The organism is Asticcacaulis machinosus, from assembly GCF_028550435.1.
GTDB lineage: Bacteria > Pseudomonadota > Alphaproteobacteria > Caulobacterales > Caulobacteraceae > Asticcacaulis > Asticcacaulis machinosus.
The window spans coordinates 57,672-173,014 of record NZ_JAQQKV010000003.1 but is presented as its reverse complement, the minus strand read 5'-3'; the positions used below and the strand labels follow the sequence as shown (position 1 = coordinate 173,014).

At 58.4% G+C, this 115,343-nt stretch carries 101 protein-coding genes, 1 pseudogene and 1 riboswitch (1 of these 103 only partly in view); of the genes and pseudogenes, 39 read left to right on the top strand and 63 right to left on the bottom strand.

What is annotated here, in order from left to right:
• Positions 1 to 54: 54 nt before the first annotated feature.
• On the bottom strand, positions 55 to 252 hold the full coding sequence (locus PQU98_RS14330; protein WP_272745642.1) for a DUF4169 family protein: 198 nt from the start codon (positions 250 to 252) through the stop codon (positions 55 to 57).
• A 332-nt stretch (positions 253 to 584) separates the two neighbouring features.
• Here PQU98_RS14330 and PQU98_RS14325 point away from each other — a divergent pair, with 332 nt between their 5' ends.
• The 5 genes from PQU98_RS14325 (at position 585) to PQU98_RS14305 (ending at position 4,912) form a co-directional block, all read left to right on the top strand.
• Complete coding sequence (locus tag PQU98_RS14325; protein ID WP_272745641.1) at positions 585 to 983, top strand: YccF domain-containing protein; 399 nt, start codon at positions 585 to 587, stop codon at positions 981 to 983.
• 45 nt (positions 984 to 1,028) lie between these two features.
• On the top strand, positions 1,029 to 1,991 hold the full coding sequence (locus tag PQU98_RS14320) for an alpha/beta hydrolase (protein ID WP_272745640.1): 963 nt from the start codon (positions 1,029 to 1,031) through the stop codon (positions 1,989 to 1,991).
• Positions 1,992 to 2,185: 194 nt separating this feature from the next.
• Positions 2,186 to 2,323, top strand: coding sequence for a hypothetical protein (locus PQU98_RS14315; protein WP_272745639.1), 138 nt, complete (start codon positions 2,186 to 2,188; stop codon positions 2,321 to 2,323).
• A 4-nt stretch (positions 2,324 to 2,327) separates the two neighbouring features.
• Positions 2,328 to 3,218: a GIN domain-containing protein gene (locus PQU98_RS14310; protein ID WP_272745638.1), complete on the top strand. Its 891-nt coding sequence runs from the start codon at positions 2,328 to 2,330 to the stop codon at positions 3,216 to 3,218.
• A 68-nt stretch (positions 3,219 to 3,286) separates the two neighbouring features.
• Positions 3,287 to 4,912: an FMN-binding glutamate synthase family protein gene (locus PQU98_RS14305; RefSeq protein ID WP_272745637.1), complete on the top strand. Its 1,626-nt coding sequence runs from the start codon at positions 3,287 to 3,289 to the stop codon at positions 4,910 to 4,912.
• Here the strand turns inward: PQU98_RS14305 and PQU98_RS14300 are convergent.
• The 3 genes from PQU98_RS14300 to fumC all read right to left on the bottom strand — a co-directional run bounded on the left by PQU98_RS14300 (position 4,909) and on the right by fumC (position 7,607).
• Positions 4,909 to 5,469, bottom strand: coding sequence for a PH domain-containing protein (locus PQU98_RS14300; RefSeq protein ID WP_272745636.1), 561 nt, complete (start codon positions 5,467 to 5,469; stop codon positions 4,909 to 4,911). The two genes, PQU98_RS14305 and PQU98_RS14300, sit on opposite strands and share 4 nt — an antisense overlap.
• Positions 5,470 to 5,530: 61 nt before the next feature.
• Positions 5,531 to 6,205 (bottom strand): phytanoyl-CoA dioxygenase family protein, encoded by a 675-nt coding sequence (locus tag PQU98_RS14295; protein ID WP_272745635.1) that lies wholly within the window; start codon positions 6,203 to 6,205, stop codon positions 5,531 to 5,533.
• A gap of 7 nt (positions 6,206 to 6,212) precedes the next feature.
• Positions 6,213 to 7,607 carry a class II fumarate hydratase gene (gene fumC / locus PQU98_RS14290; protein ID WP_272745820.1) on the bottom strand — a complete coding sequence of 465 codons (1,395 nt, stop codon included), beginning with the start codon at positions 7,605 to 7,607 and terminating at the stop codon, positions 6,213 to 6,215.
• A gap of 371 nt (positions 7,608 to 7,978) precedes the next feature.
• Here fumC and PQU98_RS14285 point away from each other — a divergent pair, with 371 nt between their 5' ends.
• The 4 genes from PQU98_RS14285 to sodC all read left to right on the top strand — a co-directional run bounded on the left by PQU98_RS14285 (position 7,979) and on the right by sodC (position 14,266).
• Complete coding sequence (locus PQU98_RS14285) at positions 7,979 to 10,324, top strand: glycoside hydrolase family 127 protein (protein ID WP_272745634.1); 2,346 nt, start codon at positions 7,979 to 7,981, stop codon at positions 10,322 to 10,324.
• Positions 10,308 to 11,885 carry an alpha-N-arabinofuranosidase gene (locus PQU98_RS14280; protein ID WP_438263885.1) on the top strand — a complete coding sequence of 526 codons (1,578 nt, stop codon included), beginning with the start codon at positions 10,308 to 10,310 and terminating at the stop codon, positions 11,883 to 11,885. The genes PQU98_RS14285 and PQU98_RS14280 overlap by 17 nt, the downstream gene beginning before the upstream one ends.
• Before the next feature lie 19 nt (positions 11,886 to 11,904).
• The gene (locus PQU98_RS14275; protein ID WP_272745632.1) at positions 11,905 to 13,482 is read left to right on the top strand and encodes an alpha-N-arabinofuranosidase; all 1,578 of its coding nucleotides are present in this window, start codon (positions 11,905 to 11,907) and stop codon (positions 13,480 to 13,482) included.
• Between the two features lie 265 nt (positions 13,483 to 13,747).
• Entirely contained in the window at positions 13,748 to 14,266 is a 519-nt protein-coding gene (gene sodC, locus PQU98_RS14270) for a superoxide dismutase[Cu-Zn] (protein ID WP_272745631.1), read from the top strand.
• 87 nt (positions 14,267 to 14,353) lie between these two features.
• On the opposite strand, the gene PQU98_RS14265 is transcribed toward sodC, so the two are convergent.
• Both PQU98_RS14265 and PQU98_RS14260 read right to left on the bottom strand, forming a co-directional pair.
• Complete coding sequence (locus PQU98_RS14265) at positions 14,354 to 14,944, bottom strand: lipid-binding SYLF domain-containing protein (protein WP_272745630.1); 591 nt, start codon at positions 14,942 to 14,944, stop codon at positions 14,354 to 14,356.
• A gap of 113 nt (positions 14,945 to 15,057) precedes the next feature.
• Complete coding sequence (locus tag PQU98_RS14260; protein ID WP_272745629.1) at positions 15,058 to 15,729, bottom strand: peptidoglycan DD-metalloendopeptidase family protein; 672 nt, start codon at positions 15,727 to 15,729, stop codon at positions 15,058 to 15,060.
• Between the two features lie 137 nt (positions 15,730 to 15,866).
• Here PQU98_RS14260 and PQU98_RS14255 point away from each other — a divergent pair, with 137 nt between their 5' ends.
• The gene (locus PQU98_RS14255) at positions 15,867 to 16,256 is read left to right on the top strand and encodes an OsmC family protein (RefSeq protein WP_272745628.1); all 390 of its coding nucleotides are present in this window, start codon (positions 15,867 to 15,869) and stop codon (positions 16,254 to 16,256) included.
• Here the strand turns inward: PQU98_RS14255 and PQU98_RS14250 are convergent.
• From PQU98_RS14250 to PQU98_RS14240, 3 genes are all read right to left on the bottom strand, one after another.
• Entirely contained in the window at positions 16,253 to 16,831 is a 579-nt protein-coding gene (locus tag PQU98_RS14250) for an alpha-ketoglutarate-dependent dioxygenase AlkB (RefSeq protein ID WP_272745627.1), read from the bottom strand. The genes PQU98_RS14255 and PQU98_RS14250 overlap by 4 nt on opposite strands.
• Before the next feature lie 142 nt (positions 16,832 to 16,973).
• Positions 16,974 to 19,613 (bottom strand): TonB-dependent receptor domain-containing protein, encoded by a 2,640-nt coding sequence (locus tag PQU98_RS14245; protein WP_272745626.1) that lies wholly within the window; start codon positions 19,611 to 19,613, stop codon positions 16,974 to 16,976.
• A 90-nt stretch (positions 19,614 to 19,703) separates the two neighbouring features.
• Positions 19,704 to 21,161 carry a beta-helix domain-containing protein gene (locus PQU98_RS14240; protein ID WP_272745625.1) on the bottom strand — a complete coding sequence of 486 codons (1,458 nt, stop codon included), beginning with the start codon at positions 21,159 to 21,161 and terminating at the stop codon, positions 19,704 to 19,706.
• 304 nt (positions 21,162 to 21,465) lie between these two features.
• On the opposite strand from PQU98_RS14240, the gene PQU98_RS14235 reads away from it, so the two are divergent.
• Positions 21,466 to 22,995 carry an oligosaccharide flippase family protein gene (locus PQU98_RS14235; protein WP_272745624.1) on the top strand — a complete coding sequence of 510 codons (1,530 nt, stop codon included), beginning with the start codon at positions 21,466 to 21,468 and terminating at the stop codon, positions 22,993 to 22,995.
• 160 nt (positions 22,996 to 23,155) lie between these two features.
• Here PQU98_RS14235 and PQU98_RS14230 read toward each other — a convergent pair whose 3' ends face one another.
• Positions 23,156 to 24,481 carry an MFS transporter gene (locus PQU98_RS14230; RefSeq protein WP_272745623.1) on the bottom strand — a complete coding sequence of 442 codons (1,326 nt, stop codon included), beginning with the start codon at positions 24,479 to 24,481 and terminating at the stop codon, positions 23,156 to 23,158.
• Positions 24,482 to 25,234: 753 nt separating this feature from the next.
• Here PQU98_RS14230 and PQU98_RS14225 point away from each other — a divergent pair.
• Entirely contained in the window at positions 25,235 to 26,770 is a 1,536-nt protein-coding gene (locus tag PQU98_RS14225; protein WP_272745622.1) for an OpgD/OpgG family glucan biosynthesis protein, read from the top strand.
• Positions 26,758 to 28,638: a glucans biosynthesis glucosyltransferase MdoH gene (gene mdoH, locus PQU98_RS14220; RefSeq protein ID WP_272745621.1), complete on the top strand. Its 1,881-nt coding sequence runs from the start codon at positions 26,758 to 26,760 to the stop codon at positions 28,636 to 28,638. Before PQU98_RS14225 ends, mdoH begins: the two co-directional genes overlap by 13 nt.
• Before the next feature lie 274 nt (positions 28,639 to 28,912).
• Here the strand turns inward: mdoH and PQU98_RS14215 are convergent, their stop codons facing one another.
• The 3 genes from PQU98_RS14215 to PQU98_RS14205 form a co-directional block, all read right to left on the bottom strand.
• Positions 28,913 to 29,305 (bottom strand): c-type cytochrome, encoded by a 393-nt coding sequence (locus PQU98_RS14215; protein WP_272745620.1) that lies wholly within the window; start codon positions 29,303 to 29,305, stop codon positions 28,913 to 28,915.
• A 159-nt stretch (positions 29,306 to 29,464) separates the two neighbouring features.
• Positions 29,465 to 30,838, bottom strand: coding sequence for an FAD-containing oxidoreductase (locus PQU98_RS14210; protein ID WP_272745619.1), 1,374 nt, complete (start codon positions 30,836 to 30,838; stop codon positions 29,465 to 29,467).
• 9 nt (positions 30,839 to 30,847) lie between these two features.
• The gene (locus PQU98_RS14205; protein WP_272745618.1) at positions 30,848 to 31,306 is read right to left on the bottom strand and encodes a DUF4126 family protein; all 459 of its coding nucleotides are present in this window, start codon (positions 31,304 to 31,306) and stop codon (positions 30,848 to 30,850) included.
• Between the two features lie 262 nt (positions 31,307 to 31,568).
• On the opposite strand from PQU98_RS14205, the gene egtB reads away from it, so the two are divergent.
• From egtB to PQU98_RS14190, 3 genes are all read left to right on the top strand, one after another.
• Positions 31,569 to 33,704 (top strand): ergothioneine biosynthesis protein EgtB, encoded by a 2,136-nt coding sequence (gene egtB, locus PQU98_RS14200; protein WP_272745617.1) that lies wholly within the window; start codon positions 31,569 to 31,571, stop codon positions 33,702 to 33,704.
• A gap of 102 nt (positions 33,705 to 33,806) precedes the next feature.
• Positions 33,807 to 34,886: a zinc-binding metallopeptidase family protein gene (locus PQU98_RS14195; protein WP_272745616.1), complete on the top strand. Its 1,080-nt coding sequence runs from the start codon at positions 33,807 to 33,809 to the stop codon at positions 34,884 to 34,886.
• An 81-nt stretch (positions 34,887 to 34,967) separates the two neighbouring features.
• Positions 34,968 to 35,591, top strand: coding sequence for a DUF2939 domain-containing protein (locus PQU98_RS14190; protein WP_272745615.1), 624 nt, complete (start codon positions 34,968 to 34,970; stop codon positions 35,589 to 35,591).
• Between the two features lie 6 nt (positions 35,592 to 35,597).
• On the opposite strand, the gene PQU98_RS14185 is transcribed toward PQU98_RS14190, so the two are convergent.
• A complete protein-coding gene (locus PQU98_RS14185; RefSeq protein WP_272745614.1) occupies positions 35,598 to 36,902 on the bottom strand; it encodes an amidohydrolase in 1,305 nt (434 codons plus the stop codon).
• A 149-nt stretch (positions 36,903 to 37,051) separates the two neighbouring features.
• Here PQU98_RS14185 and PQU98_RS14180 point away from each other — a divergent pair, with 149 nt between their 5' ends.
• From PQU98_RS14180 to PQU98_RS14170, 3 genes are all read left to right on the top strand, one after another.
• Positions 37,052 to 37,972 carry an AEC family transporter gene (locus PQU98_RS14180; protein WP_272745613.1) on the top strand — a complete coding sequence of 307 codons (921 nt, stop codon included), beginning with the start codon at positions 37,052 to 37,054 and terminating at the stop codon, positions 37,970 to 37,972.
• A gap of 12 nt (positions 37,973 to 37,984) precedes the next feature.
• Positions 37,985 to 38,275, top strand: coding sequence for a Dabb family protein (locus PQU98_RS14175; RefSeq protein WP_272745612.1), 291 nt, complete (start codon positions 37,985 to 37,987; stop codon positions 38,273 to 38,275).
• Between the two features lie 50 nt (positions 38,276 to 38,325).
• Positions 38,326 to 38,506: riboswitch (yybP-ykoY riboswitch) on the top strand.
• Between the two features lie 14 nt (positions 38,507 to 38,520).
• Entirely contained in the window at positions 38,521 to 39,096 is a 576-nt protein-coding gene (locus PQU98_RS14170) for a TMEM165/GDT1 family protein (RefSeq protein ID WP_272745611.1), read from the top strand.
• 128 nt (positions 39,097 to 39,224) lie between these two features.
• Here the strand turns inward: PQU98_RS14170 and PQU98_RS14165 are convergent, their stop codons facing one another.
• From PQU98_RS14165 to dnaG, 3 genes are all read right to left on the bottom strand, one after another.
• Entirely contained in the window at positions 39,225 to 40,013 is a 789-nt protein-coding gene (locus PQU98_RS14165; protein ID WP_272745610.1) for a glucose 1-dehydrogenase, read from the bottom strand.
• A 242-nt stretch (positions 40,014 to 40,255) separates the two neighbouring features.
• Positions 40,256 to 42,361 (bottom strand): RNA polymerase sigma factor RpoD, encoded by a 2,106-nt coding sequence (gene rpoD, locus PQU98_RS14160; RefSeq protein WP_272745609.1) that lies wholly within the window; start codon positions 42,359 to 42,361, stop codon positions 40,256 to 40,258.
• A 104-nt stretch (positions 42,362 to 42,465) separates the two neighbouring features.
• On the bottom strand, positions 42,466 to 44,394 hold the full coding sequence (dnaG, locus tag PQU98_RS14155; RefSeq protein ID WP_272745608.1) for a DNA primase: 1,929 nt from the start codon (positions 44,392 to 44,394) through the stop codon (positions 42,466 to 42,468).
• A 261-nt stretch (positions 44,395 to 44,655) separates the two neighbouring features.
• On the opposite strand from dnaG, the gene PQU98_RS14150 reads away from it, so the two are divergent.
• Entirely contained in the window at positions 44,656 to 45,138 is a 483-nt protein-coding gene (locus tag PQU98_RS14150; protein ID WP_272745607.1) for an Hsp20 family protein, read from the top strand.
• 468 nt (positions 45,139 to 45,606) lie between these two features.
• On the opposite strand, the gene PQU98_RS14145 is transcribed toward PQU98_RS14150, so the two are convergent.
• The 3 genes from PQU98_RS14145 to PQU98_RS14135 all read right to left on the bottom strand — a co-directional run bounded on the left by PQU98_RS14145 (position 45,607) and on the right by PQU98_RS14135 (position 49,336).
• A complete protein-coding gene (locus PQU98_RS14145; RefSeq protein WP_272745606.1) occupies positions 45,607 to 45,966 on the bottom strand; it encodes an endonuclease domain-containing protein in 360 nt (119 codons plus the stop codon).
• Positions 45,967 to 46,043: 77 nt separating this feature from the next.
• Positions 46,044 to 46,346, bottom strand: a complete 303-nt coding sequence (locus tag PQU98_RS14140; protein WP_272745605.1) for a hypothetical protein — start codon at positions 46,344 to 46,346, stop codon at positions 46,044 to 46,046.
• Positions 46,347 to 46,390: 44 nt separating this feature from the next.
• Entirely contained in the window at positions 46,391 to 49,336 is a 2,946-nt protein-coding gene (locus PQU98_RS14135; protein WP_272745604.1) for a bifunctional [glutamine synthetase] adenylyltransferase/[glutamine synthetase]-adenylyl-L-tyrosine phosphorylase, read from the bottom strand.
• Positions 49,337 to 49,534: 198 nt separating this feature from the next.
• On the opposite strand from PQU98_RS14135, the gene PQU98_RS14130 reads away from it, so the two are divergent.
• Positions 49,535 to 49,951: a hypothetical protein gene (locus PQU98_RS14130; RefSeq protein WP_272745603.1), complete on the top strand. Its 417-nt coding sequence runs from the start codon at positions 49,535 to 49,537 to the stop codon at positions 49,949 to 49,951.
• Between the two features lie 132 nt (positions 49,952 to 50,083).
• On the opposite strand, the pseudogene PQU98_RS14125 reads toward PQU98_RS14130, so the two are convergent.
• Positions 50,084 to 50,242 (bottom strand): annotated as a pseudogene (locus PQU98_RS14125) (sensor histidine kinase); the annotation flags it as partial.
• Between the two features lie 33 nt (positions 50,243 to 50,275).
• Between PQU98_RS14125 and PQU98_RS14120 the strand changes: the two are divergent.
• Positions 50,276 to 50,653 carry an SEL1-like repeat protein gene (locus tag PQU98_RS14120; RefSeq protein WP_272745601.1) on the top strand — a complete coding sequence of 126 codons (378 nt, stop codon included), beginning with the start codon at positions 50,276 to 50,278 and terminating at the stop codon, positions 50,651 to 50,653.
• On the opposite strand, the gene PQU98_RS14115 is transcribed toward PQU98_RS14120, so the two are convergent.
• From PQU98_RS14115 to PQU98_RS14050, 14 genes are all read right to left on the bottom strand, one after another.
• The gene (locus tag PQU98_RS14115; RefSeq protein ID WP_272745600.1) at positions 50,593 to 52,056 is read right to left on the bottom strand and encodes a methyl-accepting chemotaxis protein; all 1,464 of its coding nucleotides are present in this window, start codon (positions 52,054 to 52,056) and stop codon (positions 50,593 to 50,595) included. The genes PQU98_RS14120 and PQU98_RS14115 overlap by 61 nt on opposite strands.
• Before the next feature lie 21 nt (positions 52,057 to 52,077).
• Positions 52,078 to 52,410 carry a hypothetical protein gene (locus PQU98_RS14110; protein WP_272745599.1) on the bottom strand — a complete coding sequence of 111 codons (333 nt, stop codon included), beginning with the start codon at positions 52,408 to 52,410 and terminating at the stop codon, positions 52,078 to 52,080.
• A 198-nt stretch (positions 52,411 to 52,608) separates the two neighbouring features.
• Positions 52,609 to 53,328: an SDR family NAD(P)-dependent oxidoreductase gene (locus tag PQU98_RS14105; protein WP_272745598.1), complete on the bottom strand. Its 720-nt coding sequence runs from the start codon at positions 53,326 to 53,328 to the stop codon at positions 52,609 to 52,611.
• Positions 53,328 to 54,482, bottom strand: coding sequence for a galactonate dehydratase (gene dgoD, locus PQU98_RS14100; RefSeq protein ID WP_272745597.1), 1,155 nt, complete (start codon positions 54,480 to 54,482; stop codon positions 53,328 to 53,330). The genes PQU98_RS14105 and dgoD overlap by 1 nt, the downstream gene beginning before the upstream one ends.
• A 17-nt stretch (positions 54,483 to 54,499) precedes the next feature.
• Positions 54,500 to 55,225 carry a FadR/GntR family transcriptional regulator gene (locus tag PQU98_RS14095; RefSeq protein WP_272745596.1) on the bottom strand — a complete coding sequence of 242 codons (726 nt, stop codon included), beginning with the start codon at positions 55,223 to 55,225 and terminating at the stop codon, positions 54,500 to 54,502.
• Positions 55,226 to 55,228: 3 nt separating this feature from the next.
• A complete protein-coding gene (locus PQU98_RS14090) occupies positions 55,229 to 56,668 on the bottom strand; it encodes a sugar porter family MFS transporter (protein ID WP_272745595.1) in 1,440 nt (479 codons plus the stop codon).
• 197 nt (positions 56,669 to 56,865) lie between these two features.
• On the bottom strand, positions 56,866 to 58,413 hold the full coding sequence (locus tag PQU98_RS14085; RefSeq protein ID WP_272745594.1) for a sensor histidine kinase: 1,548 nt from the start codon (positions 58,411 to 58,413) through the stop codon (positions 56,866 to 56,868).
• 157 nt (positions 58,414 to 58,570) lie between these two features.
• Complete coding sequence (locus tag PQU98_RS14080) at positions 58,571 to 59,248, bottom strand: response regulator transcription factor (RefSeq protein WP_272745593.1); 678 nt, start codon at positions 59,246 to 59,248, stop codon at positions 58,571 to 58,573.
• Between the two features lie 218 nt (positions 59,249 to 59,466).
• A complete protein-coding gene (locus PQU98_RS14075; RefSeq protein WP_272745592.1) occupies positions 59,467 to 61,002 on the bottom strand; it encodes a Do family serine endopeptidase in 1,536 nt (511 codons plus the stop codon).
• 153 nt (positions 61,003 to 61,155) lie between these two features.
• Positions 61,156 to 61,614, bottom strand: coding sequence for a cytochrome c-type biogenesis protein (locus PQU98_RS14070; RefSeq protein ID WP_272745591.1), 459 nt, complete (start codon positions 61,612 to 61,614; stop codon positions 61,156 to 61,158).
• A complete protein-coding gene (locus PQU98_RS14065; protein ID WP_272745590.1) occupies positions 61,611 to 63,614 on the bottom strand; it encodes a heme lyase CcmF/NrfE family subunit in 2,004 nt (667 codons plus the stop codon). The genes PQU98_RS14070 and PQU98_RS14065 overlap by 4 nt, the downstream gene beginning before the upstream one ends.
• Positions 63,615 to 63,868: 254 nt before the next feature.
• On the bottom strand, positions 63,869 to 64,363 hold the full coding sequence (gene ccmE / locus PQU98_RS14060; protein WP_272745589.1) for a cytochrome c maturation protein CcmE: 495 nt from the start codon (positions 64,361 to 64,363) through the stop codon (positions 63,869 to 63,871).
• Positions 64,364 to 64,553: 190 nt separating this feature from the next.
• Positions 64,554 to 65,627, bottom strand: a complete 1,074-nt coding sequence (gene ccmI / locus PQU98_RS14055; RefSeq protein ID WP_272745588.1) for a c-type cytochrome biogenesis protein CcmI — start codon at positions 65,625 to 65,627, stop codon at positions 64,554 to 64,556.
• Between the two features lie 121 nt (positions 65,628 to 65,748).
• A complete protein-coding gene (locus PQU98_RS14050) occupies positions 65,749 to 67,116 on the bottom strand; it encodes a hypothetical protein (protein WP_272745587.1) in 1,368 nt (455 codons plus the stop codon).
• Positions 67,117 to 67,572: 456 nt separating this feature from the next.
• Here PQU98_RS14050 and PQU98_RS14045 point away from each other — a divergent pair, with 456 nt between their 5' ends.
• On the top strand, positions 67,573 to 68,250 hold the full coding sequence (locus PQU98_RS14045; RefSeq protein WP_272745586.1) for a hypothetical protein: 678 nt from the start codon (positions 67,573 to 67,575) through the stop codon (positions 68,248 to 68,250).
• A gap of 253 nt (positions 68,251 to 68,503) precedes the next feature.
• Here PQU98_RS14045 and PQU98_RS14040 read toward each other — a convergent pair whose 3' ends face one another.
• The 17 genes from PQU98_RS14040 to PQU98_RS13965 all read right to left on the bottom strand — a co-directional run bounded on the left by PQU98_RS14040 (position 68,504) and on the right by PQU98_RS13965 (position 83,036).
• Complete coding sequence (locus PQU98_RS14040; RefSeq protein WP_272745585.1) at positions 68,504 to 69,160, bottom strand: hypothetical protein; 657 nt, start codon at positions 69,158 to 69,160, stop codon at positions 68,504 to 68,506.
• 178 nt (positions 69,161 to 69,338) lie between these two features.
• Positions 69,339 to 70,766 carry an ATP-binding protein gene (locus tag PQU98_RS14035; protein ID WP_368408161.1) on the bottom strand — a complete coding sequence of 476 codons (1,428 nt, stop codon included), beginning with the start codon at positions 70,764 to 70,766 and terminating at the stop codon, positions 69,339 to 69,341.
• Positions 70,763 to 71,443 carry a response regulator transcription factor gene (locus tag PQU98_RS14030; protein WP_272745584.1) on the bottom strand — a complete coding sequence of 227 codons (681 nt, stop codon included), beginning with the start codon at positions 71,441 to 71,443 and terminating at the stop codon, positions 70,763 to 70,765. The genes PQU98_RS14035 and PQU98_RS14030 overlap by 4 nt, the downstream gene beginning before the upstream one ends.
• Positions 71,443 to 71,847, bottom strand: coding sequence for a hypothetical protein (locus PQU98_RS14025; protein WP_272745583.1), 405 nt, complete (start codon positions 71,845 to 71,847; stop codon positions 71,443 to 71,445). The genes PQU98_RS14030 and PQU98_RS14025 overlap by 1 nt, the downstream gene beginning before the upstream one ends.
• A 237-nt stretch (positions 71,848 to 72,084) precedes the next feature.
• Positions 72,085 to 73,050, bottom strand: a complete 966-nt coding sequence (locus PQU98_RS14020) for a DnaJ C-terminal domain-containing protein (protein ID WP_272745582.1) — start codon at positions 73,048 to 73,050, stop codon at positions 72,085 to 72,087.
• A gap of 54 nt (positions 73,051 to 73,104) precedes the next feature.
• Positions 73,105 to 76,839 (bottom strand): baseplate multidomain protein megatron, encoded by a 3,735-nt coding sequence (locus PQU98_RS14015; RefSeq protein WP_272745581.1) that lies wholly within the window; start codon positions 76,837 to 76,839, stop codon positions 73,105 to 73,107.
• 139 nt (positions 76,840 to 76,978) lie between these two features.
• Entirely contained in the window at positions 76,979 to 77,344 is a 366-nt protein-coding gene (locus PQU98_RS14010) for an NlpC/P60 family protein (protein ID WP_272745818.1), read from the bottom strand.
• Between the two features lie 296 nt (positions 77,345 to 77,640).
• Complete coding sequence (locus PQU98_RS14005; RefSeq protein ID WP_272745580.1) at positions 77,641 to 78,312, bottom strand: phage/gene transfer agent baseplate hub protein; 672 nt, start codon at positions 78,310 to 78,312, stop codon at positions 77,641 to 77,643.
• A gap of 71 nt (positions 78,313 to 78,383) precedes the next feature.
• Positions 78,384 to 78,992 carry a DUF2460 domain-containing protein gene (locus PQU98_RS14000; RefSeq protein WP_272745579.1) on the bottom strand — a complete coding sequence of 203 codons (609 nt, stop codon included), beginning with the start codon at positions 78,990 to 78,992 and terminating at the stop codon, positions 78,384 to 78,386.
• Positions 78,993 to 79,168: 176 nt separating this feature from the next.
• A complete protein-coding gene (locus PQU98_RS13995; protein ID WP_272745578.1) occupies positions 79,169 to 79,672 on the bottom strand; it encodes a phage tail tape measure protein in 504 nt (167 codons plus the stop codon).
• The gene (locus PQU98_RS17100) at positions 79,669 to 79,851 is read right to left on the bottom strand and encodes a phage tail assembly chaperone (RefSeq protein WP_368408160.1); all 183 of its coding nucleotides are present in this window, start codon (positions 79,849 to 79,851) and stop codon (positions 79,669 to 79,671) included. Before PQU98_RS17100 ends, PQU98_RS13995 begins: the two co-directional genes overlap by 4 nt.
• Entirely contained in the window at positions 79,848 to 80,087 is a 240-nt protein-coding gene (locus tag PQU98_RS13990; protein ID WP_272745577.1) for a gene transfer agent family protein, read from the bottom strand. Before PQU98_RS13990 ends, PQU98_RS17100 begins: the two co-directional genes overlap by 4 nt.
• 19 nt (positions 80,088 to 80,106) lie before the next feature.
• Entirely contained in the window at positions 80,107 to 80,514 is a 408-nt protein-coding gene (locus PQU98_RS13985; RefSeq protein WP_272745576.1) for a phage major tail protein, TP901-1 family, read from the bottom strand.
• A 153-nt stretch (positions 80,515 to 80,667) separates the two neighbouring features.
• Entirely contained in the window at positions 80,668 to 81,075 is a 408-nt protein-coding gene (locus tag PQU98_RS13980) for a DUF3168 domain-containing protein (RefSeq protein ID WP_272745575.1), read from the bottom strand.
• Between the two features lie 2 nt (positions 81,076 to 81,077).
• Positions 81,078 to 81,407, bottom strand: a complete 330-nt coding sequence (locus PQU98_RS13975; RefSeq protein WP_272745574.1) for a hypothetical protein — start codon at positions 81,405 to 81,407, stop codon at positions 81,078 to 81,080.
• Positions 81,404 to 81,667, bottom strand: a complete 264-nt coding sequence (locus PQU98_RS13970) for a head-tail connector protein (protein WP_272745573.1) — start codon at positions 81,665 to 81,667, stop codon at positions 81,404 to 81,406. The genes PQU98_RS13975 and PQU98_RS13970 overlap by 4 nt, the downstream gene beginning before the upstream one ends.
• A 154-nt stretch (positions 81,668 to 81,821) precedes the next feature.
• The gene (locus PQU98_RS13965; protein ID WP_272745572.1) at positions 81,822 to 83,036 is read right to left on the bottom strand and encodes a phage major capsid protein; all 1,215 of its coding nucleotides are present in this window, start codon (positions 83,034 to 83,036) and stop codon (positions 81,822 to 81,824) included.
• 301 nt (positions 83,037 to 83,337) lie between these two features.
• Here PQU98_RS13965 and PQU98_RS13960 point away from each other — a divergent pair, with 301 nt between their 5' ends.
• The gene (locus PQU98_RS13960; protein WP_272745571.1) at positions 83,338 to 83,742 is read left to right on the top strand and encodes a hypothetical protein; all 405 of its coding nucleotides are present in this window, start codon (positions 83,338 to 83,340) and stop codon (positions 83,740 to 83,742) included.
• On the opposite strand, the gene PQU98_RS13955 is transcribed toward PQU98_RS13960, so the two are convergent.
• From PQU98_RS13955 to PQU98_RS13925, 7 genes are all read right to left on the bottom strand, one after another.
• Complete coding sequence (locus PQU98_RS13955) at positions 83,696 to 84,133, bottom strand: HK97 family phage prohead protease (protein ID WP_272745570.1); 438 nt, start codon at positions 84,131 to 84,133, stop codon at positions 83,696 to 83,698. The two genes, PQU98_RS13960 and PQU98_RS13955, sit on opposite strands and share 47 nt — an antisense overlap.
• On the bottom strand, positions 84,130 to 84,360 hold the full coding sequence (locus tag PQU98_RS13950) for a hypothetical protein (protein ID WP_272745569.1): 231 nt from the start codon (positions 84,358 to 84,360) through the stop codon (positions 84,130 to 84,132). Before PQU98_RS13950 ends, PQU98_RS13955 begins: the two co-directional genes overlap by 4 nt.
• Entirely contained in the window at positions 84,353 to 85,543 is a 1,191-nt protein-coding gene (locus PQU98_RS13945; RefSeq protein WP_272745568.1) for a phage portal protein, read from the bottom strand. Before PQU98_RS13945 ends, PQU98_RS13950 begins: the two co-directional genes overlap by 8 nt.
• A gap of 119 nt (positions 85,544 to 85,662) precedes the next feature.
• Complete coding sequence (locus tag PQU98_RS13940) at positions 85,663 to 86,949, bottom strand: DNA-packaging protein (protein ID WP_272745567.1); 1,287 nt, start codon at positions 86,947 to 86,949, stop codon at positions 85,663 to 85,665.
• The gene (locus PQU98_RS13935; protein WP_272745566.1) at positions 86,858 to 87,268 is read right to left on the bottom strand and encodes a hypothetical protein; all 411 of its coding nucleotides are present in this window, start codon (positions 87,266 to 87,268) and stop codon (positions 86,858 to 86,860) included. The genes PQU98_RS13940 and PQU98_RS13935 overlap by 92 nt, the downstream gene beginning before the upstream one ends.
• A 129-nt stretch (positions 87,269 to 87,397) precedes the next feature.
• Positions 87,398 to 87,763: an endonuclease domain-containing protein gene (locus tag PQU98_RS13930; RefSeq protein WP_272745565.1), complete on the bottom strand. Its 366-nt coding sequence runs from the start codon at positions 87,761 to 87,763 to the stop codon at positions 87,398 to 87,400.
• 66 nt (positions 87,764 to 87,829) lie between these two features.
• The gene (locus PQU98_RS13925) at positions 87,830 to 88,312 is read right to left on the bottom strand and encodes a YcgN family cysteine cluster protein (RefSeq protein ID WP_272745564.1); all 483 of its coding nucleotides are present in this window, start codon (positions 88,310 to 88,312) and stop codon (positions 87,830 to 87,832) included.
• A 220-nt stretch (positions 88,313 to 88,532) separates the two neighbouring features.
• Here PQU98_RS13925 and PQU98_RS13920 point away from each other — a divergent pair, with 220 nt between their 5' ends.
• On the top strand, positions 88,533 to 90,359 hold the full coding sequence (locus tag PQU98_RS13920; protein WP_272745817.1) for an ABC-F family ATP-binding cassette domain-containing protein: 1,827 nt from the start codon (positions 88,533 to 88,535) through the stop codon (positions 90,357 to 90,359).
• On the opposite strand, the gene PQU98_RS13915 is transcribed toward PQU98_RS13920, so the two are convergent.
• Positions 90,356 to 91,120 carry a LytTR family DNA-binding domain-containing protein gene (locus PQU98_RS13915; protein ID WP_272745563.1) on the bottom strand — a complete coding sequence of 255 codons (765 nt, stop codon included), beginning with the start codon at positions 91,118 to 91,120 and terminating at the stop codon, positions 90,356 to 90,358. The two genes, PQU98_RS13920 and PQU98_RS13915, sit on opposite strands and share 4 nt — an antisense overlap.
• A gap of 99 nt (positions 91,121 to 91,219) precedes the next feature.
• Between PQU98_RS13915 and PQU98_RS13910 the strand changes: the two genes are divergently transcribed.
• From PQU98_RS13910 to nagA, 10 genes are all read left to right on the top strand, one after another.
• On the top strand, positions 91,220 to 91,753 hold the full coding sequence (locus tag PQU98_RS13910) for a nuclear transport factor 2 family protein (protein WP_272745562.1): 534 nt from the start codon (positions 91,220 to 91,222) through the stop codon (positions 91,751 to 91,753).
• A gap of 349 nt (positions 91,754 to 92,102) precedes the next feature.
• Positions 92,103 to 92,864 (top strand): FCD domain-containing protein, encoded by a 762-nt coding sequence (locus PQU98_RS13905; RefSeq protein WP_272745561.1) that lies wholly within the window; start codon positions 92,103 to 92,105, stop codon positions 92,862 to 92,864.
• 484 nt (positions 92,865 to 93,348) lie between these two features.
• On the top strand, positions 93,349 to 96,012 hold the full coding sequence (locus PQU98_RS13900; protein WP_272745560.1) for a TonB-dependent receptor: 2,664 nt from the start codon (positions 93,349 to 93,351) through the stop codon (positions 96,010 to 96,012).
• A gap of 147 nt (positions 96,013 to 96,159) precedes the next feature.
• Positions 96,160 to 98,454, top strand: coding sequence for an alpha-N-acetylglucosaminidase (locus tag PQU98_RS13895; protein ID WP_272745559.1), 2,295 nt, complete (start codon positions 96,160 to 96,162; stop codon positions 98,452 to 98,454).
• Positions 98,454 to 99,572, top strand: coding sequence for an acyltransferase family protein (locus PQU98_RS13890; protein WP_272745558.1), 1,119 nt, complete (start codon positions 98,454 to 98,456; stop codon positions 99,570 to 99,572). The genes PQU98_RS13895 and PQU98_RS13890 overlap by 1 nt, the downstream gene beginning before the upstream one ends.
• An 11-nt stretch (positions 99,573 to 99,583) precedes the next feature.
• Positions 99,584 to 100,864 carry a sugar MFS transporter gene (locus tag PQU98_RS13885; RefSeq protein ID WP_272745557.1) on the top strand — a complete coding sequence of 427 codons (1,281 nt, stop codon included), beginning with the start codon at positions 99,584 to 99,586 and terminating at the stop codon, positions 100,862 to 100,864.
• Between the two features lie 78 nt (positions 100,865 to 100,942).
• Positions 100,943 to 101,866 (top strand): glucosamine kinase nucleotide-binding domain-containing protein, encoded by a 924-nt coding sequence (locus tag PQU98_RS13880; RefSeq protein WP_272745556.1) that lies wholly within the window; start codon positions 100,943 to 100,945, stop codon positions 101,864 to 101,866.
• Between the two features lie 4 nt (positions 101,867 to 101,870).
• The gene (locus PQU98_RS13875) at positions 101,871 to 102,671 is read left to right on the top strand and encodes a GntR family transcriptional regulator (RefSeq protein WP_272745555.1); all 801 of its coding nucleotides are present in this window, start codon (positions 101,871 to 101,873) and stop codon (positions 102,669 to 102,671) included.
• A 40-nt stretch (positions 102,672 to 102,711) separates the two neighbouring features.
• Positions 102,712 to 103,773 carry an SIS domain-containing protein gene (locus PQU98_RS13870; RefSeq protein WP_272745554.1) on the top strand — a complete coding sequence of 354 codons (1,062 nt, stop codon included), beginning with the start codon at positions 102,712 to 102,714 and terminating at the stop codon, positions 103,771 to 103,773.
• Positions 103,773 to 104,921, top strand: coding sequence for an N-acetylglucosamine-6-phosphate deacetylase (gene nagA, locus PQU98_RS13865; protein WP_272745553.1), 1,149 nt, complete (start codon positions 103,773 to 103,775; stop codon positions 104,919 to 104,921). The genes PQU98_RS13870 and nagA overlap by 1 nt, the downstream gene beginning before the upstream one ends.
• A gap of 373 nt (positions 104,922 to 105,294) precedes the next feature.
• Here nagA and PQU98_RS13860 read toward each other — a convergent pair whose 3' ends face one another.
• A complete protein-coding gene (locus tag PQU98_RS13860; RefSeq protein WP_272745552.1) occupies positions 105,295 to 105,993 on the bottom strand; it encodes a TorF family putative porin in 699 nt (232 codons plus the stop codon).
• 45 nt (positions 105,994 to 106,038) lie between these two features.
• Positions 106,039 to 107,418, bottom strand: a complete 1,380-nt coding sequence (locus PQU98_RS13855; protein WP_272745551.1) for a dicarboxylate/amino acid:cation symporter — start codon at positions 107,416 to 107,418, stop codon at positions 106,039 to 106,041.
• Positions 107,419 to 107,622: 204 nt separating this feature from the next.
• On the opposite strand from PQU98_RS13855, the gene PQU98_RS13850 reads away from it, so the two are divergent.
• The 4 genes from PQU98_RS13850 to PQU98_RS13835 all read left to right on the top strand — a co-directional run bounded on the left by PQU98_RS13850 (position 107,623) and on the right by PQU98_RS13835 (position 114,696).
• Entirely contained in the window at positions 107,623 to 109,329 is a 1,707-nt protein-coding gene (locus PQU98_RS13850; RefSeq protein ID WP_272745550.1) for a sensor histidine kinase, read from the top strand.
• On the top strand, positions 109,326 to 110,666 hold the full coding sequence (locus tag PQU98_RS13845) for a sigma-54-dependent transcriptional regulator (RefSeq protein ID WP_272745549.1): 1,341 nt from the start codon (positions 109,326 to 109,328) through the stop codon (positions 110,664 to 110,666). Before PQU98_RS13850 ends, PQU98_RS13845 begins: the two co-directional genes overlap by 4 nt.
• Positions 110,667 to 110,811: 145 nt before the next feature.
• The gene (locus PQU98_RS13840; RefSeq protein ID WP_272745548.1) at positions 110,812 to 113,613 is read left to right on the top strand and encodes a TonB-dependent receptor; all 2,802 of its coding nucleotides are present in this window, start codon (positions 110,812 to 110,814) and stop codon (positions 113,611 to 113,613) included.
• Between the two features lie 186 nt (positions 113,614 to 113,799).
• Positions 113,800 to 114,696 (top strand): LysR family transcriptional regulator, encoded by an 897-nt coding sequence (locus PQU98_RS13835; protein WP_272745547.1) that lies wholly within the window; start codon positions 113,800 to 113,802, stop codon positions 114,694 to 114,696.
• A gap of 166 nt (positions 114,697 to 114,862) precedes the next feature.
• On the opposite strand, the gene PQU98_RS13830 is transcribed toward PQU98_RS13835, so the two are convergent.
• Positions 114,863 to 115,343, bottom strand: partial view of a DUF8034 domain-containing protein gene (locus PQU98_RS13830; RefSeq protein ID WP_272745546.1) — the 3' portion only. Its footprint extends 1,358 nt past the window's final position; 481 of the gene's 1,839 nt are visible here — the last part of the coding sequence; the start codon falls outside the window, past its right edge; it ends in the stop codon at positions 114,863 to 114,865.

Genomic DNA, 115,343 nt, shown 5'->3' with positions numbered 1-115,343 from the left:
ATAAGACCACGCCCTCAAAGGCTAATTTAAAGCATGGCCATTTATTGTTGAACACTATTCCTTTTTATTACCATCGGTCGTGTTTAGCAATCGTTGATCCAGTTTTTTTGATTCCTTAGCTACCTTTTCTATTTCAGCTTTTCTAATTTTGGTTGAAGTTCCAAATATTATACGGTTTTCGACCGCCTTTTTACGCTTCTCAGTCTTTGCTTTCGCCTTACGCACCTTATTCAGATTGATAATTTCAGACATGATAACTATTCTCATTACTATAAAGACAAATCACAACAGCTCCAAAGCACCAGAATTCATAAAATCGTATGTTTTATACTTAAAAACAAACAGCACCCATAAGCGCATTTTACCTTTCATGCGTTCTTTGCACGCAATTGCAGCATAAACCTACCGCCTGCGCTCACTGAACTTAAGTAAAGCCACAACAAAATGCCGCCTTAAGCATCGACTACATGATTAATTATACGCTCCCTCCGATACCGCATAAATCAAATTTAACGTGATTGCCGCAGCGGTTACCCTATAGTGGTCGCATCTGTATTTTCCCCCCTTCACTGGATGAACCGGACATGACCCTAATCCTGAACATACTGTGGTTTATTTTTGGCGGCTTTATTTGCGGCTGCCTGTGGCTGCTGGGCGGGTTCTTTCTGGCTATCACCATTATTGGCTTGCCCTGGGCGATGGCGGCCTGGCGAATCGCCGGCTTTGCCTTCTGGCCGTTTGGTAAGGAAATTGTTGACCGTGATGACCACACCGGCCGCGCCGATATCGGCACCGGCGCGGTCGGCCTGTTGCTCAATATTATCTGGTTTGTCTTTGCAGGCTGGTACATAGCGCTGGCCCACCTGATCACCGCTATTGGCAGTGCCATTACCATTATCGGCATCCCGTTCGCATTTAAGAATGTCCAACTGGCACAACTGGCCCTGGCGCCGATCGGCAAAAAGGTGGTTGAAAAGCGCTGAACGCTCAGACACAGTACCTGAATATAATATAGTCAGGGACAGTTCATGCCGATTGATCGCCGCCACATTTTGGGTGCAAGCCTTTTGGCGGCCCTGCCGCTGCCGGTGAATTCGCAGAGCCCGCCCCCCTCTCATGACAGCCCCCCAAAAGATAGCACAGAAGTCCTGCCCCTGTGGCCTAACGGACCGGCCGGTAACCTCAATCCCGCCCGTCAGGAAGTCTCAACCCCGTCCGGCAACACCAAACGCTTCGTCACCGGCGTATCGCAGCCGCGTCTGACCATCTACCGTCCCCCAAAGCCCAATGGCGCCGCCATGCTGGTCATTCCGGGCGGGGGCTACCGCTTTGTATCCATAGACAACGAAGGCCATGAGATTGCCCGCTGGCTGGCGGCCCACGGCGTCACCGCCTTTATTCTGACCTACCGCCTGCCCGCTGAGGGCTGGGCCACGCCTCATCTGGCCCCGCTGGCCGATGCACAGCGGGCGATCAGGCTCATCCGTCACCACCATAAAAGCTACAGCATAGATCCTGACCGGACGGCGGTGATCGGCTTCAGCGCGGGCGGCCACCTGTGTGCCTCCCTTGCCACCCTGTTTGACCATCCGGCCTATACCCCCGTCGATACCGCCGACAGTTTAAGCGCGCGCCCGGCTCTGTTTGTGCCCATCTATCCGGTGATATCCATGACGGCAGGCACGGCCCATTCCGGCTCGCGTACCAACCTGATCGGCGCGTCGCCCAGCGATGAGGCCATCGAAAAGTTCTCACTCGATAAACAGGTCAGCCCCGCCACGCCGCCCGCCTTTATCGCCCACAGCGAAGATGACGCCACAGTGCCGGTCGCCAATGCCCTACTGCTGCGTGAGGCGCTCAAAGCCCACAACATAAAGGTCGAAACCCACCTGTTTGCCGAAGGTGGCCACGGCTATGGTCTTAACTCACCCAAGGCGAAATGGGGCGATCTGTTTTTAAGTTTTGCGCGGGCCAGAGGACTTTTGGCTTAAGCGTCAGGGGGTTGCACGCCCGCGAAAACATTACAAAAAATTCATATTAACACATTGATTTTATTTAATATATTAAATCCGCGTCATGACATCCATTTAATTTGAAACCAAACCATCCTTACGGCATTTAGGGGTCAGTTCCGAAGCAAACCCGCTTCAATCTGTACCCAACCCTAATCTCAAGGATGTTTAAAATGACCACCCCTATCTCACCGTTTATCTATTCGTTTGCCGCTCTGGCCCTGGCCTTTTCGCTGGTCACCATCAGTCCGCAACCCGCCTCTGAGCGCGCGCTTTACGGTGCCACCGCCGCTGCCGACCGCAACGGTTAAGCCCATGAAGCCCGGTCTCATCTGCCTCTTTCTCGCCACGCCGGTTGTGGCGGTCTGCGCCCTTAGCGCCCGCGCTGAAGCCGCCACACAACTGGAGCTTAAGGACATGGCGGCTCGCGTCATCGTCACCCCCGAAGACCGCGCCGACATCGACCTCAAAGTCAGGAACAACCCGAACCTGCCGAAAATTACGGTCAGGATGAGCGGCGACAAAATGATCGTCAGCGGGCAATTGGCCCACAAGATCAAGGGCTGCGGCCGCGATGTCAAAATCACCGGTATCGGCACGGTTCGCTATGACGACCTGCCGGTGATCCATGTGCGCACTCCGCGCGACGTGAAATTGTCGGCCGCCAGCCCGACCTTTGGTGATATTGGCCAAAGCCGCTCACTGAAGCTGGCAATGTCGGGCTGCGGATCGTGGCAGGCCGCCCCGGTGGCGGGTAAGCTTAATCTGGCCAATTCCGGCTCCGGCGACATCACGGTTGCCTCAGCGGCAGAAGCTGATATTGCGGGCTCAGGCTCAGGTAAGATCACGGTCGGCGCCGTTCGCGGCCGCACCCATGCCGTCAATGCCGGATCAGGCGATCTGGATCTGGGCGATATCGGCGGCGATCTGTCGGTCAAAACGTCTGGCTCAGGCAGTTCAACCATCAACCGGGTGAGCGGCGATGTCGATATTGCCGGTGCGGGTTCGGGCCGCTTCATCTTACGCGACGGCCATGCTCCGCGCGTCAATATCAGCCTGGCCGGATCGGGCGACGTTCAGTTTGGCGGCACGGCCGGCGAAGTCGAAGCCTCAATCGCCGGTTCCGGCGATGTCCGCCTTGGCCGCGTTACCGGCAGCGTCAATAAGCGTGTGATCGGCTCAGGCTCGGTTAGGGTTGGGCCTTAAACACTGTCAAACAAGGTTCGCATCCATTTGCTAGTGTCCACGGTCAATAGACGGGGGAACGTGGGCACGTGGGCTTTACAAGATTTTTCATACTGCAACTGTGTCTGGTTCTGACATTGGTGTGTGCCGCCGCGGGGTACTACCTGCGTCCGGAGCTTTTCTGGCCCCTGATTATTCTGGTCCCCCTGAGCCTCACAGGCATTGGCGATGTTCTGCAAACTTCCCACTCTATCCTGCGCAACTACCCGATTATCGGCCACTTTCGCTTTATACTGGAGGCGCTGCGACCGGAAATACGTCAGTATCTGATCGAAGACGACCGTGACCCGGTGCCCTTCTCACGCGAACAGCGGGCACTTGTGTATCGGCGCGCGAAAAATGTCTCCGATAAACAGCCGTTCGGAACCATTCGTGATGTCAACGCCATCGGCTACGGATGGATTTCCCACTCCATGCGGCCATCGAAAATTCTTGTCCCCGATTTTCGTATCCATATTGGTGGGCGCGACTGCCTTAAGCCCTATCTGGCGTCGGTTCTGAATATTTCAGGCACCAGCTTCGGGGCGGTTTCGGCCAATGCCGTCATGGCCTTTAACAAAGGGGCGAAAAAAGGTGGCTTTGCTCAAAATACGGGTGAAGGTGCCATTTCGAAATACCACCGCAAATATGGCGGCGACCTGATCTGGCAGATAGCCTCAGGTTACTTCGGTTGCCGTACTAAGGACGGCCGCTTCGACCCCCAGATATTTAGCCAAACCGCCGCGCTTGATCAGGTAAAGATGATCGAGCTTAAACTCAGTCAGGGTGCAAAGCCCGGTCATGGTGGCGTTCTGCCCAAAAATAAGATCACCGGTGAAATCGCCCGCACCCGCCTGATCGACCGCACTAAGGATTGTGTATCTCCGGCGGCCCATCCGGAATTTTCCACACCAAGGGAGATGATGCACTTTATTGCCGATCTGCGTGAGCTATCTGGCGGAAAACCCATTGGCCTCAAACTGGCCGTTGGCCACAGAACCGAGTTTCTGGCACTGGTCAAGGCCATGCTGGCCACAGGGGTTACGCCCGACTTCATCACGATAGATGGTGGCGAAGGCGGCACCGGCGCAGCACCGGTAGAACTGTCCAACCATGTCGGCCTGCCGCTGGTCGAAGGCTTAAGCTTTGTCCACAACGCCCTGGTCGGGGCTAATTTACGCCCGCAAATAAGACTTGGGGCGTCAGGTAAGGTGGTGTCGGCCTTTGATTTTTGCCGGGTTCACGCGCTGGGGGCTGATTTTGTCATGTCGGCGCGCGCCTTCATGTTCGCGGCCGGCTGTATTCAGGCGCGGTCCTGCCACACCAACCACTGCCCGACCGGCGTCGCCACCCAGTCCAAAATCCGCCAGCGCGCTCTGGTCGTCTCCGATAAAGCGCCGCGGGTAGAAAACTATCATCGCAATACCCTTAAGGCTCTGTCCCAGATGCTGGAAGCCGCAGGGCTCAACCATCCGCGTGAACTCAGACCCTGGCACCTGCATGTGCGCGCCACGACCGGTGAGGTCGTGCGCGGCGATGTCGCCTATCACCATGTCGAGGCGGGATCACTGCTTGATGGCACCGCGCGTGAAGGCCTGATGAAACAGTGGCACCGCGCTCAGGTTGACAGTTTCGATCCTGTGGATGAGGCCACGGTCGAGACTCTGCTGGCTTAACCGGCATCCGATTTGATCAGATCAAGCTGGGCCTCAATCGCCCGCTTGCAGGCGATCGGATCGGCCATCGGCCCAAACTTGGTGGCCGATGAGCCGGTGCCGGTGACCGTAACCGTGCCGTAGTTGAGTAACCGCCCCAGAAAGCTTTGATAGACATGGATCGATTCGACCTTGGACAGCCTTTGTTCACTGGTCGTGCGGCTGAGCAGTCCAAACTTTGAAATCACCCGCCGGTCGGTCAGCACAAAGTCGGAATTATAATAATAAATCAAGGCCTTGATCAGACTCTGCACTCCGACCAGCACCGCGATCAATATGACGATGTGGGTTAATGACAAGGCGCTTAGCCAACCCAACGCCCGCGTGACCCGCTCATCCGCAAAGGTCTCACTCAGATCACCGGTGATGCGCACGCCAATAAACGTCCAGAAAATAGCCAGAAACACCGCCGTGCCGATCCACTTGGTGAAGGGCTCAAGGAACACCGCCCAGTGCACCTTTGCGTCATATAAAATGGGTTCCCCCGTACTCAAAGCCGTATCGACATACCGCGCCATATCATCCCCCCTGCTAAGACGGCTGACTATAGCCCGCTGCGAGGATTTGAACAGTCTCTATTTAGTCAAGCCCCCGCCACTTAAGCCCGCCCGGCAAGTCCGTTGCGGCATAGTCGATTTGCAGCACACGCCGGCGCTTGGGACTAAGCGCACGTTCGGAGGCATGAAGTATCAGGGTGGAGTAGGCCCAGACATCACCGGCCTGAGCCTGACAGTGATAAAGCGGCAGGTCACTGGCAATATCGGCCACCTTATCAGCGGCCACGCGCCCCAGACGGTGCGACCCCAGTGCCACTTTGAGCGGCGCATTATCAGCGGCGCAATCATCCAGATGCAGCCGCACCGTGACCATGCCCTCTAAAATCGCAACTGGTGGCTCAACATGAAGCAGACCATCCTTAACTGACCAAGGTCCAAAGCCCTCCACCTCAACGCGGTCACGAACCGATATGGTGCGATCCTGATGCCAGCCAACGCTCCAGTTCGTATCCGGCGTCTTGTCAAAAATAACCGCCCGCACGGGACGAACGGCCGAACCGATCAGTCTGCGGGTGATCTGCAAAAGTTTGCCGTTGGCAACTTTCTTAACCCACGTCCCATCTCTAAGACGTTTACCGGGGCGTCCCGCAATTGCAGGCTCCACTTCATTCCGCAATCGCTCAATCTCTGCGGATGAAAAAACGGCGCGATAAAACATCGCGCCGTCCTTATCAAAATCCAGATCCTGCGGATTCATGCGCTCCTTAACCCGGCGAGACCATGTTTTCCGGGCGGACGAACTGGTCAAATTCTTCATTCGTCAGGTAGCCGCCGCCGACGGCTTCTTCGCGTAAGGTGGTGCCGTTTTTGTGGGCGGTCTTGGCGATCTTGGCGCAGGCGTCGTAGCCGAGTTTGCCATTAAGCGCCGTAACCAGCATCAGGGAGTTTTCGACGCCCTTTTTGATGTTGTCGATGCGCGGCTCAATGCCGACCACGCAGTTATCGGTGAAGCTCACCGCCGCATCGGCCAGCAGACGCACAGATTGCAGGAAGTTATAGGCCATGACCGGATTATAGACGTTCAGTTCAAAATGGCCCTGGCTGCCCGCAAAGGTCAGCGCCGCATTGTTACCAAAGATCTGCACACAGACCTGCGTCATCGCTTCACACTGGGTCGGGTTGACCTTGCCCGGCATGATCGAAGAGCCCGGCTCGTTTTCCGGCAGGGCCAGTTCGCCCAGACCTGCGCGCGGGCCGGAACCTAAGAAACGGATATCGTTGGCGATCTTAAACAGCGACGCAGCGACCGTATTGATCGCACCGTGCGAAAAAACCATCGCGTCGTGGGCGGCCAGTGCCTCAAACTTGTTCGGAGCGGTCGTAAACCCCAGACCAGTGATGGCGGCGATCCGATCAGCCACGCCTTCCGCAAAACCGATCGGGGCATTCAGGCCGGTGCCGACCGCAGTACCGCCTTGGGCCAGTTGCATCAGCTTCGGCAGGGTTTGCGAAATGCGCTCAATACCATTGGTCAGTTGCTGGGTATAGCCACCGAACTCCTGCCCCAGCGTCAAAGGGGTCGCGTCCTGAGTATGGGTGCGGCCGATCTTGATGATGTCTTTCCAGGCCTCGGCCTTATCATTCAAAGCATTGCGCAGGGTCTGCAGCGCCGGCAACAGGCGATGATCGATCTCTTCGGCACAGGCGACGTGCATGGCGGTCGGGTAGGTATCGTTCGACGATTGCGACATATTGACGTGGTCATTGGGATGGACCGGCTTTTTGGTGCCCATCTCCCCACCCAGCATTTCAATGGCGCGGTTCGATATGACTTCGTTGGCGTTCATGTTCGACTGGGTGCCCGACCCCGTCTGCCATACCACCAGCGGGAAGTGCTCATCCAGCTTACCCTCAATGACTTCATTGGCAGCGGCGATCACGGCATTGCCTACGACGGGGTCAAGCTTACCCAGTGCCATATTGGTTTCCGCCGCCGCGCGCTTAACGATACCCAGTGCCCGCACCACCGGCAGGGGCTGCTTTTCCCAGCCGATCTTGAAATTGCCCAAAGAGCGCTGGGCCTGCGCGCCCCAGTATTTCGAGTTATCAACTTCAATCGGGCCAAAGGTATCGGATTCGGTGCGGGTGGTTTTGCTCATGGCAGCAGCCTCTTTAACGGTGTCTTCGGAAGTCGCGGAAGGTACAACGGGGACTTCGGGCGGCGGTTCAGCCTCAAATGTCTTAACCTTAGGCTTGTTCGACTTTTTCGATCCGAACAGCCCGCCAAACAACCCCTTGCCCATAGGTGCGCACTCCCGCAAAAATACGGAATTTGTCCTATGACCTCAGGCCCGAAAGTGCAAACCCTTTGTGCCGTCTGGCGAATTATTCTCAAATCCACAATTAGTCATACAAATTATCGCCAATTTTGCCTTGAAACCTGTGTCAGGGGTTGACCGCACGAAATTTTCCGCAATTATGTCGGACAAATACAAAGCCAAAAGGCACACTAAGCACCAGGGATGATGAGATGTTCACGTTTTCACGACGCGCGACACTGTTTACTGCGACCGCTTTTGCGGGCAGTGCTTCGGTTGCGCGCGCGCAGACGCCATCTGTCTCAAAGGCCGCATGGGCCCCCTTTCCGCTGGAGGCGGTGCGGCTTAAGCCCTCAATTTTCCTGACTTCGATTGAGGCCAATCAAAAATATCTTCTGGCGCTGGAACCCGATCGTCTGCTGCATAATTTCCGCAAAGGCTCAGGCCTAGAGCCCAAGGGCGCGCTCTATGGCGGCTGGGAAGCGCGCGGCATTGCGGGCCATAGCCTCGGTCACTATCAGTCCGGTTGCGCCCTGATGTTTGCCCAGACCGGTGATGTCCGCTTCAAAGAGCGCGCGCTCTACGTCACCCGTGAGTTGGCGGACGTTCAGGCCAAACAGGGCGATGGCTATGCCGGCGGCACGACGGTTGATCGCGGTGGAAAAACCATCGACGGCAAGGTGGTATATGAAGAACTGCGCAAGGGCGATATCCGCACCTCAGGGTTTGATCTGAACGGCGGCTGGGTGCCGGTCTATACCTATCATAAGGTGATTGCAGGCGCGCTGGATGCCCATAAATACTGCAACGATGAAGCGTCATTAAAGGTCGCCATCGGTCTGGGTGACTATTTCGGTAAGATCATCGAGGGCCTAAGCGACGAACAGGTGCAGCAGATCCTGCGCGCCGAACATGGCGGCATCAATGAGTCCTATGCCGAACTTTATGCCCGCACCGGTGACAAACGCTGGCTGACTTTGTCACAACGTCTGTGTCACAAAGCAATTCTTGATCCGCTGGCGCAGGGGCGCGACGAACTGAACGGCAAGCACGCCAACACCCAGATCCCCAAGGTGATCGGGGCGGCCCGCATCTATGAACTGACGCAAGGGGCGGATCATGCCAAAACCGCGCTGTTTTTCTGGGAAACGGTGACCAAGGATCATAGTTACGTCATCGGCGGCAATTCCGATCACGAGCATTTCGGGATGCCGCGCCAGCTATCGACCCGTCTGGATCAGCAGACCTGTGAGGCTTGTAACACCTACAATATGCTGCGCCTGACCCGGCACCTTTATGGCTGGTCAGGCGATGCGCGCTATTTCGATTTTTATGAACGCGCCCATCTCAACCACATCATGTCGCAGCAGGACCCAGCCACGGGCATGTTCAGCTATTTCTCGCCGCTGGTCTCAGGGTTCGGGCGGGTGCATTCAACGCCGGATAACGACTTCTGGTGCTGCGTCGGGTCGGGCATGGAAAGCCATTCCAAGCACGGCGAAAGCATATACTGGAAATCAGGCAATCGCGTCGCCATCAATCTCTACTACGCCTCCAGCCTGAACTGGGCCGAAAAGGGGTTCCGGCTCGATATGGACACGGCCTTCCCGCTGAAAGACACCGTGTCGATCCGCGTGACCGAGGCCCCAAAAAAAGGCGCGCCTGAACTGACCCTGCGCGTGCCAGTGTGGGCGAAATCAACGTCCCTGACCCTGAACGGAAAGGCCATCACCACCGCGCCAAAGGACGGCTATATCACCCTGACCGGCCTGAAAACCGGCGATGTGATCGCGCTCACCCTGCCCATGACGACCTATCACGAAGCCATGCCGGACGATACCAATCTGGTGGCGTACCTGAGCGGCCCTCTGGTGTTGGCTGCCGATCTGGGGCCGATGAGCGCGGCTTGGGAAGGGTATGATCCGGCAATAGTGGCGGATTCGGCGGACGGCGTGCTTAAACAGCAGACCGGCGATCATGTTTACACGCTGGCTAATGGCCGCCCCGATGACCTGTCTCTGCGTCCCTATTTCGCCCAACATAATAACCGCACGGCCGTCTATTTCCGCCGGTTTTCACCTGCCGAATGGCAGACGGTTGAAGTGGGCTACAAGGCCGATGCCAAGGCGCGCGCGGCCCTGCTGGCGGCCACCGTTGATCACATCCGGCTGGGTGAGCAACAACCGGAAAAGGATCACAATTTCGACGGCACCCCCAACACCAGCGTCATCAGCCATCTGGCCCTGCGTGGCCGGATGATGAACCGCGGTTACTTCCAGTTTGAAATGGCGGTCAGGCCCGGCCCATTGGCGCTTCAGGTCGTTTATGCCGGTCGCGATCGCAATAAGGATTTCCGGATTCTGATCGACGGCAAACCGTTTGCGCGCGAACGGCTGGAAGGGGATGCGACCACCACCATGAACACCAAAACCTACCCCCTGCCCTCAGACCTTATCGCCGGTAAATCCAAGATCACCGTGCGGTTCGAGGCCGACGCCAATCAGTGGACCTCGGTCTATGATGTGCGCGTATTTGAACTGGATGCTGCCCGTGCTTAAATCCGTTCTTACCGCCGCCCTTTTGCTGGCCACACCGGTGATGGCCGAAACCGTTAAGGTCGAGGCGACGCTTAAGGCCGATAAGGCTGGCCCTGTCATCAACCGCAATATCTATGGCCAGTTTGTCGAGCATCTGGGGCGCGGCGTGTATGAGGGCATCTGGGTGGGCAAAGATTCGCCCATCCCCAATACCCGCGGCATCAGAAACGATGTCGTCGCCGCCTTAAAGCACATCAAGGTGCCGGTCGTGCGCTGGCCCGGCGGCTGCTTTGCCGACGATTACCACTGGCGCGATGGTGTGGGCCCTGAACGCAAGCCGACGATCAATTCCAACTGGAACCGCCAGATCGAGCCCAACAGCTTTGGCACCCATGAGTTCATGGACTTTCTGAGCCAGATCGACGCCCAACCGTTTGTGTCGGTCAATGTTGGCTCCGGCTCGGTCAAGGATGCCCAGAGCTGGATGCAGTACATGACCGCCGAGCCCACAACCCCACCAGGGGCCGAACGGGCCAGGAACGGCCAGCAAACGCCGTGGAGCGTTCCCTATGTCGGCATCGGCAATGAAACCTGGGGCTGCGGCGGCCAGATGCGTGCCGATGACTATGCCTATGAGTTCCGCAAATATGCCGCCTATGTGAAGTCATCCTCCGGCAAACGCCCGTTCCTGATTGCCGTAGGGCCGGATACGGATGACTATGCGTGGACCGAGACCCTGATGAAAGAGGCCGCATGGTGGCGGCCGGCTGCGACGCCGATGATGTACAATATCGACCGGCCGATCATGGACGGGCTGTCGCTGCATTTCTACACCCTGCCGAGCAACACCTGGCAGAATAAGGGCGTGGCGACACAGTTCGGCGAAGATCAATGGATCTCGACGATGAAGCGCGCTCTGTTCATGGATGAGCTGATCACCAAAAACAGCGCCATCATGGACAAATACGACCCGCAGAAGAAGGTCGCCCTGATCGTCGATGAATGGGGCACATGGTATGACGGCGGCCCCGGCGGGCTTTATCAGGAAAACACCCTGCGCGATGCGCTGGTGGCGGCGGTGACGCTCAATATTTTCCATGATCATGCCGAGCGCGTGAAAATGGCCAATATCGCCCAGATGATCAATGTGCTGCAGGCCATGATCCTGACCGACAAGGACAAAATGATCCTGACCCCGACCTATCATGTCTTTGAGATGTATAAGGTTCATCAGGACGCAACCCGGATTCCGGTCAATTACACCGCGCCGGTTTATCGCTATGGTGAGGCTGAGGTGCCGATGATCAGCGTCTCCGCCTCCCGCGACAAGGCGGGTAAGATCCATGTCTCTGTCGCCAATCTCGATCCGAACCGCGCCATCGCGCTTGATCTGATCCTTACCGGCGTTAAGGCCAAAACCGTCACCGGCCGCACCCTGACCGCACCAGCGACCGACAGCCATAATACGTTCACCGCCCCGAATACGGTGACACCCAAGCCTGCAACCGGCGTAAAGCTTAAGGGCGACACCCTGACGGCAAATCTACCGGCTAAATCCGTAAGCGTCTTTGAACTTCAATAACAATAACCAGAGGATACCCATGCTGAAATCATTTACCGCTCTGGCGTTGACCGTCACCGTGGCCTTTGCGCCGCTGGTGGCCAATGCCCAGACGACAACCACCATTGAGGCGTCGCTTAAGGCCGATAAACCCGGCCCTGAAATTTCGCGCTATGTCTACGGCCAGTTTTCCGAGCACCTCGGCCTTGGCGTCTATGACGGTATCTGGGTCGGTGAGAACTCCTCCATCCCCAATACGCGCGGCATTCGTAATGATGTGGTGGCCGCCCTGAAAGCCATCAAAATGCCGGTCGTGCGCTGGCCCGGCGGTTGTTTTGCCGACGAATATATCTGGCGCGACGGTATCGGTGAGCGCGCCAAACGTCCGGTGCGCAAGAACAACTGGTGGGGCGGCACGCCTGAAGATAACCAGTTCGGCACCCACGAATTCATGGATTTCGTCGAGCAGGTCGGCTCGGAAGCGTACTTTTCCGTCAATGTCGGCTCATCCAACCCGACCGAAATGCGCGAATGGATCGAATATCTGACCTCGCCGGGCGATGACACTCTGGCTAAGGAACGTCGCGCCAATGGCCGCGATAAGCCGTTCAAAGTCCCCTTCATCGGCATCGGCAATGAAAGCTGGGGCTGCGGTGGCAATATGACACCGGAATATTACGCCAATGAACTGCGCCGGTTTGAGTCGTTTTACCATAAGGGCACGGATAACCCCGGCGTGCGTGTGGCCTCTGGGGCCAATTCGTTCGATGTCAACTGGACGGATGTGGTCATGAAAAATGCCGCCCGCCACATGGACGCAATCAGCCTGCATTACTACACAATCCCTACCGGCAACTGGACGACCAAGGGGGTAGCCACCGCCTTCCCAACGGCGGAATGGAATGCGACCTTCTATCAGACCATGCGCATGGACGACCTGCTGAAAAAGCATATTGCCGTCATGGATAAGCATGACCCGAAAAAGCGCATCGCCCTTTATGTTGATGAATGGGGCACCTGGTACGACGTCGAAAAAGGCACCAATCCCGGCCATCTATACCAGCAGAACACCCTGCGTGACGGCGTTCTGGCGGCGGCGAACTTTAACATCTTCCACAACTATACCGACCGTGTGAAGATGACCAATATCGCCCAGACCATCAACGTCCTTCAGGCCATGATCCTGACCGACAAGGAAAAGATGGCCCTGACGCCGACCTATTACGCGTTTAAGATGTACGTGCCGTTCCAGGATTCAATCCCGCTGCCGGTTGAGGTCACGGCGCCTACGCTTAGCGCCGGTAAGGACAAGGACGGCAAGGACCAGACCTTCCCCGCCTTTAACGTCACCGCCGCCAAGGCCAGGGACGGCAAGACCTATGTCGGTGTCGCCAATATGGACGCTGATAAGGGCTATAAGATCAATATCGATCTGGGCACGCTCAAGGCCAAAAAGGTCTCCGGTGATGTGTTGACGGCGGCAAAGCTTGATGCCCACAACGTCCCCGGTCAAAAGGAAGCCATCTTCCCGGTCGCCTATAAGGGCGGCAAGATTTCCGGCGGTAAATTGACGCTCGATGTTCCGGCCAAGTCGGTCGTGGTCGTCGCGGTGGAGTAAAACTCTCCTCCCTATCAAGCCTCCTGGCGAAGATGGGGAGGTGTCGAGTTTACGAGACGGAGGGGTACTTGTCACCCTAACCTTACCCCTCCGTCTTCCGCCGCTACGCGTCGAAATCCACCTCCCCACTTTGTAGGGAGGAGAAACGCAAAAAGGCCCGCCCTCACCGCCGGGCCTTTTTTTGTTACGGATCGCGCTTATTGTATTTTGATAATAATTCTCATATCAGTAGGATTAACCTCACAAATCTTTGAAAGGTAATATTATGCGCACATTCATGCTGGCCGCCGCTGCTGTGGCCCTGACCGCCGCCCCGCTGGCGGCTCTTGCGGCCACCCATTCCGGTGAGTTCAAAGGCACAGGCATTACCGGCACCGTGACCGTCACAGACGCGCCCAAGGGCGTGGTGCTGAAAATCGAAGTCGCGGGCCTGACACCGGGCTGGCACGGCATCCACTTCCATGAAAAAGGCGACTGCGGCGATGACAAATTCACCAATGCCGGCGCCCACGTTCATGAACACGGCCTGCCCAAGGTCACCCACGGCCTGCTGAATGCCGAAGCCAATGATTCCGGCGACCTGCCCAATATCTTTGCGCATAGCGACGGTAAGGCCACGGCCGAAATCTATTCGACCCTCGTGTCGGTCACGGGGGCCACTGGCCGTCCGGCCCTGCTCGATGCCGATGGCGCTGCGGTCGTGATTCACGCCAATGCCGATGACCACACCACCCAGCCGATCGGCGGAGCCGGTGCCCGCGTGGCTTGCGCGGTGATCAAGTAACGGCCTCTTCCATTGCGGTCAAAAAAAGCCCTCCGGAGATAATCCGGAGGGCTTTAAGTTTAAGGGGACGCTACTCAGGGAAGACAGCTATTCTTTGATCTTGGAGATCTTGGTACCGTCGATGGTCACGCCAGCCATCAGACCTTGCTGATTGAAGGTGAAGGCATAGGCATCATCCTTAAGCGTCGAGGTCGACAGGTTTTTCGCGACACCTTCGTCGACGATCACTACCGTAGGGCCGACGCCGATTTCCCAGCCTTGGGTGTCATGGATATATTTGACGGCCTTATCGTTCATCAGGAACACGGCATAGCCATAGGACTGCGCGCCAGCCTGAAGCCCCCAGGAACCGGAGAACGAGTTGTAATAAGCATCGGCCTTACCTGAGTGCATCAGCACGCCTTCGCCATAAGCCCCGCCAAACACCAGACCGGCCTTGACGATATTCGGGAAAATCAGCACAGCCTTGGCTTTTGAGCCAATCAGCTTGGCGGTGGGGTTCGAGGCATAAAGGCTGTTCAGGGCCTGATTGGCCTCAACCGTCAGCTCACCTTTGGTGGCGGCTTCGGCGGGGGCTGAGATCAGGGCCGGGGCGGCAACGGCGGTCGTCAACGACAACGCCATAACCAGGCTCATCAGCGTCTTTTTCGGGGCGGTCATCACAGCGGTCTTGGTCATAGGGTCGTTTCCTTACGCATCTTGGCGGGTTGTGGACTTACCCAAAGGTTACACCTGCGCGGGACGGAATCCGATACGGTTTGAAATTTCCGGAAGTAAGGAAATCATCAAGCTCATATCCCCAATAGTGGGCGCGGGTCAGGACATAATAATCGACCATAGTCGCGGTCACGCCGACGGAACACGCCCGGAAAATCACCAATCTTATCACCGATATCGAGGATGACCTGAACATGCAGATGCGGGGTCCAGCCGCCGTTTTCATGGGGGGCGCCAAGGCTTGCGATCACGTCCCCCGCGACGAAATCTTTACCGACATAGAGGTCTTCAAGGCTGTCGCGGCTGAGGTGACCATAAAGCGTCCAGAACACCAGGTCAGGCGTGACCATGTGCTCAAGGATGATCGTCGGGCCATAGTCTTTCAGGTTATCATTATCCTGAAAACTATGGATTCGGCCATGCAGCGGCGCATGAACCTTCGTCCCCGCCGGGGCCCAGATATCGAGCGCCAGATGTACCGTGCGCGGCTCATCATCGGGGCTTTGGGCCGCAAACACCTCGCTGTCGTACAGGGCGCGGTCTTCGTCATAGCCGCCGATACGGATGGCATCTCCGATATCGAGCGGCATGTCCGCACTCCACCCCTCCGAGGCCATACCGACCGCATCAAGCCGCAAAGGCCGCGCATAGGCCATACCGTCAATAACCGGCGCAGCTTTGTCGGTGCGTACTGCTAACCAGTCCTGATAAAGCTTAAAACGAGCGGTTGCAGCAGCCATATCCATGACAGCAATCCTTTCTTTTGCAGCGATTAGTCATAGCGTAGTGTTGCATCCCTGATAAAGGCGATTATTCTGAGGGGCCGTGACTCTCAGCACCGGTCCGTGCGCTTTCATGCTGAACTTTTAAAGGCTCTTCGATCATGGCTCAGGCCCACGCCCACATTGGTACCGAAAACTTCAAAACCGATATTGAGGCGGGTGGGCGCGCGCTGATTGCCGACGAGCCGGAATCGCTGGGAGGCAAGGGCGCAGGCTTTACCCCTTATGAATTGCTGTTGTCAGCACTGGGGGCCTGTTCGTCGATTACCCTTAAGATGTATGCTGATCGCAAAGGCTGGCCGCTGACGGGGGTCGATGTCAAACTGCATCATGCTAAGGCCGATGACCGGTCGGTGATCACCCGCACTGTCACCCTGACCGGTGACCTGAGCGACGATCAGCGCACCCGTCTGGCCGAAGTGATTGAACGCACACCGGTCACCCGCACCCTGAAAGAAGGCGCGGATATCGCCACGACTTTTTTGAGCTAGGTTTCTGGCCGACACCGGAACATAATCGACAGCCGGCGCCCGCGCGGCCGGATCAGGCCACAGATTTTATCGGACCGGCGCGGCGCAATGCCGTGCATCCACTGATAGCGCGCCTCGCCCGCGATCAGCAGCAGACTGCGCCGGTGCAGATAATAAGATCTCACATCCTGACGGGCCTTATCGGCGGGGCGAACAAAGTCCATCATGATGCCTGAACCGAGGCTTAAAATCGCTACGGATTTAACCACCTCATTGTCACGGTCCATGTGCGCACCAATCCCCTGCCCCGGCAGATATTCATTGACGCCGAACCGCGTCGCCACAGACAACAATATGCCATCCGCACGTAACCGTTCCGCCACCTCACCAAACCGATCCGGCGGCGCAGAGGCCCGGTATTGTTGCGCCAGCCCCAGTTCAGTATCGTCATAGTCGCCGCCATACCACTGTCGCCGTCGCCCCAGTTCCAGTGACCACGGACGAGCGTCGATATCGGCCACCAGAGCCGCCTCAAACACCTCATCGACATAGTTTTCACGATAAACCAACCCACTCAGAGCCGGAGGATCAAACAAGTCTAGGGTCTGAGGCCCTTGAAATTGCGCTGACAACATAGGAACAAAATAAGAACATATCAGTCTGACTGTCAAGGCAGATGGCGCAAAAAAGCCCCTCCGCCAGATGCGAAGGGGCTTAAATTTATCCAGATCAGCTATCTTAGAACTGGGTCGACAGGCTGAATGACACGCTCTGGCCAATATCATAGTTGTTGATATTCACGCGCCCATTACGCTCCTGATACTCTTCGTATTCGGTGCCGAGCAGGTTGCGGATTTCCACCCCGAAATTCAGCTCCTGCCCGAAGGCATCGAAGCCCTTACGGTAGGTGAAGTCGAGCATGGCGCCCGGCTCCTGAATGTAGTCAGGATAGCCCGGCTTGCCGCGGGCCGAGACGCGCTCAGACACGTAGGTCAGCAACAGCGTAGCCTGTGACTTGGCCTCAAGGTCGTTCCAGCCGAACTGAAGGTTAGCTACATGCTCCGACTGGCCCTGAAGACGCGAGCCGTCGATGATGTAGTTGGTCGCTGGTGTCGGCTGGCCCTGATTGGCGGCTGTATAGACGACATCGCCCGACTTGGCCTGAACCTCTGAGTCCGTCCAGGTGTAGTTGGCAGCGACCAGCCATTTTTTCGAGGCAAACCAGGCCCCTTCGACCGGCGAGTCGAACTCACCCTTATAGTCGAATTCCAGACCCACCAGCGTCGCTTTCGGCGCGTTGATATAGGACTGCTGGCCTTCACCGGAGCCGGTATCAAGGATGGTGGCTTCGACAGGCTTTTCGATGTCCTTATAGAACAGACCGGCGGTGATGTACTGACCGGCGTCGTAGTACCACTCATAACGGGCATCGAAATTGGTGATTTCGGTGTCCTTCAGGAACGGGTTACCGACGAACAGGCGATCCTGTTCCGGATCAAGATAGACCTGCGGGGCCAGTTCGCGGAACTGCGGGCGACCGATGGTCTTGGAGATACCGCCGCGAAGCTGCATGTCTTCGGCAAAGTTCCAGGTCACCGTGGCCGACGGCAGGAGATATTCTTCCTTCAGCGGCTGGATCGGCGTGGGGGTAGTGCCCGATGTAAACAGGTTGACCGTGGTGATGCGTTGCTTGGCCGATTCAAAGCGAAGACCGGCGGCGACACGCACCAGAGGAATGACTTCGACATCGACCTTGGCAAAGGCGGCGTTGACGAACAGGCCGCCTTCATAGGCTGCCGCCCCGTCACCACCGGTGACTTCGGTCAGCACCAGACGATCCGGCGAGATATTGAAGTCCGACAGCAGGAAGTCGACACGGGTATATTGCACCGGCACCGGCAGGGTGTTGTTCGGTGTCAGATAGCTGAACTGACGGTTCCAGGCATCGCGCTTGTTCTCAAGGATATCGAAACCACCGGTCAGCGTGCCATCACGGCCTTCACCCAGCGAGAAGTCGTAATCGAGGCTGGCACCCGCGCTCTTGACCTTATCGTTCAGTTCCGAGAAATCAGTGCGGTTACGCACGCGCGACGCATCGTGGTACCAGCGGCCTTCGAGGCCGACCCCATAGGTGATCGACTTTTCATAAGGCACATCACGCTCGGTTTGAGCGTAGGAGGCGCGCCAGTTCAGGGTCAGCTTATCGGTCAGATCAGATGTACCGTTCAACTGTGTCGAGAACAACTGACGCTCATACCAGCCGGATTGCTCACGGCGGCGGACTTCGCCGTTGGCACCGTCATAACCTTCGCGAACCTGAGTGCGCTTGGTGGTGTTGCGGATGAACAGGTTCGTCCACTGCACCGAATGCTTGGCCTGACGGAAACCCAGACCGAACAAACCGTTCAGGCTGACGTTGTTTTCCGAGGTCGAATAGTCGTAGTCGTCATAGACTGCCAGCTTATCGAGGTCATTAACCGCGGTCTGCTGGATGCCGTTACGGGCTTTCCAGCCATTGGAGAAGTCAACCAGACCGATAACGCCCACTTCACCGGCGGCAACATCAAAGCTTTTGCCACCGACGATGTTGAAGCTGAGGTTCGCCGGCAGGCTGTTGGTTTCCTGAATGAGGTTCAGCGGCGCGTTGACAAAATCCTGACCGATCTTTTGCAGTTCGGTGTCGGTGAAATTGCCTTGCGTGACCTGCTTGCCAGTGGCGATCGCCTGACGCAGGCGCAGAGGTAATTTACGCGTACCGTCATCAAAGCCCAGCCAGTCGGTGTCGGAACCGTAGTGCGTAAAGCCGTGCTGGCCGGTGGTTTCAGTGTTGCCACCGGTGCTGACGCTCAACGACAGGAATGGCGATGCCGGGGTCGTCACGGTCTTAAGATCGACCACGCCGCCACCGAACTCACCCCAGTAATCGGCCGAGTGGGTCTTTTGAACCGACAGGCGGCTTAAGATCGAGGACGGGAACAGGTCGAGCGGCACCACGCGTTGCAGCGGCTCAGGCGACGGCAGGGGCGATCCGTTCAGCAGGGCTGACGAATAACGCTCACCCAGACCGCGCACATAGACGAAACGGCCTTCGACCAGCGACAGACCGGTCACGCGGGTAAGTGCAGAGGCGGCCGAGTCATCACCGGTGCGCTTTAAGTCTTCCGAAGTCATGATCGACACGACTTCGGCGGTACGGCGCATAGAGTTCGGCACGAACTTGCCCTTCACCGTGACTTCGGTAATGGGTTCTTCGGCGGCGGAATCGGTGACTTCGGGCTGAACTTCGGTAGTTTGGGCATCTTGGGCAACAGCGGCCCAGGGCGCGATCAACGCCGAGGTCGCCATAAGCACGGCCAGAGACAGAGTTGTGGGCTTCATGTGATCAAACCTTTGCTGATCAGAAAAATCGAAAAAGGGGCGTCGGGCCATAACCGGCCTGACGCCCCGCATCAGGCGCTTAAGACGCGATTAGCAAGGGTTGGAGTCCAGACCGCAGGACCAGCCCTGCCACCAGGTGTCAGCCGAGTTACGAACGGCGCCGACATAGGTGACGTTCGAGAAGACGGCGTTGACGGCGGTCGCCGGAGTGACCGTGACGGCGGTTTCGTTAGCGCCGTTGACAAAGTCAGCCAGGGTCGAGGTGCCGTTGGCGGTATTGTTGGTGCCGCCATTGAAGATCGCCGCCGTGTTGCCCGAAGAGGCGAACTGGGTGGCAAAGCCCGACATATAGACCGAAGAGAAGGTCGGGGCCGCCGTTTGGGTCGCCGCGTCGGTGATGCGGATGCCGGTCGTGGTGGTGGCCGAGGTGTTATGGATGACCGAGTTGATCAGGGTTAGGTCGGTACCGGTGTTCAGTTCCAGACCGTTAGACGCGACCGACGAGCGGCGGATCAGGGTGGCGTTGGAGATCATCGGGTGCGAGCAGAAAGCCGCGTTACCGGCGCAGGACATTTCAAACAGGCGGTCACCGCCGTTGTCACGCTGCTTAACGATCAGGAACTGGACTGCGCCGCGGTAGCCGTTGTCGGTGTCAAGGCTGTCGTCGTCGTTGCCGGTCAGGATGATGTGCTTCAGGTTGACCGTACCACCGAACATTTCCATGCCGTCGTCGGACGAGTTATGCACCTGAACATACTCAACCGTGGTGCCCGAACCGACGCCCGCGAAGGTGATGCCGTTCAGTTCCTTGGCCGGCAGAACTTCAAAGCCCGAATGCTGAACGCGGACATACTTCAGGATACCGGAATTGTCGTTAGCCGTGTTGCCGCCGTAGAAGGCGTTGGTGCCTTCGACCTGACCTTCAGAACAGGCAACGTTCGGCGGGGTCACACCGGCCGGGCAGACGTTGGACGGTGCGCGACCGGCCAGAACCAGACCGCCCCATTGGCCGATGGCGTTAGCACCAGCGGTGCCCTCAATCCCTTGCTTGGAAGTGAAGATGATCGGATCAGCGGCGGTGCCCGACGCGAAGATTTGCGAACCGCGGCTGATGATCAGATAGTCCAGACCGGCCGAACCGAAGATTTTCACGCCCGGCGCGATGGTCAGCGTACCCTTGGTGCCGGCCAGCGGGGCCGCCGGGTTGGCACCGAGATCGTCACCGACCTGAACGCGACCGTTGATGGAGTAGGCCACGCCCGCGACCTTATTCAGGGTCAGGCTGCCAGTGATCAGGTTTGGCAACTGGCAGGCGCGCAGGGTATTGTTCGCGATCAGACCGGCATCGAGCAGACCGGTCGGGCAGGCGCCGGCAGCGCCGCTGGAGCTGGATGAGCTGGAAGACGACGACGAACCGCCACCGACGAGGATGCCTTCACCCGGAGAAGCTACGCCATCAGCGCCACCGCAAGCGGCCAGCGTCAGGGCTACACCGAGGGCCGCACCACCGGTCATCAGGGCGATACGAAATTTTCTGGACTTGATCATGTCTTTGTCTCCAACGTTTCACAGGCGTCGAAGAGCGAAGACCGCTCTCCCCCACACATAGGTCATGCCTTAAGGGGGGCTTATAGGAGCGCTATGTGACAGAACCGACATGGACATGTGACAGATTTATGTAAATTACAGTCGCGACACTGCGCGCCTGAGCCTGTGGCGCACAGAGCACACCTTTTGAGAGTAGCGAAATCCTAACCGGTTGCGATTACGGTATTACTGACTTGCCTTGCCCAAAAGCTATATGCCAATAGCCAAAGATGTACCCTCCGCTAAACCCTGTGCCGGAAACCTGATGACCACCCAGCCCGCCCCCTCCTCCGGCGATACTCCCCCTGCCAATCCTTCACTATCAGGCCGCACCGCCAAGGCCGGGGCGTGGTCGATCAGCGGGCGCCTTATGGCCAAGGTGCTCGATTTCGTAGCCCTGCTTATTCTGGCGCGTTTTTTAGGGCCCGCCGATTTCGGGCTGGTGGCGATGGCCATGACGGCGGTGTTTATTGTCGAGACCGTGCTGGATCTGCCGATCACGACGGTTTTGTTACGCGAAGATCATCTGACCGATGACATGTTCAACACGGCCTTTACGCTCGGCCTGATGCGCAGCCTGATTGTGGCGACGGTGCTGGGAGCGCTGGCTTTGCCCATGTCGCTGTTTTACAATGAGCCGCGCCTTTTGCCGCTGATTGCCTGTCTGGCTATTTCTCCGGTTATGCGCGGCCTGATTAGCCCCCGTCTGATCCTGTTTGCCAAGCGCTTTGATTTCAGCAAAAGCTTCATACTGGATGTGGCGTCAAAGTCGGTATCGCTGATCGCGGTCGCCACGGTTGCCATCCTGACCCGCAGCTACTGGGCGCTGGCGATCGGCACCATAACCACGGCGGTCGTGTTTGTCACACTGACCTATGTGTTTGCGCCGATGAAGCCGTCGCTTACCTTTAAGGAATGGCCGCGCTTTGCCAATGTCGTCGGCTGGAGCACGCTGACGCAGTTTATATCGTCCGTAAACTGGCAGATGGACCGCCTGATCCTGCCGCGCTACATCGACCTTGTGCCGTTTGGCCGGTTCACCGCCGCCACCGACATGGTCAACATCCCCTATCAGGCCATTGCCCTGCCCACCATCGGGCCGATCAATGCCGCCTTTGCGACCCTGATCCAGTCACCGAAGGATCTGGGGGCTGCCTATCTTAAGGCCTCAGCCGGGATACCAATGCTGATTACGCCGGTTTTGCTGTCGCTGGCCATGCTGTCGACGCCGGTGTTGAATGTGCTGTTCGGGGATAAGTGGCTGGAAGCCGCCCCATACCTTACCGCGCTGGCTTTGACAGCGATGATTGTCCTGCCGTCGTTTCCGCTGCCGTGTCTGGCGATGGTGCTGAACCGCAACCAGTTCGTGTCGATGCGCGGGATCGCCGAACTGGCCGTCAAGCTGCCGATCATGCTGTTTGCCGCCAGCCAATACGGCGTTTATGGCGCGATAGCCACTCAGGCCATAGCCGCCACGGCGGTCGTGATCTTTTCGATGTTCAGCGTGCGCACCCTTATCGGGCTTAAAATCCGCGACCAGATCGGCGCTTTAGTCCCTTATTTGTTAGGACTTGCGGCGATGGCGGCGACAATTTATGGCCTGAAACCGCGGGTCTGGTTCGATAAGGGGATATTCCTTGAGGTCATCAGCATCGGATTAGTCGTCGCCCCCGCCCTCATCATATATGTGCTTGTCGTCTTTACCGTCTGGGGGCTGGCGGGCCGACCCAATACGATCGAGCACACCATCGTCCACAAGGGACAGGGCATCGTCAGGCGTTTATTAAAAAAATAGCGCCGCCCTCAATAATGAGAGCGACGCTTTATTTAGTCCCCTGTATTTTAGTCTTTGGGGCGGGCGGTGGCTGCGCCACCTTGGCCGCCGCCGCAATGGCGGCTTGAGCGGAATGTTGCCATTCCGCTCTATATGTAGTCCTGATGTAGTCCTGTCCGGTTTAGCCGACCCGGATCTTCTCGATCGGCACCCGTTGCAGCTTCGGGGTCAGCAGGTGGATAACCGTAATCGCCACCAGATAGGCACTGCCCGCCACGATGAAGATCGGCTGATAGGAGCCGAAGAACTCAAGGATATAGCCGTTATAGGTGGTCATCAGCATACCGCCGATAGCCCCCGACATACCACCGATACCGATGACCGAAGCCACCGCCGCCTTGGGGAAAATATCCGACGGCAGGGTCATCAGGTTGGCTGACCACGCCTGGTGCGCGGCAGCCGCCAGACCGATGATGGCCACAGCGCCCCACAGGTTACCCACGAACTGGGCAAACACGATGGGGATGACCGCAAAAGCGCACAGCAGCATGGTGGTCTTGCGCGCCGCATTAGGCGTACGGCCCGCCTGAATCTGTTTTGACGACGACCAGCCGCCGGCAACAGATCCCACATCGGCCAGAATATAGATGGCAATCAGCGGTGGGCCGAAGCTTTTGAGGTCGAGGCCATAGGCCTTGCCCAAGAAGTCCGGCAGCCAGAACAGATAAAGCCACCAGATCGGATCGGTCAGGAACTTACCCAGCGCATAGGCCCAGGTGCCGCGGAAGGTCAAAAGCTTGAACCACGAAATTTTCTCGATCGCTTCACCGGAGTGCTGATCAACATCGGAGCGGATGTGCGCCAGTTCGGCGGCATTGACCTTAGGGTGCTTTTCCGGCTGACGGTACATCAGCAACCACGCGACCAGCCATACGGCGGTCACGATACCGATAGAGATAAAGGCGGCCCGCCAACCGAACGCCAGCGTAATCGCCGGCACCAGAAGCGGGGTAATGATCGGGCCCATCGCCGTACCGGCGTTAAAAATACCAACGGCCTGAGCGCGCTCTTTCTGCGGGAACCACTCCGAGACGGCCTTAAGCGACGACGGGAAGCTGCCCGATTCGCCAAAGCCCAGAACAAAGCGGGCCAGAGCAAACTGCGTTACCGTATGGATCAGGCCATGACCGATTGAGGCAATCGTCCAGATGGTAAAAGCGACCGCATAGCCGATCTTAACACCGACCTTATCGATAACCCGCCCAAAGGTCAGAAAGCCGATGGCGTAGGCGCACTGAAACCAGAAAACGATATTGGCATATTCGATTTCCGTCCATTTCAGATCTTCCTGAAGCGTGCCCTTCAGAATACCGATCATCTGGCGGTCGATATAGTTGATACCGATAGCGATAAACAAAAGGGTGACAATCACCCAGCGATATTTGCTCATCCGGCTCTCTGGCATAGCCGGCTGCGGGGCCGTAGCGCCGCCCGTCGTTTCAGTCATAGCGTTCCCTTTTCTGCGACCGTACATGGCCCGCAGTGCAATATCCCGTGTTGCCGCTTTTTTATGTGTTCGATCACTCAGCGACGTAGTGACCGATTATGACCGCGTCTGTGCGCGGCTGCCTGACTCTGGCGCACATATGACTCTAAAAATTCCCAGACTTCAACACGCTGTGTCAGATATAGCGATTTTTTGGTAAGACCATACACCTGACCTCGCCTGCTGATGGTCATGATTTGGCATAGCAGGCGGTGAAAAATCACCCTAAAAGCCACACCTGACCGTGTTTGAGTGTGTCAGATTTGACACCAAACAGGCGAAATCAACCGTTCATAATTCGCCTTTGTTGTAGTTGACGTGCGTTCCTTATCGAATTTTTACAACCCAAAACCGTAACTGGTTAATTGCGTCTTAAGGATTGCGACACGGACGGCGGCCTTTTTAAGGCAGGCGCTGTATTCCTCCCCGGTTTGTGTCCTCTGAGACGTTGTCTGTGGTTTCCCGGAAATAGGGACGCCGAGGTAACTCAAGGCCATTAATCGAACCTACAGCGATGCCTCATGACCTTAAAGGCCCGCCGACGGTTTCCGTTCGCTGCATAAGACAGCGGGTTCAGGGGGCGACCTCTGAGCACAACATCATCAGACGGATCATTAATGACCCGCTGCATGGCCCTTTTCAGGGTGTGCCGCTTGCTTACGACCTGAACGCAGCCGCGGTCAGGTGACGAGAATTGTGTGTTTTGGGGATAGAATGAGTTTGAAACGACGCCAGTTTGTGAGCGGGATCAGTGCGGCGGCTGTCATTGCAGCGACGCTTAAACCCGCACGCGCAATTAGCGCCCCGGATTTCAGTTTCACGGGCTTCGGTTTTCAGACCGTCATCGATCTGGCCCGTAACACCGCCCGCAAGGCTTACGTCCCGCCGTCAAGCGAACTGCCCGAAGAACTGGCCAGCCTCGGCTACGATGCCTATCGCGGCATCCGCTTTTTACCTGAGCACGGGCCGTGGAAACAGGCAGGCTTAGGCTATCACCTCGAATTTTTTCATCGCGGCGGTTTGAGCCGCGAACGCATCGACATTTTTGAAGTCCATGACGGCAAGGCGGTTCCGTTCCGGTATGAGACCGCCCAGTTCACCTTCGATCCGCGCTCGGCCTCGGCCCCTGCCGGTGATATCGGATATGCCGGTTTTCGCATTCACGCCCATAATATCCCCGGCATGGATGAGATGGCGGTGTTTCTGGGGGCCAGCTATTTCCGCTCACTAGCCGCAAACCAGACTTACGGCCTGTCCGGACGCGGTCTGGCGCTCGCGACCGCCAGCGCGCGCGGCGAAGAATTTCCGATCTTTCGCAGCTACTGGATTGTGCGCCCCAAGGCGGGCGATCCATCCGTTCAGGTCTATGCCCTGCTCGATAGCCCCAGTGTGACCGGCGCCTATGCGTTCAAGATCACACCGGGCACGGCGACCGTTTATGACATTGAATGCACTCTTTATCCGCGGGTGACACTCGATATGGTGGGCATTGCCCCGCTGACGGCCATGTATCTGTACGGCCCCGCCGATCAGGGCGGCTTCGATGATTTCAGAGGGGCCGTCCATGACGCCGACGGCTTGCAACTTCGCACCGGCAGCGATGAGGCCATCTGGCGCGCCCTCGCCAATCCGCCGCGCGTCGAGGAAAGCGCGTTTCAGGACACTGATCCGCACGGCTTTGGCCTGATGCAGCGTGAGCAGTCGCAAGCCGTCTTTGAGGATTACGAAGCCCGCTACGACCTGCGCCCCAGCGGCTATGTCACCCCAAAAGGTGATTGGGGCAAGGGCGCGGTGCATCTGATTGAGTTGCCATCCAATACTGAGGGGTTTGACAATATTGTGGCCTTCTGGCGGCCCGCCACCCCGCTTTCGCCCCGTCGCGCCCACAGTTTCAATTATACGGTCACATGGGGCGCGCCGTCAGTGGCATCCCTTCCCGCCCAGTTAGGTCGCGTGGTTCAGACCCGCACCGGCCATGACATCAACGGCAGCGGACGCGTCTTCATCGTCGATTTTGCCCTGAAAGGCATCGACGCCGAAACCCTCAACCCCGTGGCGGAATCGTCCGCAGGCACCTTAAGCGCCGTCAGGCTGCAAACCCTAAACGATCGCGGCGTAATCCGCGCCTCGTTTCACCTGGAATTGGGTCACCTCCAACCCGAACAGGCAAAAACAGCGGACCTGCGGCTGGCCCTGCACAAAGACGCTACGGCGCTCACGGAAACATGGATGTTCAGATGGACTTACTGAGATTTGCCGGTCAACGACTGAGCCAGACCTTTGGTGCCCGCCAGCCGGTGACCGAACCTCATACGCCGGTCATGCCGTCTGGGGCCCCGCTCGACATGCCGGTGCAGTCCCTGACCGAAGGTGCCTTGTCATCGGCGCTCATCCCGACCTCACCGCGCCACATGATCTGGCGGCGGCTGTTCATCTTTGGCCTGTCGCTGCTGATCGGGGCGACCGGCATCGGCGTGCTGGCGCAAAGCCTGAGCTATCAGGGCTTTCACCCGCTGGAGATGCTGTTTCTGGGTCTGGCAGGCTTTCTGTTCACCTGGATGGCCTTTGCCTTTATCTCGTCTCTCGCCGGTGTGTGGGTATACCTTACGCGTCAGGACGATCTGGGCCTGTTTCCGGACGGGCCGGTGCCGCTACTGAGGCAACACACCGCTATTCTCATGCCGATCTGTAATGAGGACGCCCATGCGGTCGTGGGGCGGCTCGACACCATCCGTCATTCCCTGATCGCCACCCTTCAGGGCAACCGGTTTGATATTTTTGTCCTGAGCGATACGCAGGATCCGGTCGCAGCAGAGACGGAGCGCACCGCCTTCCTCAAGATGCAGCGCCTAAGCGGTGCGCCGCGTATCTATTACCGCCGCCGCCCGATCAATACGGATCGAAAGGCCGGAAACATTGCCGACTGGGTCAGCCGTCATGGCGCCGCCTATGCCCACATGATCGTGCTCGATGCCGATAGTTTAATGAGCGGCAACACCTTGGTGCGTCTGGCGGGCGGGATGGAGCGCCATCCCCGCGTCGGCCTGATCCAGACCGCGCCACGCCTGATTAACCGCAAAAGCCTGTTTGCGCGTTGCGAACAGTTTGCCGCGCGTCTTTACGGGCCGGTCGCCGCCTGCGGCATTGCCTGGTGGTCGGGGTCCGAGGGTAATTTCTGGGGCCACAACGCCATCATTCGCACCCGTGCTTTTGCCGAAGCTGCCGGTCTGCCGCACCTGCCGGGCCGCGCGCCGTTTGGTGGCCATATCATGAGCCACGACTTTGTTGAGGCCGCCCTGCTGAGGCGCGCCGGCTGGGCCGTGCACATGGCCCCGCACCTTGATGGGTCTTATGAAGAAAGCCCGCCCAGCCTGATGGATACACTGGGCCGTGACCGCCGCTGGTGTCAGGGCAATCTGCAACATGCCGCCGTGGTCGGCGCATCAGGTCTGCACTGGATCAACCGCTTCCACCTGCTGCGCGGGGTGTTTACCTATCTGCTGGCCCCGATGTGGGTTGCGATGGTAGGCACAGGTGCGGCTCTGGCCGCCGCCGATATCACGCCCGCCGCTACGTCGGTCGGGCCAATGGCCGGACTGTTTGCTGTGACCATGAGCTTTTTGATCCTGCCTAAGGTTCTGGCCGCGATTGTTGTGTTGCGCGATCCGGACACCCGCGCGGGATTTGGCGGAGCTGTGCGCGCCACGTTCAGCCTGATTATCGAGACGGTGTTATCGACCCTGATTGCGCCAGTGGTGATGATCAGCCATGCCTTTATGGTCGCCTCGATCCTGTCCGGACGCAAAAGCGGCTGGAAATCGCAGCGTCGCTCAGAGTACGAAGTCTCCGCCGATGAACTGGCGCGCCGCTTTACCGCCCACACCCTGATCGGCATGGGGCTGTTGCTGGTTGCGTCTATCTTTGCGCCGGAAACCCTGATTATGACGGCGGGTGCGGCCTTTGCGCTGATGCTGTCTGTGCCGGTAGCCTTTATCACAGCCAAGGCAACGCCGCGCCGTTTGATGCCGGTATTTCTGATCCCTGAAGAAGGCCGGGTTACGACGGATTCTGATAGTCCAATGGACAGCCCGCTGACCCCGGCACCACAACTGCCATAATTTTAAAACCGCCGGACAGGGTTTCGGCGGTTTATTTTCCTGATAAATTACAGGCAAAAAAAAGCCGGACACGAGGTCCGGCTAAAGTCTACAGGGAGGAAACGCCCAGGAAGGGCAATCAGCGTCGAAACGCTGAACATCCTCACAATATGCTGCGACGCACAAAGTTGCAAGTTTTTTCAGATCTGATCAACTTCAACTCATGTTACATTTTGGTGTGAGTTTGTGATCGTATACAAAAATGCAAAATGACTCCTTCAAAAATCATTCTGCTCTAGCGTGTGGCCGATTTCAGATACTGAATAAGGGCCGCACGACGGGCCGGATCGGCGGGGGCACGGGTGACCATCTTGGTGCCCGGCACCGCCTTGGTAGGGTTGGCCAGATAAGCATCCAGCGTCGCGTCATCCCACACCTTGCCATAGGCTTTCAAAGCCGGGGAGTAGTTGAAGCCCTTGGAGACTGTGCCGGCTTTTTTACCAAACAGGCCATTCAGGTTTGGCCCCGCCCCGTCCTTACCGCCCGCCTCTAATGTGTGGCAGGTCTTGCACGCCAGAAACACCCGCTGTCCCTGCGCCACCGGATCGGCCGCCTGAGTTTGTGCAAGAGCGGGCGAGGCTCCCATTACAATCGCGCCCACCAAGGCAAATGCGGCAACCGTCTTCATGGGAACTCCTGACAAAATTGAGTATCCCCTCATAGATCATGGTTTTAGGTGTGAGTTCAACCACCAGAGCACATGTTGATCAAATTGATCGACATATGCTCTATTTTTTGTTCAACGCGCATTTATTACAAAAACCGCTTAACACTTTTTGCAATGCGCTCAGAACGGTTTTAAATCCCCCAAAAGCGTCGGAATAAGCTCCGACACGGTCGGGTGTATCGGCACGGCCCATTGCAATTGATCAACCGTCGCCCCAGCATTCATCATATCCAGTATGCCGTGAATGGCTTCGTCGCCGCCGGTGCCTAAGATCGCTGCACCGAGAATTTTTTTCGTATCCGCATCGGCTACGACCTTCATAAAGCCTTTGGTTTCGCCTTTCTCGATCGCGCGCCCAACACGGGTCATCGGACGGGTTGAGACCAATAGTGGACGGCCGGTTTTTTCAGCCTCCGCCACCGTCATACCGACCCGCCCCAGCGGCGGATCGATATAGAGCGCATAGCCCAAAATCCGGTCGCTGACCTTCCGTGACGCTCCATCCAGCAAATTGGCGGCAATGATTTCAAAATCGTTATAGGCCGTGTGGGTAAACGCGCCGCGCCCGTTGCAGTCTCCCATCGCCCAGATACCGTCGACCGAGGTTTTAAGACCGTCATCAACCGTAATATAGCCGCGCGCATCGGTTTTTACCCCCGCCGCCTCCAGCCCCAGATCATCAGTATTGGGCCGGCGTCCCGTCGCCACCAGCAGATGGGAGCCGCGCACCGTCTGGCCGCCAAACGTCACGCTGATGACCCCGCCGGTTTGAGCGACAGCCAGATCTTCGATGCCGGTGTGGACCGTAATCCCCTCACCCGCAAGGATATCGCGCACGGCCTCGGACACATCCGCATCCTCCCGCGCGATCAGGCGGGTGCCGCGTTCGATAACCGTGACCTGCGCCCCAAAACGCCGATACATTTGCGCAAACTCCAGCGCGATGTAGCTGCCACCGATGACAATCAGATGGTCCGGCAGATGATCCAGCGTCACGATCGAGGTGTTGGTCAGGTACTCTACCCCGTCCAATCCCGGAATATCGGGAATGGCTGCCCGTCCGCCAACATTAAGAAAGATTTTAGGGGCGGAGATATCCTGACCGTTAATGCTGATCGTTTTTGGGCCAGTAAACCGCGCATGGCCTTCAAACACCGTGCAGCCGTCCATCCCTTTGAGCCAGCCCTCGACATTGCCGCGCGCATCCAGCGTGACCTTACGGGCGCGGGCCGCGACCACCTTCATATCGACAGACACATTGCCCACACTGATGCCATAGTCCCCGCCGCGACGAGCCAGATGAGCGGCATAGGCGCTGGCGACCAGCGCCTTGGTCGGCATGCAGCCGGTATTGACGCAGGTGCCACCGAACAGCTTGCGCTCAATAATGGCCACCTTTTGCCCGGCCTGCGTCAATCGCCCGGCCAGCGACGGCCCCGCCTGACCGGCACCGATAATGATCGCGTCAAACTCTGCCCCAGGAAACTCTGCCACAGTGCCCCCTTAGACGAAATGGATCAGAGCCAAAGCGCCAAACACCGCCACGGCATCTTCGATCAGGGCGGCCGGCAAATCCTTGCCGAACCGTGCCGCAAGCTTTGCCCGCACAGACGCCCCGCCATAGGTACCCGCCACAGCCCCGATGATGCCTAAGACTATCCCCGGAATTAGCGCACCTACACCGATCGCCAGGGTCGCCCCGGCCAGAGCGCCGGAGACCAGACGCGCCCCGAACTGTACCGGCACCTTACGGCTGGGGGTTTGCGGCAACTGATCGGTAATCAGCTCGCCTAAGGCCAGCACCGTGAATATCCACGGCGTCCACTGATTGCCCATAAATTCAAGCGGCGTCCCCGCCACGCTGACCCAGCCCAGATACGCCGCCCACGACGCGGCCGCCAGCGGCGTCATGGCCCGCAGGCCCGCAACGACGCCCATCAGAAATGTCACTATAAATATCATGATCCTTTGCCCCTCTGCGAAATCACTGCTGTCAGAAACGGGCACCGTTGTCGCTTAGACCTAAACGCGCCCCCTTACGCCCATATCACGCGACCAACGGGCGAATAGTACCGGAGGGTTGCACTGCCCCATAAGCACAATTTCGTGAATTTCAAAAATGTGGCAAGGTGTGGTGTTAGTCTCTCATGTGCTCAGTATCCGATTTAAAACTTATGACACCTTGCCAATAGTCGCGCCTCACCCGCCTTAAAGGACGCAGAATATGGATACGCTCTACCGCCCGGCTACCGAACCTTCGGTGTCTGGAAATCTCCATCTTGAGCGGTATCTGAAGGTACGCAGGTACACCGAGGCCCTGATAGCCCCTCTGACGCCTGAGGACATGGTGGTGCAGTCCATGCCGGACACCAGCCCCGTCAAATGGCATCTGGCGCACATCACATGGTTTTTTGAGACCTTTATCTTAAGTCGTTTAGATGGTTATCAGGTCTTTGATCCGGCGTTTGGCTACCTGTTCAACTCCTATTATGAGGCGCTGGGCCCGCGCCAGCCACGCGCGCAAAGGGGGCTTCTGACCCGCCCGTCTCTGGAGGCTGTGCTGGAGTATCGCCGCCATGTCGATAATCATATGTCGGTTTTTCTGTCGTCGGATCTATCGCCGGAAGTCACCGATTTGCTTGAGCTTGGGCTGGCCCACGAAGAACAGCATCAGGAACTGTTGTGCATGGATGTGCTGCATTTGCTGGCCCAGTCTCCGCTCAAACCGGCCTATAACCCGCGCTGGGCGCAGCCAGCAACCGGACGACGCGGACAGTTTGTGCGGCTGGATGGCGGGCTGGTTGAGATCGGTGCCGGTAATGACGGCTTTGCGTTTGATAATGAACGCCCGCGCCATAAGGTCTGGCTGGAACCGTTTGAGATCGCCGACCGGCTGGTGACCAATGGCGAATGGCTTGAGTTCATGAATGATGGTGGTTACCGGCGGGCCGACCTGTGGCTGTCGGACGGCTGGGCAACAGTGCAGGCTCAGGGCTGGGATGCGCCGCTGTACTGGCAAGCTGATGGCAATAACTGGCAGGTGATGTCCTTGCGCGGATTGCAGCCGCTGCAACCAGACGCGCCGGTCACGCACATCAGCTATTATGAAGCCGCAGCTTTCGCCACTTGGGCGGGCGCGCGTCTGCCGACCGAAGCCGAGTGGGAATTGGCGGCAGTGGCGGGTGCGTTGGAACAGGCCCACGATACCGCCTGGCAATGGACGAACAGCGCCTACCTTCCCTATCCCGGCTTTACGCCCGGTGTCGGCGCGGTCGGCGAATATAACGGCAAGTTCATGTCGGGTCAGATGACCTTACGTGGCGGGGCCAGCGTCACCCCCCAAGGCCATGCCCGCCCGACCTATCGCAACTTTTTTGCGCCGGATAAGCGCTGGCTGTTTTCCGGTGTGCGGTTGGCGCGGGACGTTAAACTGCAACGGTTTGACGGTAATGAGTTCGCCGCCGATGTGATCGCCGGATTGTCGGCCACCCCGAAGTCCCTGTCGCCCAAATATTTCTATGATGCGGCAGGCTCAGATCTGTTTGAGGCCATCTGCGAATTGCCGGAATACTATCCGACGCGCACGGAGACATCCCTTTTGCGCCAGATTGCCCCTGAGATTGCGGCCATGATCCCTCCGAACGCGGCTCTGATCGAGTTCGGCAGCGGTGCCAGCACCAAGACCAAGATCATGCTCGACGCGGCCCCGCAGATATCGGCCTATGTCCCGATCGACATCAGTCTTGATGCCCTGAACGGCGCGACCGCACGGCTGAGAGCAGATTACCCAAAGCTTGATATTTTACCGGTTTCCGGCGATTTCACCGCGCCTGTGGCCCTGCCGGATATGGTGCGCCATCACCCGAAAGTCGGATTTTTTCCCGGCTCGACCATTGGCAATTTCAGTCATGACGCCGCGGTCACCTTCCTGAGCAATGCCCGTGACGTGTTGGGCCCGGACAGCCAACTGATTATCGGTGTGGATATGGTCAAGGATGAAGCGACGCTTCAGGCGGCCTATGATGATGCCCAGGGGGTGACTGCCGCGTTTAACAAGAACCTGCTCACCCGTATCAACCGTGAACTGGGTGGCGATTTCGACGTGAATAGCTTTGATCATCTGGCGGTGTGGAACCCGGAACATGAGCGCATCGAAATGCACCTGGTCAGCCGCAAAGATCAGATAGTGCGCGCCGCCGGTCAGGCCTTTACATTCACGGCGTTTGAGCGCTTTCACACCGAAAATTCCCATAAGTTCACGGTGGCATTCTTCGCCCGTCTGGCCACCGCCGCTGGATGGACAATTGCCGATCAGTGGATCAGCCCGGCACCGGAATTTGCGGTTTTCCGTCTGACGTAATCCTTACGCCTGCCTTATAAAACACACTAAAAGACAAGATGGCTTTCCGGGTGAGGCCAACCTATTACACTCGTAAAACCATAGAGTTCAGAGCCTCAACCCATGAAAATCTTCACCTGCAGCAACTGTCAGAATACGGTCTATTTCCACAACCGTAATTGCGTGAACTGCGGCTACCGACTGGGCTTTGTGCCGCAGCTTCAGGAACTGTGCGCGATGGAGCCGGTCAGCGAGCCGTTCTGGAAGCCGGTAGGTGGTTCGGCCAGTCAACGCTTTTGCGCCAATGCGGTTACCGATGTCTGCAACTGGACGGTCGGGGCCGAAGACCCTAACGATTTTTGCCGCGCCTGCCGCTATAACCGCTTTGTGCCCAACAGCCTCGACAACTGGCGCCGCATTTCCGAGGCCCAGCGCCACCTGTTCTATTCATTCCTGAAATGGAACCTGCCGGCGCAGGGCCGCGATACCGACCCCAGTGGCGGGCTGGCCTTTGATTTCCTTGAGGATGAGATCACCGCCGATGGCCACCATAAGGCCGCCATGACCGGCCATGATGAGGGCCTGATCTCCATCCGTGCTGCCGAAGCCGATGATCTGACCCGCGAGACGGTGCGCAGTCAGATGAATGAGCATTACCGAACCCTACTCGGCCATTTCCGGCATGAAATCGGGCATTTCATCTGGAACAAGATGGTGCGTGATGGCGGGCTGCTGGAGGAATGCCGTGCTGTCTTTGGCGACGACCGCATCGATTACGACACCGCCATCCAAAACCACTATGCCAATGGCACGCCGCCGAACTGGCAAAACCAATATATCTCGGCCTACGCCTCCATGCACCCGTGGGAGGATTTCGCGGAATCGTTTGCGCATTGCCTGCATATCATCGACGCGCTGGAGACCGCCCATTGCTACGGCATGGCGCTAAAGGCCCCGCACCATGAAAACATAGCCGCCGATGTCGATTTCGACCCCTATACGGTTCTCGATTTCGAGCGTCTGGCCGAGACCTGGATACCGCTCAGTGTGGCGATAAACTCCATCCACGCCTCGATGGGCGAGCGCCCGCTCTACCCCTTTATCCTGTCACCGCGTGTCAAGGAAAAGCTGGCGTTTGTGCATAAGATCATCACCCGTCAGCCGGTGCAGCGCCCGTTTATGCAAACGCCGCAAATGGCGTAAAAAAGCAGGTGCGCAGACCGGCTGCCTCATGATATGGTTAACGGGTGGGATGCCTGATCGGGCAAAATTGGGGGACGCTTCGTGTCACGGATACTGCCGCTTACCGTTATTTTCGCGCTGCTGGCCTTTGTGGCGGCGTTTCTGGCCGGGCCGATCTGGTCGTTTTACGACCTGCGTTCCTCCGCCGAAGCCGAGGATATTCAATCTCTGGCCGAACTGGTGGCGTTTGACGATGTGCGCACATCGCTGAAAGCGCAATTGATTACCGCCGCGGATGGCGACAGCATCGCCGCCCCGCCGCCCAGTTTCCTGAAAGACCCGATTGGGGCCGTAGCCGCCGCTATCGTGCCGATGACCAAGCCCGCACCGGTCATCAATATCGACTCATACCTGACCGCGCGCGCTTTATGGGCTTTGACTTTAGGGGCCGGCAAAGACGCCAATAAGGTCGATCCCAAAACCTTTACCGATAAACCGCCGGTGCCGGACGTGCTGTACTGGAGCCCCGACCGCACCCGCCTGTCGGTCACCCATCCGGTGCAGGGCGAAACCATCTTCACCATGAAGCGCAAGACCTTGTTTGGCTGGCAACTGATGCACGTGGGCTTGCCGGGCGTGGATGACCTGCCCGCCACCATGCCGGTGACACCTTCGCCCGAAGATAAGGCGCTTTCAAATTCCGGGGCCAAATCTCCGGTCGAATAAAACGGTTTACCCCCGCGTCAGCATAAACAGCGCCGCCAAGGCATGGGCGCGCACCCCAACCTCCATCGCCGGTTCATAGATATTGAAATAGGGCGAATGGTTGGGCGGGATTTTCTCAGGGTCTTCGCCGGGTTTGGCGATCCCTAAGAAACAAAACACGCCCGGCACCACTTTTTGGTATTCGGCAAAGTCTTCGCCGCCAGTAATCAGCGTTGCCTTATCGCTGACCTTGCCCGCACCCGCAGCTTTTTCGAGCACGGGGAATATCTCTTTCGACAGTTGCGGATCGTTGTAGGTCAGGGGCGCATTCATGGTGAACTCGACCTTGGCCGTCGCCCCATAAGATGCCGCCAATTGTTCGACCGCCCTGGTGACTTTTTCGATGGTTTCATCGCGCCGCGCCGTTGAAAACGTGCGCATGGTCCCCGCCAGCCGCAGGGTTTCGGGGATGATATTATAGCGTAAGCCACCTTCCATGATCGAGATGGTCACCACCGTCGGCTCCTTGGTGATGTTCAGCCGGCGCGAGGTAATCTGGTTGATGGTTTGGGTGATATCGGCCGCCAGAGCCGTGATATCGACCCCGTCCCACGGCCGAGATCCGTGGGTCTGGACGCCCTTAAGCTGGATCTCCAGCCGGTCGGTCTGGGCCATAAAGCCTTCGGGCCGGTACAAAAGTTCGCCGGTCTTTCCCGGCCAGACATGGATGCCGAAAATGGATTTAACCGTGGGGTTGGTAAGCGCGCCGTCGCGGATCATGACATCGGCCCCGCCCTCTTCGCCCTTGGGTGGGCCTTCTTCGGCCGGTTGAAAGATAAAGACAATCTCCCCCGATATGTCGGCCTTCATCTGACTTAAGACCTCCGCCGCTCCCAGCAGCATGGCGACATGGGCATCGTGGCCGCAGGCATGGGTGACCGGCACGGCCTTACCTTCATATTCGCCCATAGCCTTGGAGGCAAAGGGCTCGCCCGTCTTATCCTCCACCGGCAGGGCGTCCATATCGGCGCGCAAAGCGACCGCAGGCCCCGGCTTCCCGCCGGTCAGCACGCCGACTACGCCATTGCCCGCAAGACCCGTGCGCACGCTAAGGCCCATGCGTTTCAGTTCTTTAGCGACCAGTTTTCCGGTGCGCACCTCACGGTTAGATAGTTCCGGGTTCTGATGGATATCGCGCCGCCAGGCGACGACCTTTGGCTGATACTGCGCCGCCAGAGTTGCAACGCGATCCTCTAAGCCTTGCGCCCACGTGGGCAATGGTGCGGCCACACCCGCCAACCCCATCAGAACAAAACGGCGATCCATATCCATAGCCAGCCTCTTAATTTGTGACAAATGAGACTTTCACTTAAACGACGATCCGGCAAGTTTTTTTGCCGCGCTGCACCGCAACCGCTTTACGGGCCGCTGCGGGTGGTTTACGCCACCCTCAGTTATGCGGTTCGGGAAGGACAGCGTCCATGTTGGAAACGGTTGCGCGCGTCCTGATTTTTTTCAGCCTGATCGGGCTGGGCGCCGTGCTGGTTAAGACCAAACGCCTGACCGCGCATGGCCTTGATGGACTGTCGGCCTATTTCTACTGGCTGGGCTTTCCGGCGTTTCTTTTGTCCTATTTCTCACAGATGACGCGGCCCGATGCCCACACCGGCCTGATGATCCTGACCTATGCCGGGGCGATGATGGTGTGCGCTGGCGTTAGCGTCATCACCTTGACGGCGTTGAAATCCGAGCGCACCGAAGCGGTTGGCGCGGGCATGGCCAGCTTTATCAATAATTCGGCCTTCCTCGGCATCCCCATCGCCACCAGCCTGTTCGGGCAGGCCGCGGGTCAGATCGGCGCGCTGATCGTCGCGGTCGATTTCCTGCTGTTGTTTTGTCTGGGCTGTGCCGCGCTGGCGTGGTCATCAGGCCATAAAATCCGCGCGGCCTTAAAACGCACGGCCATGAACCCGACCATTATCGCCAGCGCCGTGGGGTTGGTGCTCATGCTGTTTCATGTGCGCTTTCCGCCGGTGTTTCAGACTGGGCTTGATATGCTGGGACGGTCCGGTCCGCCGGTGGCCTTGGTTGCGCTGGGCGGGATGCTGGCCATGATGCCCGCGAAAACCCTGTTCGGGTTTGAAAAGTCTTCGGCGGTCGCCGTGGCCGCCAAGATCGTGCTGGCCCCCGCCATTGTGGCCGTGGCGCTGTGGGCCGTGAATGCCGAGCCGCTCATTTTCAAAACCGGTGTGCTGCTGGCCGCCACTCCCACGGCGGTCAGCGTGTTTATCCAGACCAAAATCTATGGCACATGGTACGAAAACGCCGCCATCGCTATTTCCCAAAGCACGGCCATCAGCCTGTTTACCCTCAGCGCCATTGCGCTCATTCTAACGCACTAAAAGGATTTGAAGATGATCAAGCACATCGTCATGTGGAAGCTGAAAGACGACAATAAAGCCGAGAACGCGGCCAAGGTGAAACAGGTTCTGGAAGGCCTTCAGGGTAAGATCGACGGCCTGACCCTCATCGAAGTCGGCATTGATTTCTCCGCCACCGGCGTTTCCGGCGACATCGTGCTCTATTCCGAGTTCACCTCGCGCGAAGCCCTTGACGCCTATCAGGTTCACCCTGCCCATCAGGAAGCCGCCGCCTTTGTGCGCTCGGTCGTGTCTGACCGCCTGATGGTCGATTACGAAGTTTAGTGTTTGTGGTCTATTGACCCAGCGGGCCTTATCCCTCATAAGGCCCGCATCCTTTAGGGGAGTAACCGCACGCGATTTAAACCGCGTGGATAACGTCAACACACTTGCCGGGTATCGGCATGGCGTTATCAGTCTGTGGCCACACAGTCGAGGTGAGACCTAACGATCCGCTGACGGCCAGATGTGATTGGCCGCCGTCAGAAGATCGTTATGTCTTATGACCGGCCGGTCACGCGGAAAATCTGATGCCTCCCTTTTTTGAACCCTTTCTTCACTCGACCACCCTCGTCGCCCTCAGCGAAATCGGCGATAAGACCCAGCTTCTGGCGCTGATCTTGGCCGCGCGGTATCACAAACCGGCGCCGATCATCTTCGGCATTTTTGTCGCCACCCTGATCAACCATGCCTTTGCGGCGTGGGTTGGCACCTTTGTCGGCGGGCTGGGCATCGAGGCTTACATGCCCTGGCTGGTCGCCATTGCCTTTATTGGCTTGGGTTTATGGATTCTGGTGCCCGACAAAATCGAAGAGGGCGAAGGCGAAATCAAAAAAGACTACGGCCCGTTCGTCACCACCACCCTCATGTTCTTTCTGGCCGAAATGGGCGACAAGACCCAGATCGCCACGGTTGCTTTGGGTGCTCAATATGACAACCTGATCGCCGTCGTGTTCGGCACGACCTTGGGGATGATGCTGGCCAATGTGCCGGCGGTCTTCTTCGGCGATAAGGTGCTGAAAGTCGTGCCGATGCAGTATATCCGCTGGGCCGCATCCGCAATGTTCGTCGGCTTTGGCGTGTGGCAGATTATAACACTGGTCTAATCTTCTCCGCCCCACTATGTGGGGAGGTGCCGAGTTTACGAGGCGGAGGGGTATCTTTCTTATGGAATACCCCTCCGTCTGCATCGCTACGCTCGCATCCACCTCCCCATCTTAGATGGGGAGGAGATTTACTCCGGTGACGCCGACGATCCGGCCAGTATCCCGCCGTCGATATTGAACTCGGACCCCGTGATATAGGTCGCTTCATCCGACGCCAGAAGCAGCACCAGGGCGGCCACCTCTTCCGGCCGCCCGAAGCGGTGCAGCGGGGTGGCGGCCTTCATCTTATCCGGATTGCCCTTCTTAGTGATCTCATCCCACATAGGCGTCTGGATCGCCGCCGGATGGACCGAGTTACAGCGGATATTCAGGTTCTGCTCGGCGCAGTACAGTGCCACGGTTTTCGAGTGATTGCGCACCGCGGCTTTTGAGGCCGCATAGGCCGCCTGATGCGGTATCCCGACCAGTCCCGACCGCGACGACATATTGATGATCGACCCGTCTGAGCCCGTTTCGCGCATCACCCGAATGGCGTGCTTGCAGCCTAAAAATGTGCCATCCAGATTGACGTGCATGACCTTACGCCAATCCTCCAAGGCCGTATGTTCCGGATCATGAGGCCGCCCACCTCCGCCTTCGTTGCCGGTAATCCCAGCATTATTCACCAGTATATTTAGCGCCCCGAACTTGGCCGCGATGATATCTGTGACATTGATCCATTCGGATTCCAGCGCCACATCTAGGTGCATGTAGGAGGCCTGATCGCCCAGCTCCGCCGCCAGCGCCTCCCCGTCCTTGGGGTCAATGTCGGAGATGATAACGGTCGCCCCTTCGGCCACAAAGGCCCGCACAATCGCCTCTCCGATCCCACTGGCCCCGCCGGTGACAAGGGCAATTTTGTTGGCAAGACGGGTCATGGCGCGGCTCCTTGGGTTTGCGCCATTATGCCCCCACCCGCGTCAAAAACCAAAGCGGCAATGTGCGCCGTTTGCAGACACCTAAGTTAAGGGGCGTGGGGTCTGTGACCCCACAAACCTGCAATCAAAGAAAAAGCCCCGCTTTTAATAAGCGAGGCTTTTTCTTTGAGTAAAAAGACTTGGGGCGCATTTTAGTGCGCTAACGCTTCGCTCCTTGAGCGCGGGGCCCCAAACCCCGTAACTTAAGAGTCGAGGAACGACCGCAGCTTCCGACTACGCGACGGGTGCTTAAGCTTGCGCAGCGCCTTGGCCTCGATCTGACGGATACGTTCGCGGGTAACCGAAAATTGCTGACCGACTTCTTCCAAGGTATGATCGGTGTTCATCCCGATCCCGAAGCGCATCCGCAGGACGCGTTCTTCACGCGGCGTCAGCGACGCCAGAACGCGGGTCGTCGTCTCTCTAAGGTTCGACTGGATCGCCGCATCAATCGGCAGGATCGCGTTCTTGTCCTCGATAAAGTCCCCAAGGTGCGAATCCTCTTCGTCCCCGATCGGGGTCTCCAGCGAAATCGGCTCCTTGGCGATTTTCAAGACCTTACGCACCTTCTCCAGCGGCATGGCCAGCTTTTCAGCCAGTTCTTCCGGAGTCGGTTCGCGGCCGATTTCATGCAGCATCTGGCGCGAGGTGCGCACGATCTTATTGATCGTTTCGATCATGTGCACCGGAATACGGATGGTGCGGGCCTGATCGGCGATCGAGCGTGTAATGGCCTGACGTATCCACCAGGTCGCGTAGGTCGAGAACTTATAACCCCGGCGATATTCAAACTTATCAACCGCCTTCATCAGGCCGATATTACCTTCCTGAATCAGATCCAGGAACTGCAAACCGCGATTGGTATATTTCTTGGCAATCGAGATCACGAGGCGCAGGTTGGCTTCGACCATTTCGGTCTTGGCCTGACGGGCTTCGCGCTCACCCTTTTGCACGGTTTGCACGATGCGGCGGTAATCATCGACCGCCACGCCCATATCGGTCGCCAACTGGATCACATCGCCGCGAATACGGGCAATGGCGCTACCTTCGTTGTCGATGAACTTTTGCCAGCGCACGCCCATGTCGCGCACTTTTTCGGCCCATTGCGGGTCAAGCTCACGCCCATAATAGGCTTGCAGGAACTCGGTGCGCGAAATGCCGTAGGAATCCGCCATCCGCAACAGCCGCCCCTCTAAACCCATCAGGCGCTTATTGATCGCATAAAGCTGCTCGACCAGCGCTTCGATCCGCTGGTTGTTGAGTTTCAGCGTCTTGAGGTGACGGGTGATGGTCGCGGTCACTTCGTCATAGGCAGCGCGGTCTTTCGGATCGAGCGGCAGCCCCTCAAGCTTGGCCGTCAGCATCTTTTCCTGCGTCCGGCGATAGGTCTCGAACTCACCGGCAATCGCATCCAGCGTTTCCATCACGCCGTCGCGCAGTTCCGATTCCATAGCCGAAACGGTCGGACCGGCGCCGTCGTCGAAGTCATCTTCGTCGTCTTCTTCGGCGACTTCGGGCTTTTTCTCTTCTTCGTCCATCGGGACGTAGTCATCGTCGTCATCGTCGTCGCCGGATTTCGGCTTTTTGGCCTCTACCGGTTTGGCTTCGACGATTTCCTTGACGGGTTCAGGCGCTTTCACAGGCTCTGGTGCCTTGATAACCGGCGCAGGCGTGGCTTTGAGGGCAATCACACCATCATCCGCAACCTCTTCCTCTTCGTCGGAGCCATCGAGCGCACCCGGCGGCGGACCATCGGGCGTATTGCCGCCGTAGGTGCCTTCGAGGTCGATGATCTCCCGCAGCAGAATACGGCCGGAACCCAGTTCTTCGCGCCACACCATGATGGCTTCAAAGGTCAGGGCCGATTCACAAAGCCCGCGGATCATGGTGTCACGACCGGCCTCGATCCGCTTGGCGATGGCGATTTCGCCTTCGCGAGACAAAAGCTCAACCGAGCCCATTTCGCGCAAATACATGCGCACAGGGTCGTCAGTGCGATCATAGGCCGAGGTCTTGGCGGTCTCAACGACAGCCCCCGCCTCTTCGCGCACGGCGATCTCACCGCCTTCAGCGGCCTCTTCTTCCGAATCGACCACATTCACGCCCATCTCTGTGAGCATGGCCAGGGTATCTTCGATTTGTTCTGACGTAAATTCTTCCGAAGGCAGAACCTTATTCAGTTCATCCATCGTCACATAGCCGCGGGCTTTCGCCTGCTTAATGAACTTTTTTACCCCGGCATCGGTTAGGTCGAGAAGGGGGCCGTCGGAAGGTGTATCGGCTTCAGGTTTATCCGTACCTTGGCTCATAAAAATTTCATCTCCGCTGCGGCTTCGGACAACATCCGTACGCGCGCTATTTCCCAAAGGGATTTCAAGAACTTGGTCAGAAAAATCTTTTCAAGGTATTAACCTTAAGAAGGTTTTTCGACGTCGTCCGCCCAAATATGTCCGCTCATGAGACTTCGCCGCAGGGCATCACGCTCAGTTTTAAGACGCATATATGTCTCAGTGCCTACTTTTGTTAAAAGTTCTCCTGAGCCAGCCTTAAACTCGCGATCCAACGCCGTCAAACGCGCCTGTGCGTTTAACGTTCGTAACCAGCGGGCATGAGCATTAGCGAGAGATATGTCCGGTGCGAGGAATGGCGCGCCTGATCTGAAGGCCGCCGTCTGTACTTCGCTTAACAATGCTCCAAGTCCTGACTTTTGCAGATGGCGGTTTAAGGCCGCTCTGTCAAGGCCTCCCTCGCTCATATCGTGCATAAAACTCAAAGACACCAAAGTCTTTGCCAGTTTTTCCAGTTCCTCATCGCCAAAACCATAGGCTTCCAGCACCTCCACCACATCCAAAAGCCAGTCGGGATGTTCGATAATACCTTGCGCCAGCGCCGACGCCATCGGATCGAGTGAGCGCGATAGCTTCTGAGAGGCCGCCAATCCCTCTTGTGTGGCCTGAATCGGCGGCTCCATATATTTGCCGCCTTTTCGGAACGGCGCTTTGGGTTGCCAAGGGGTGCGCGCCAATCCTGATAACTGCGTGGCCGCCCGTTTTGGGGCCAGCAGGGCGTCCAGACGCTCCAGCAAATCCTGCCGGTAACTGTCAGCCAGATCCTTGTCTTCGATCTGCGCCGACAAAGCTCGCAAACGTTTTTTCAGACCGGCCTTTTTTTCCGGGGTATCCAGCGGCTCAACCTCGGCCTCACGCCGGAACAGCACCTCGACAAACGGCTGGGTGACCGTCAGCGCCTCACGCAGGGCCAGAGCGCCTTTTTCGCGCAGCATATCGTCCGGGTCCTGACCACCGGGCAGGTAGCAGACCTTAAACGACCGGCCGGGCTTCAGCTTGGGCAGGGCGCGATCCAGCGCGCGCGACGCCGCCCGCATCCCGGCCTTATCGCCGTCAAAGCACAGGGTCGGCTCATTGTGCCGGCGCCATAATATGTCGATCTGCTCTTCAGTCAGGGCCGTGCCAAGCGGGGCGACCGCCGGCACATGGGCGCGCTGGCAGGCGATCACGTCCATATAGCCTTCGACCACCACCAGATCACTGGCATAGTCCTTGGTCTGGTTGGCGCCCATGATCTTGAGCGCCCCCGGCAGGCCATACAGCATCTGGCCCTTATGGAACAAAGGCGTTTCCGGCCCGTTGAGGTATTTGGCCTTTTCGTCCGGGTTCAGCGCCCGACCACCAAAGGAGACAATCTTTGAGCGCTGATCCTCGATCGGGAACATCAGCCGGTCACGAAACCGGTCATAAGGCGCCCCGCCCCCCTCAACCGATATCAAAAGCCCGCATTCCACAAGGTCAGCCACCTTGGCGCCCTTTTGCACCAGCGCGTCCTTGAGTGCCGTGCGGTCTTTGGGCGAATAACCGAGGCCGAAATGATGGATATCCTCATCCGACAGACCGCGTTTTTTCAGGTAATCGCGGGCGGCCTGAGCGTGCGGGTTTTTGTCCTGCAACCGGGCAGAAAACCATTTGCCCGCCAGTTCCATCCAGTCGGTCAGGGACTGTTTTTTCTGCTCTTGCGCTGCCGCCTGCGGGGTTTGAACCGGCATTGACATACCGGCCTGGAGGGCCAGCTTTTCGACTGACTCCATGAAACTTAAGCGCTCGGTCTCCTGAATAAAGGAGATGATATCGCCGTGCTTACCCGACGAAAAGTCATGGTAAAAACCCTTCTCGTCATTGACATAAAATGACGGGGTTTTTTCCTTGGAAAACGGCGACAGCCCCACCCATTCGCGGCCGTTTTTACGCAGCTTGACGCTCTTGCCTATGACCTCCGACGGCCGCAGACGGGTTTTAAGCTCATCAAGGAAATGATCATCAAAGCGCACGGCCTATATATGCGCCAAGTTTGCTCCGCCGCAACATATCCCTCAAAGCGGCCCCATAAATCGGAAAATATTTTTCATGAGTTGACCTTGCGGGCCGCAAAACCCTCCCCAAATCTAAGTGCGAAGGCGCCGATGACGGGCCTTCTTCGGATCACGCCGTTGCCCGATATGGGGACGAAACCGGATCTGAACTCTCACTGAAACCCTTTGCGGATAATAGTTTCCCGCTGAGGTCTCGCTTTAGATAAGGAGCCACTGACTATGCGTACTCAAATCGATTTTTCCCCCCTTTATCGTTCGGCTGTCGGCTTTGACCGTCTGGTCGGCCTGCTCGACAGCGCCGCCCGTTACGACACCACCCCCGGCTGGCCGCCCTACAACATTGAGCGCGTCTCAAAGCGCGACGATGAAGCGGGCACGCTTGATTCTTACCGCATCGAAGTCGCCGTGGCCGGCTTCCGTCCGGATCAGCTTACCCTTGAGGTCAAGGACAATGTCCTGACCGTATCGGGCCGCAAGGACGAAGAGACCGAGGAGCGCACCTTCCTGCATCGCGGTCTGGCCGAACGTAATTTCGAGCGTCGCTTTCAATTAGCCGATCACGTCAAGGTGACGGAAGCTGAATTGGCCAATGGCCTGTTATCGATTACACTGACCCTCGAAGTGCCCGAAGCCAAAAAGGCCAAGCAGATTGCGATTAAATCGTCTGCTAATGCCCGGCAGGTGCTCGAAGCGGCTGAGTAGCGAGCGCATTCCCAAAAAGTGTGAAGCGGTTTTGGGAATCAAATGCGCGTCAAACATTAGTGTTTAAGTATGAGCTGCGTCAGGTCACCGGATCGGCCTCTCTCCGGTGCGGTGACCACGCCAAAAGTTTCTGACATCCCCACGTCGTCCCCCGACGATTAAGTTTGCCAATAACTTTTGGCACCAAGGGGATGGCACAACCTGCCATTCCCACGGCCGGAGATCATCCGGCCGGGCGGAGAGTCCGCGCCGCCGCTAACGGCGCCCTCTCCGCTTCTGTTATCTCCGCCCCATTTTATGGGGAGGTGGCCCGTAGGGCCGGAGGGGTATCTTGCCTTATTTCATACTCCCCCAACTTGTTGGGGGAGCGGGGTGGCCCGTGCCATGTCACGTAGTGACAGAGGGAGGCCTTCACCGGGTGAGCCGCTAATCTTTAATTGGTCGCTCTTTCTGATCAATCAAATGAAATCATTTGATTGGAAAACGCTCAATTGCCAGCAGACGTATCCCGTCAGCGACACCTTCAACATCTCGGAAGACATCAGCCGCCGGAATGCGATACGTCATTATGCCCTGATCCATAAGCCACTTATCGCGCTTTTCATCAGCGGCTGGCCGATCCTCAAGACCATGTAAACCGCCATCTACCTCAACCGCCAGCCGAGCCTTGAAACAATAGAAATCAAGGATATAAGCCCCTGCGGCATATTGGCGGCGAAATACGGGCTGATCGGGCAGTCTGAGCTTAAGGTACTGCCACAGCCAATATTCCGGCGGGGTCAGCTTGCGGCGCAACGTCCGCGCCAAGGCGTATTTCGGTTGCGCCATTCCCCTCCGTTTTGCCCCCCTCCGTCATCTCGCTGCGCTCAATGCCACCTCCCCCGGCACGCCAGGGGAGTATAAATTTAGGCTGAGCCAACATCTTTCACAGTTGCCCGCGACATCTTGATTTCCTCAATCAATCGCGGAATTAACTGTCGAGACATGGCTATGAAATCTTGGTCAAATGTTGAAGCGCCCATGATCTCTATATCAGGAAAATCACCATTACCTCTGCCGACAGTAATACAATCAGAACCACTGAGGAAATCACGCCCTTCGACATATGACCTCCAAGGCGCAGGACTCACCTTTTCTAATAGACGCTCAATCTCGTCTATTTCTTCCCTTGATAGCGGTCCACTTGCTTCATCGCATTTTTCAGACATTTCAAAAGCCCTTACCCCGCCCCCAACCTGCTAGGGCCGCTAGCCTATACCCCATCCGGGTCGATGATCGTCTCAAACGCCTGACGGGCGCGTTTACGGATATCACGCAGCTTTTTCTCGAGCGTATCGAGCCTGCGGGTATGGATAGCGCGGGCCAGTTTGCCCTGAAACGCTTCGGGCTCCTTCGTCGGATCGTGATCCTGCTCCAGCGACACCCGCATCAACTGCGCCAAGGCCTGTTGCACCCGCCACGCGGTGGCCAGACATTCCAGATCGTCCGCCGACGCTAAGCCCGTGCGCGAAAACGCCTGAAGCGCCGCAAGTGTGCCCACCCGCAGCGGCCCGCCCGCCGAGGCATGGATAAGTTGCAGATACTGCGCCACAAATTCGGCATCGACCTGCCCGCCGACGCTCAGCTTAAAATCCCAGAAGCCCTTGGCCGGCCGCTCTTTTTCCATCAGGGCGCGCATATCGAGTACATCCTGCGCGGTTTTGGCCCTATCACGCTGGCCACGCAAAATCGTCTCGACCTTGAGCTTCACGAGGTCTGCAAAATCCACCGAGGTCGCCCACACCACACGCGCGCGGGTCAGGGCCTGAAACTCCCAGGTATCAGCCCCCTTGGTGTAGTAGTTTTCAAGCGCTGCCAGCGATACCGCCACCGGCCCCTTGGCGCCGGTTGGCCGCAGTTTCATATCGATTTCGTACAACAACCCCTCATGGGTCGGGGCGGACAGGGCCGAAATCAGGCGTTGGGTAAAGCGCGCAAAATAGGTCTCCGCCGCCCAGCCCTTAACGGTTGAAACCTCGGACGGATCATCGGGCAGATAGATCGTCATCAGGTCGAGATCAGAGCGCGCCGTCATCTCCTGCGAGCCCAGTTTCCCCAGCGCCACCACCGCCACATGACCGCTTAAATGACCGGCCTGACGGGCCACATCGGCAAGGCTCAAGGGCGCCAGATGGGTGATGCAGGCATCGGCCAGCCGCGCATAGGCCGCCCCCGCCGCCTCCGTGGTCAGGCGCGCATTGATGATCTGCATCCCGATGCGGAACTGCTGCTCACGCCCAACTCGGCGCAAGGCGTTCATCACCGATTCCAGATCGTCAGGAACCCGGTCGACTTCGTCCTGAACAATCGCGTCCAGTTCTTCGCCCAATGGGTCAAAGAATCCGGCATCCAGCATAGCGTCAAACACGGTCGGGTGGCGCGCCAGCAAAATCGCCAGCCGCGGCGAAAAGCCCATGATTTCGACCACCATCTTAAACAGGCGGTGATTGGCCAGAAACAGCGACTGAATCTGCACACCGGCGGTCAGCCCTGAGAAAAACGCCGCAAAGCGCTTAAAGGCAACCTGTGGCGTGCCGGTCTCATTCAGCGCCTCAAGCAGGCGTGGCACCAGGCGGGTAAACAGTTCGCGCCCGCGCTCGGTCCGTGTCGCCGGGATGCGGCCATGATGCCATGACCGCACCGTCGCTGCCACGCCGTGCGGGTCATCAAAGCCCATGCGCTCAAGGGTTTTAAGGGTTTCCGGATCATCCTCTACACCCGTAAAGACCAGCGACCCGAACGACGACGACAGGTTTTCACCGTCCGAAAACAGCTCACCATAGTGGCTGTTCACCGTGCGCAGAGTGCGCGACACCGCCAGATCAAACCGGCTGAGGTTGGAAAACCCCGCCATCACCCCGACCTTGAGCCGGTCGGTATCGTTTTCGGGCAGGTTGTGGGTCTGCTCATCATTGAGCATCTGAACGCGGTGTTCCCAGTCGCGTAGACGGCCGTAACACTGCTTAAGTTCCTTGGACACCGCCGGGGCCAGATGCCCGGCCTTGCGCAGGGCATCGAGCGCATCCGTGGTCCGCCGCGACCGCAGGGATGGATCGCGTCCGCCGAGGATCAACTGCTGGGTCTGGGCGAAAAACTCAATTTCCCGAATACCACCCGCGCCCAGTTTCAGGTTCGCCCCTGCCGCATAGAGCCGCTCATCGGCCTTATGGACATGGATCTGGCGCTTGATTGACTGGACGTCGGCAATGGCGGGGTAATCAAGACTGCGCCGCCAGATGAACGGCGACAAGGCCTGCATGAAGTCCTTCGCCTCAACCATATCGCCTGCGCAGGCGCGCGCCTTGATGAAGGCCGCCCGTTCCCAGTTTTGCCCCACGGTCTCATAGTAATTGAGCGCAAACGGCACCGACACCACGGTCGGGGTCGACGACGGATCAGGCCGCAGGCGCAGATCAACCCGAAAGACATAACCGTCGGCTGTGCGGTCGCTGAGGATATTAGACACCCGACGCGCAATCCGGTCGGTTAGGCCTTGCGGCTCCACCCCATCGGCCAGCGGCAACTGCGCCATCTCACAGAAAAAGGTGATGTCGATATCCGACGAATAGTTCAGTTCTCCCGCCCCGTGCTTGCCCATAGCCAGCACAAACAGGCCGGGCAGAATGCCGCGCTCATCATCGGCAGCGGTGGGCAACAACCGCTTTTTATCGCGTTCTTCGCGCACCGCTACGGCAAGCGCGGCCTGGGTCACCGCATCGGCAAAGCGGGTAAGCGCCGCGGTCACATGATCCAGTTTCCACACCTCACCCAGATCGGCCAGAGCGGTCAAAAGATGGGTGTCGGCCTTGAGCTGGCGCAAGGTGCGCTTGGCAGCCTCGGCATCGATCGCCGGCGCTGTCAGGGCCTGTTCCGTGATAGCGTCAGTGGCCTGTAATATAGCTTTCAGGCGGGCTTCGGGGGCGGCGGACAGGGTTTCATAAAGGCGGTGCGGGCTGCGGCGCATCAAACCGGAAAGATAAGGCGATGCCGCCACAATGGGCTCAAGGGCCGGACGCGCCGTCTCAAGCAGATCCGTCCAGTCCTCGATCTGCGCCGCTTCAGCCAGGGTTTCAAACGTGAAACCGGCGGCGGCCTCTTCCAGCACCGGCCCGCACGGTGTCATCAGGTCGGCCAGAGGCGAAAACAACAGGTCGGTCATAATTTACTCTATCCGTTTGTACATATCGTTATGCCCAACGACAGTCCCATCAACGGATAAGGCGATTTTCCCCGCAGGTCAAAAAAAACCAGTTTTGTTGGGAGCTGAGCTTCTCTAAAACTATCTTTAAGATTACAGTTAGCGCTACAGCTCAAAACCTGCCTGTATAACGGTAATGCAGAAGGTATAGGGGAAATTATGTCATTATTTAAAAAGATAAAAAAATGGCTCAAGATCAGTGCTGCCGTGCCTGAAACCAATAGCTCGGTAGTTGCAACTAAGGAATTCTCTTATAGTCAAGATTTCTCTTACGCACCCGGCAGACACATTCAGCAGTTTACCAATAAAACTGGAAAATCAATGGAAATCTGGGTAGAGATGAATCCGGATCTTTATATTCTAAACCCTGATGATGAACTTACGATAATTTACGATCAAGACCCGAACTGGATGGGCCTTGGCCTATCGACCTTTGTCTATGAGGGTTCTATACAAATTTACTTGCAGGAGTTTGATAGCTGCATCGTCATGATAAATGGCGAGAAAGTTCAACCAAGCAATACAGCCAACGATATGTCGGTCATAATTGCGGATGACAAATCCTTTCCGTCATAGGAATTTCATCTCACAACCTCAAAAGCCCCCACCTTCCGGTCTGATAAATCAGACCTCCCCAGGCTTGGCGGGGAGGGGAACCATACGAGCCGAAAGGCGAGATATGGTGGTGGGGGCTTCTTCAGTCCTCCCTCACCCCTGTGTCGGGGGCAAAACCAGCGCGGTGCGCAGACCCGGCCCCTGATCGTTAAACCGGCCCGGCCCTTCGTCGATGACCAGACGGCCTTTGTGGGCTTCGGCCACCGCCGCCACCATCGACAGACCTAAGCCCTCGCCATGTTCCAGAGCGCTTACGGCAAGATAGGGCACGAAACGGCTGCCCTGATGATCGGTGACATGTACTTAAAAGGCATGGGGACACCCAAAAATGCCAAAACGGCCATCATCTGGTACCGCAAGATCGCCGAAAAGCCGATCCATCAGCAGGAACATTTCGATCCTCAAAACCCTGACACCATGAGCCCGCGCGCTGAGGCGGCCATGATGCTGGCGCAAATCTACATCGCCGGCGCAGACGTACCGCGCGACCTGAAAGAGGACTTGCGCTGGCTGGAGCGAGCCAGTGCCAATGCGCCGGGGGAAGACTTTACCCCCATGAAGCGCGGCAGGAAGATGTGGACGCATAAGGCCCGCAGGAGTCATCACGCGGCCTTAAGGCGATCCACAAAGGCGGCGATTTCCGTTTCCAGTGCGCCCGCCTGATCGGCCAGAGCATCCGACAGTCCGCGTAATTGCTCCGCCGCCACGCCGGTTTCCTGAGCCGCCGCCGTCACGGTCGTGATCTGACCGCTGACGTCTGAGGTGCCTGAGGCGGCCCGCGCCGTATTAGCGGCAATGTCCTGAGTGGCCGCGCCCTGCTGATCCACCGCGCCGGCAATCGCGGTCGTGGAGGAGCGGATCATCTCAATCGTGGCCACAATGCGCTCAATCGACTGCACTGTGACTTCGGTGGCGGACTGGATTTCATTGACCTTGGTGGCGATTTCATCGGTCGCCCGCGCCGTCTGGTTGGCCAGCGATTTGACCTCAGTCGCCACAACGGCAAAGCCCTTACCGGCTTCACCCGCGCGCGCCGCCTCGATGGTTGCGTTGAGCGCCAAAAGATTGGTCTGGGACGCGATGGCACGGATCAACTCAATCACATCGCCGATCTTGCCCGCCGCGGAACTGAGGATGGCGATGTTTTCGGTCGTGCTGGAGGCTTCTTCTGCAGCCGATACCGCCACCGCCGCCGAATGGCTTACCTGGGCGTTGATTTCCTGAATCGAGTGCGACAGTTCTTCGGCCCCGGAGGCGGCGGTCTGGACGCTGCCCGACGCGGCTTCGGCGGAGTCAGTAACCCTTTGCGCGGTTACCGTGGTTTCATTGACGGCGCTGGTCAGGCTGCGGGCCGCCTGAGCGATCTCATGGGAGGTCTGGTTAAAGCCGGTCGTCAGGCTCTGCACCCGCTCAATCAGTTGCCCAGCCATCTGGTCGCGGGCGCGGATGCGCAGCATTTCCTCTTCCTGAATCTCAGCCTGACGCACGGACAGGGCGCGGGCTTCGGCCTCAGCCGCATGGGCGGCCATCAGGGCCTTGTCACCTTCGGCAAAACTATGCTCCAGCGTCTGCACCAGCCAGGTCAGGAGCGTGGTTTGCAGCACAAGGATCACCGCATGCAGCACAACACGGATCAGATCGGGCTGGCTTTCAGGAAAAACGGCCGCCGGCATGATATAGTTCAGCGACAGGTGATGCACGGCCACCAGCCCGGCATAGGCAATCAGGGCGCGCCAGTCGCACCAGCCGGCAATCAGCGCCAGAGCGGCAAAGAAATACATGTGCATGTCGATCTGAAACGCATGGCCGTCGAACACATAGACCATCAGCGACACCATCGCCGCCAGCGCCATAGAGGTGATCAGACGGGTGGTGGCGCCGATCTTATCCTTCATCCACACAAAGCTCGACAGCGCGCAAATGACCGCCCCCGCCCCCAGCGGCACCATGAGGTCTACGCCGGTGCGAAACACCAGCGGCATCACCCCCAACACCAGCAGGTTCGCCCATAGAAAGACGATCAACGCGATACCAAAGCGCTGCCTCAGGCCAATCAGTGCATCCATAGTCTTTAGTCCTTTAGTCCTTTAGTCCTTTAGTGGGCGACATCCGGCCAGCAGGCGCGGATTGAATACGAAAAGCGCGCCACTGGCGTACAGGGCGCTGATGAAACGGGGATTGTCCGATTGGGCGATAATGATCTGCCCGCGCAAGGCACTGTCCTCAAACATTCCCTCCGCCCGCACAACAACCGCGGCGGCGGTCAGGTTTTTGGCAAATGGTGATGCGATGACCGCGACACTGCCGCCCGGACGCGGGGACGCATAGACCATCAGCCCCATCACCAGAAACAGCGCAAACACGGCCCCGACCCAGCGGAAATCAATCGCTTCCGATGTGGATGTAAAATGCCCTGCCATGCCTGCCCAACAGTATATAATTACCTTATGAATTATAAGGTTATTCGATCTGCCTTAATGGGCCATTAACCGGAGGAACGCCGTTGCGTGTTGTGGAATTTTTTATCACCAGACATGGGGGCCATGCGTCACCATTCGTGCCGAATTGCCTGCATCAATATCCGGATCGGACTATCTGCAATACCCCGGCAGCCACAGTTAAAGTTTGGCCAGGCGCCCGCCATCAACCACTATCGACGCACCGGTCACAAACGCCGCATCATCACTGAGCAAGAAGGCAATGGCCGCCGCGATGTCTTCGGGTCTGCCGATATCGGCGGGGTCGAGCACTTCGGCGCCGGATTTGATATTTGGGCTTTCGCGCAACAGCGGCGTATCGACCGCCCCCGGCAGGACGGCATTGGCGCGGATATTCAACGCCTTACCTTCAATCGAAGCGGTGCGCGCCAGAGACGACAGAGCCGCCTTGGCCGCCGCATAAGGCCCAACCAGAGGCGAGGTCTGCACATTATGGATACTGCCGACAAAGACCAGACTGCCGCCGCGGGTCATGGTGGCAAACGCCCTTTGGGTCAGGTTAGCGGCGGCATAGAAATTGATGCTCATCAGCCGGTGCCAGTCATCGCCAGAAAGCTCGCCCAAACCTTTATAGATCATGACGCCGGCGACATTGACCAACCCGTCGATATAGCCGAAATGGACCAATGCCTGATCATAAGCGGCCTTAAGCGCCACCTCATCAGCGACATCGCAAGGTAGCGCCAGCGCGCCCAGTTCCGCCGCCACGGCATCAATAGCCCCGGCATTACGGTCGATCAGGGCAAGGTTCGCCCCCTCACCCGCCAGACGCTGCGCCGCCGCAAGACCGATCCCGCTGGCGGCACCGGTGATCAAAAATGTTTTGCCAGCAAAGCGCATCACCATTCCCTCACATAGCCGTCCGGCCCGCGCCAGACCGGGTTGCGCCACGGGGGACAGTCGCGGCTTAAGCGGCGGACCTTGTCTTCATCAATCTCGACCCCCAGCCCCGGCCCGGTCAGCACCGCCACCATGCCGTCGTTCACGTCGAACACTTCGGGATTGGTCATATAGCTCAACAGGTCATGGCCGCCCGTGTTGTAGTGGATGCCCAGCGACATTTCCTGAATGACAAAATTCGGCGTCGACGCGGCCACCTGCATACAGGCCGCCAGCGCAATCGGCCCGAGCGGACAATGGGGTGCCAGGGCCACGTCATAGGCTTCGGCCATCGCGGCCATACGCCTGACCTCAGAGATACCACCGGCGTGGCTCAGGTCGGGTTGCAGGATGTCGATTGAGGCCGCCTCAAGGAACGGTTTGATGTCCCAACGGCTGTAGAGCCGCTCCCCCAGCGCGATCGGGATGGTGGTTTGCAGGGACAACTGCTTGATGCCTTCCGGGTGCTCACTCAGCAGCGGTTCCTCGATAAACAAAGGCCGAAGGGGCTCAAGGGCGCGCGCCAGTTGCCGCACCATCGGCTTATGGACCCGGCCATGAAAATCAAGGCCGGCATCCATGCCCTCGGCCTTGACCGCCTCAAGCCGCTCAACCGTCGCATCCAGCGCCTTGGGGGAATCGAGCCAACCCAGATCCTCAGTGCCGTTCATCTTGACGCAGTTAAACCCTTGGCTTTTGCGCACGCGGGCGGCCTCGACCACATCAGACGGACGGTCGCCGCCAATCCAGGCATAGACCGGGATCTGGTCACGCACCGCACCGCCCAGCATCTGCCAGACCGGCACATTCAGCGCCTTGCCCTTAAGGTCCCACAGCGCCTGATCAAGCCCCGACAGAGCCGACATCAGCACCGGCCCGCCGCGGTAGAACCCCAGACGATAGGCCGTCTGCCACATATCTTCGATGCGGGACGGATCAGCACCGATAAAGCGGTCGCGCAGGGAGGCAAACGCCCCGTCAACCGCTTCGGTATGGCCTTCCAGCGACGCTTCGCCCCAGCCGACGCGACCATCTTCGGTTTCCACCCGCACAAACAGCCAGCGCGGCGGCACGGGCAGAGTTTCGATCTTGATAATAGGCGATGAGAGCGTCATTCGGATTTTCCAGAGGGTTAGGGTTTGGCAGGCGTGATCTGGCTTTTGACCAGATCAAACGCCCCTTCGAGCAGGTTGTGCATGGCGGTGCGGGCAAGGACAGGCTCGCCACGCAGTATGGCCCGCGCCACCGTATCGTGATCCTGCGCGCTGGCGTGGGCGACGCCCTTAACGCGGTTGGTGTAGCGGATGCTGATGGTCAGGGCCGTAGCGATCATGACGCGGGTTTGCTTGAAAAAGCGGTTACCGCTGGCCTCCAGCACCGCCACATGAAAAGCCACATCGGCGCGCAGGTCATCCTCTTCGCCGCGCGACGCCGCATACATGCGCTCAACCGCCTCGCGGATCGCCGCTTTCTGGGCATCGCTGGCGTGTGTGGCGGCCAGTGCCGCGGCCGAAGGCTCGACCGCCAGCCGCATTTCCATAAAATCGAGCAATAGTTCCGGCGAAAACCGCCGCTCCAGCAGCCAACTGAGTACATCCGTATCAAACAGGTTCCAGTCATCCTCAGACGCAATGCGGATGCCCTGACGCGGGCGGGAGGTGATCAGCCCCTTGGCGGCCAGCATCTTGACCGCTTCGCGCACTATGGTGCGGGCCGCGGCAAACTGCTCACATAGCGCCTTTTCCGACGGAAACGGCTGGCCGTCATACTGACCGGTCACGATGGCCGTCCCCAGAGTCTGGACAATGGCCTGAGTGGCGTTACCCATAGCCGAACCCATGCGCGATACCACGGCCATCACCTATGCGCCCTTAGACACGCCAAGCTGGGCTTCGATCTCTTCCAGCGACCGGCCCTTGGTTTCGGGCACAAACTTGCGGATCAGGAAAAACCCAAACAGGCAGATCAGACCGTAACACCAGAATGTCCCTGACGCGCCCAACGCGGCGTTCATGATCGGGAAGGTAAAGGTGACCGCAAAGCAGGCAATCCACAGGGCTGAGACGGAAATCGACATGGCCAATCCTCGTATGCGGGTCGGGAAAATTTCCGACAGCAGCACCCAGGTAATTGGCGCCAGCGACATGGCATAAAGCGCAATGACCGCCAAGGTCAGGCCCAGCACGACTACGCCGGTGATGTTCATGAAAAACGCCAGCCCCAGACAGCCATGAATGAGCGCCATGCCGCCTGCCCCCCACAGCATCAGCGCTCTGCGCCCGGCCCGGTCCACAAAGGCGGTGGCGACCAGCGTAAAGATCAGATTGATCGCACCGGTAATAACGATGTTGAACATGATGCCGCTCAGGTCATAGCCCGCTCCGCGATAGATTTCTTCGGCATAGTTGAAGATGACATTGGTGCCGCTCCATTGCTGAAGCACGGCAAGGCCTATACCCATCATCAGAACCGCCAACAGGGCGGGACGGAACAGTTCACGCCAACTGACGCGGGCGCTGTTCTGGCTTAAATTGTGGACGGCATCGTTGACCTGCGCCTGCGCATAGGTGTCATCACCGATACGCGCAAAGACGGCCTTTGCCTTATCTATCGCTCCCGCCTTGACCAACCAACGCGGGCTCTCCGGCACAAATAACGCGCAGACCAGAAACACAATCGAAGGCACCGCCACGGCTGTAAACATCCAGCGCCAGCCATATTCTCCGGCCCAGGTGGCGCGAATGGCTTCATGGCTGGTAGCCTCCGTGCCGGAACCGGCAATCAGCAGATTGACGATCTGCGCCGCCAGTATGCCGACCACGAGGGTTAGCTGATTAAGCGTCACCAGCCGCCCGCGCCAGGCCGGCGGGCTGATTTCGGCAATATAGGTCGGGGATACATTGGACACCACGCCGATGGCCACTCCACCGACTATGCGCCAGATGATAAACGCATCGAACGAAGTCGCCCATCCGGTCAGGATCGACGATGACGCAAAAAGTATGGCCGATAGGATCAAAAGCGGCTTGCGCCCGAACCGGTCGGACATAAACCCTGCCAGTATCGATCCGGCCAGACAGCCCAGCAATGCGCAACTGTTGGCCCAGCCGACCAGAACTTCCGACGTCAGTCCGAAATAGGCTTCGTAAAACGGCTTGGCACCACCGACGACGACCCAGTCATAGCCGAACAGCAAGCCGCCCAGCGCCGCTATGGCGGAAATAACCCAGATATATCCGATATTCAGTCTGCCCGGTGTCACCGGATCGCCGCCACCTGAGCCGCCCATAATTACAGCCATGTCGCTCTCCTGTAAAAGTCGCCGCTCTGACGGGGCGTGCTGCGACTATTAACAAAGATCAGGCTAAAATCAACATTTGTATTATATATATGCTTAAAGAAATTTTCTCTCGGTTCACAGGTCGCAGCCGCCAAAATTAATTTATTTCGCTTTGGTGGAAACCACGTTTTCGGCAATTGCGTCCTGCCGCCCGGCACTCAGCCTTGAGTGGGCGGCAGAACCAAGGCCGTACGCAATCCCGGCCCCTGATCATTGAACCGGCCCGGCCCTTCGTCGATGACCAGACGGCCTTTGTGAGCCTCGGCCACCGCCGCCACCATAGACAGACCCAACCCCACACCGGGCAGGGAGCGGCTCTGTTCCAGCCGCACAAAACGCTCAACAATGCGGGCGCGGTCGGCTTCGGGCACGCCCATGCCGGTGTCGGTGATCGAGAACTCGATCTCCCCGCGTGAGGTCTTACGCAACCGGAAGGTGATCCCGCCCACCGCCGTATATTTGATAGCGTTATCGAGCAGGTTGGCCAGTGATTGCGCCAGAAAATCACGGTTACCCATAACCCACACGTTCGGCTCTATCTCCGCCTCGAACTCAAGGCCCTTATCCGCGGCCGACAGTTCATAAAGTTCGGCCATATCAGCCGCCAGCGCTGTGGCATCAAACAGTTTCGGATCAGGCGCCTGCCCCGCCGCCTGAAGGCGCGAAATGGCAAACACCGTCTGGAACGTGCGCAGCAACTGATCGGTTTCGGTCAATGCCCGCGACAAGGCGTCCTCAGCCTTTGAGGGGTCTTTTTCGACATCATACAGTGACAGTTCAAGGTTAGACCGCAACCGCGACAAGGGCGTGCGCAGATCATGGGCGATGGCGTCACCGGCATATTTCAGGCTGCCGACATTTTTTTCAACGCGGTCGAGCACCTGATTGACCTGAGTGGCCAGGGCATCAAATTCATCCCCCGAATGGCGCAGCGGCACCCGCACCTTAAGATCGCCCTGCTCGGCGCTTCTGAGCACGCTCATCAGGCCCTGTACCGAGCGCGACACTTCCTGATTGATGATCATGCCGGCAAATAGCCCCATGAACACCACCAGAATCGCGCCGCCCCACAAGGCGGTAAAGCCCTTGTCAAAGCCTTCGTCCGTCCACGACATATCCATCGCCACAAACAGGTAACGATCCGGATCGATGCGCAGTCCCTGCCCGCGATAGCGGTATTTACGCATGGAACCGTCATTATTATAGCTGCGGAAATTGATGACAAAATCGCTGCGGCCCGGCGCTTCGCCCAGCATCCGGCCTTCGATCTGGGGCGTATCGACCTGTGCGCGGATACGGCTTAACACCTCAGTCGACATCTCAAGCGAGGCGCGTTTATTCTGGGCGACCATCTCGCCGTTCGAGTTATAAATGCCCTTGATGAAGAACCATTCGGTGATGTCGTCCTGACGCAGGCGGGCCTTGACCTCGGCCTCACCCCGTTCACGGTAAAGCTGTTGCAGACCATCAAGGCGGGCCGAGACCTGCGCATCCGTCACCGCCCGGTTTTCCGCCGACGTCGCCACATAGACATAGGCAAAGATCAGCACCGCCACGAATGAATAGACGGTGATGAACACCAGCGTCAGCCGGAACGGCGTCTGCCTGAAATAGGTCGGCCGGAATAATCCGCCCGCCCAGGCCAGAAACGCCCCGAGGGCGTTTAGGGGGTTGAAGTTTTTTTTCGGGGTGGGCGGTTTGGACATGGTCAGATCAGGCGTTCCATAGATTTACCCCTCCACCGCTTCGCGGTCCCCCTCCCCACGCAAGCGTAGGGAGGAGAGGGAAGCCCCCTTTTCTCCGCCCCATCGAAGATGGGGAGGGGGACCGCGAAGCGGTGGAGGGGTCTCTTACGATCACGGCTTACGCCTTTAACTGATAACCTTCGCCACGCACCGTATGCAGCATAGGCTTATCGAAACCCTTATCCAGCTTTGAGCGCAGGCGTGAAATATGCACATCGATGACATTGGTTTGCGGGTCGAAATGATAGGCCCAGACCTTTTCCAGCAACATGGTGCGAGTGACATTTTGCCCGACATGGCGGATCAGGAATTCCAGCAACTGAAACTCACGCGGTTGCAGGTCAATCAGGGTCCCGGCCCGCTTAACCTGACGGTTGATCAGGTTCATCTCCAGCTCACCGACCTTAAGCACCGTCTCGACCGGATCTTTGTCCTTACGGCGCGCCAGAGCTTCGACGCGAGCCAGCAATTCAACCAAAGCATAGGGTTTGACCAGATAATCATCGGCCCCGGCTTTCAGGCCATAGACGCGGTTTTCGAGGTCACCGAGCGCACTTAAAAACAGCACCGGCACGTCGATACCCTCGGACCTTGCGATTTCCAGCATCGACACCCCATCCAGTCCCGGCATCATGCGGTCAAGCACCACCACATCAAATTCAGCGTCCCCGCGCAGGGCCGCAAGCCCCGCCTCCCCGTCATGGGTAACCGTGGCCGTCATGCCGGCCTCTTTTAGCCCGCGCTGAAGGCTTAAGGCCGCTTCGGTGTCATCTTCGACGATCAGAACGTGGGTCACGGTAAGTCCATGCGTAAAAAAGGCTCAGGGTTCTGAACCTAAATGATTCAGAACCCTGATTACAAATGAAATAACCGTAATAGACTCTCCTCCCCACATTGTGGGGAGGTGTCGAGTTTTACGAGACGGAGGGGTATCTTCGCCAGCCATACCCCTCCGTCTGTTCGCAATGCTCACAGCCACCTCCCCATAAAATGGGGAGGAGAAAGACGGCTAAACTACTTCAAACTCAGCGGCAGCGGGACATTGCGGCCATCGGCATTGACCATCAGCAGAACACTGGGGCGGCCAGCCTTTTTCAGTTCATCGACAATACGGTTAAAGTCCGCCACCGTCGTGACCGGACGGTTATCGATCCGCACCACGACCATGCCGGGCTTAACGCCTTTTTTGCCTGCATCCGAGTCCGGCGTCACCGAGGTGATGACCAGACCGGCAACACCCTCTTCGATGCCATAGCTCTTACGGGTTTCGGGCGATACCGGCTTGAGGCTGAGGCCCAGAACCCCCGGCGCATTGGCCGGCGCGTCAGGCGAAGACGGATCCGAACCACCGGGCAGACCCTTGTTCAGTTCCTCATCGGTCGGACGCAGGGCTGCCGTGATCGTCAGCTTAATCGGCTTACCCGAACGGATGACATCAAGCGTTACCTTATCACCGACGCGCACCGCGCCCACCCGGCGGGTCAGGTCGGTGTTCGACTTGATCTTTTCGCCGTTGACGGCGCGGACAATATCGCCCGGCTGAACCCCGGCCTTATCCGAAGGCCCGCCCTTGGTGACATCGCTGATGAAGGCACCATCCAGATCGGTCGTGCCTAAGCTTTCGCCGATTTCCTCGGTAATGCCGCTGACCGTGACGCCGATATAGCCGCGCTCAATCTTACCGCCCTTGATCAGCTTTTGGGTGATCGAATGGGCGATCTCAGCCGGAATGGCAAAACCAACCCCTGCCGACGCGCCCGACGGCGTGATGATAGCGGTGTTGACACCGATCACACGGCCATAAAGGTCAAAGGTCGGCCCGCCGGAGTTACCGCGGTTGATCGGCGCATCGATTTGCAGGTAATCGACATATTGCTCACCGATGTCACGACCATAGGCCGAGACGATACCGGCGGTGGCCGTACCCGAAAAGCCGAACGGATTGCCGACCGCGATGACCCAGTCACCGACCCTCGGCTTGGTTTCCAGCTCGAAATTGACGAACGGAAAGTTCTTGCCCTCGACTTTGAGCACGGCCAGATCGGTGTTTGGATCGCGCCCGACCACGGTGGCTTTCAGCTTTTGGTCATTGGTCAGCTTGACGGTGATTTCATCGGCTTCGGCAATAACGTGGTTGTTGGTGACGATGTAACCATCACCGGAAATGAAGAAGCCTGAGCCTGCGCCGCGCACTTCTTGTTCAGGCGCTTCCTGACCGGGCTGAGGCTGGCCGGGGAAGTTGAAACCGGGGATCATCGGCATGCCTTGCGGCACCTTGACCTTACCCTTGGTCTCGATCGACACGACCGCAGGTGACACGCGATCAATGATGTCGGCAAACGACATTGGCGCGCCTGCGGGCGGCTTAACCGGCGTCAGATCTTGGGTTTTGATAAGCTTGGCGCCGTCATAACCACCCGTGAGGTTATCGAGGTTGGCGATACCCGTCATGGCCCCGGCGGCCACGGTGGCGCCCAGCGCCAGACCGACAATGCCGCCGACCAGGCTGGTCTTGTTCTTCAGAAGCGACTTCAAATCGAGTTTCCCCATAATATTTACCTTTGCGGTTCAAAGCGTAATCGCCGAACCCTTAAGTTGGATCAAGTGACATATGGCGATTGTGAACCGCGCTTACGAGGTTTTTCAAGTCTATTTGTCAGGAAGCCATATAAACTTAAGCGTGAGGCAAAATCGTGACGGTGTTCAGGGTTTATTGATCAGGTCATCCAGCGCTTTTTGCTCACCCTCATCAAGACCATAAGATTTTGTTTTTCTTTTTGTTTTCGCCATAACCGCCAGAGTTGATACGCCCGCCAGCACCAGAGCCAGCGGCAAAAGCCACAAAATCAGATTGCCGGCTGAAAACCTGGGCCGAAAAAGAACATAATCGCCGTAGCGGGCGGTCAGCCCCTCACGGATATCTGTGTCGGTCTTGCCGGACAGGATTTCAGTGCGGATTTCCCGGCGCATGTCGGCGGCGATATCGGCCTGTGAGTCGCCAATGGCCTCATTCTGGCAGACCACGCAGCGCACTTCGCCGTACAACGCCCGTGCCCGTTGATCCTGACGCGGATCAAGCATGATCTCGGAGGAGGTCACAGCGGTCGCCATCTGCGACAGGCCAAGAATGACAATGGCTACGGCGGTCAGGACTCTCCTCATGATGCCTCCTGCTTAAGCGCTTTGGAAGACGTCGCCACGCCCAGACGCAAACGGCGATCCAGCAGCGACAATAACCCGCCCAGCGCCATCAGCAGCGGCCCGACAAAGATCAGCCGCACCCACGGATTATAGAGCGCCCTGACCTGCCATTGCGGCTGACCGGCGGCATCAAGACTGGACTCTCCCAGTACGAAATAGAGGTCATTGAGCGGGGTAAAACAGATCGCCACTTCACTCATGGTCTGGCGCGAGGCCGGATAAAAGCGCCGCTCCGGGGCGGCACCACACACCAGCTTACCATCTGTGCGACGCACAGTCAGATCGGCCGCTTCGGCCAGGTAATTTGGCCCATCATAGCGGCGGATACCGTCAAATATGACTTCATAGCCGCCGACCTTAAGGCCTGCGCCAGCGCTCAGGGACGCTGCCGTGCTCAGGCGGGCATGACCTTCAAAGGTCGCTCCCAGCACAAACACGCCTAAGCCCACATGAGCCAGAATCATGCCGTGGATGCCAAGGCTAAGCCCCATAAACCGACGGCGGCTCTCACCCATTGTGCCTTTGAACAAGCCCACCCGCTCGGCCAGCATTTTAAACGAGCCGAAAATCAGCCAGAAACCTAACAGCAGGCCAAGGATAAACACGACCCGCCCGCCGATATCGATACCCTTGATCCCAAGCGTAGCCACGACGGCACAGATCACGCTCACCCCAAACGCGGTCGCCAGTCGTTGCAGCACGCCCTTAAGATCAGCCCGCTTCCACGACAGCAGCATGGCCAGCGGCGCCAGCAGCAAGGCCGCGCCGATGATCGGCCCGAACGTCAGCAGATAATAGGGCTCACCGACCGAAATGGTCTTTCCGGTCGTCGCTTCCATCAGAAGCGGATAGAGCGTGCCCAGACATACCGATGACAGGGCCGCAAACAGCAGCAGATTATTGACCACCAGCGCCGATTCACGGCTAACCGGCGCAAAGATGCCCGATGAACTTAAGCTCCGTGACCTAAGCGCATAGAGCGTAAACCCGAACCCGGCCGTGACAAACAGGATGATCAGCAACAATATCCCGCGTTTAGGGTCGACCGCAAAGGCATGGACGGACGTGAGTACGCCAGAGCGCACCAGAAAGGCCCCCATCATCGAAAAGGTAAAAGCAAGCAAGGCCAGAAACACCGTCCAGGCCTTAAGCGCATCGCGCTTTTCCATGACAATGGCGGCGTGCAAAAGCGCGGTTCCGGCCAGCCACGGCATGAGCGAGGCGTTCTCGACCGGGTCCCAGAACCACCAGCCGCCCCAGCCCAGCTCATAATAGGCCCAGAATGACCCCAGCGTGATCCCAACCGTGAGGAAACTCCACGCCAGCAAGGTCCACGGCCTGACATAGCGCGCCCAGGCCCGATCGATCCTGCCTTCGATCAGCGCCGCGACCGCAAATGAAAACACCACCGAAAACCCGACATAGCCGAGATACAGCAGCGGCGGATGAAACGCCAAGGCCGGGTCTTGCAGCATCGGATTGAGCGACTTGCCCTCAAACGGCGCCGGATAGACCCGCGCCAGAGGGTTGGAACTAAACAGGGTAAAGCCGGTGAACATCGCCCCCAGCACGCCCTGCACTGTCAGCACCTTATGTTTCAAACTGTCGGGCAGGCCCGCCCCCAGAAGGGTGACCATCGCGCTGAAACTCAGCAAAATCAGGCACCACAGCAGCATAGAGCCTTCGTGGCTGCCCCACGCGCCGGAGATTTTATAGAGCAGCGGCTTTAAGGTGTGGGAATTGGCGGCGACATTAGCGACCGAAAAATCAGAGGTCAGAAAGGCGTATAGCAGGGCCGCAAACGCCAGAGCGGCGGCCACCGCGCCCGAAAGACTTAAGCCCTCAGACAACCGCGCAAATCCGGCGAAAATTTTCAGTTTAGAGGCTGGCACCACCAGCGCCTGCGCCACCGACAACACAAAGGCCAGCGTCAGACAAAACGTCCCCAGTTCAGCGATCATAGGGGTTTGTCCTACTCTGCGAAATCACTAACGCAGGCAAACTCATTTTCTTGGAACCTCCCCTGATTTCAGGGGAGGGTGGCAGGCGATCCGTTAGGATCGGATGACGGGTGGGGTTAATAGCAGCGGTTTTAACCCCCCTCCGGCTAAAGCCGGTATCCCCCCTGAAATCAGGGGGGAGTTTTTGAAGTCTAAAACGTATAGACGTCATAGACCTCGGCCCCACCTCATGCAGGTATAGGGAGTTTAGCACTTTACAGTTTTTCAAGTGGCAACCCTCGTCCATCTGACGCCCCTGATTCCGGTCGCCACTCGCCCTGTTCTTTCAGCGCCTTGGTCACTTCCTTGGGCATATAGGTTTCGTCATGTTTGGCCAGCACGGTAGATGCCTTAAACGCCTTGGCGCCCGTCAATTGGCCTTCGCATACTACGCCCTGGCCTTCGCGGAACAGGTCGGGCAGATCGCCCTGATAGGTCACGGTCATGGCATCCAGATTATCCATGACCTCAAACGTCACCGACCCATCGGAGTTTTTGACCACCGATCCGGGGGCGACCAGCCCACCCAGACGCATGGTAGTATTAAGCGGCGCATTGGCCGCCACCGCCTGACCCGGCGTGTAGAAATAGACCACGGAATCGCGCAGGGCAAAGAGCGTCAGCCCCACAGCGCCCGCCAAGATCGGGGCCACCCACAAAAATAGCACAAGCCTGCGCCGCGCCTTGATTGATTTTGGCCAGAAATTCATGAGCCCGTCCACATATTCATCCAGCCCAAACTCTCCGCCCCACTTTGTGGGGAGGGGGACCGCGCCGGTTTACCGGCGGGGTGGAGGGGTATGAGGCAAACCCTACCCCTCCGTCTTTTGCCCCGCTCAGTGCGGCTCAAAAGCCACCTCCCCACTGCGTAGGGAGGAGAAAAGAAAGCGTCATCATACATTACTCACTCCCTACCGGTCGCGTAGCCTTGTTCAGAATCGCCGCCACCTGATCGGGATTATGTCTATACTGTGCACGGATCGCCGCTATCGTGGCCGCCTCCGCCGCCTGATCTTTCAGCACCCGGTGCGCCCGCAGCAGCCGCGCCCAGCCATCAGGATCATCAGGCGTGGTTTTCAGTCGTGCGGTCAGGTTACCCACCATGCCTTGAATCTGCGCGCTCACCTGCGCCTGCGCCGTGCGGGCCTCATTGAGCGCGGTCAGGTCAGCCGCAATCGTTTCCCGGCGCGGATCACCGGCGGGCAGTTGGCTCAGCACCTTATCAAAGGCCGCTTTTGCCGCATCAAAGCGGCCATCATCGCGCAGGATTTTCGCCGTATAATAGAGACCTGAAATATCATTTGGATCGCGCTTTAACGCCTCAGCAAAGGCGTTACGCGCACTGTCATCGGCCACGCCATCCGCCGCCAGCACCAGCGCCTCACCAAAATCAGACCAGCCCTCGGCGCGCGCAGGGTCAAGCCTGACCGAGATTTCAAGGGAGCGCGCACCGTCGAAATAGTCACCGGCCATGACCTGATGGCGGCCCAGTTGCTGCCAGTAGCCGGCATCGTTTTTGTGATCGCCGGCGCGGGCTTTCAGCACTTCGGCCATCGGTTTGGGCGGCAGGGCATCGGGGTTCGCTTGCGCCGCTTTCGTCCACGCTTCAAGCCGCTGCGCATACGGCTGATCGGGATAGCCCGGCATCCCCACAAAAACATAAAGCCCAAAGCTTATCGCTGCCACCAGCGCCGCACCGGTCATGACGACCGCGGGCTTAAGCGGTGCCGACGATTCGTTGTGATCGCGGGCGGCTTTCAGCAGGGCCCGCCCCGCCTCGGCCTTTTCCTCCAGCGCCAGATCAGCCTCGATCTGCCCGCGCGCAAGCCTGCGGTCGACATCGTCCACAAAGCGGGCATAGAGCGCCTTTTCACGCGCCAGATCAGACACTGGCATACGGCCTTTCAGCCACAGCACGGCCACCGCAAACACAGTCGCGCTCAAAATCGCGGCAATAACTGAAAACAGGATCATGCCCGCTGATATTCCGGCATTGCGTTAAAACCTTGGCTTTAACAGGAGAGTTTTTTTGTTGTCGCAATATTATAGCCGAAAACCGCTATACACTTTTCGGCATATTGCTCATATCGCTCTCTCAGGCAACCGATTTTGACGGGTTGAGCAAATCGGACGATGCGACACGACGCCGCGCCAGCGCCGCCCGCTCTTCGCCAAACAAGGCGTCGATCAGATCGATCACCCCTTCAAACAAGGCCATGACCGCATCCGTATCAAGCCCCGCATCGTGATTGGCAATCCCGATCAGGTCATCCATATAGCCATCAAGAACCATCTCAACTTCCTGAACCGTTTTGGTCAGCAGCGACGCGTAACCGCCGTTTGAAGCCGTGTGCTTAATGTCTTTCAGGAAGGTCAGAATGGCTTTGGCATTGGTGGTCGCCGCCGCATCCATCGGCGTGCGCACATCGGGATAGTCCTTACGCATCCGTCCGCTGACCTTTTCGGCCTTCATCGGCAGGGCCCCTTGAATGAGCCTTGCCGCCGTTTTCAGGCGCCCTTCGACCAGTTCGGCAATGGTCTTATGCGCGGCCGCGACCCGTTTGCCCCACGGCCCGTCGCGCGCCAGTTCGATATATTGTTCAAGTCCGCTGAGCGCCATCAGACACCGTGAAATGTCCGCCCCGGCCGTGGCCATAAAGCTTAAGTCTTTGGATTTACTGCTCATCAGGCGTTTGAAAGTATCGGTGCGTTCTTCGGCCAGCAGCAGTATGCGCTCCCCGAAATCGGCCAGTTCGGACTCAGCCAGAAAGCGGTCATTAGGTCGGTCAGCCACAACGGCGATAATCTTGATAATCATCGCTCCGTCTTCCATATTGGCAAAGATCGCCTCAATGAAGCGCACGCCGGCGTCCTCAGAGAACGCGCAGGCGTCCTTGTACCATAGCCGTAAGGTCGCGGCCTTTTCGGCATCGATCCGCCCCATCCAGTCGGGCAGCCGGTTCAGATACTGCCGCAGCAGCCGGTGCAGGTCGAGGTAGTGGGCAAATTCCGAAACTTCGCGCAGGTCGCGCTGATCATGGCCTTTGGCTACCACACTTAAGGGGTCATCGCGCAGTATCCGCGCCCCCGCCGTCACCAGCCGGAAAAACGGCACCGGTGTCGGATCATCGTCCCTCAGGCTGCGCGCCGCCATACCCGCCTCCGCGCACAACTGCACCTCAGCGGTTTGCAGTTCCCGCCACAGATTATTCAGCAGCCAGGTTGGGAACACCTCGGCATCCAGCCCGTCTTCGCGCGCCTGAAACAGCGGCAGGTACGGCGCGAACACCAGATCGCGGACATGACGCGATTCCATCTCCAGCAGCACCAGCCCGCGCACCTGCTTCATCTTGGCATCACGCGACAAAGCCAGCGCCTTATCCAGCGTGCGCAAAGCCCCAATAGGCATGGTTTTCACCAGGCCTTTGACCAGACTAAGCTTCTGGGGCGGGATGTCGGACATATTGTTAGTTACTCGGCTGATACTTTATGGCCTAACTATGCCCCGTACAGGGTTAACAGGGCGATAATCAAGGGTGCTAGCACCCTTGACCCGGAACTGGGCGCGGGTCGGGGCGGCGGCGCTTCTCCTCCCTACGCTTGCGTGGGGAGGTGGCATCGAGCCTTGGCGAGATGACGGAGGGGGCAGCGCGGATATATGCAATAGCAAAAGACGTATACCGCTTATCATCGTTACCCAGCGTGGTAGCGGGGGCTAAGGGTCGCGCTATCCCCCTCCGTCCGCTGCGCGGCCACCTCCCCATTGCTACGCAATAGGGAGGAGAAATAACACCCACCTCCCTACGAAGTGGGGAGGTGGCATCGAGCCTTGGCGAGATGACGGAGGGGTAGCTGAACAAGCGACTTGAAAGAATAAAACAACCCTGCCAGTAAATACCTGGTCTCAAAGAGGAATATTATGACACCGCTTCAACATGAAACCGTCTGGAAATTCATACGTGGTGATGTGGGCACTCAAGAGTTTGAAACATGGTTTTACGCACAGGAAGAAGCCCTAAAACATGATCTGGGAGAAACGCTTCACTTTGACATGATCTCGCTAGATTATTCAGATCGTAATGGCGTGTTTGAAGTAAAACAGAAACTCGAAAAATTGGTGCGCTCCACCTTGAAATGCGAATGTATCTCCTTGAGGGACAAGGATGTCATTCCAATGGGATGTGATGACCGCGATCAACGCTTTTTCGAGACGGTAAACCGTCACTGGCAAAGTGATGACAGATGGTGGCTGTCTCTGAACACTTGCAAAGTCTGCCATCAGAATTGGATCATAGCGCAGGAAGAGCGCATTTTTGATGATTATTTCATTGAGCGAATTGCCCCGGAAATTGCAAACCTGATCCTTACACAGAACCGTTGGCCGGACATGTACTTAACTTATGAGGCGGTTCTCAAAGTCGGGCGGGAACGCAGCCAACCCTGCCGGTTTTTTGACAGATTACCTCCGTCGCTTGTCTGGACGGCCCAGGATCTGAAACAAAACCGGCCGGACATCAGCATCCCCGAAATAGCATGGCTTTTAGGTATTGATGAGGATCATGTAAAAGAACTTTTGGCGGCTAAATCTCCTAAATAGTCATACCTCCCCAACTCGTTGGGGAGGGGGACCGCACGAAATCGCACAGCGATGAGATGTGGTGGTGGGGGCCAACGACGACGCCCCCCTCCGTCTGCTCACTATGTTCGCATCCACCTCCCCATTGCTACGCAACAGGGAGGAGAAATAACACCCTCCTCCCTACGAAGTGGGGAGGTGGATTTTGCGTTAGCAAAAGACGGAGGGGGCAGCGCCAGTCATAGTGTCCACCCAGCATGTCAGGGATATTTAACTACAAAACCGCCGTATTAGGTTCCAGACCGGCCTTCCAACGAAGATATGAAGCTTCAAACCGTTCCAGATCACGATTTGAACGCAGGCCAGCACCGAACACCAGATCAACACCTTGTTCGCCTCTCGCCTTCACCATACGATTGGCCAAGATCCGCTTTGGACTTCCTTTGGGCATACGCTCGATTTCCTGAGAAATGCTATCAGCTATGGGCCTGCGTTTGAGGTAAGACCACCCCATAAGGAAAAACAGAATAGCCCCATCGGCTACACGCTCACGCAGCTCTTTATCGCTAAACTGACTAAACCACACCTCATAGGATTTAAGCCGAAAAGCAACAACGGACAGGCTGTCATTACCCTGTCCGAGATTATCAATATTATCCCATTTAATCTTTTTAATAGGGCCGCGTTTATACTGTACGCCAACGCCATCGGCTAAAACATAAAGCTTCATATCTTTGATTTTTTTAGTGCCATATACACACATCAATATGAGCGCAAAACCTACCGTAGGCGCAAAAATACGGAAAAATGGGTCTGGCAGCGGATTATTAAGTAGAAGCGTGGCTATAAACATCAGCCCCATAAGCGCATTTAAGCCAAAAATTACCGCGATAAAACCCCATCGCTTATGGCACCGAACCGCGTCTGACATACTTCCCCCTCCGAATCTCTAAGCCTACCCTATCATACCTCCCCAACTTGTTGGGGAGGGGGACCACACGAAATCGCGTAGCGATGAGATGTTGTGGTGGGGGCCAACGGCGGCGCCCCCCTCCGTCTCGTCGCTGCGCACCGATCCACCTCCCCCAACAAGTTGGGGGAGTATAAGTCTAAACCCGCCCCAACGGCAGTTTCAGCGTTACCTTAAGCCCGCCGATCGTGGCGCGATCAAACGTCAATTCCCCGCCGTAAGCTCGCACCAGTTCATCGACAATGCTCAACCCCAGACCCGATCCCGGTGCGCTTTCGTCCAGCCGCGCGCCGCGTTTCAGAACCTCATCATAACGCCCCTCCGGCATGCCGGGGCCGTCGTCCTCAACGGTGACTGTCATAAACGGCACGTCCGCCTCAGCCACCGCCGTCACGCGGATATTTTTGCGGCACCAGATGCAGGCGTTCTCAATCAGATTGCCGATAATTTCCTGAAAATCCTGTTTCTCACCGCGAAACGCCAGATCCTCCGGCGCGCGCCAGTCGATGACCACATCCTTGTCGCGGAACACCTGCTCCAGCGTCACCGCCAGTTCATCCAGCACCGGCTCAATCGGTGTGCGCTCCCCCATCGTCTGAGACCGTGCCGCCGCCCGCGCCCGTCTGAGGTGATGATCGACCTGACCCCGCATGGTCTCGGTCTGACGGCGGACAATATCGGGCAGATTTTCATCGGCGTCCTGCGACGAACTCAACAGCACCGACAGCGGCGTTTTAAGCGCGTGGGCCAGATTGCCGACATGGGTGCGCTGCCGCTCCAGCACCTCCTGATTGCTATCCAGAAAGCCGTTGATCTGATTAGCAACCGGCATGATTTCCGTCGGATACCGGCCATCGAGGCGCACCTTGCGCCCTTCGCGCACATCATGGATTTCGCCAGTCAGCTTAAACAGTGGACGCAAACCAATCCGCACCTGAAGGAAGATCGCCGCCAGCGACCCCAGCGCCAGAATGACCATAGCTATGGCAATCAAAAACCCGAACCGGCGCACCCCGGCATCCATCGGTGTACGGTCTTCGGCGGCCACAAACACAAAGGCCCGCCCCTTGATCAGGGTATAGATGGCGGCGGCCCGCAGCGGTGCGCCTTGCGGCCCCGTCACATCGTAAAATGACGCCGCACCAGAACTGGCGCGAATATCCGACAACACATTGGCCGGCACAGCAATGTCATCGTTCCACAGCGAGCGCGAGCGCGATTGCACAGTCACCTCACCGTTTGCGCCCACTTCGCTGACCTGCCAGTAAAGACCGGAATAGACGCGCTGGGTGCGGGTATCGAAAAAGCTTGGCGGCACGATTTTGCCGTCCATATCAAGGTCGGTATCGGAATATAGATTGTCGGCTAACTGCCCGACATTCTGCTGAAAGCGCTCAAGCTGGGCCTGATGGAAAAAGCCGGTCAGGGTGACGGAGGTGACGACCAGCGCCAGAATAAACCACACGCTGGCCAACCGGATCAGATGCCCGACCAGAGACCCCGGCGCTGCGTTCCGGTCTGCCCAGAACACCTTGCGCTTCAGCCATAACCAGCCAGCATTGCTCACAGGTCGGCGACCTCATCGGCCAGCGGTTTCAGCCGGTAGCCTAAGCCGCGCACGGTCTCGATCCGGTCAGTGCCGATTTTCTTGCGCAGGCGGCCCATGAACACTTCGATGGTGTTGGAGTCGCGGTCGAAATCCTGATCATAGAGGTGCTCGACCAGCTCGGTGCGCGAAATGACCCGGTTCTGGTGCATCATCAGATAATGCAAAAGCCGGTATTCCAATGACGTCAGCCGCAGCGGCTCACCATTGACCGACGCCCGCGCCGCCCGTGGATCCAGCCGCACGCCACCGCAGATCAGCAGCGGCTGGGCATGACCGGCGGCGCGGCGCACCAGCGCCCGCAAGCGCGCCAGCAGTTCTTCGGTATGGAACGGCTTAGTCAGATAATCATCGGCGCCGGCATCAAAGCCCGACACCTTATCGCTCCACGCCCCGCGCGCCGTCAGGATCAGCACCGGCGTGGTCTTGCCGTCGCGGCGCCATTTCTCCAGCACCGACACGCCGTCAATCTTGGGCAGGCCCAGATCCAGGATCACGCAGTCATAGGGCTCAGTATCGCCCAGAAAATGCGCTTCTTCGCCGTCCGGGGCGTGATCGACCACATAGCCCGCGTCCTGCAATGAGGTTTTAAGCTGACGTGACAGGTCGGGATCGTCTTCGGCCAGAAGTATGCGCATTATCGTTCACCCACTATACGGCCGGAATTGGTATCGACCAGAAAATCCACGCGGCCCCGCTCAGTCGCCACCCGTACCCAGAAAATGGCACCTTTTTCAGGCCCGGCATCAAGCACGCGGCCACGAGACTGGGCGATGGCGATAGCGCGGTTCAGACGGTCATCGCGGCGCGGTTCATTGTCCTTATTGTCGCGGCTGCGTTCATCGCGGCCACGATCGCGGTCACGGCGGTCATTGTTCTGGGCCAGCAGAAACGGCGCGGCGGCGGACACCTCAAGACGCACCGATTGCGCCTGTCCCGCAGAGGGCAAGCCAATGGCCAAAACCGCACACAAGATGGTAACTGCCTGTTTCATAGCGTCATTGATACCCCCGAACACCTGAACCTTATCTGAACGAGACAAGCATAAAAGCTTTATTTACGGTATACCCTTAGAACCTCCCCTGTTGCAGGGGAGGAGGGAGGTCTGAAGCTCTCAAGTAGCGAAGCGATAGAGCATCATTATGTCAGACCGGAAGGTGGGGTTAAAACCGCCGCTATATAACCCCACCTGTCACTCCGTGACATCCTCCCCTAAAATTAGGGGAGGGGTTTAGCGCGTAAAAAATAGCTATGCCTCCAATAGGAGGAGTTCTTTACATTATTTTCGCTTAAACGCGGTAACCGACGGCACATAGCCGCCGTCTTTGCGCCAGTCCTCACAGAATTTGACCAGATCATCGTCGATCGCATCCGGTAAAGCGACCACTATATGCGCAAACAGATCACCGCGCTGACCGGTCTTGGCATCCAGCCCGCCGCGACCTTTCAGGCGCAATACGCCGCCGGAATTACTGCCCTTAGCCAGACTGACATTAACCGGCCCGTCAGGGGTATTGGCCTGCACCTTACCACCCAGCACGGCATCCGGGATGGAGACAAACAAATCCATATGCAGGTCAGAGCCATCGGGACGGAAAATCGGGTGGGCATTGACGCGGATTTCGACCAGCGCATCGCCCGAAGGCCCGCGCCCCGTGGGTGATGGTGCCCCCTGGCCTTTCAGACGCAGGGTCGCGCCATCCTTGGTGCCCTTTGGGATGTTAACATCGACCGTGCGGCCATCGGAAAACAGCACCCGGCGGGTATTGCCAACAATCGTGTCCATCAGATCGACATCGAGCCGGACTTTGAGGTCAGCGCCCTTGGTGGGTTGCGTTTGACCGCCGCCAAACCCGCCAAAACCTGCGCCTGCGCTACCGCGGCTGCCGCCACCGAACATATCGAAAATATCGTTCAGATCAACGCCGTCAAAGCTGCCGCGCGCGCCACCGGGGCCATAGGCACCGGACGCCCCGCCCGTACCCCCGCCAAAGCCTCCGCCTGCCCGACGGAAGGTCTCGCGGCCATCGGCGTCAATTTCCCCGCGGTCGAACTTCTTGCGTTTTTCCGGGTCTTTCAGGAAATCAAAGGCGCCACTGACGCGCTTAAAGCGCTCCTCGGCGACCTTGTTGCCGGGGTTGCGGTCAGGGTGCAGTTCCTTAGCCAGCTTGCGAAACGCCTTCTGGATATCATCGGCACTGGCGTCACGCTTGACGCCCAATTCAGAATAAGGATCTGTGGCCACACCGCCTCCGGACACTAAAAACACTATTGCGAGGGGTGTGCTAGGCGCTTTAGGTCATAAGGTCAACTTGAGCCGCAAACCCCATCCATAGATTTGTGACTTTTGCGCGATATCAAGGTGACTGTCGCTATCAAACCCGCTCGGAAAATCAGCCTCTCGCCACGCCGCCGGATAGGTGAAGCTTTCCGTGCCCACCTCGATTTCGCGCCGCAGATCATCGCCCTGATAAAAGCGCAAACGATAGCGCTCTATCTCCTCGCACAAGGGCGGCTCACCTTCCCAGCCATCACCGCCAAAGCGGGCGCAGCGATGCCATGTAATGCGCAGATCATCTCCCGACCAGCGTACCCGCCCATGCACCGGCGCACGGGGACGAAGACTTAAACCCTGCCATGTCGCCGTGATATCCACCGCTCCCGCCGCCGCCCCGCCAAAGCCGATCGGCCCCGCCCGCCACAGGCGTGGCAGGCCGATTTCATCAGCGCTCATATCGGCGCGGGCCATCTCATCGGGAAGGGTGATGACCTCAGCCCCATTCGCAACGCCCGCGTTCAGGGCATGCAACGTCCCCCCCTGACCGCGCATCAGCCCACTCAGGCGATAGTGCCGCGCCGACAGCATTTGGGCCGTCCGGTACTGAATGATCTCCCATTCGCCGTTTTGCGCCCTCACGCACAGCCGGTTGCGCCCGGCCAGAAGCTCGGATTCCGCCACACTGACCGGTGCATCGCTTTCAAGGTAAACATCGAGAAACGCCCCATCATGCAAACAATGGGCCCGCTGTGGTGGCAAAGCCATCAGCGTATAACCGACCCCGCCCGTCACCTGCACCCGACCGCGCAGACGTAAACTGCCTGCACCCGCCCCCACATAGATATCGGCCCCCTGCCAGGGTGAGGCCGAGGGAATCAACACCGGTGTCGCCCTGTCCTCAGCGGTGAACGGCGGCAGATCCATCAGACGCAGGCCCGTCATAATCGGCTGGGTGATCGCCCCGCCCGTCGCCCCGTCCGGTTCCGCATTTGGCCAGGCACGCACCATAGGAGCAGGCACCAAGGTCGCGCTTGGTTGCTCACCGGCCTCAATCGCCGTCACCCGATAAGCGCAGACATCACCCTCCAGCATAAGCCCGTCGCCGATCTCCAGCCGCAGCAAATCGAGCGGGTCGATATCGAGGGTCACCGTATGGCGCACCCGTTGCAGGGCCGACAAAAGATAATCGGCATGGTCAGCCGCCTGACCGGTGGTCAGCGATAACGGCAGATCGATGCTGATCCGATCAGCCCCCGCAACCTCATCATGGCGCATCGTCACGGCCTGAAGCTGATAGTCGCGGTCAAGGTCATAGGCCCGCAGGGTCAACAGCCCCGGCACCTCAATCAGATCACGCCGCGCCATGACGGGATTACGATCCTGATAGGCCAGTTCGGCCCGCAGCATATTCCTATCCACCCCATGCCGAGACGACAGTAGCGCCACGCCCCCGCCGCGCTCGGCCACCTCCAGCCCCAGATAGGACAGCACCGGCGACAGGGCCTCAAACGCTGACATCGGCTGCTCGATCACATAGCCATCGATGGTGCCTTCGACTTCGCTCAGATCAAGGTCGGTCAAACCGGCTTGCTGCGCAATATCGGCGATCAGGTTGCGCACCTCACCGGCCCCGACCCGGCCATTGAGCCAGTGGCCAGTACGCCAGTTGCCGGCATCGCCCCACAGATCGACCTTCTGCGGAAAATACGGGTATGGCCGGGCGTCCCAGCACCAGACTTCCATGCCACTGATCATCCGCCCACCATAGACCGGACTGAGCGGATTGTTGGCGGCCTCCCCATAATAGGACGCCAGCGCCATCAGGTAAGCCCTTTGCGCGCGGTCATCGCGCGCACCATTGGAAAACGGCGGCACATGGCTTTCCGAGCTTTTGGGATCAAGAAACAGGTTCGGCGCATTGGGCCCTTTATCAATCGCGCCGCAGCCATATTCGATAAAGCGGATCGGTTTCGATTGCGGCACCCACGCGGTCGGGGTCACGGAACGCACGCCGCCGATGCGGTCATGGTGCGGCATCGACCACCAGCTTAAGATATCCTTGGGCCGGTAAACCCACGGCTCGCCGAAGGCGCCATCGGTGATCGGCGTGCGCATCTGCGCCGTTCGATCCGCGTCTGAGGCATAGTACCAGTCAAAGCCTTCGCCGCCGCGCACCCGGCTTTTGAGGTAGGCAGGGTCATAGATATCGGCGGCCACATCCGCATCCAGATGCGCGCCCTCACGCCAATCGGTGAGCGGCGCATACCAGTCGATGCCGACGAAATCGATATGATCGTCCGCCCACAGAGGATCGAGGTGAAAGACCGCATTCCCGCCGGTCTGGTGACCGAAATATTCGCTCCAGTCGGCCCCGTAGGAGATCTGCGTGTCTGCCCCCACAAGGCTGCGCACCTCGGCGGCCAGCATCCGTAGATGCCCCACTGCCGGATAGACACCCGCAGCACTATGCAGCGTCGTCACCCCGCGCATCTCAGACCCCAGCACAATGGCGTCAACACCGCCCGCCTGCACGCCAAGCGTCGCCACATGGCGCACAAAGCGCTTAAAGCCCCAGTCGCCGTCAAAGAACTGATCGACCTGCGTCGTCACCGCCGCCGTACCATCTTCCGCCGAAGTGATCCGCCCGCGCCAGGGAAAAGCCGCCTGTTGCGCGCCTCCGTACGGGTCAGGCAGGTCATTATCCGCCGGTACATCCATCAGGATAAATGGGATCAGTGTGACCTCATAACCCTCGGCTTTCAGGGCCTCAATCGCCGCCACCACCGTCTGATCAGACGGCGTTCCGCCGTAAACCGGCCTACCGTCAATCGTGCTGATCAGATAGGCGTCTTGGCGCGATACTCCGTCCACGGACCATGTCAATGGCGTAGTCACTTTCACGGCCTGCTCGACGCCCGGTTTGATCTGACACTCACCCACGCGAAGGTCATTGCCGAACCAGCTAATGACCAGATTAACGCGCTTTACATTGGGCAGATGCGCTTTCAACTGCGCCAGCGACACCAAAAAATCGGTGCGGCCATCCTGTGTATTTTGCGTTTCATAGCGCGCGCCGGTCAGCCCTTCGCGGACGGCATTGGGCTGCGTCGCATAGATAAACTCCCCCGCCCCAGGGATAAGGCACACCCCGTCGATCAGGCTTTCCAGATCGTCATACTCACCCTTGGGGCGGCGGAACACCTCAACCGACAGATTGGGCGGACGATTGCCAAATTCGGTCAGGGGCAGGTCTTCAAACACCATATAGGCCAGCCCGCGATAGGCCGGCGCATGGCCCTCAATCGCCTCAATGGCCGCGTCAGGCATCTGGTCATCGTCACCCAGATAAAGCCGGTAACTGTACTTCGACTGGTCCAGCAACTGCCCATCGGCCCAGATGCGCCCGATGCCGTCAATCGGCCCTTCGCATAACCCCACCGCCATCGACAGGCTGTAGGTAAAGCTCTCGGTCTTGGGCGATGATTTACTGGCGCGGGTCGTAGTGCGGTTTTCCTTCAACCCCGCCGCCCAGATGACGGTGCCCGCTACCCGCGCCCGCCCAAACACCTGCTTGACCGGCTCGCCCTGAGCACTGGCGTTCAGGCGCACACCACTAAGGCGCGGCCCGACCGTGCGTGTGGGGGCCAATGAATTGACGATGGTTTTGTCGATGGCCGCGCCGATCTGAGACCCGATAAACCCGCCGACCGGCCCGCCCAAATAGGTGCCGACCGCGCTTAAAATAACCTGTGCCATTAAGACCTTTCTCTCCTCCCCATTACATGGGGAGGTGGATTTTGTGAGCGAAGCTCACGAAAGACGGAGGGGCCAGAGGCAGCTTAATACCCCTCCGCCTCGCAAGCTCGGCACCTCCCCACTGCGTAGGGAGGAGGTTTTATGAAAACCGAAACGCCGCCACCGCCTGTTTTTGCCAGAATGGCTTAAGCCACGACGCCACCACCGCATGGCCCCAATAGGCATGGATGATCTGCGCGCGCGGATCGCCAAAATCATGCAGCAAAATCGCAGCATGTTTCGCCACCGCCCCCGCTTTCATGCGGAACACCAGCACATCGCCGGCCTGCGCCGCCGTGAGCGGGATAGTGCGAAAATGCTGCGCCATGCCCTCCAGCAAAACCTCGCGCCCGCCGACCTCCGCCCAGTCGGGACTATAGGACGGCAGGGCCATTGGCTCATTGCTGTAAAGTTCCCGCCATACCCCGCGGATCAGCCCCACACAGTCGCACCCAACCCCTTTCAGGCTGGCCTGATGCTGATAGGGCGTACCGATCCAGGTTTGGGAAATGTTAGTTGCGCTAACGCTACGCTCCTTGAGCGCGGGATTTTTACTTGCGCTAACGCTACGCTCCTTGAGCGCGTTTACCTCCTCCCTGTTCGGCACGAATGGGGAGGTGGATTTTGACGGGCAAGGCCCGGCTAAAGACGGAGGGGGCATCACCGTCGCGTTATCCCCCTCCGTCATTGGCGAGCTTATACTCACCAATGCCACCTCCCCATGCTGACGCACAGGGAGGAGATCAAAAGTTTCACGAAGTCTCATCTCCCTGAACCCTGACGACGCGACGCTCCATCCAACGCATCGCCCGCCCGCGGATAAAGGGTTAGGAAATCTTCACCCGGCAAGTCAGGAAAGCCCCTGAAATTGTGCGCATTACCGTAAGCTTCGCGGCAGGTACGGTAGCGCTTATCGCAAACGCCCGAAGGCGCACTCAGGCCACAGCGGTCATCCCCAAGCACAGCATCACACAGGTGCGTAAACCGGCGTCCAATGATGCGGTTAAGCTTCGCCGCTGCCCCTTCGACATGGGCGACAAACGACGCGCCTTCAGACGTTCCGCCGCGCGCCTCAATCCGCCCCAATGTGCCTGACGACATCAGCACAAACTGATCCGGTGCTGTCCAGTCGATCACATATTCACGGATGCCTGCCTCGTCATATAGCCCGGCCTCGACGTCCGCAGACGTGAGGCGGCCATCGCTCAAAATGCCCGACACCGCGCCTGAGCCTTCGGCCCCCAGCGCCTGCTCCGCTGCCCCTTTGGTGAGGCCCGTCGCGGCTATGCAGACCACGCCCTGAAAGGTGATATCGGCGTCATGATCGGTAAAGCTCAGCACGATGCCATCATTGCGTTCGATCAGCCAGACATGGCACAGGCTCGCCGCCCCGGCCTCCAGCGCCGAGGTTATGCCAGCAGGTACATTTCGCATAAAACATCCTCATGAACCTCCCCTGATGCAGGGGAGGGGGACCGCGCCGGTTTACCGGCGGGGTGGTGGGGTTAAGTATGAATCTCGATCAGCGCCACGGCCGCCACGCGACCGGCCTCAAAGCTTTCCAGCGTCATTTCTATGCGGTCGGAATTAAAGCGCACCGGCACGTCAAATTCATACCCCGCAGATATCACCGCACCCGCAACCGGAGCCGTGCTGAATGTCACTTGACCCGTAACAAAATCGACCGTCGGCGTGGCCGTGGCGCCGTTTACCGCCACCGTCACCGTGCCTTCGACGGGCTTGGCAATCGGGCGCATGACAGCACCATAGGCCTTGGTCAATTGAAAGGTTTTTCGCACGCCATCGCCGGTACCGATCACTTGGTCCGTGGACGACACTACAGCATTCAGCGCCCCACTTTTGAAGTCGGCAAAGTCTTTAAAACGAAAGCCATGTAACCGCCCTTCCCTCGCCTCATAAAAGGTCAGGAGTTCGGCGGCATCGGTCAGCGAGCGCACACCCGCCCCGATCAGATAATGCCTTCGCCCTTGCGCCCACGGGCTGATGCGCCGCTCATAACCGGACGCCAGCGTTGTGATTTCGGTGCGCCGCTCAATCGACACACCCGACCCGAAGGCCAGCCGCACCGGAAAGCGGATATCGTGAAACGTCATGGTCAACCTTTCTCCTCCCTACTGCGCTCAAAAAGCGAAGCGTTAGCGCGCTTAAAAGCGTGGGGAGGTGGATGCGAATGAAATGAGCAGACGGAGGGGGATTGCCCTGACGAAGTTACCCCTCCGTCGCTTCGCAAGCTCAACGCCACCTCCCCACGCAAGCGTAGGGAGGAGATTTACCGCAACCCCAACCGCGCGGCGCGATTAAGCGCGCTGGCGATCTGGGCTTCGGAGCGGATTAGCCCCTCACCGCCGCCACTGACATTGAGCGTGATGTTGACGTTTTGCCCACCCGCGCCCGTCTCAATCGAACCCGACGTGGCCGGTCGAAACAGCTCCGGCCCGCGCTCACCCACAAGGTAAGCGCCGCCACGCGTCACCGGCCCGCCATCGGCGCGCGCACCGGAAAAGACGCTGCTGATCCCCGACAGAACATCCCCCAAACCGCCGCCCTGAGACCGCGCCGCCGCATTGACGGCGCTAATGACCGCAGACGCCAGTTCGGCCATGGAAATCTTGCCGTCCGACGCCGCCCGCCCCAAAGATCGCGCCAGGGACTCGCCCGCCTTTGAGAAGGCCTGATCGATGGCATCAGCGCTTTCCTGCGCGGGGCCTTCCAGCCCTTTCAGCGCCACCGCCGCGGCATTGACGCTTTGCGTAAAATTATCGAAACCGTTCATTTCTTATTGTCCGGAAATAATGTCATCAGGGTGTGTAAGTCATCCCTCGGCAAGACGGGCAATGTGGGCAACGTGATCAGGGCCAGCCATTCGGACAGCGACAACGACCAAAAGTCCGCAGGCGTCAGCCCAATCTCAACCACCGCCTGCCGAAGACGTTGTTCCCAACCAACATTCATCGCAGGGCACCAAAGGCCGCGACAACGGCGTCGAGCGCTTCCTGAAAGCCAATATCGAGGGTGGAAATGTCTTCCATGCACAGCGCTGACAACACCACCGACAGATCCGCAGCACTCAAGCTTTTCAGCCGCTCACCCAGCGCCTCCAGCCCCGTCACACCGAAATGGTGCTCCATCGCGGCCAACGCCCGGAGAGTCACGCACAGCCGCACCTTACGCCCGCCGAGCGTGGCCATGACTTCGCCCCTCATGGGATTAAAGGGCGACAAAACTGATCTCTCCCGCCGAGGCCAAGGTCATGGCAAAAGTCGCCTCGCCGTCATGATCACCAGCATAGTCGAGTGCCGCGATCAAAAACGGCCCCTCAAATCGGCCAAAGTCCGGCACGATCAGTTGCCATACTTTCTGGGCCTGTGCGAAAAACGCCTCGCGCATCAGAGCATCGGACGCCGCATCGCGGAACACACCCGAACCCGATACCGACAGGGCCTTAACGCCCGCGCCGGACAGCAGTTCACGCCAGCCACCGGCACTCTCAGAATCGGTCACATCGACCGTGCGGGCATTCAGTGAGATCGTGCGTGCCCGTAGGCCCGCCACCGTAACGAAGGCAGCACCATCTTCTATTTTCAGCAACATATCGCGGCCTTTTTGCAGGGCCATGAGCATTCTCCATGTTAAACCCTCCCCCTGATTTCAGGGGGAGATGTCGTGAAACGACAGAGGGGGTTAAAGGGGCTTCAGAAAATTAACCCCACCACCATCTGCGCTATGCTTGATGGTCCCCCTCCCCTAAAATTAGGGGAGGTTCTAAATTTAAACCGCCTCGGTCACCGCCCGCACGCGTACCAGCCCGTAGATTGTGCGCTGATCGGTGCCCCGGAATACATCGACGTAAGAGACCCGCAGGTTCGCCAGCCGGTTGCCCTCCAGTGTTAACTGCGCACTGTCGAGAATGACCCGCAGCTCGGCCGCCACAGCCTTGGCTTCTTCGGTGCCGTAAAAGCGTGACACGCACGATAAGGTCACGATCTGCTCGGTGATCTCATCGCCGCCAGCCGCCAAAGGCCTCGCCTCGACGCGGTTCAGCGTCACGTAAGGGTAGATGATCTCTTCGGGCAATTCGTCATAAACGCGGACGGCATTCCCCAGCCAGAGTTTGAGACTATCCTGCGCACGCAGGTGGGTAATCAGCGCCTGTTGCAGCGCATTGAGCGGGTTCATGGTCACACAGTTCTTTCGATGCGAAGGCGGAAATTCTGATCCGCCCCCTCATCAATCGATCTGATAATCCAGTCGGCGCCCTTGAGATGAAGCTCATCTTTTGGCGCCAAACCAGCCCGTGTGCGGACGATGAAGGTAGCGGTCTGTAAAACATAACCGCGGCCATCGGTGCCGGTGACTAGTGAGGGGACATCCGGCTGAAAATCACCCCAGATCGTGCCGGTCAGGGTGCGGGTTTTTAAGCGCCCGCCTTGCGCCGTCTCGGTTGAGGCCACGCTATAACAGCGCGCCGGGGTTTGCAGATTGAGCGCCTTGAGCGGGGATAGGGTCATAGCCGCACCTGACGATAAGGGGCGATCCACGGCTCAACGGAATCGAGTGTCATCTCCCCGCGCGACTGATAACCAACGGCTACCAGATTAAGTACGGCCAGCCGCAGAGGGGCCGGTGACGCCTCATCAAGCACAAGCCCAAGTGCCGCGTTGAGCCGAGCACTTGCCGCCGCGATCAGGGTGGCAATCAGCGCGTCCTCTTCGTCATGAGACACACGCAGGAACAGCTTCGCCTCGATAAGCGAAACAGGATCGGACATGGTGGGAATCCTTTATCAACCTCCCGCCCCGTTTACGGGGAGGGGGAACCACGAAGTGGTGGGAGGGGCAGCCTTACGGTCGACCTGCCCCTTCCGTCTTTTTGCTGTCGCAAAAATCCACCTTCCCCGTAAACGGGGCAGGAGATCTAATTCGCTAAGATACCGCGAATTTCATGACCTTAATCGCATCAAAATTCTGCACCCCGCCGCCGACACGCTTGGTGGTATAGAACAGGACATAGGGCTTGGCCGAGTACGGATCACGCAGCACCGACAGGCCCGCACGATCGACAATCAGATAGCCCTTGGCGAAGTCACCAAACGCGATCGACAACGAATTGGCCGCGATATCCGGTACGGTCTCGATCTCCTGCACCGGGTAGCCGAGCAGCAGCGGCAATTGCCCGGCCTGGGTTGCCGGATGCCAGATGTAATTACCGTCGGCATCCTTGAACTTGCGGATACGGGCGGCGGTGCGGCGGTTCATCACAAAGTGCGCATTGCTGCGGTACTGCGATTTCGGCGCGTAGATCAGGTCGATCAGCGCATCGACCGGCGACAAGGCTGCGAACGCACCCGCCGCGCCCGACGCGATATGGCCGATCTGGCCCCAGGTCGCCGACGCATCCGCCGCTGTGGTATAGTTCAGGAACCCGCGCGGCTTATTGACCCCGTCGCCGTTGACGAAGGCTGCGGTTTCCTGTGCGGCAAAACTGTCCTCAATCTCGGACGCCAGCCATTCGTCGAGGTTTATGAACGCATCATCCAGCAAGGCCTGCGTCGCCGCCGGTGCCGCATAAAGCTCCGCCGCCGGAAACTCCAGCAGGTTCAGGGTTGACGGATCGGTCTCAGGACGCGCCGCAGTTTCGGTCACCCAGTTCGCCACCACGCCAACGGTCGAAATCGGCTTCTTGAACGTCGCCGCACCGACGGTACGCACCGTGGCCAGCGAGCGCATGGGCGACACCTGCGCCAGACGGCGCTCAATGAAGCGCTCGGTCTCAACCGGCGCCATAGCGCCCGAACCGGATGCCGTCGACAAACCGGCCTTGAGCTCCAGCGTCACCCGACCGGATTTCAGATAACCATCCCAGGCCGATTTGGCCTCTGTGACAGTTTCGCGCGCGTCTGCGGCTTCGACCGCCGGACGCGATTTCAGGCTCAGCAGCCGGTTCAGGCGCGCCTCAGCCGCTTGCAGGCCGCCTTCGATACGCTCAAGTTTGTCGCCGATCAGCCCGTCGGCGCGCTTCATCTCAATCGCCGAAAGTCGCGCATCATTGGTGGCCTTGAACGCCTCAAACGCGCTCAAAACTTCGTGCAACGCGGCCCGCACTTCGGGCGAAGCTGTGGCCTGTTTCACTTCTTTCATTCATGTCTCCTTAAATGTCTCCTCCCTATCGCTCTGCGATGGGGAGGTGGATTTTTGGCAGCTTGCTGACAAAAAGACGGAGGGGGACGGCACTGTCGCTACCCCCGCCACCGCATCTCATCGCTGTGCGATTTCGTGCGCCCCCCTCCCCGGCATGCCAGGGAGGTAAAGTAAAATTATGCCAGTTGCCCCCTCCGTCACGGCCCGCTCAAAGCTGGCCGCGCCACCTCCCCCGCTTCGCAAGGGAGGAGGAAATCAAACAACTTGATTTCGTGGATCAAACCGTCATCATGCTCTTGCCATGTCTGATTTCACACCTCTTGAAACCGCCGTCCTCGACAACATTTGCGCTGATTACGGCGACTTTGGTGAAACTTTACGGGCCCTGCTTGCGTCAGCAAAAGTCAGCGAACGTGACAACACCGGGCATGGATTTTACACGACGATAATCGTCAACAAGACACTGCCAGCCATAGCTCCTGAACTGGCCCGAATAGATGGGCCGGATGCGCACATGCTGGGCATGGGTGAAGGCATGATCATGGGCTTCATACTTTGGTGCGAGAACGGTTACCCGCAAAGCCTTGAGGCCTTTCAATATGGTGATGCCAAAGGCGATACGATTGACCTGAAACAGTATGATCTTTCGGCATTACGCTTCAGCCATATTGAACCGCTTCTGAAGGGTGAAACGGAACCATCTTAAAACGCGCACTCGGCAGCATGGGAAAGGTCACGAACGACACTTCCCACAGGTCGATTTCGGTCAGTACCCGCAACCGCCGCGTCTCATCCGGTCTCGATTTCACCGTGCGAAAGCCAATGGAGAGGCCATCCAGCGCCCCCGCCCGGATCAGGCCTTGCACCAGGCGGGCCTCCGGCGTCAGATCAAACACCCGACCGCGCACAAACAATCCGGCGGCATCCTCAGACACCTCATCCCACACTCCGACCGGTGTGGTGGAACCATGCTGATAGAGCATCTTCACGCCCTCAGACCCTGTGCGGGTCAGCGACGCTTTAAATGCCCCCGGCACCACCACATCGTCATTCAGATCGCGCTCAAAAAACCGAGACGCATAGCCTTCGATGATCATAAATGTCCCCGATCCAGCTTGGTTTCGATCCGCTCCAGCGACGCCCGCGTGGCCAGCGACTGTTCCTCCAGCCGCGCCAGCCGCTCCGTCAGTCCGGCCTGTTGCTCCAGCCGTTTTTCGGTCGCTTCAATCCGCGCCGACATCCGCCCGACCCACAACAACACAAACGCCGTGTGGACGATGACTGTGACCACGACCGTGATCGGCACGCCGAATACATCAGTCATGGTCGCAATCTCTCGATTCATTGGCCTCGCGCTTCACGTCCGCCAGCCCCGCCAGTTGCCGCCGCTCGACATCACTGAGGAAGCTCGCCGCCTCAAGCCGCGCCCACAAAGCGTCGCGCTCTGCCGTCAGGGCGGGCAAACCCTCAAGGTCGCACACGATGCGCGCGCCGGAAAATTTCGGCTCAAGCCACGCACTCAGCGACCGCGTGGTTTTTTCCACCAGCGGCAAAATCGTGTGCCGCCAGAACGCGCCATTGGCCTCACGATAGTTGGCGTAAGAATTATCGCCGGGTATGCCCAAAAGTTGCGCAGGCACGCCGAACGACAACGCAATATCACGCGCCGCCGCGTGTTTGCCCTCGATAAAATCCATATCGGCCGGCGTTAGCGACATCGGCTTCCAGTCCAGCCCGCCCTCCAACAATAACGGCCGACCGGCATTATTGACGCCCGCATGGGCCTCAGCCAGTTCGCTTTTCAGCCGCGCAAACTGATCTTCGGTCAGACGCTGAGAGCCCTTGGTGCCATAGACCAGTGCCCCCGATGGCCGCGCCGAATTATCAAGCAGCGCCTTATTCCAGGCCCCCGACGCATTGTGGACATCAATCGAAAACGCTGCGGCCTCCAGCGGCGAAAACCCGTACCAGTCATCAAGCGGGTGCCACAGTTTAAGGTGCAAGACCTTAAGCCAGCCCGCTTCATCACGGCCAATAGCGATCTTCTGGCCGCCGACGCTGTACTGGTACGCTTCGGGCCAGCCCTTGGCGTTGGGGACGACCTGCATCCGGTCGGGCCGCAGATTCCACAGCTCAAACGGGGCATTATCGATGACCGCGGCTTCAACATAGGCATTGCCCGCGGTTTGCAGCGAGCCATAAATCGCCTCGCGCAGGTCCGCCCCGCCTTGTTCGCCATTGGGCCGCTCAATCAGGCGGCAGAGCGGATGATCCGTCACCCGCTTGCCGTCATGCTCAACCCGCAACGGCACGGAGGCGGCGGCTTCAATAATCATGCGCACACACCGATAAGCGACGGCATTTTTCATGAAGCCTTCGGACGCCAGCGACGCATAATCGCGCGGGGTCCATTGGGCCTTGCCCATCTGCGACACGGCAATCAGGGTTCGCGCTTCGCTTTGTTTGGTTTCCACCCGTCCGAACAGGCGGTTTAGAAATTTTGACATTTAATCCACTTTTTAAGAACCTCCCCTGATGCAGGGGAGGAGGGAGGCCCGACAGGGCCGGAAGGTGGGGTTAAATTACAAGCCAAAGACTTGGGGCCGGAAGGCCCCAAACCCCTGAACTAAAGGCGACTAAGCCTCGGCTCGGCCCGTCCGGTGATCAACAGCGCTGTCAGCGCCCAGACGAGTGCATCCGCCCGATCCGGAGACTTTGCCGAACCACCTTCACCCCGTCCCATCGCCATCATTTCTTCCTCCAGCTTGAGGAACCGGCCCGCCCCGCAGTGGGTCACCCGCCCCTGCTCATAAAGGGCCGCCACCGGCTCGGCGCGGGCGCGCTTTCCGACCCGCGCATGAACGATCTCAATCGGCACATCGCAGCCCGCCGTCGCCAACAGGGTGCGCACCATGTCGCCGCCCTGATTGCCTTCGGCCACCACCCGATCGGCGCCATGTTCGGCCACCATCTCAACCACCTTCTGGGCCCAGCCCAGCGGCGATGGCTTTTCAACCGTGCCATCCTCAAGCACATAACCACGCCCGTCTCTGCGCCCCGCGACCACGATCCCGCAGGCGTCGCCGTGATCACTGACCGGCGGATCGACCGCCACCACCACGCTGTCAAACTGCGGCGGTTTCGCCCCGTAACAACGCGCAATATCCTCGGCCCGCCACAGGGCGTGATCATCGCTATCGACAATCGCCCCTTCCAGTTCCTGCGCCGCCAGCCGTGTGCCGCCGTAAATAGCCAGCAACCCCGACAGAAAATCCTCGGACAGTCCGGCCTTATTCTCAGCCGTGGCTGACCGCGCCACTTCGACACCCGCTTCGGCCATCAGAGTTTTCAGCGCCCGGATCGGCTTAGGCGTGGTCGTGACGCACAATCTCGGCGCATCCCCCAGACGCAACCCCATCCGCAGCATGGCCAAGGTCTCCGCCGGCTGACGCCACGCACAGAACTCATCGGCCCAGGCATGGTGAAACTGCGGGCCGCGCAACCGTTCCGGCTCCTCCGCAGAAAAGGTGTAGGCGATGGCGCCATTGGGCCATTTCACCCGCCGCCGCGACGGCTCAAAGACAGGTCGCATATCGTCCGCCGCGATGGCCATCAGGCCTGATGGCCCTTCGATCATCACTTCGCGCACATCATGCAGCGTCGCCCCGATCAGGGCCAGCCGCGCCCGCTTAGTCGCAAGCGCCGACAACCATTCCGCCCCCGCCCGCGTCTTGCCCGCCCCGCGCCCGCCTAAAAACAGCCAGGTCGTCCAGTCGCCTTCCGGCGCCAGTTGCACGGGACGGGCCCAGAAAGCCCAGGTCTTATGGAGGCGTCTGAACTGTTCGATCGTCAGGCTGTTCAGCCACGCCTGCCTCGCCTGCGGCGTCAGCAAGGCGATCGAGTTTGCGTTCAAAGAAGCTGCGCCAGTCGGCAAGGGTATTGCCGCCATCGGGTCCGTTCTCTGGCCCGTTATCTGATTCATAGTCTGGGTCATTCATATCCGCGTCTCCGCATGACGCTTCGGTGCGCACGGCCAGATCGTGGATTTCCGCCACGGTCTTGGTCACGGTCAAAAGCGCCTTGGCATGTTTTTCGAGATCGGCCGGTTCCGTTGGCCGCTTAAGCTTTTCCGCATCCGCCACCATCCGATCCGCAACAATCAGCAGCCGATTGATGTGGTCGCGCCTAAGCTTTGCGATTTCATTAGAAGGCAGGGCCGGTGTCGTTTCCATGCACCGAATATGACACACCCCGATATGGCGGGGATTAGCGCGGGGATAGCTAGACTCAGAAAAGAACTCCCCCTGTTGCAGGGGGAGCTTTCATTTGAGGCCCGCCTCAAATGAAAGAGGGGGTAAACCTTACCGCCCGAATACCTTCAGACGTCCCAAGGCGACAATTAAAATCCCCTCTACGGCTTCATCAGGATCAGCCAAAACGTCCCTCGCAGAGATCCTGTAAACCTCAAACCCCTTATCCCGAAGCCTTTGATCGCGAACAATATCCCGTTCAGGCCGGTCACCAACATCATGCGCCATGCCGTCGATTTCGATAGCGAGCCGAGCTTTGGAACAGTAAAAATCCGCCACATAAGGGCCAATTGGATATTGCCTGCGAAACACAGGCTTTCCAGCCTGACGATGTTTCAGGCGTGTCCACACCAGCATCTCCGGCAGAGACATATCTGCGCGTAATGTCTTGGCAAATGAGCGCGTGTCATCCGTCATTTTACCCCCTCTTTGCGTGTATCAAGATACCCGCAAAGCTCCCCCTGCAACAGGGGGAGTTCTGGTTTACCCCTTCGGTTCCCAGTTTGATCGATCCTCAGCCCATTCCATCGCCATAAAATCAATCGCGTCCTCGATGTCGGCAAAGGCCGTTTCCGACACCGTCTGGCCGCGGATAGAGACACCGGCCTTATGGGTGCTGTCGGGGTCACCGGTAATCAGCGGGTGCCAGCGCGGCAGATCCTTGCCCTCATGCAGCCGCCGGTAAGCGCACGATTTCGGCATCCATTCCAGCGCCTCAATATTGTGCGGCGTCAGCTTGATGCAGTCGGGTACATATTTCTTGCGGTTCGGATAGTCAGTACATGTACAGCTATCGGGATTAAACAGCTTGCAGTGAACGCGCGTAGGTATCACCTCACCGGTGTCCTCATCCTCAAACCGCACCAGACAACACAGCCCACAGCCGTCGCACAGGCTTTCCCACTCTGTGCGGTTCATCTGCGACAGGGGCTTGGTTTCCCAGAAAGGTTTGGTGGCGGCGGTCATCGATACTTTCTCCTCCCCTGTTTACGGGGGAGGTGGATGCGAGAGAAACGAGCAGACGGAGGGGGCATACCCCAGAGCGGCGACATGCCCCCTCCGTCACAGCTTGAGCTGTGCCACCTCCCCCGTAAACAGGGGAGGAGGAATAATGCGCCTTATCGGCCCGCCGCGTGTCAAAATCAAGTCCTTGCCGTTTGCGGTGCGGGATAGTACACGCTGGCGCATGGCCAAAACACCCAGCACCAAAGCCCCCCTGCTCGCCCTCAAAGACATCCGCCTGATGGATGGCTCCCACCCGTTATTTGACGGGGTTGACATAGCACTTGAGCGCAATGTCCGCGCCTGTCTGGTCGGGAAAAACGGCGCGGGTAAATCCACGCTGATGCGCCTGATGGCCGGTCTGATTGAGGCCGATTCCGGCGAGCGCATCGTCATGAACGGCATGAAGTACGCGTTCGTGCTTCAGGAACCGGAGCCGGTCGGTGAGACCCTGCTGGATTGGCTGACCTCAGCCGGCGCGGAACATTATACCGCCGAAGCCGAGCTTTATGCCTTTGGCCTTGATCCGCAAAAGCAGACGGCGGGACTTTCGGGGGGCGAAAAGCGCCGCGCCGCTCTGGCCAAGGCGTTTGCCGAAGAGCCCGACCTGATCTTCCTCGATGAGCCGACCAACCACCTCGATATTTTTGCGATTGAAACCCTCGAAGACCGTATCAGGTCGTTCCGCGGCGCGGTTTTAGTGGTAAGCCACGACCGGACATTTTTGGAACGCGTCACACAGCGCTGCTACTGGCTCTATAACCGCAAGGTGCGTCAGCTTGATGCGGGCTATTCGTCGTTTGAAGCCTGGTCCGATCAGGTCATGAAGGACGATGAAGAATCCCTCAACCGCCTGCAAAAGGCGATTGAGCGCGAAACCAAGACTTTTTATTCGTCGATTACCGCCCGCCGTACTCGCAACGAAGGCCGTGCCGCCCGCCTCAACGCCATGCGCGCCGATGCGTCTGCGCGCCTGCTGCAACGCTCCAAGACCATGGAAATGTCGATCGATTCCGGCGGCACATCGGGCAAGCTGGTCGCCGAACTCAAAGGGGTATCTAAATCCTTTGGCGATAAGGTGTTGCTCAACGATTTTTCGACCCGCATCATGCGCGGTGACCGCCTGGCTATCGTCGGCCCCAATGGCGCGGGTAAGTCCACCCTGATCAAGTTACTGTTGGGACAGGAACCGGCCAATAGCGGCGAAATCAAACTTGGTACCGCGCTTGAGGTCGCCTATCTCGATCAGGGCCGCGACGCGCTCAAGGGCGATGAAACCCTGTGGGACATGCTGGCGAATTCAGGCTCGGATCAGATTTTGGTGCAGGGTCAGCCCAAGCACGTCGCCGCCTACGCCAAGGATTTCCTGTTCCGCGACAATCAGTTGCGTCAGCCGGTTAAGTCCCTGTCGGGCGGGGAACGCAACCGCCTGCAACTGGCGCGGGCTCTGGCCAAATCGACCAATCTGCTGGTGCTCGATGAACCGACCAACGATCTGGATATGGACACGCTCGACCTGCTTGAGGACATGCTGGCCGACTTTGACGGCACGCTGATCCTCGTGTCCCACGACCGGGATTTCATCGACCGGCTGGCGACCTCGACCTTAGCGCTCAACGGACGCGGCGGGGCAGTTGAAACGCCCGGCGGCTGGCAGGATTTCCTGAGACAAAATCCGGATTTCTTTAGTGAGATCAGCTCGAAATCGCGTGAAAAAACCACGGGCAAGACCTTTACGCCTGCGCCGACGGTAGCCCCCGCAAAAACGGCCACCAAAAAACTGAGCTATAAGGATCAAAAGCGCCTTGATGACCTGACCGCCTTCATGCCGAAATGGGAGGCGGAAATCAAAGCGCTTGAGGCGGTGCTGGCCGACCCTGACCTCTATGCCAAAAACCCGAAAAAGTTCGATGCCACTATGATCACGCTCGGCCGGATCAAGGCTGATCTGGAAGCCGGTGAAATGGAATGGCTGGGCCTTGAGGAAATGCGTGAAGCGTTAAAGGGCTAACCCTTCAGGGCCTTACGCACAGCCTCAAGTTTTGCGCGCGCCACCGGGACTTCCACCCCGTCCGTCAGCACCAGCACATAATCGCGTCCACGTCGCTCCATCCGCTCCACGCTGTCATACGCCACCCACCACGACCTGTGCACCACCTCTCCGCCGCGCAGACCACGGACATAGCCGCGCAAACCGCCACGAATAAAGCGTTTTGCGCTGTCTGTGTGGATCTCAAGATAATGGTCATGGACGCGAACATAGCGCACAGTGGCCGTTTCAGTCCCGACGGGCACGGGTTTTAAAGGCTGGTGTCCAGACTGCGACACGCCACGCGGCATGAGCCATAATATCACCCCGCCCACCACCCAAACCGGCGGCGCCACAAACCCCATGAACGGCCAGATCGGATCAGGTGCCTTCGGCAAAAGCGGCGTATATTTCAGGCCATGCAGTTCTGCCGCTATCAACGGCACCACCGCCATCAGCACCACAGAACCTGTCAGCCATAACGGCCATCTGGGCGCAAATCGTATCCCCAAGGCCATCAATCCCGTGACCTGACCGACCAGCAAACTCGCCACCGTCCCCCACAGCAACAGCCGGTGCCCCACCCATAGATCGCGCGTACCATAGGCCCCGCTCACGGTCATGATAGCCGCCAGAACGCAGACACAAACCATTATAAACCGCCCTGTCCGGTGCGGCCCCGACAGGGGGGCTGGCTTTAAGTCCGGTGCCTTGAACGGACCACTGGCGACAATGGCGGACATCTGACGACCCTTTTGTTTTCAGTGCATTACAACCGTGGCACAGGCGCCAGCGGGCCTCATGTACCGGCCCGACTTAACCGCAAAACAACGGAGAAAACAATGCCCTTGAAACCCCTTTTGATCGCCGCTTTGGCCCTGAGCCTCGCCTTGCCCGTGATCAGTGCGCACGCACAAACGTCCGCCAGCGCCCCGCAGGTTATACCGCCGTTTCGCAGCTTTGCCTGCACCCCGGACGACCTAAGCCGCCTGAACACTACGGTCGAACATTTCAAAAAGGTCTGGGGCGCTCAGGATACGTCTGCGGTTATAGCCATGCACGCGCCGGATACAGAATGGATCAACGCCTACGGGCGTCAGTTTCAGGATGCCGCAGAACTGGGAAAATTCCTGCAAACACGGCTGTTTCCAATGTTTGAGACATCCGTCTCTGAACGCGAAGCCGCCGGTATCCGCCCGATTTCCTACCGTTGCCTGGGGCAAACGGCGGCCGTCATCCACCTCTATACCGAAGGCCCCAGAGGCCCGTCCCGCATTGCGGGCGAGACGCTTCGGCGTACCCATATGCACTTCGTGTTGGAAAACCGCGCTGATGGCTGGCAGATCGTGCATACCGCTATCATGGATGTTCGCTAAACCGGTCAGCTACCGTCTGAAAGCTTTAGGCAGCATTCCGCACCGACGTGATCATCGGCTGAAAGAGGCACAGATACGGCCCCGCCATCCCTCTATGGCGAGGTCGGCGGCGTCTTCAAAAAGACCTGAACGGGGCCGGACACGCAAAGACCCCGAAAAAGTTCGATGCCACTATGGTCACGCTCGACCGCCTGAAAAGCGATCTTGAGGCCGGTGAAATGGAATGGCTGGGCTTAGAGGAAATGCGTGAAGCGTTAAAGGCATAATATCCTCTAAATTATTGACCAATTTCCAAAACACCCCTTAATTGGATGACAAGTCCAATTTTCACAACAGGGTATTAGCCACTATGGCGACTTCAGATGGCGGGTTTGACTGGATCGACGCCGAGAAGGATGTGCGGGCCTATCAGGTCGTGGGCAAATCCTTGCTGGAGCGCATTCGTGCCGGTGAGTTCCGCACCGCGGGCAAACTGCCGCCGGAACGCGAACTGGCCGAGGCCTACAGCGTCGGCCGGGCAGTTATCCGCGACGCTCTGGTCATGCTGGAGGTCAAGGGACTGGTGCAGTCGCGGCAGGGGTCGGGGATCTATATCACCCGCCGTGCATACGAAGTTGAAACCAGTGATGCCGCCACTCCTGAAGCCGGAATCGCCGCCAGTCTGCTGGGGCCAGCCAACCCGGTTGATTTGCTGGAGGCTCAGCAATGGCTGGAAAGCCATATGGCGCAAATCGCCGCCAGCAAGATCACCGATAAGGACATAGCCCTGATCGAGCAGGCCTATGACGACTATGCTCAGGCTCATCTGCGTGAAGCCCGTGAACGGCTGGATATGGTCTTTCACCTGGCGATTGCCCGCGCCACCCAGAACGCCGAATTTACCGGCATGGTCAGCCATTTGTGGCATCGGCGGGACAATAATCCGCAGTGGCGGGCTTTGAGCGCGCGGATTACGGACACTGTAAGGCGCGATCAAACCGCCCCGGATCACCGCAAAATTGTCGATGCCCTGCGAAGACGCGATTCAGGTGGCGCCTTCTTTGCCATGTGGCAGCTTTTTGAGCATGTCAAAAACGCTGCACTCGCCACAGGCGATGATACCTCTTTGTGATTTACAGCTCATACAGGGGCGTAAATACAGATATCCGGAACAATACCAAATCGGTTTCGGCATACCCAAAATTGGTAGACCAATTTACCGAATGCCAATTGGCGGAACAAAAAGCGCCGCTCGCGCCTTAGCAAAGTTACAAAAAAAGCACACATCCCGACCAATTAAACCTTGAACCACCTCTTCGCAAATTAGATTGCCACCAATCAAATAATTGTTTTTATTTAATAATTTAAAAATACGCTCGTTTAGACATGCCAGAGGCCTGAAAATTGGCTGACAAAAAAAGTTCAGAATACCGACATAAAAATTGACAGGCCAATTTTTGCCGCCATAGTCTTAATCCAGCAATTGGCTTTCCAATCTTCGCAAATGGTATGGACGGCCCGTTGCCCGCGCAGCTCAAAATTCATGATGTCGAGTGACGGGACAGGTCTGCCTCCGCGTGAGCAGTCATGCCCGGACATCCAAAGGGGATAAATCTATGACGTTCAAACACTATGCCTTAGTGAGTACCGCCCTGACCGGGCTACTGATGGCCTCCGTGGCCACAGCTCAGGACCAAACCGCCACCACCTCATCCGCAGACGCGCCGGTCGAAGAAGTGGTTGTCACCGGCTTTCGCAAGAGCCTGGCCTCGGCCCTGAAAGCCAAGCAGAATGACATCCGCGTCACCGATGGCATCTCGTCCGAAGACATCGGCAAGTTCCCGTCTGAGAACATCGCCGAGGCCATTCAGCGTATTCCCGGCGTTCAGATATCCAACATCAATGGTCGTGGATCGACCATCAGCGTACGCGGGCTTGGTCCGCAATATTCGGCCACAACCATCAACGGTCAAACCTTCAAAAGCGCTGACTTTACCGACGGCTTTCGCTATGACGTCATCCAGACCGAACTGGCATCCGGTATTCAGGTTATCAAATCCCCCACCGCCGATATGGACGCAGGCGGTCTTGCCGGGACCATCAATATCGATACGACCCGCCCGCTGGATGTGAAGGGCCGCAAGCTGGTCATCTCGGCCAAGGGTCAAAAATCACAAAACGCCGAAGGGGATATCAAGCCCAAGGTCGGCATCAACTACATTGATCAGTTCGCTGGCGGCAAGCTGGGCCTGTCTCTGGGCGGCAGCTATCAGGAACTCGAAGACCGCGGTGACTATTTCTGGATGGACCGCTGGACAGTCACCAGCGCCGGTGTTTACACCCCCGCCCGCCCGCGCTTTCGCCGCATCGAGCGTGAGAGTGAGCGCCTGACGCTGAATGCCGGTGTGCAATATAAGCCGACTGACAGCCTGGCTCTGGATTTTTCAGCGATCTACGCCAAGGATGATACCTTTCAGGATCTGAACCAGCAGGTATTCCTGTTCACCAGCCCCTCCGCCGCCAATGTCGTGACCAATGAGGTCTCAGGCAATACGGCGACCAAGGTTACGGTCTCAAACTACAGACTTGAAAATAACCACCAGATCGAAAACCGCGAACTGACTACCGAAGCCTATACCGGCAGCTTTAAATATACCGGGTTTGAAGACTGGCTGCTGAAGGGCACCCTGCACTATACGCACGGACGTTCGATCTTTAACGAAGCGGCCGCCATTCTGGGGGTCAATATCGGCTCATCAGTATTTGACATGAGCGATCCGGAAAATATCATTTTCACCGTCTCCAACGATCTGAATGACGCCGCCCTTTATAATCCGGCCACCCTGTTCCGCAACACCTATCCGGTCGGCGCCTACCGCACCACAGACACGGACGAAACGGCCTATCAGTTCGATGCCAAGCGTTACCTCGACTGGGGCATCGTCACCTCGGTCGATATGGGCATCAAAAGCCGCGAAGAAACCCTGTACCGCAATGTCTACCGCATAGACCGGATGAGCAATGTGCCCGCCGCCAGCGCCTCTAATCTGGCGAATGACAGTGTTACGGTCGATAGCTTCCTTGATGGCGAGATGTCGATCCCGCGCGGCTGGATATCTGCGGATATGCAGGCCTACATGGCCGCTCAGGTGGCAGAGGGCGTCACCGTTCCGAAAGCCTTTGATCCGCAGGGCAGCTTCCGCGTCGAGCGCGAAGTGAAGTCAGTCTATGTCATGGCCAACCTCAAGGGCGAAGTCTTTGGCAGTGAGTTCCGCGGTAATGTCGGCCTGCGCAATGAAATGACCGACCAGACGGTGTTCGGCAATATCGCCTCCAGCGCCAACAACCCCATCAACTCCAATGTCAGGCTGGCGCTCGGCACCTATGAGACGCCGAAAAAATACTCAAACGTCCTGCCGTCGGCGAACTTTACCTTTGATCTGGCTGAAAACCTGCTGCTGAGGGTCGCGGCCGCCGAAGTTCTGGTGCGCCCGATCCTTGACTCCTCTAACCCGCTGGCCACCACCGTCAGCACCAGCGTCGATTCCACCGGCACGACCAACTACGCTATCAGCCTGGGGCAAGGCGACCTTGATCCGCTCACGGCCGAACAACTGGATATCGGTCTTGAATGGTATTACGGCACGGGCAATGGTTTGAGCCTGTCGGCCTTTCAGAAGAAGGTCAAGAACGGCACCTACTCATCCTCTGTCTGCCCGGCGTCCTATGAGGGGGTAACTCTGTCGCGCGACTCCAGCGGGGTCTGTAACGGCAGCAATGGCGCGGTCTACACCATCACCCAAACCCTTAATGATCCGTCGATCGTCACCATCGAAGGCTTTGAGGTCAACTGGCAGCAGTCCTTTGATATGTTCCTGCCGATCGACGGCTTTGGGGTGATGACCAACTATACCCATGTGACACCTTCAAGCTCAAAGACGGGCTTCAAGCTGGCCAACCTGTCGGAAAACACCGCCAATGTCACCGGCTACTGGGAAAACTCGACCTTCAGCGCCCGCGTCTCAGCCAACTATCGCAGTGAGTTTGACCAGACCAGCGTTGAAAGCTTCTTCTCAGGCCCGCTGGGTCACACGGTCGAAGCCCGCACTCAGGTCGATGTCAATCTGGGCTACACGATCAACGACAAGCTGAGCCTGTCGTTTGCCGCTATGAACATCAACAAGGCGCAGGAAAAAGCCTATCTGCTGAACAAAGACCGCTGGCAGATGACGTCGGTCACTGGCCCCAGCTACTACCTGTCGTTCCAATATAAAATGTAAGCTTAAACTGATATAAAGGCGGGGTTATCTCCCTCCCCCTGTGCCCCGCCTTTACGGGTGCGAGACCAGAACCCTGTTCCCTCACAGTGATTTTTGGTCTCGCACCTTTCTCTCCTATCTAAGCGTTCCGACTGCGAAAAGGTTATCATGTCCGGTATTTCACGTCGCCAAGCCCTGATGCAATCATTGGCCGTCGCCGCCTTTGCTGCGGCGCCCGCCTTTGCGGCTGAGGACACAACCGCCGCTGCCCGCGCCGTGCTGAACCGACTTATTGGCAGACGCGCCAAGGACATAAAACTTAACCTGACCGGCGGGTCAGACAGCTATTTTTCCGTTAAATCTGCCAAAGGCACCGTGGCGATCGAAGGCTCATCGCCGGTGGCTCTGACCCGTGGCGCCTATGCTTACCTGACCTCAATCGGTGCGGCGAATGTGAGCTGGGAAGGCGAGCGCGTCGCTCTGCCCGCCACCCTGCCCGCCGCCGATACGGGCAAAGTGACGACACCCTTCGCCCACCGCGTCTATATGAACACCTGTACATTTGGTTACACAACCCCGTTCTGGGGTTGGGCGCGCTGGCAGAAAGAACTCGACTGGATGGCCCTGCACGGCATCGACATGCCGCTGGCTATGGAAGGTCAGGAGTTTGTCTGGCAATCGCTGTGGCGTGAGCTGGGTCTGAATGACGCTGAACTGGGCGATTATTTCTCAGGGCCAGCGTTTACGCCCTGGCACCGCATGGGCAATATCGAAGGCTATATGGCGCCTATCCCTCAAATGTGGATCGAAAAGAAGCGCGCCCTTCAGGTCAAGCTGCTGAAATCAATGCGCGGTCTGGGCATGACACCGATCCTGCCGGCCTTTGGCGGCTATGTCCCCAAGGCCTTTGCGCAAAAGCACCCGGAGGCCCGCATCTATCCCATGCGGCCGTGGGAAGGCTTTCATGAAACCTACTGGCTCGATCCGGCCGATCCTTTGTTTGCCGTGATCGCCAGGCGCTTTATCGAACTTTATACGGCGACTTACGGCGAAGGTCAGTACTATCTGGCCGACAGCTTCAATGAGATGTTGCCGCCGATTTCCAAAGACGGCTCGGACCTGAAAAACGCCAAATACGGCGACGGTACGGCCAACACCAAGGAAACCGAAACCGTCGTCGATCCGGCGCTGAAATCTGAGCGACTGGCCGCCTATGGTCAGGCGATTTACGACTCTATCCGCGGCGCTAACCCTGAAGCCGTCTGGGTCATGCAGGGCTGGTTGTTCGGGGCCGATAAGCATTTCTGGTCAGCGGATGCCATCGGCGCATTCTTAAGCAAGGTGCCAGACGATAAACTGATGATCCTGGATATCGGCAATGACCGCTATCCGGGTGTGTGGCAAACGACTGACGCCTTTCAGGGCAAGCCGTGGATCTATGGCTATGTCCATAATTACGGGGCGTCGAACCCGGTCTATGCTGATCTTGATTTTTATAAGTCCGATATCGGCGGGCTGAACGGCAATCCGAAAACCGGCGCGCTTAAGGGCTTTGGCATGTTCCCCGAAGGTCTGCATAACAATTCGATCGCCTATGAGTATTGTTACGATGCGGCTTGGGGCATAGGGGGGGGCGGCGGCAAGGGTTCCGTCGACGACTGGATCGCGACCTATCTCAAAGGACGCTATGGCCGCACCACGCCTGCGCTTTTGAGCGCATGGGGTGATTACCGCAGGTCAGTCTACACCACCAAATACTGGACACCGCGCTGGTGGAACAAGGCGGCAGGGGCCTATATGGTTTTCAAACGCCCGCAGGCCGCTATCACCAGCTTTGAGGGCCATCCCGGCGACCGCGCCTTGCTGCATAAGGCCGTGACCGAATTTTTGTCGCTCAAAGGCTTTGAAGGCTCACCGCTTTATCGCCATGATGTCATTGATGCCGTCCGCCATCTGGCCTCGGAAGAGATCGACTACATCCTGATGGCGGCCATCACCGACTACCAGAAGGGCGACCTTGCCGCCGGTGATGCCAAACGCGCCAAATTCACCGACCTGATGGTCATGGTCGATAGCCTGCTGGGGGATCAGCCCGACACCCTGTCGAGCTGGATCGATGAGGCCCGCGCTTACGGCGATACCAAACCGGAATCCGATTACTACGTCCTCAATGCCAAGGCGCAGGTCACCGTTTGGGGCGGGCTTGGCAATCTCAACGACTACGCCTCCAAGGCCTGGCAGGGGATGTATAAGGATTTCTACCTGCCGCGCTGGACCAAGCTTTTGGCCGCCGTCCGCCACAGTGCCGTCACCGGCAAGGCTTTCGATCAGGCGGCCTTTACCCGCGACATCACCGCGTGGGAGCAGGCGTGGGTTAAGACCAACGCGACCTTTACCCGCCGCCGCCCTAAGGACGCCTTTGCCTTGTCGCGTCAGATCCTTGCCCGCCTGAGTGAAGCGTGATGGACCGGCTGCGCTTTACCGCTCTGGATGTGTTTCGCGGCCTGACCGTCTGCGTGATGATCGTCGTCAATACGTCGGGCGCGGGCGCGGAGCCGTTCTATCAGCTTCAGCATGCCCAGTGGTTTGGCTTTACCCTGGCCGATCTGGTGTTCCCGTCGTTCCTGTTTGCGGTTGGCAATTCGATGGCGTTCGCGTCGCGCCGTACCCTGCCCAATGATCAGTTTTTGCTTAAGGTCGCCAAACGCACGGCCCTGATTTTTCTGCTCGGCTACCTGATGTACTGGTTCCCGTTCGTGCACCAACTGCCCGACGGGTCGTGGGCGTTTAATGACATAGGCCAGACCCGCATCATGGGCGTGCTGCAACGCATTGCGCTCTGTTATGGCGCGGCAGCACTGGCCGCCCGTTACCTGCCGGTCAAGGGCATCATCGCCCTGTGTGCCGCGCTTTTGTTCGGTTATTGGGGCGCGTTGATGGCGTTCGGGCCTGCCGGTGAGCCACTCAGCATGGTCGGCAATATTGGCGCCCAGATCGACCGCGCCGTCCTCGGACTTGATCACATGTATCGCGGCGGGGCCAAGGGCTATGAACCCGAAGGGCTGTTTTCGACCCTGCCCGCCATCGTCAATGTGCTGGCCGGATATCTGGCAGGCCTTGTGATCGTAAAGGCCGCTGACCACAGAACCGCGGTCTCCAAGATGCTGGTCGCGGGTGTGGCCATAGTCGCCGCGGGCCTGATCTGGAGCCTGTTCTTTCCACTATCCAAGCGCATCTGGACGTCATCGTTCGTGCTTTTGACCGTCGGTATCGACTGCCTGATACTGGCGGCCCTGATCACCTATACCGAGATTCAGAAACTCAATTTTGGCGTGAAGTTTTTCGAGATTTTCGGCAAGAATCCGCTCGTTATCTATCTGTTTTCGGAACTGCTGGTCATCAGTTTGCAAACCTTCACCACGTCAGGTGGCACCAAGCTTTACGACTGGGTGGGCATCCACCTGTTTCAGGTGATCCTGCCCGGCGCCATCGGCTCACTGGTCTGCGCCATAGTCTACATGCTCGTCTGCTGGCTGCTCGGCTGGTGGATGGATCGTAAAAACATCATCATTAAGCTTTAGGGGATCAATCCATGTCGCTACCGCCTGAAAGTCAGAAATCCCCTTTACTCGCCATGAGTATCATCGGCGGCATGTTCTTTATCTTCGGCTTTGTCACCTGGCTGAACGGCCCGCTGATCACCTTTGTGCAACTGGCCTTTACCCTGTCAGATGTCGAAGCCTTTCTGGTGGTGACGGTCTTTTACATGTCCTACTTCTTCCTGGCCTTGCCGTCCGCGGCGATCCTTAAAAAGACCGGCATGAAAAAAGGCATGGCACTGGGGCTTCTGGTCATGGCCATAGGGGCTGCGATCTTCGGACAACTGGCAACCATGCGCATATTCGAAGGGGCGCTGACCGGCCTGTTTATCATTGGCGCGGGTCTGGCCCTGCTGCAAACGGCGTCTAACCCCTATATCTCCATCCTTGGTCCCATCGACTCCGCCGCCCAACGCATCGCCTTCATGGGCATCTGTAACAAGATCGCTGGCATCCTCGCCCCCATCGTCGTCGGCGGTCTGGTGCTCAATGGCGTCGGTGAATTTGCAGCCCAGGTCGAAGCCGCCACCGATCCCGCTGCCCGTGAAGCCCTGCTCGATGCCTTTGCCCAAAAGATCCACCTGCCCTATCTCGGTATGGCCGCTTTGCTGGCCGTACTGGCCTTTGCCGTCGCCAAATCGCCCCTGCCCGAAATCAGTGATCAGGCCAATGAAAGTGCGGCGTCCGACACGACAGGCAAGAGCATCTTCGCCTTTCCGCAACTGTGGCTCGGCTTCATCGCCCTGTTTTGTTATGTCGGGGTCGAAGTCATGGCCGGTGACGCCATCGGCACCTATGGCGCAGCCTTTGGTATCCCGCTTGATATCACCAAATACTTCACCTCCTTCACTCTGGTCGGCATGCTGATCGGCTATGTCGTCGGCCTGATCATCATCCCGCGCTTTATCTCTCAGGAACGCTATCTGGCGATCTCGGCGGTCTTAGGCGTTGCGTTCTGCCTGGGGGCCTATCTGACCCACGGTCTGGTCTCGGTCGGCTTTGTGGCAGCCCTCGGCTTTGCCAATGCTATGATGTGGCCGGCGATTTTCCCGCTCGGCATCAAGGGGCTGGGTAAGTTCACCGAAACCGGCTCAGCCATCCTGATCATGGGGATTGCGGGCGGCGCCGTCCTGCCGCAACTGTTCGCCCATTTCAAAGGCAGCTTTGATTTTCAGGCCGTCTTTGCCGTCATCATGATCCCCGCCTATCTCTACATTCTGGTCTTTGCCCTGTTTGCCATCACACAGAGCGCCAAAGCCAAAACCGCCGTTTAATTTTGCCGCGCATCTTATCCGAAAACCGCTTCACACTTTTCGGGATGCACTCGTAGTCCTCTTATCGCGTTAGATTTCATGCAAGACCTTGCCCCCCCTCCTCTCTATTACATCGGCATCGACGGTGGCGGCACCCGCTGCCGGGCGCGTCTCAAGACCCGCGCGGGCCAGACCCTCAGCGAAGGCTATGGCGGCGCCAGCAATATCCGTCTGGGCCTTGGTCTGGTCTGGAGCAATATCATGGCTGCGGTCGATGAAGCCCTGGCTCAGGCGCAGCTTACCCATGCCGATCTGCCCGACATCCACATCGGTCTGGGTCTGGCGGGGATTTCGTCGCCCACTGGCGCGCAGGTCACCATCGATTCCGGCCCCAATTTCGGCGCCATCCGCGCCTCCAGCGACGCCCATGCCGCGTGCCTTGGCGCCTTTTCGGGCAAGGACGGCGCGATCCTGATTTCCGGTACGGGCTCAGCGGGCTATATCTTTAACAATGGCATCGGGCGCGGCATCGGCGGCTGGGGCTTTGAAGTCGGCGATGACGGATCCGCCGCTGGGCTTGGTCGTGAGGCCCTGCGCGCGGCTCTGCGCGGCTATGATAAGATCGCCCCGTCCACCGAATTCACGCAGGAAATCATCGCCTCCTTCGGGGGCCATGCCGCCGATGTCATCGCCTTTGTCGATACCGCGACCCCCAGCGATTACGGCGCTCTGGCCCCGCTGATCATGAGTTATGCCGAACAGGGCGATCCGGTCGCCGTCGGTCTGGTCAAAACCGTGGCCAGCGAGATCGGTCTTTACCTGCAACGCCTGCACGCTCTGGGCGCGGCCAAGATCGCCCTCGTCGGCGGCCTGTCCGAGCCGATCCGGCCGTGGCTGTCGGGGCGTGACGCCGCCCTCCTCAGTGAGCCCGAAAGCGATGCCGTCGAAGGCGCGTTGCTGTTAGCCCAAGGGGCAGGAACCGGGCTTAGTGGTGGCTTGGGTTCCCCCCGTGTTCCGGCATAATCCCATGATCCATCACACCCCCGCCGCCAAGTTACAGGTCGCCCGTCCGGCCTTCGCCCATCAGATCGGCACGCTGAGCAAGGACGATCCGACCCCGCTCTATCAGCAGCTTCAGAAACTGCTGCGCACCGCCATCCACAGCCAGATCATCACCGCGTCCGAAGCCATCCCGCCTGAGCGCGATCTGGCCGATGATTTCGATGTGTCGCGTATCACGGTGCGTAAAGCCATTGACGGTCTGGTGTCCGAAGGCTTGCTGGTTCGCCGTCAGGGCTCCGGCACCTATGTCGCCAGCCGCTTTGAGAAAAGCCTGTCGCGCCTGTCGTCCTTTTCTGAGGACATGATTTCGCGCGGGCGCAAGCCCCATTCGGAGTGGATCAGCAAGACCCACGGCGTCGTCACCCCCGAAGAATCCCTGTCGCTCGGCCTGTCTCCGGGATCACAGGTTTGCCGGTTTCAGCGTTTGCGCTATGCCGATGCCGCGATCATGGCGCTGGAATATACCACCCTGCCCGCCTTTGCCCTGCCGACCCTCGATGAGGTCGGGGATTCGCTCTATGAAGCGCTGAGCCGCACCGGCCATCGTCCGGTGCGCGCCCTGCAGCGTCTGCGCGCCGTCGCCCTGACCGGCGAACAGGCCGACCGCCTTCAGGTGCCCGCCGGCACCCCCGGTCTGTTTATCGAACGGCGCGGGTTTCTGGCCGATGGCCTGACCTGCGAACTGAACCACTCCTATTACCGCGGCGACGCCTATGACGTGATCGCCGAAGTCAATGAACTGGGCAATCTGACCTACGGGTTCTGATCCCTGATTTAATACCGCCATTTTTAAAGAGTTTATCATAATGTCTGCTTCCCTTAGTCAGCCGCTGAAACGCCCCGAAGACACCCTGATGTTCCGTGAGGCCCGCGAAAGCGGTGAGGCCGTGGCGCGCTTTTTAGACACTAATCTTGAGACCATCGCCAGGATTGTGACGCGCCTTAAGGCCCATCCGCCGCGGTCGGTAACGACCTGCGCGCGCGGATCATCCGACCATGCCGCGACCTATGGCAAGTACCTGATCGAGACCCTGATCGGCATCCCGACCTCAACGGCGGCCCTGTCGGTGTCCTCCCTTTATGACTCTCCGGTCTTTGCCGCCGATACCCTGTGCATCGCCATCTCCCAATCGGGCCGCAGCCCTGACCTTCTGACCTCGGTTAAGGCCCACAAAGACTCCGGCGCGTTTGTGATCGCCCTCGTCAACGATTTCACCTCCCCGCTGGCCGAGCTGGCCGATGAAGCCCTGCCGCTATGTGCAGGCCCGGAACTGTCGGTCGCCGCCACCAAATCCTACATCACCTCCTTGGCAGCCCTGGCCGCCCTTGTCGCCCACTGGGCCGATCACACCGCCCTCAAAGACGGTGTAAACCGCCTGCCGCAACACCTGACGCAGGCGTTTGATCTGGACTGGTCAGGCGCTTTGGCCACCCTGACTGAGGCCCGCAATCTGTTCGTCATCGGGCGTGGCTACAGTTTTGCGGTCGCTCAGGAAGCCGCGTTGAAGCTTAAGGAAACCTGCGCCCTGCACGCCGAAGCCTTTTCCGCCGCCGAAGTCAGGCACGGCCCGATGGCGATTGTGGGTGAAGGCTTCCCCATCATCGCCTTTGCGCCGTCCGATAGCGCTGGCGATGATGTCCGCGCGGTTGCGACCGAATTTTCAGGCCGGGGGGCCGATGTCTGGCTGGCCGACACTAAGGGCCAAGGTGAGGGTCAGGGCAATCTGCCCGCCCTGGCCGCCGAAGCCGTCCTTGAACCGCTATTGATGGTCGCGTCGTTTTACCGGCTGGCCAATGCCCTCTCCATCGCGCGCGGACTTGATCCCGACAGCCCGCCGCATCTTAACAAAGTGACCCGCACTGTCTGATGTCTATTCATTTCACCAACGGCCAGATCCTTGGCCCCGATGGTTTTATAACCCATGCCGGCATCACGGTCGAAGGGGGCCTGATCAGCGCTACCGGCGACCTTAAAGGGGCTGAGATCATTGATCTTGACGGCGGCTACCTCCTGCCGGGCTTTATTGATACTCAGGTCAATGGCGGCGGTGGCGTGCTGTTCAACGATACGCCCGATGTCGCCACTATCGCCGCCATCGGTGACGCCCATGCCGCCTATGGCACGACCGGCTTCCTGCCGACCCTGATCAGCGACCGCATTGAGGTGATTGACGCGGCGATGCGCGCCGTTGAGCAGGCGATCCTAGAGGGCGTTCCCGGCGTGCTCGGCATCCATATCGAAGGCCCGTTCATCAGCGAGGCCCGCAAAGGTATCCATGACGCCAGCCTGTTTCGCACGCTTGACCCCGCGGCCAAGGCCCTGCTCAAAAGCCTGAAACGCGGTAAAACCCTCGTGACCCTGGCGCCGGAAACCTGCACCACCGAAGACATAGCCGAGCTAAGCGCCGCCGGGGTCATCATCGCAGGCGGCCATACGGACGCGACCTATGATGTCACCAAAGCCGCCATTGCGGCGGGTGTCACCGGCTTTACCCACCTGTTCAATGCCATGTCCCCGTTCGCCCACCGCGCCCCCGGCGTGGTCGGTGCGATTCTGGAAGATCAGACGACCTATGCCGGTCTGATACTGGATGGCCGCCATGTCCATCCGGCAGCCGTGCGCGTCGCCCTTAAAGCCCGCCCCAAAGACCGCTTCATGCTGGTCACCGACGCCATGCCCACCGTGGGCGCCACGACCAAGACTTTTATGCTGAACGGCCAGACCATCCATGTCGAAGACGGCGTGTGCGTCGGGCCTGATGGAACCTTGGCGGGATCGGATCTCGATATGGCCACAGCGTTAAGATACGCGGTCACTGAGGTCGGAACCACCGTGACCGAGGCCGCGGTTATGGCCGCAACCTCACCTGCCGCTTTCATGAAGCTGTCGCACCTGACCGGTACAATTTCAGCCGGTCATAAGGCTGATCTGGTCTGGCTTGATCGTGATTTACAGGTGCGCGGGGTGTGGCGCGCCGGTGTCCGGCATCAGGCAAAAACCCTCACGATGGTCTGACTGCTCAGGCCTTTACTTAACTCAAGTCTGGGAACTCACGAAGCGTTTACCCCGTCTCCCACAGGGTTTTCGAGTCCTCAGACCCTTGGCGCATCCTCCTTGAGCGGAGGGTGCGCTCTTTTTTTATGCGCTTTATTTTACCGCATTTTTTAACGACGAACTGGCGTCCACTTCGTTGAAAATGCTCCAGGCTGTAGTGACAGAACTTTCGCGATATTTCTCCTCCCTACGCAGTGGGGAGGTGCCGAGGTTACGAGGCGGAGGGGTATCTTTTCTGCCATGAACACCCCTCCGTCAGCCCTTTGGGCTGCCACCTCCCCACGGCGTAGGGAGGAGAAAATGATTGTTTTAAATCTTAAATTGTCATCACGCCCTAGAATTTTTTCGACAGGGTGATGAAGGTTGAGCCCGCATATTTATCGCCTAAGTCCGCCTTATCGGTTTCGGTATAGGTCAGGCTGGCGTTCAGGGTCTTGGTCACCGCATAGGTCGCCCCCGCCAGATAGCTGGTGTAGTCGGTGCCGTGCTCAACATGGCGAAAGCCGTTGGCGGCCTGAAGGCTGAGGCGGGAGGTGAGTTTATAATCCACGCCGATCTCGACAAAGTTCGCCTGCTTGGCGCGGTTGCCGTAGTTATCGGGACTATAGGCCAGATTGAGTTTGCCGGTCAGCTTATCCGACAGCTTGCGGCTTAAGTTCACCTCATATTCCATGAACTCATCGTCGATACCGGGGCGCACACCGTTATATTGCTTATAGATGGCGCGGGCGGTGATATCGGTGCCTTTGACCTTAGTTTTATAGCCGATCAGGGCTTGGGTCTGATTATCGACGCCAGTGGTGCGGTCGCGCATTGACTTAAACAGGGTGCCGATAAAGACCTTGCCATAGGCGACCTGCGCACCGGCGATATATTGCGGCAGGCCCTCGGTCTGGCTGACGCCGCGGTAAATGCCGTCGGTTAAGACCTTGGCCTCTGCCGAAAACTTCACGGTTTCGGCCTGAGCGGACAGTGGCAGGGTGAGCGCGGCGATGGTGGCAGATAAAGCAATAGCCTTGATTGAAGCCGGCATGATTTCCTCCTGAGTTACTTTGTTATGATTGAGAATAAGCCGGGATTAATCCGCGCTTTTTTCACCCAGTTGCACACCGGCGGGGGCACCGTGGATGGCCAGAACCGGCTCGGCTTCGATCACCGGCTTGCCACTAAGAGCGGCGCGGAAGGTGTCCATATCGACCGACTTTTCCCATCTCGACACGACGACGGTGGCCACCGCATTGCCGATAAAGTTGGTCAACGAACGGCACTCTGACATAAAGCGGTCGACGCCTAAGATAATGGCCATACCGGCAATCGGCACGGTGGGGACGACCGACAGGGTGGCCGCCAGTGTGATAAACCCGGCACCTGTTACACCGGCCGCACCCTTGGACGACAGCATGGCGACCGACAGCAGCAGCAGTTGCTGCTCCAGCGTCAGGTGGGTGTTGGTGGCCTGCGCGATAAACAGGGCGGCCAGAGTCATGTAGATGTTGGTGCCATCCAGATTGAACGAATAGCCAGTGGGGACGACCAGACCCACGACGGAGCGCTTACAGCCCGCCTGCTCCATCTTTTCCATCAGGCTCGGCAGGGCCGATTCCGACGACGATGTGCCTAAGACCAGCAGCAGTTCGGCCTTAAGATAGGCGATCAGCTTAAAGATCGAGAACCCGTTGGCCGCACAGACCGCGCCCAGAATGACGATGACGAACAGGGCTGAGGTCGCATAAAACGTACCGACCAGTGCCGCCAGATTGACGATCGAGGCGATGCCGTACTTACCGATGGTGAAGGCAAAGGCGCCGAACGCACCGATCGGCGCGGCCTTCATCAGGATGTGGACCATGCGGAAAACGGCGTGGCTGAGGGTTTCCAGCATGTTGACCAGAGGCTTTGCTTTTTCGCCGATAAAGATCAGAGAAATCCCGAACAGAATGGCGATAAACAGCACCTGCAGGATGTTGCCGTCGACAAAGGCCGAGGTAAAGGTGGTGGGGATAATGCCCATCACAAACCCGATCAGGGTCGAGTCATGGGCCTTGGCGGCATATTCGTCGACCTTGGCATCATGCAGGGTGGCCGGGTCGATATTCATGCCGTGGCCGGGCTGAACCACATTGGCGACGATCAGGCCGACAATCAGGGCCAGCGTCGAAAAGGTCAGGAAATAGCCAAATGCCTTGGCCGTGACCGAACCCACCCCTTTGAGTGAGCCCATGCCGGCAATGCCGGTGACGATGGTCAGGAAAATGACCGGGGAGATGATCATCTTGACCAGCTTGATGAAGCCATCGCCCAGCGGTTTGAGCGCTTCGCCGGTTTGCGGGTAAAAATGGCCGATGGCCGCGCCCAGTACAATGGCGATCAGCACCTGAAAATAGAGGTGGGTATAGAACGGCTTTTTCTTCGGGGGCTCGGTCGCGGTAAGGGCGTCTGAGGGGGTAGACATAAGCATGGCAATGTTCCTCAACCTGTGTGGGACGGTTTTTTGTTAAGGATCAGTTTATGCCTGTGATGCGCGGCGGCAATTGTACGGGCGCATTTTGTTAGCACATTGAATATGCTTGATATTGTCATGTTACGCGTGAATATTTGTGCGAAAATCCGCACACCCTAAATCTTCGTTGTGCGATTTTCCGCCAAGGCGTATGATCGGGATATGGATATACCGCGTCTGAATATCGCTGCGTTACCCCTGCGTTTGTGGGCTGGGATAGGCTGTGCGCTGCTGGCCGCCGTGGCGCTGTTTGTGACCTATGACCTGACCCGGCGCAGCGCCTTGGATGACCTGAAACGTGAGGCGCGGGTGACGGCGCAGTTGCGGGTGGCGGTTCTGCAAAGTGAGCTGGATAAACAGCGTGCCGTGCCGGTTATTCTGGCTGACGACAGTGATGTCGTGGCCGCGTTGCGCAGCCCCGATCCGACCCGCTTTGTGCGTATTTCGCAAAAGCTGGAGCGCCTGCGTCAGGAAACCCGCGGGGCGGTGATTTATCTGATCAACGATAAAGGCGTGGCCGTGGCGGCCAGCAACTGGGCCCTGCCGGTCTCGTTTGTCGGATCAAACTACGGCTTTCGCCCCTATTTCCGGCAGGCCATGAAAGATGGCGTGGCCGAACAGTTCGCGCTCGGCACCGTCAGCCGAAAGCCGGGCCTTTACATGGCCCACAGGGTAAGTGATGGCGGGCGGGCGATCGGGGTCGTGGTTGTCAAGATGGAGTTTGACGGTATCGAAGCCAGTTGGGCGCAATCACCACAACCCTCCTATGTCACGGATGCTGATGATAAGGTGGTGCTGACCGCCCGTCAGGATCTGCGCTTTAAGCTCAAACCGCCGGTGCGCAATGACGAGTTTGTAACAGCGGTGGCTGTGCCGGTCGATAGCTGGCGGTTACAGGTCGTAAGCTCTGCCCGTCCGGCGCTTGATATGGCGCGCAATACCACCCTGATGCTGGCGCTGGCGCTGGGGCTTATTGCCATACTCATCATCTGGCAGTGGCGGCGCGTGCGGTTGAAGCAGGCGCAAGGGCTAGTGGCCGCCGCTCGCGAAGCCGAATACCGCCAGCGCCTTGAAGGTGATGTCGAGGCCCGCACCCGTGAGATCAGCATCACTAATGCGCGGTTGTCGGCGGAAATTCACGACCGGCGCGACGCTGAGCGCCGCCTGAGCAGCCTGCAGGCCGATCTGGTTCAGGCCAATAAACTGGCCAGTCTGGGCCAGATCACCGCCGGCGTGGCCCACGAAATCAATCAACCGGTCGCCACTATTCGCATACTGGCCGACACCAGCGTGAAACTGATCGGCGTAGCCAAGGCACGGGCGATGCTGAGTGACAACCTGGATAAAATCATCCGCATGTGTGAGCGCATCGGCCATATTACCGGCGAACTGCGGACCTTTTCGCGTAAGGCAACGGGCGAAGTTGAGCCCGTGCCGCTACAGGATACGGTCATGTCATCCATCCTGCTGAACCAGAGCCGTTTGCATGAAAACCGCGTGGCCCTGATCTGCGATCCGATCGATCCGGCGCTTAAGGTGATGGCCGGGCGCATCCGGCTGGAACAGGTTCTGGTCAACCTGCTGCAAAACGCCTTTGAAGCGCTGGAGAACACACCCAATCCGACCGTGCGCCTGACGGTTAAGGTGGCGGACGGCTGGGTGACACTTAAGGTCATCGACAATGGCCCCGGCCTCAAACCCGAAGTGCTGGATCAGTTATTTACGCCGTTTGTGACGACCAAGCCCAAGGGGCTGGGGCTCGGCCTCGTCATCGCCCACGATATCTTACGCGATTTTGGCGGCGACCTGAGCGCGGAAAGCACGGATGCAGGGGCGACCTTTATCCTCAGATTAAAGGTCGCGACATGACCGGCAATGTCATTTTCATCGATGATGACGCTGATCTTTTATCCGCGCAGATGCAAGCGCTGGAACTGGACGGGTTTTCGGTGCGCGGCTTTGCCAATGCGCCCGACGCATTAAAGGTCATTACCTCAGCTTTCGATGGGGTAATCGTCACCGATGTGCGTATGCCGCGCATGGACGGGCTTACCCTGTTCAAACGGGTGCGCGACATTGATCCCGAATTGCCGGTGATCCTGATGACCGGCCACGGCGATGTGCCGATGGCGGTGCAGGCGCTGAAAGATGGCGCCTATGATTTTATCTCAAAGCCGTTTGCCCGCGATGACCTGATCCAGTCGGTCCGCCGCGCGCTTCAGACCCGCGACCTGGTTATGGAAAACCGGCAATTGCGTCAGGCCCATGCGGCCCTGCTCGACCGCGAAAATCCGGCCCAGAACCTGTTGTTGGGCGAATCGCCCGCCATGACCTACCTGAAGCAGGTGGTGGTGCGGGTGGCCGAGGCCGATGTCGATGCCCTGATCACCGGCGACACCGGCGTGGGGAAAGAACGGGTCGGGCGCGCCCTTCACGCCTTGAGTGCGCGTAAGAACCGGCCGTTTGTCCATATCGGCTGCGCCACCCTCACCGAAGACAGTTTTCAGCCGGAACTGTTCGGTATTGAGGCCGGACACCGTCCGGGTGCGGCGCGGGTCATTGGCCGGTTTGAGCGCGCCAACAAAGGGACCGTGTTTCTGGATGAGGTGGAAGGTTTAAGCCTGTCGCAGCAGGCCAAGCTGCTGCGGGTGCTGGAAACGCGCGAAATCTGGCCGGTTGGCTCTGAAAGCCCGCGCAGTCTGGATATACGCGTCGTGGCTGCCACGCGCACCGATCTGACCCAAAGCGTAAAGGACGGTCAGTTTCGCGCCGATCTCTGTTACCGCTTAAGCGGGGTTTCCTTACGCGTACCGCCATTGAGTGAACGCGGCGATGATATCCGGCTTTTGTTTCAGCATTTCCTTTTGAATGCGGCGACGCGCCTGAACCGGCCGCCGCCAAAGCTTACTCAGACCACTCAGGCCTATCTCAGCCGTCACGACTGGCCCGGCAATGTGCGCGAACTGGAGCAGTTTGCTGAACTATGCGCCCTTGGTCTCGATAGCGCACATCTGCCTGCCGACACTAACGCTCTGGGGCTTGCTGAGCAGGTCAGCAGGTACGAAGAGGCGGTCCTGCGTGAGACCTTAAGCCAGTACGCAGGCAATGTCCGTGAGGTCATCTCGGCCCTGAAACTGCCGCGCAAAACCTTTTACGACAAGATCACCCGCTACGGCATTTCACTCGATACCTATCGGGGCCAATAGGCCCGCTTCATTCCGCTTCGCGCATTGATTCATGCCCGATTGGAATTCGCTCCCTTTGAAAAACGGCATATGATCCTCCCATAACAAGATAGCAGGGATGCCAAATACGCATCGAACACCCTGCTCTACAGGTAAGGAAAGCCATATGTTGAAATCAGGGAATGGGGAGGCCCGTCACGGCCTCCTGCGGAGTGTATCGCTTATCGGGCTGCTGCTGGCCAGCGCCGCGCCGGTCATGGCACAGGACGCAGCACCCGCGGCCGAAGATGATGTTACCGAAGTTGTCGTTACCGGCTTTCGTGGCTCGCTGCAAAGCGCCATCCGCGCCAAGCGGTTTGAGAGCGGCGTGGTTGATTCCATCAAGGCCGAAGATATCGCCGACTTCCCCGACCTGAATCTTGCGGAATCGCTGCAACGTATTCCGGGGGTGGCCATCACCCGCGCCAATGGCGAAGGCCGCCAGATTTCGGTGCGTGGCTTAGGCTCTGAATATACCCGTGTCCGTGTCAACGGCATGGAAGCCATCGCCACCACCGGCGGCACGGTCAATTCCGGCGGCACCAACCGCACCCGCGGCTTTGACTTTAATATGTTCGCCTCGGAACTGTTTAATTCGTTGAGCGTGCGCAAGACCGCCTCGGCCGATGTCGAAGAAGGCTCATTAGGCGCCACGGTCGATCTGCAAACCGCCCGCCCGTTTGACTATAAGGATGATCAACTCGTTGTCTCGGCTCAGGCCAGCTACAATGATCTGGCCCGCGATGTGCAACCGCGTGTGACCATGATGGGCAGCCGCCGCTGGGCCGATGGCCGTCTGGGGGCGCTGTTTTCGGTCGCTTATGAGAAGCGCCATATCCTTGAGGAAGGCGCCAATATCACCCGCTGGAGTGCGGGCGGTGCCAACGGCGGGTTCAACACCCAGTCGACCGTTGCGGGCTATACCATTGCCGAAATTAATAACACCAGCGCCACCACCGGCATTTTTCACCCGCGCCTGCCGTCCTATGTCAGCTACGACATCAATACCGAGCGTCTGGGCCTGACCGGTTCGTTCCAGATGCGCCCATCGGATGATACGCTGGTTACGTTTGATGTGCTCTATTCTGATGTGAAAACCACACGCGGTGAGCATCAGCTTCAGGCCATCGGCCTGAGCCGCAGCGGTACGGGTAAGCCGCAAACTATTATCCGCAGCGGCATCGTCGAAGGCCGTAATCTGGTTCAGGCCACGATGGACAATGTCGATCTGCGCACCCAGACGGCGTGGGATGAGATGGAGACGGAGTTCACCCAGTATACCCTCACCCTGACCCATAATTTCAGTGATCGTCTGCGCGGCGGGGTCATCGCCGGTCATTCGCAGTCGGAGTTTTCAAACCCCGTCTCGACCATCATCACCTTTGATCGCGCCAATACGCAGGGCTACAGCTACGACTTCCGCTCACGTATGCCGGCGATTAATCTGAACTTCGACGCCACCAACCCGGCCAACTGGGCGATGACCAATGGCACGTCTGAGGTGCGTATCCGCCCGAACTTCGTCACCAACGCCTTTGCCAATGCCAAGGCCTATCTGGAATATGATTTCACCGACAATTTCACCGTCAAGGGCGGGATCGACTACCGCAAGTTCACCTTTGACTCGCGTGGCTATTACCGCACGTCCGAGACCCTCACCAACACCCTGTCGGCCAACGATCTGGCGGCGGTGTCGGAAGTCTTCTCAGGCTTTGGCCGCAACCTGGATCAGCCATCGGGCAATGCCACAGCATGGTTGGCGCCTGACCTGAACAAGTTTGCCGAAAAGTACGACATCTATTGCAATTGCGGCATCTACGCCCTGACCGGCACGGCCAATTCCTCGGCGCGCGGCCAGTGGATAAATGTCCGCGAAGCCAATACCGGGGCCTATCTACAGGCCGATTTCAAGTTCAACGCCTTTGGCCTGCCGTGGCGCGGTGATGCGGGTGTGCGTCACGTCAAGACGGATCAGCATGCCGGGGGTTACGCTTCGACCGGCTCGGGTGCCAATCTCCAGATCGAGTGGGTAGAATCCAAGCGTAGCTACGACATGACCCTGCCATCGGGCAATCTGGCCGCCGACCTGACCGACGATGTGGTCTTGCGCATCAGTGCCGCCGAAACCATCGCACGGCCGTCTATTTCAGGGCTGACCCCCGGTGGAAATGTCTCTATCCAGGGCTCGAACTACTCCTATTCGCGCGGCAATCCTGACATAGAACCGACCAAGTCGAAAAACCTCGACCTGTCTCTGGAATGGTATCCGGCGCCCAATTCGCTCTTTGCCGCCGGTCTGTTCTACAAAAAGATCGACACCTTCGTACAAACCGTAGTCGAGCGTATCCCGTTTGATCAACTGGGCCTGCCGCTGTCGCTGCTGACCCCGACCAATACGTCGCCGACCGAGATTTTCAACGTCAGCCAGCCGTTCAACAGCCCCGGCGGTGAGTTGAAAGGGTTCGAGATCAATGCTCAGCAGCAACTCGATTTTCTGCCCGGTTTCTGGGCCAATTTCGGGGTGCTGGCCAACTACACCTATGTCGATTCCAGCATCGATTATCTGACCTCGACCTCGGCCAATGCCGCCGTGGTCAATGAGACCCTGATCGGCCTGTCCAAGAATGCGGCCAACTTCACTATCTACTATGAAACCGAAAAATTCTCGGTACGCGGATCGGCGGCCTATCGTGAGGGCTATCTGACCGCCGTTCCGGCCCCCGACGGCAACAGCGTCGCCGGTACCAATGAAACCCTGAACTTCGACATGCAGGCGTCATATAGCGTGACGCCGAAGTTGAAGCTCAGCCTGGAGGGCATCAACCTGACCGATGAATTCAACGATCAGTATGTTGATGCCTCCAACCGTCTGAATGTCCGTAGCCATACGGGCCGTCAGGTCTTCCTCAGTGCGCGTTACAGCTTCTAGCTTTTAGTATCGTGTTCTCTTCCCTATCTCCGGGCGTCTCCCCGTAGGCCCGGCGAAACTCAAGCGCGGCTGCATATAGATGGCAGCCGCGCCTTTTTTCTTTTTAGGATCATGTCCTTGCCAGCCCCCATCCGTCTTGTTAGCCTTGCCCCCAATAAGCTCCAAAATAGGATGCCGCAGGGAAGCATGTTCGAACTCAGTCAGATACGATGTTTCGTCACCGCCGCCGAAGAACTGCATTTCGGACGGGCGGCGGCCCGGCTCAACATGACCCAGCCGCCCCTCAGCCGCCAGATTCAGGTGCTGGAGCGCATCTTGGGCGTGCCGCTGTTTGAGCGCACCAGCCGCAGCGTAAAACTGACCCCCGCAGGAAGAGTATTCCTGCCCGAAGCGCGCCGCATTGTCTGGCTGGCCGAAAGTGCGACCCTTGCCGCCCGCAAGGTGGCGCAGGGCGATGCCGGCCGGATTGGTATCGGCTTTACCGCCGTCTCCGGCTACAGCTTCCTGCCGCAGATCGTGGCCCAGGCACGGGCGCGGCTGCCGAACATCGAGCTTGATCTGCGCGAAATGGTCTCAAATCAGCAGGTCGAAGCCCTGCAAACCGGCCTGATCGATATCGGTTTTCTGCGTCAACCGCTGGAGCGCAATGAGTTTGAGTCTGAGCGCGTCGTGTCCGAAGGGCTGGTGGCCGCCCTGCCGACCGGCGATGCGCGCCTGACCGAGCCGGAACTGACGCTGAAAGCCTTTGATGGCTCGCCGCTGATCATGTATTCGCGCGAAGGGGCCAGCTATTTTCACAACATGCTGCTGTCGCTGTTTGCGGAGGCCAAGGTCACGCCGGACTATGTGCAGCAGGTGACCCAGATCCATTCCATGCTGGGGCTGGTGCGCGCAGGACTGGGGATCGCCATCGTCCCGCGCACAGCCATGAGCCTGCAATTTTCCGACGTCCATTACCGCGATATTGCCACCACCCCCGCCACACCGGTTGAGCTTTATATGGTCTGGCGTCGCGGCAACAGCAATCCGGCCCTGACGCCGGTGCGAACCTTGTGCGCCGAAGTCGCGCCCAAAACGGTTTAAGCCTATACCTCCCTGGCTATGCCGGGGAGGAGGGAGGCCGAAGGCCGGAAGGTGGGGTATCTTGCAGAGGTTCAACGGCCTCTGTCGTAAGGAAGCAAGCCCCCCACCACCATTCGCATACGCTCATGGCACCCCTCCCCAACGTGTTGGGGAGGTATAATAGGTATCACACCCGATCCCACGGATGGGACAGGGTCGGCGCATTGACATGGCGGCGCATATCGAACCGGACGTCTGCCCCGCTGCCGGGGGCCAGTTCCAGCGTGACCTGATTGGACTCAATGGCGGTTTTCGTGGCCCCAACATCCATCGACGCAAACTGATGCTCGCCATAGCCGCCAGCCTGTATCGTCACAGTCCGCGCCCGAAACGGGTGGGTGTTGACCAGAGTTACGGTCGTTGTGGTATCGGTTAGTTCACTGACCAGAGCCGCCACATCTTCGGGGATACCGGCCCTGCGTTTGACCGGATCGAAATAACGCAGGCGGGCATAGAGCAGCGCCCCGCCCTGCGGTGCTGACGTCTTTGACCAGGTCGGCCGCGCAATATGGATCGCCCCGCACATCAGGTGCAGCAACTGCGTCACCGTCGCCGGATTGAACTTCAGCAGCGCATCGGCCAGACGGGTCTCTTTGGTCGTCGTGTCC

Bases quoted from the DNA above. Each gene is read 5' to 3' on its own strand.
- egtB (WP_272745617.1), top strand. From the start codon at position 31,569: ATGGATACGCTCTACCGCCCGGCTACCGAACCTTCGGTGTCTGGAAAT.
- PQU98_RS14120 (WP_272745601.1), top strand. From the start codon at position 50,276: ATGATCGGTGACATGTACTTAAAAGGCATGGGGACACCCAAAAATGCC.
- PQU98_RS14000 (WP_272745579.1), bottom strand. From the start codon at position 78,992: ATGACGTTTCACGATATCCGCTTTCCGGTGCGGCTGGCCTTCGGGTCG.
- PQU98_RS13950 (WP_272745569.1), bottom strand. From the start codon at position 84,360: ATGACTGATGTATTCGGCGTGCCGATCACGGTCGTGGTCACAGTCATC.
- PQU98_RS14030 (WP_272745584.1), bottom strand. From the start codon at position 71,443: ATGCGCATACTTCTGGCCGAAGACGATCCCGACCTGTCACGTCAGCTT.
- PQU98_RS14315 (WP_272745639.1), top strand. From the start codon at position 2,186: ATGACCACCCCTATCTCACCGTTTATCTATTCGTTTGCCGCTCTGGCC.
- PQU98_RS13935 (WP_272745566.1), bottom strand. From the start codon at position 87,268: ATGGAAACGACACCGGCCCTGCCTTCTAATGAAATCGCAAAGCTTAGG.
- PQU98_RS13835 (WP_272745547.1), top strand. From the start codon at position 113,800: ATGTTCGAACTCAGTCAGATACGATGTTTCGTCACCGCCGCCGAAGAA.
- PQU98_RS13860 (WP_272745552.1), bottom strand. From the start codon at position 105,993: ATGCCGGCTTCAATCAAGGCTATTGCTTTATCTGCCACCATCGCCGCG.
- PQU98_RS14255 (WP_272745628.1), top strand. From the start codon at position 15,867: ATGGCTCAGGCCCACGCCCACATTGGTACCGAAAACTTCAAAACCGAT.
- PQU98_RS13875 (WP_272745555.1), top strand. From the start codon at position 101,871: ATGATCCATCACACCCCCGCCGCCAAGTTACAGGTCGCCCGTCCGGCC.
- PQU98_RS14325 (WP_272745641.1), top strand. From the start codon at position 585: ATGACCCTAATCCTGAACATACTGTGGTTTATTTTTGGCGGCTTTATT.
- PQU98_RS14075 (WP_272745592.1), bottom strand. From the start codon at position 61,002: ATGGGGAAACTCGATTTGAAGTCGCTTCTGAAGAACAAGACCAGCCTG.
- PQU98_RS14245 (WP_272745626.1), bottom strand. From the start codon at position 19,613: ATGAAGCCCACAACTCTGTCTCTGGCCGTGCTTATGGCGACCTCGGCG.
- PQU98_RS13845 (WP_272745549.1), top strand. From the start codon at position 109,326: ATGACCGGCAATGTCATTTTCATCGATGATGACGCTGATCTTTTATCC.
- PQU98_RS14065 (WP_272745590.1), bottom strand. From the start codon at position 63,614: ATGATCGCTGAACTGGGGACGTTTTGTCTGACGCTGGCCTTTGTGTTG.
- PQU98_RS14095 (WP_272745596.1), bottom strand. From the start codon at position 55,225: ATGGCCGTGGTATCGCGCATGGGTTCGGCTATGGGTAACGCCACTCAG.
- PQU98_RS14140 (WP_272745605.1), bottom strand. From the start codon at position 46,346: ATGTCTGAAAAATGCGATGAAGCAAGTGGACCGCTATCAAGGGAAGAA.
- PQU98_RS13905 (WP_272745561.1), top strand. From the start codon at position 92,103: ATGGCGACTTCAGATGGCGGGTTTGACTGGATCGACGCCGAGAAGGAT.
- PQU98_RS14135 (WP_272745604.1), bottom strand. From the start codon at position 49,336: ATGACCGACCTGTTGTTTTCGCCTCTGGCCGACCTGATGACACCGTGC.
- PQU98_RS14260 (WP_272745629.1), bottom strand. From the start codon at position 15,729: ATGGATATGGCTGCTGCAACCGCTCGTTTTAAGCTTTATCAGGACTGG.
- PQU98_RS14165 (WP_272745610.1), bottom strand. From the start codon at position 40,013: ATGACCCGTCTTGCCAACAAAATTGCCCTTGTCACCGGCGGGGCCAGT.
- ccmI (WP_272745588.1), bottom strand. From the start codon at position 65,627: ATGATCCTGTTTTCAGTTATTGCCGCGATTTTGAGCGCGACTGTGTTT.
- PQU98_RS14295 (WP_272745635.1), bottom strand. From the start codon at position 6,205: ATGAATCCGCAGGATCTGGATTTTGATAAGGACGGCGCGATGTTTTAT.
- rpoD (WP_272745609.1), bottom strand. From the start codon at position 42,361: ATGAGCCAAGGTACGGATAAACCTGAAGCCGATACACCTTCCGACGGC.
- PQU98_RS14090 (WP_272745595.1), bottom strand. From the start codon at position 56,668: ATGGCTGTAATTATGGGCGGCTCAGGTGGCGGCGATCCGGTGACACCG.
- PQU98_RS14195 (WP_272745616.1), top strand. From the start codon at position 33,807: ATGAAAATCTTCACCTGCAGCAACTGTCAGAATACGGTCTATTTCCAC.
- mdoH (WP_272745621.1), top strand. From the start codon at position 26,758: ATGGACTTACTGAGATTTGCCGGTCAACGACTGAGCCAGACCTTTGGT.
- PQU98_RS14105 (WP_272745598.1), bottom strand. From the start codon at position 53,328: ATGCGCTTTGCTGGCAAAACATTTTTGATCACCGGTGCCGCCAGCGGG.
- PQU98_RS14040 (WP_272745585.1), bottom strand. From the start codon at position 69,160: ATGTCAGACGCGGTTCGGTGCCATAAGCGATGGGGTTTTATCGCGGTA.
- PQU98_RS13850 (WP_272745550.1), top strand. From the start codon at position 107,623: ATGGATATACCGCGTCTGAATATCGCTGCGTTACCCCTGCGTTTGTGG.
- PQU98_RS13910 (WP_272745562.1), top strand. From the start codon at position 91,220: ATGCCCTTGAAACCCCTTTTGATCGCCGCTTTGGCCCTGAGCCTCGCC.
- PQU98_RS13985 (WP_272745576.1), bottom strand. From the start codon at position 80,514: ATGGCCCTGCAAAAAGGCCGCGATATGTTGCTGAAAATAGAAGATGGT.
- PQU98_RS13975 (WP_272745574.1), bottom strand. From the start codon at position 81,407: ATGACCCTATCCCCGCTCAAGGCGCTCAATCTGCAAACCCCGGCGCGC.
- PQU98_RS17100 (WP_368408160.1), bottom strand. From the start codon at position 79,851: ATGAATGTTGGTTGGGAACAACGTCTTCGGCAGGCGGTGGTTGAGATT.
- PQU98_RS14185 (WP_272745614.1), bottom strand. From the start codon at position 36,902: ATGGATATGGATCGCCGTTTTGTTCTGATGGGGTTGGCGGGTGTGGCC.
- PQU98_RS14310 (WP_272745638.1), top strand. From the start codon at position 2,328: ATGAAGCCCGGTCTCATCTGCCTCTTTCTCGCCACGCCGGTTGTGGCG.
- PQU98_RS14085 (WP_272745594.1), bottom strand. From the start codon at position 58,413: ATGTCCAAACCGCCCACCCCGAAAAAAAACTTCAACCCCCTAAACGCC.
- PQU98_RS13970 (WP_272745573.1), bottom strand. From the start codon at position 81,667: ATGTCCGATCCTGTTTCGCTTATCGAGGCGAAGCTGTTCCTGCGTGTG.
- PQU98_RS14300 (WP_272745636.1), bottom strand. From the start codon at position 5,469: ATGGCGCGGTATGTCGATACGGCTTTGAGTACGGGGGAACCCATTTTA.
- PQU98_RS13965 (WP_272745572.1), bottom strand. From the start codon at position 83,036: ATGAAAGAAGTGAAACAGGCCACAGCTTCGCCCGAAGTGCGGGCCGCG.
- PQU98_RS13915 (WP_272745563.1), bottom strand. From the start codon at position 91,120: ATGTCCGCCATTGTCGCCAGTGGTCCGTTCAAGGCACCGGACTTAAAG.
- PQU98_RS14070 (WP_272745591.1), bottom strand. From the start codon at position 61,614: ATGAGGAGAGTCCTGACCGCCGTAGCCATTGTCATTCTTGGCCTGTCG.
- PQU98_RS13925 (WP_272745564.1), bottom strand. From the start codon at position 88,312: ATGACCGCCGCCACCAAACCTTTCTGGGAAACCAAGCCCCTGTCGCAG.
- ccmE (WP_272745589.1), bottom strand. From the start codon at position 64,363: ATGAATTTCTGGCCAAAATCAATCAAGGCGCGGCGCAGGCTTGTGCTA.
- PQU98_RS14170 (WP_272745611.1), top strand. From the start codon at position 38,521: ATGCCTCCCTTTTTTGAACCCTTTCTTCACTCGACCACCCTCGTCGCC.
- PQU98_RS14320 (WP_272745640.1), top strand. From the start codon at position 1,029: ATGCCGATTGATCGCCGCCACATTTTGGGTGCAAGCCTTTTGGCGGCC.
- PQU98_RS14005 (WP_272745580.1), bottom strand. From the start codon at position 78,312: ATGCGAAATGTACCTGCTGGCATAACCTCGGCGCTGGAGGCCGGGGCG.
- PQU98_RS14225 (WP_272745622.1), top strand. From the start codon at position 25,235: ATGAGTTTGAAACGACGCCAGTTTGTGAGCGGGATCAGTGCGGCGGCT.
- PQU98_RS13930 (WP_272745565.1), bottom strand. From the start codon at position 87,763: ATGACGGATGACACGCGCTCATTTGCCAAGACATTACGCGCAGATATG.
- PQU98_RS14180 (WP_272745613.1), top strand. From the start codon at position 37,052: ATGTTGGAAACGGTTGCGCGCGTCCTGATTTTTTTCAGCCTGATCGGG.
- PQU98_RS14015 (WP_272745581.1), bottom strand. From the start codon at position 76,839: ATGGCACAGGTTATTTTAAGCGCGGTCGGCACCTATTTGGGCGGGCCG.
- PQU98_RS14115 (WP_272745600.1), bottom strand. From the start codon at position 52,056: ATGGATGCACTGATTGGCCTGAGGCAGCGCTTTGGTATCGCGTTGATC.
- PQU98_RS13960 (WP_272745571.1), top strand. From the start codon at position 83,338: ATGTCTGATTTCACACCTCTTGAAACCGCCGTCCTCGACAACATTTGC.
- dgoD (WP_272745597.1), bottom strand. From the start codon at position 54,482: ATGACGCTCTCATCGCCTATTATCAAGATCGAAACTCTGCCCGTGCCG.
- PQU98_RS13955 (WP_272745570.1), bottom strand. From the start codon at position 84,133: ATGATCATCGAAGGCTATGCGTCTCGGTTTTTTGAGCGCGATCTGAAT.
- PQU98_RS14110 (WP_272745599.1), bottom strand. From the start codon at position 52,410: ATGGCAGGGCATTTTACATCCACATCGGAAGCGATTGATTTCCGCTGG.
- PQU98_RS14205 (WP_272745618.1), bottom strand. From the start codon at position 31,306: ATGATATTTATAGTGACATTTCTGATGGGCGTCGTTGCGGGCCTGCGG.
- PQU98_RS13920 (WP_272745817.1), top strand. From the start codon at position 88,533: ATGGCCAAAACACCCAGCACCAAAGCCCCCCTGCTCGCCCTCAAAGAC.
- PQU98_RS14230 (WP_272745623.1), bottom strand. From the start codon at position 24,481: ATGACTGAAACGACGGGCGGCGCTACGGCCCCGCAGCCGGCTATGCCA.
- PQU98_RS13840 (WP_272745548.1), top strand. From the start codon at position 110,812: ATGTTGAAATCAGGGAATGGGGAGGCCCGTCACGGCCTCCTGCGGAGT.
- PQU98_RS13980 (WP_272745575.1), bottom strand. From the start codon at position 81,075: ATGAACCCGCTCAATGCGCTGCAACAGGCGCTGATTACCCACCTGCGT.
- PQU98_RS13880 (WP_272745556.1), top strand. From the start codon at position 100,943: ATGCAAGACCTTGCCCCCCCTCCTCTCTATTACATCGGCATCGACGGT.
- PQU98_RS14045 (WP_272745586.1), top strand. From the start codon at position 67,573: ATGACACCGCTTCAACATGAAACCGTCTGGAAATTCATACGTGGTGAT.
- PQU98_RS13900 (WP_272745560.1), top strand. From the start codon at position 93,349: ATGACGTTCAAACACTATGCCTTAGTGAGTACCGCCCTGACCGGGCTA.
- sodC (WP_272745631.1), top strand. From the start codon at position 13,748: ATGCGCACATTCATGCTGGCCGCCGCTGCTGTGGCCCTGACCGCCGCC.
- PQU98_RS14240 (WP_272745625.1), bottom strand. From the start codon at position 21,161: ATGATCAAGTCCAGAAAATTTCGTATCGCCCTGATGACCGGTGGTGCG.
- PQU98_RS14050 (WP_272745587.1), bottom strand. From the start codon at position 67,116: ATGTCCGACATCCCGCCCCAGAAGCTTAGTCTGGTCAAAGGCCTGGTG.
- PQU98_RS14280 (WP_438263885.1), top strand. From the start codon at position 10,308: ATGCTGCCCGTGCTTAAATCCGTTCTTACCGCCGCCCTTTTGCTGGCC.
- PQU98_RS14235 (WP_272745624.1), top strand. From the start codon at position 21,466: ATGACCACCCAGCCCGCCCCCTCCTCCGGCGATACTCCCCCTGCCAAT.
- nagA (WP_272745553.1), top strand. From the start codon at position 103,773: ATGTCTATTCATTTCACCAACGGCCAGATCCTTGGCCCCGATGGTTTT.
- PQU98_RS14285 (WP_272745634.1), top strand. From the start codon at position 7,979: ATGTTCACGTTTTCACGACGCGCGACACTGTTTACTGCGACCGCTTTT.
- PQU98_RS14215 (WP_272745620.1), bottom strand. From the start codon at position 29,305: ATGAAGACGGTTGCCGCATTTGCCTTGGTGGGCGCGATTGTAATGGGA.
- PQU98_RS13855 (WP_272745551.1), bottom strand. From the start codon at position 107,418: ATGCTTATGTCTACCCCCTCAGACGCCCTTACCGCGACCGAGCCCCCG.
- PQU98_RS13895 (WP_272745559.1), top strand. From the start codon at position 96,160: ATGTCCGGTATTTCACGTCGCCAAGCCCTGATGCAATCATTGGCCGTC.
- PQU98_RS13945 (WP_272745568.1), bottom strand. From the start codon at position 85,543: ATGTCAAAATTTCTAAACCGCCTGTTCGGACGGGTGGAAACCAAACAA.
- PQU98_RS13990 (WP_272745577.1), bottom strand. From the start codon at position 80,087: ATGGCCACGCTCGGCGGGCGTAAGGTGCGGCTGTGCGTGACTCTCCGG.
- PQU98_RS14150 (WP_272745607.1), top strand. From the start codon at position 44,656: ATGCGTACTCAAATCGATTTTTCCCCCCTTTATCGTTCGGCTGTCGGC.
- PQU98_RS14175 (WP_272745612.1), top strand. From the start codon at position 37,985: ATGATCAAGCACATCGTCATGTGGAAGCTGAAAGACGACAATAAAGCC.
- PQU98_RS13870 (WP_272745554.1), top strand. From the start codon at position 102,712: ATGTCTGCTTCCCTTAGTCAGCCGCTGAAACGCCCCGAAGACACCCTG.
- fumC (WP_272745820.1), bottom strand. From the start codon at position 7,607: ATGAGCAAAACCACCCGCACCGAATCCGATACCTTTGGCCCGATTGAA.
- PQU98_RS14330 (WP_272745642.1), bottom strand. From the start codon at position 252: ATGTCTGAAATTATCAATCTGAATAAGGTGCGTAAGGCGAAAGCAAAG.
- PQU98_RS13890 (WP_272745558.1), top strand. From the start codon at position 98,454: ATGGACCGGCTGCGCTTTACCGCTCTGGATGTGTTTCGCGGCCTGACC.
- PQU98_RS14265 (WP_272745630.1), bottom strand. From the start codon at position 14,944: ATGACCAAGACCGCTGTGATGACCGCCCCGAAAAAGACGCTGATGAGC.
- PQU98_RS14145 (WP_272745606.1), bottom strand. From the start codon at position 45,966: ATGGCGCAACCGAAATACGCCTTGGCGCGGACGTTGCGCCGCAAGCTG.
- PQU98_RS14275 (WP_272745632.1), top strand. From the start codon at position 11,905: ATGCTGAAATCATTTACCGCTCTGGCGTTGACCGTCACCGTGGCCTTT.
- PQU98_RS13995 (WP_272745578.1), bottom strand. From the start codon at position 79,672: ATGAACGGTTTCGATAATTTTACGCAAAGCGTCAATGCCGCGGCGGTG.
- PQU98_RS13885 (WP_272745557.1), top strand. From the start codon at position 99,584: ATGTCGCTACCGCCTGAAAGTCAGAAATCCCCTTTACTCGCCATGAGT.
- PQU98_RS14130 (WP_272745603.1), top strand. From the start codon at position 49,535: ATGTCATTATTTAAAAAGATAAAAAAATGGCTCAAGATCAGTGCTGCC.